Source organism: Streptomyces sp. B93, from assembly GCF_018070565.1.
Taxonomy (GTDB): domain Bacteria; phylum Actinomycetota; class Actinomycetes; order Streptomycetales; family Streptomycetaceae; genus Streptomyces.
In genome coordinates this window covers 56,861-171,127 of the sequence record NZ_JAGPXL010000001.1, presented here as the reverse complement: position 1 = coordinate 171,127, position 114,267 = coordinate 56,861, and the positions used below count along the sequence as shown (strand labels likewise).

At 71.4% G+C, this 114,267-nt stretch carries 105 protein-coding genes (2 of these 105 only partly in view); 67 read left to right on the top strand and 38 right to left on the bottom strand.

Annotated features, from left to right (window positions below):
* Positions 1–451 carry the 3' portion of a uridine kinase gene (locus KBY47_RS00795; RefSeq protein WP_210918859.1) on the top strand. The gene continues 182 nt to the left of window position 1, outside the view, so only the last 451 of its 633 coding nucleotides appear in the window; its start codon lies beyond the left edge, outside the window; the stop codon is at positions 449–451.
* A 107-nt stretch (positions 452–558) separates the two neighbouring features.
* Entirely contained in the window at positions 559–987 is a 429-nt protein-coding gene (locus tag KBY47_RS00790; RefSeq protein ID WP_210918858.1) for a CBS domain-containing protein, read from the top strand.
* A 10-nt stretch (positions 988–997) separates the two neighbouring features.
* On the opposite strand, the gene KBY47_RS00785 is transcribed toward KBY47_RS00790, so the two are convergent.
* Complete coding sequence (locus KBY47_RS00785) at positions 998–2,125, bottom strand: magnesium and cobalt transport protein CorA (protein ID WP_210918857.1); 1,128 nt, start codon at positions 2,123–2,125, stop codon at positions 998–1,000.
* A gap of 204 nt (positions 2,126–2,329) precedes the next feature.
* Here KBY47_RS00785 and KBY47_RS00780 point away from each other — a divergent pair, with 204 nt between their 5' ends.
* Positions 2,330–3,121, top strand: coding sequence for a methyltransferase domain-containing protein (locus KBY47_RS00780; RefSeq protein WP_210918856.1), 792 nt, complete (start codon positions 2,330–2,332; stop codon positions 3,119–3,121).
* 23 nt (positions 3,122–3,144) lie between these two features.
* On the opposite strand, the gene KBY47_RS00775 is transcribed toward KBY47_RS00780, so the two are convergent.
* A complete protein-coding gene (locus KBY47_RS00775; protein WP_308404995.1) occupies positions 3,145–4,125 on the bottom strand; it encodes a PfkB family carbohydrate kinase in 981 nt (326 codons plus the stop codon).
* Complete coding sequence (locus KBY47_RS00770) at positions 4,122–5,030, bottom strand: pseudouridine-5'-phosphate glycosidase (RefSeq protein WP_308404994.1); 909 nt, start codon at positions 5,028–5,030, stop codon at positions 4,122–4,124. Before KBY47_RS00770 ends, KBY47_RS00775 begins: the two co-directional genes overlap by 4 nt.
* Before the next feature lie 99 nt (positions 5,031–5,129).
* Here KBY47_RS00770 and KBY47_RS00765 point away from each other — a divergent pair, with 99 nt between their 5' ends.
* A complete protein-coding gene (locus KBY47_RS00765; RefSeq protein ID WP_210918854.1) occupies positions 5,130–5,558 on the top strand; it encodes a VOC family protein in 429 nt (142 codons plus the stop codon).
* A 20-nt stretch (positions 5,559–5,578) separates the two neighbouring features.
* Here the strand turns inward: KBY47_RS00765 and KBY47_RS00760 are convergent, their stop codons facing one another.
* Positions 5,579–6,145, bottom strand: a complete 567-nt coding sequence (locus KBY47_RS00760) for a methylated-DNA--[protein]-cysteine S-methyltransferase (protein WP_210918853.1) — start codon at positions 6,143–6,145, stop codon at positions 5,579–5,581.
* A 288-nt stretch (positions 6,146–6,433) separates the two neighbouring features.
* Here KBY47_RS00760 and KBY47_RS00755 point away from each other — a divergent pair, with 288 nt between their 5' ends.
* The 6 genes from KBY47_RS00755 to KBY47_RS00730 all read left to right on the top strand — a co-directional run bounded on the left by KBY47_RS00755 (position 6,434) and on the right by KBY47_RS00730 (position 14,030).
* On the top strand, positions 6,434–7,312 hold the full coding sequence (locus KBY47_RS00755) for an MHYT domain-containing protein (protein WP_210918852.1): 879 nt from the start codon (positions 6,434–6,436) through the stop codon (positions 7,310–7,312).
* A 40-nt stretch (positions 7,313–7,352) separates the two neighbouring features.
* Positions 7,353–9,500, top strand: a complete 2,148-nt coding sequence (uvrB, locus tag KBY47_RS00750) for an excinuclease ABC subunit UvrB (protein ID WP_210918851.1) — start codon at positions 7,353–7,355, stop codon at positions 9,498–9,500.
* 197 nt (positions 9,501–9,697) lie between these two features.
* Complete coding sequence (locus KBY47_RS00745; RefSeq protein WP_210918850.1) at positions 9,698–10,276, top strand: TerD family protein; 579 nt, start codon at positions 9,698–9,700, stop codon at positions 10,274–10,276.
* 64 nt (positions 10,277–10,340) lie between these two features.
* Entirely contained in the window at positions 10,341–12,314 is a 1,974-nt protein-coding gene (locus KBY47_RS00740; RefSeq protein WP_210918849.1) for a TerD family protein, read from the top strand.
* A gap of 283 nt (positions 12,315–12,597) precedes the next feature.
* A complete protein-coding gene (locus KBY47_RS00735; protein ID WP_210918848.1) occupies positions 12,598–13,599 on the top strand; it encodes a TerC family protein in 1,002 nt (333 codons plus the stop codon).
* A gap of 128 nt (positions 13,600–13,727) precedes the next feature.
* Positions 13,728–14,030 (top strand): hypothetical protein, encoded by a 303-nt coding sequence (locus KBY47_RS00730; RefSeq protein ID WP_210918847.1) that lies wholly within the window; start codon positions 13,728–13,730, stop codon positions 14,028–14,030.
* Positions 14,031–14,078: 48 nt separating this feature from the next.
* Here KBY47_RS00730 and KBY47_RS00725 read toward each other — a convergent pair whose 3' ends face one another.
* Positions 14,079–15,404, bottom strand: coding sequence for an MFS transporter (locus KBY47_RS00725; protein WP_247694009.1), 1,326 nt, complete (start codon positions 15,402–15,404; stop codon positions 14,079–14,081).
* Positions 15,405–15,464: 60 nt separating this feature from the next.
* On the bottom strand, positions 15,465–16,511 hold the full coding sequence (locus tag KBY47_RS00720) for a S66 peptidase family protein (protein ID WP_210918846.1): 1,047 nt from the start codon (positions 16,509–16,511) through the stop codon (positions 15,465–15,467).
* A 98-nt stretch (positions 16,512–16,609) separates the two neighbouring features.
* On the opposite strand from KBY47_RS00720, the gene aroQ reads away from it, so the two are divergent.
* A complete protein-coding gene (aroQ, locus tag KBY47_RS00715; protein WP_210918845.1) occupies positions 16,610–17,083 on the top strand; it encodes a type II 3-dehydroquinate dehydratase in 474 nt (157 codons plus the stop codon).
* 201 nt (positions 17,084–17,284) lie between these two features.
* Here the strand turns inward: aroQ and KBY47_RS00710 are convergent, their stop codons facing one another.
* Both KBY47_RS00710 and KBY47_RS00705 read right to left on the bottom strand, forming a co-directional pair.
* A complete protein-coding gene (locus KBY47_RS00710) occupies positions 17,285–17,941 on the bottom strand; it encodes an MBL fold metallo-hydrolase (protein WP_210918844.1) in 657 nt (218 codons plus the stop codon).
* Between the two features lie 52 nt (positions 17,942–17,993).
* Entirely contained in the window at positions 17,994–18,680 is a 687-nt protein-coding gene (locus KBY47_RS00705) for a maleylpyruvate isomerase family mycothiol-dependent enzyme (RefSeq protein ID WP_210918843.1), read from the bottom strand.
* A gap of 224 nt (positions 18,681–18,904) precedes the next feature.
* Here KBY47_RS00705 and uvrA point away from each other — a divergent pair, with 224 nt between their 5' ends.
* On the top strand, positions 18,905–21,865 hold the full coding sequence (uvrA, locus tag KBY47_RS00700; protein WP_210918842.1) for an excinuclease ABC subunit UvrA: 2,961 nt from the start codon (positions 18,905–18,907) through the stop codon (positions 21,863–21,865).
* Between the two features lie 115 nt (positions 21,866–21,980).
* Here the strand turns inward: uvrA and KBY47_RS00695 are convergent, their stop codons facing one another.
* Positions 21,981–22,553, bottom strand: coding sequence for a YceI family protein (locus KBY47_RS00695; protein WP_210918841.1), 573 nt, complete (start codon positions 22,551–22,553; stop codon positions 21,981–21,983).
* Positions 22,554–22,654: 101 nt separating this feature from the next.
* Between KBY47_RS00695 and KBY47_RS00690 the strand changes: the two genes are divergently transcribed.
* Complete coding sequence (locus KBY47_RS00690; protein WP_210918840.1) at positions 22,655–23,509, top strand: helix-turn-helix domain-containing protein; 855 nt, start codon at positions 22,655–22,657, stop codon at positions 23,507–23,509.
* Positions 23,510–23,538: 29 nt separating this feature from the next.
* Here the strand turns inward: KBY47_RS00690 and KBY47_RS00685 are convergent, their stop codons facing one another.
* Both KBY47_RS00685 and KBY47_RS00680 read right to left on the bottom strand, forming a co-directional pair.
* Positions 23,539–24,450, bottom strand: coding sequence for a carbohydrate kinase (locus tag KBY47_RS00685; protein WP_210918839.1), 912 nt, complete (start codon positions 24,448–24,450; stop codon positions 23,539–23,541).
* Positions 24,447–25,535 (bottom strand): LacI family DNA-binding transcriptional regulator, encoded by a 1,089-nt coding sequence (locus KBY47_RS00680; RefSeq protein WP_210918838.1) that lies wholly within the window; start codon positions 25,533–25,535, stop codon positions 24,447–24,449. The genes KBY47_RS00685 and KBY47_RS00680 overlap by 4 nt, the downstream gene beginning before the upstream one ends.
* Before the next feature lie 297 nt (positions 25,536–25,832).
* Between KBY47_RS00680 and KBY47_RS00675 the strand changes: the two genes are divergently transcribed.
* Complete coding sequence (locus KBY47_RS00675; protein ID WP_210918837.1) at positions 25,833–26,258, top strand: Rieske (2Fe-2S) protein; 426 nt, start codon at positions 25,833–25,835, stop codon at positions 26,256–26,258.
* A gap of 59 nt (positions 26,259–26,317) precedes the next feature.
* Here KBY47_RS00675 and KBY47_RS00670 read toward each other — a convergent pair whose 3' ends face one another.
* On the bottom strand, positions 26,318–27,265 hold the full coding sequence (locus KBY47_RS00670) for a hypothetical protein (RefSeq protein WP_210918836.1): 948 nt from the start codon (positions 27,263–27,265) through the stop codon (positions 26,318–26,320).
* A 413-nt stretch (positions 27,266–27,678) separates the two neighbouring features.
* On the opposite strand from KBY47_RS00670, the gene uvrC reads away from it, so the two are divergent.
* The 11 genes from uvrC (at position 27,679) to pgi (ending at position 42,020) form a co-directional block, all read left to right on the top strand.
* Positions 27,679–29,772, top strand: a complete 2,094-nt coding sequence (uvrC, locus tag KBY47_RS00665; protein ID WP_210918835.1) for an excinuclease ABC subunit UvrC — start codon at positions 27,679–27,681, stop codon at positions 29,770–29,772.
* Complete coding sequence (rapZ, locus tag KBY47_RS00660) at positions 29,769–30,785, top strand: RNase adapter RapZ (RefSeq protein ID WP_210918834.1); 1,017 nt, start codon at positions 29,769–29,771, stop codon at positions 30,783–30,785. Before uvrC ends, rapZ begins: the two co-directional genes overlap by 4 nt.
* Positions 30,782–31,873 (top strand): uridine diphosphate-N-acetylglucosamine-binding protein YvcK, encoded by a 1,092-nt coding sequence (gene yvcK / locus KBY47_RS00655; protein WP_210918833.1) that lies wholly within the window; start codon positions 30,782–30,784, stop codon positions 31,871–31,873. Before rapZ ends, yvcK begins: the two co-directional genes overlap by 4 nt.
* Entirely contained in the window at positions 31,864–32,853 is a 990-nt protein-coding gene (gene whiA / locus KBY47_RS00650) for a DNA-binding protein WhiA (RefSeq protein ID WP_210918832.1), read from the top strand. Before yvcK ends, whiA begins: the two co-directional genes overlap by 10 nt.
* A gap of 156 nt (positions 32,854–33,009) precedes the next feature.
* Complete coding sequence (locus KBY47_RS00645) at positions 33,010–35,961, top strand: M14 family metallopeptidase (protein WP_210918831.1); 2,952 nt, start codon at positions 33,010–33,012, stop codon at positions 35,959–35,961.
* A gap of 230 nt (positions 35,962–36,191) precedes the next feature.
* Positions 36,192–37,199, top strand: coding sequence for a type I glyceraldehyde-3-phosphate dehydrogenase (gene gap, locus KBY47_RS00640; RefSeq protein ID WP_210918830.1), 1,008 nt, complete (start codon positions 36,192–36,194; stop codon positions 37,197–37,199).
* A 134-nt stretch (positions 37,200–37,333) separates the two neighbouring features.
* Complete coding sequence (gene pgk / locus KBY47_RS00635; RefSeq protein WP_210918829.1) at positions 37,334–38,545, top strand: phosphoglycerate kinase; 1,212 nt, start codon at positions 37,334–37,336, stop codon at positions 38,543–38,545.
* A gap of 6 nt (positions 38,546–38,551) precedes the next feature.
* Positions 38,552–39,328, top strand: a complete 777-nt coding sequence (gene tpiA, locus KBY47_RS00630; protein ID WP_210918828.1) for a triose-phosphate isomerase — start codon at positions 38,552–38,554, stop codon at positions 39,326–39,328.
* A 115-nt stretch (positions 39,329–39,443) separates the two neighbouring features.
* Positions 39,444–39,674 (top strand): preprotein translocase subunit SecG, encoded by a 231-nt coding sequence (gene secG, locus KBY47_RS00625; protein ID WP_210918827.1) that lies wholly within the window; start codon positions 39,444–39,446, stop codon positions 39,672–39,674.
* 199 nt (positions 39,675–39,873) lie between these two features.
* Positions 39,874–40,209, top strand: a complete 336-nt coding sequence (locus tag KBY47_RS00620) for an RNA polymerase-binding protein RbpA (protein WP_119105043.1) — start codon at positions 39,874–39,876, stop codon at positions 40,207–40,209.
* 155 nt (positions 40,210–40,364) lie between these two features.
* Positions 40,365–42,020, top strand: coding sequence for a glucose-6-phosphate isomerase (pgi, locus tag KBY47_RS00615; RefSeq protein ID WP_210918826.1), 1,656 nt, complete (start codon positions 40,365–40,367; stop codon positions 42,018–42,020).
* 10 nt (positions 42,021–42,030) lie between these two features.
* On the opposite strand, the gene KBY47_RS00610 is transcribed toward pgi, so the two are convergent.
* The 3 genes from KBY47_RS00610 to KBY47_RS00600 form a co-directional block, all read right to left on the bottom strand.
* Entirely contained in the window at positions 42,031–44,313 is a 2,283-nt protein-coding gene (locus tag KBY47_RS00610; RefSeq protein ID WP_210918825.1) for an ABC transporter permease, read from the bottom strand.
* A 606-nt stretch (positions 44,314–44,919) separates the two neighbouring features.
* A complete protein-coding gene (locus KBY47_RS00605) occupies positions 44,920–45,675 on the bottom strand; it encodes an ABC transporter ATP-binding protein (protein WP_210918824.1) in 756 nt (251 codons plus the stop codon).
* Positions 45,672–46,187, bottom strand: coding sequence for a PadR family transcriptional regulator (locus KBY47_RS00600; protein WP_210918823.1), 516 nt, complete (start codon positions 46,185–46,187; stop codon positions 45,672–45,674). Before KBY47_RS00600 ends, KBY47_RS00605 begins: the two co-directional genes overlap by 4 nt.
* A gap of 119 nt (positions 46,188–46,306) precedes the next feature.
* On the opposite strand from KBY47_RS00600, the gene KBY47_RS00595 reads away from it, so the two are divergent.
* The 5 genes from KBY47_RS00595 to KBY47_RS00575 all read left to right on the top strand — a co-directional run bounded on the left by KBY47_RS00595 (position 46,307) and on the right by KBY47_RS00575 (position 52,919).
* A complete protein-coding gene (locus KBY47_RS00595) occupies positions 46,307–47,575 on the top strand; it encodes an ABC transporter substrate-binding protein (RefSeq protein WP_210918822.1) in 1,269 nt (422 codons plus the stop codon).
* Between the two features lie 150 nt (positions 47,576–47,725).
* The gene (locus KBY47_RS00590) at positions 47,726–49,336 is read left to right on the top strand and encodes a glycoside hydrolase family 13 protein (RefSeq protein WP_210918821.1); all 1,611 of its coding nucleotides are present in this window, start codon (positions 47,726–47,728) and stop codon (positions 49,334–49,336) included.
* A 40-nt stretch (positions 49,337–49,376) separates the two neighbouring features.
* Positions 49,377–50,705, top strand: coding sequence for an ABC transporter substrate-binding protein (locus tag KBY47_RS00585; RefSeq protein WP_210918820.1), 1,329 nt, complete (start codon positions 49,377–49,379; stop codon positions 50,703–50,705).
* A gap of 7 nt (positions 50,706–50,712) precedes the next feature.
* Positions 50,713–52,083 carry an ABC transporter permease subunit gene (locus KBY47_RS00580; RefSeq protein ID WP_210918819.1) on the top strand — a complete coding sequence of 457 codons (1,371 nt, stop codon included), beginning with the start codon at positions 50,713–50,715 and terminating at the stop codon, positions 52,081–52,083.
* Complete coding sequence (locus tag KBY47_RS00575) at positions 52,080–52,919, top strand: carbohydrate ABC transporter permease (protein WP_210918818.1); 840 nt, start codon at positions 52,080–52,082, stop codon at positions 52,917–52,919. Before KBY47_RS00580 ends, KBY47_RS00575 begins: the two co-directional genes overlap by 4 nt.
* Before the next feature lie 52 nt (positions 52,920–52,971).
* Here KBY47_RS00575 and pgl read toward each other — a convergent pair whose 3' ends face one another.
* The 5 genes from pgl to tkt are packed head-to-tail and all read right to left on the bottom strand — an operon-like array spanning position 52,972 to position 59,577.
* Positions 52,972–53,754 (bottom strand): 6-phosphogluconolactonase, encoded by a 783-nt coding sequence (gene pgl / locus KBY47_RS00570; protein ID WP_210918817.1) that lies wholly within the window; start codon positions 53,752–53,754, stop codon positions 52,972–52,974.
* Positions 53,751–54,800 carry a glucose-6-phosphate dehydrogenase assembly protein OpcA gene (gene opcA / locus KBY47_RS00565; RefSeq protein ID WP_210918816.1) on the bottom strand — a complete coding sequence of 350 codons (1,050 nt, stop codon included), beginning with the start codon at positions 54,798–54,800 and terminating at the stop codon, positions 53,751–53,753. Before opcA ends, pgl begins: the two co-directional genes overlap by 4 nt.
* Complete coding sequence (gene zwf / locus KBY47_RS00560; protein WP_210918815.1) at positions 54,797–56,332, bottom strand: glucose-6-phosphate dehydrogenase; 1,536 nt, start codon at positions 56,330–56,332, stop codon at positions 54,797–54,799. The genes opcA and zwf overlap by 4 nt, the downstream gene beginning before the upstream one ends.
* A 4-nt stretch (positions 56,333–56,336) precedes the next feature.
* On the bottom strand, positions 56,337–57,455 hold the full coding sequence (gene tal / locus KBY47_RS00555) for a transaldolase (protein WP_210918814.1): 1,119 nt from the start codon (positions 57,453–57,455) through the stop codon (positions 56,337–56,339).
* A gap of 34 nt (positions 57,456–57,489) precedes the next feature.
* Complete coding sequence (gene tkt / locus KBY47_RS00550) at positions 57,490–59,577, bottom strand: transketolase (RefSeq protein WP_210918813.1); 2,088 nt, start codon at positions 59,575–59,577, stop codon at positions 57,490–57,492.
* Between the two features lie 343 nt (positions 59,578–59,920).
* Here tkt and KBY47_RS00545 point away from each other — a divergent pair, with 343 nt between their 5' ends.
* The 4 genes from KBY47_RS00545 (at position 59,921) to KBY47_RS00530 (ending at position 63,350) form a co-directional block, all read left to right on the top strand.
* On the top strand, positions 59,921–60,889 hold the full coding sequence (locus KBY47_RS00545; protein ID WP_247694007.1) for a heme o synthase: 969 nt from the start codon (positions 59,921–59,923) through the stop codon (positions 60,887–60,889).
* A gap of 84 nt (positions 60,890–60,973) precedes the next feature.
* Positions 60,974–61,321 (top strand): hypothetical protein, encoded by a 348-nt coding sequence (locus tag KBY47_RS00540; RefSeq protein ID WP_210918812.1) that lies wholly within the window; start codon positions 60,974–60,976, stop codon positions 61,319–61,321.
* Positions 61,322–61,466: 145 nt separating this feature from the next.
* Positions 61,467–62,573 carry an amidohydrolase family protein gene (locus KBY47_RS00535; protein ID WP_210918811.1) on the top strand — a complete coding sequence of 369 codons (1,107 nt, stop codon included), beginning with the start codon at positions 61,467–61,469 and terminating at the stop codon, positions 62,571–62,573.
* 39 nt (positions 62,574–62,612) lie between these two features.
* Positions 62,613–63,350: a nucleotidyltransferase domain-containing protein gene (locus KBY47_RS00530; protein ID WP_210918810.1), complete on the top strand. Its 738-nt coding sequence runs from the start codon at positions 62,613–62,615 to the stop codon at positions 63,348–63,350.
* On the opposite strand, the gene KBY47_RS00525 is transcribed toward KBY47_RS00530, so the two are convergent.
* Genes KBY47_RS00525 through KBY47_RS00515 form a run of 3 tightly spaced genes read right to left on the bottom strand, consistent with a single transcriptional unit; the run spans position 63,305 to position 66,085 of the window.
* Positions 63,305–64,336 carry a heme A synthase gene (locus tag KBY47_RS00525; protein ID WP_210918809.1) on the bottom strand — a complete coding sequence of 344 codons (1,032 nt, stop codon included), beginning with the start codon at positions 64,334–64,336 and terminating at the stop codon, positions 63,305–63,307. The two genes, KBY47_RS00530 and KBY47_RS00525, sit on opposite strands and share 46 nt — an antisense overlap.
* Before the next feature lie 46 nt (positions 64,337–64,382).
* The gene (locus KBY47_RS00520; protein WP_210918808.1) at positions 64,383–65,165 is read right to left on the bottom strand and encodes an ABC transporter permease; all 783 of its coding nucleotides are present in this window, start codon (positions 65,163–65,165) and stop codon (positions 64,383–64,385) included.
* Positions 65,162–66,085, bottom strand: a complete 924-nt coding sequence (locus KBY47_RS00515; RefSeq protein WP_210918807.1) for an ABC transporter ATP-binding protein — start codon at positions 66,083–66,085, stop codon at positions 65,162–65,164. The genes KBY47_RS00520 and KBY47_RS00515 overlap by 4 nt, the downstream gene beginning before the upstream one ends.
* 313 nt (positions 66,086–66,398) lie before the next feature.
* Here KBY47_RS00515 and KBY47_RS00510 point away from each other — a divergent pair, with 313 nt between their 5' ends.
* The 12 genes from KBY47_RS00510 to KBY47_RS00455 all read left to right on the top strand — a co-directional run bounded on the left by KBY47_RS00510 (position 66,399) and on the right by KBY47_RS00455 (position 75,341).
* Positions 66,399–67,142 carry a metalloregulator ArsR/SmtB family transcription factor gene (locus KBY47_RS00510; protein ID WP_210918806.1) on the top strand — a complete coding sequence of 248 codons (744 nt, stop codon included), beginning with the start codon at positions 66,399–66,401 and terminating at the stop codon, positions 67,140–67,142.
* The gene (sufB, locus tag KBY47_RS00505) at positions 67,139–68,560 is read left to right on the top strand and encodes a Fe-S cluster assembly protein SufB (protein WP_210918805.1); all 1,422 of its coding nucleotides are present in this window, start codon (positions 67,139–67,141) and stop codon (positions 68,558–68,560) included. Before KBY47_RS00510 ends, sufB begins: the two co-directional genes overlap by 4 nt.
* Before the next feature lie 90 nt (positions 68,561–68,650).
* A complete protein-coding gene (gene sufD, locus KBY47_RS00500; protein ID WP_210918804.1) occupies positions 68,651–69,841 on the top strand; it encodes a Fe-S cluster assembly protein SufD in 1,191 nt (396 codons plus the stop codon).
* A complete protein-coding gene (locus tag KBY47_RS00495) occupies positions 69,838–70,155 on the top strand; it encodes a non-heme iron oxygenase ferredoxin subunit (protein WP_210918803.1) in 318 nt (105 codons plus the stop codon). Before sufD ends, KBY47_RS00495 begins: the two co-directional genes overlap by 4 nt.
* 7 nt (positions 70,156–70,162) lie before the next feature.
* Positions 70,163–70,927, top strand: coding sequence for a Fe-S cluster assembly ATPase SufC (gene sufC / locus KBY47_RS00490; RefSeq protein ID WP_210918802.1), 765 nt, complete (start codon positions 70,163–70,165; stop codon positions 70,925–70,927).
* The gene (locus KBY47_RS00485; protein WP_210918801.1) at positions 70,924–72,180 is read left to right on the top strand and encodes a cysteine desulfurase; all 1,257 of its coding nucleotides are present in this window, start codon (positions 70,924–70,926) and stop codon (positions 72,178–72,180) included. The genes sufC and KBY47_RS00485 overlap by 4 nt, the downstream gene beginning before the upstream one ends.
* Positions 72,181–72,197: 17 nt before the next feature.
* Positions 72,198–72,665: a Fe-S cluster assembly sulfur transfer protein SufU gene (gene sufU / locus KBY47_RS00480; protein WP_210919145.1), complete on the top strand. Its 468-nt coding sequence runs from the start codon at positions 72,198–72,200 to the stop codon at positions 72,663–72,665.
* Positions 72,662–72,994 (top strand): metal-sulfur cluster assembly factor, encoded by a 333-nt coding sequence (locus KBY47_RS00475; protein ID WP_210918800.1) that lies wholly within the window; start codon positions 72,662–72,664, stop codon positions 72,992–72,994. Before sufU ends, KBY47_RS00475 begins: the two co-directional genes overlap by 4 nt.
* A gap of 46 nt (positions 72,995–73,040) precedes the next feature.
* Positions 73,041–73,361: a multidrug efflux SMR transporter gene (locus KBY47_RS00470; RefSeq protein WP_210918799.1), complete on the top strand. Its 321-nt coding sequence runs from the start codon at positions 73,041–73,043 to the stop codon at positions 73,359–73,361.
* Positions 73,361–73,897 carry a TetR/AcrR family transcriptional regulator gene (locus tag KBY47_RS00465; protein ID WP_210918798.1) on the top strand — a complete coding sequence of 179 codons (537 nt, stop codon included), beginning with the start codon at positions 73,361–73,363 and terminating at the stop codon, positions 73,895–73,897. The genes KBY47_RS00470 and KBY47_RS00465 overlap by 1 nt, the downstream gene beginning before the upstream one ends.
* 138 nt (positions 73,898–74,035) lie before the next feature.
* Entirely contained in the window at positions 74,036–75,025 is a 990-nt protein-coding gene (gene dapD / locus KBY47_RS00460; RefSeq protein ID WP_210918797.1) for a 2,3,4,5-tetrahydropyridine-2,6-dicarboxylate N-succinyltransferase, read from the top strand.
* Between the two features lie 97 nt (positions 75,026–75,122).
* Positions 75,123–75,341: a hypothetical protein gene (locus KBY47_RS00455; RefSeq protein ID WP_210918796.1), complete on the top strand. Its 219-nt coding sequence runs from the start codon at positions 75,123–75,125 to the stop codon at positions 75,339–75,341.
* A 26-nt stretch (positions 75,342–75,367) separates the two neighbouring features.
* On the opposite strand, the gene dapA is transcribed toward KBY47_RS00455, so the two are convergent.
* Positions 75,368–76,273, bottom strand: coding sequence for a 4-hydroxy-tetrahydrodipicolinate synthase (gene dapA, locus KBY47_RS00450; RefSeq protein WP_210918795.1), 906 nt, complete (start codon positions 76,271–76,273; stop codon positions 75,368–75,370).
* Positions 76,274–76,441: 168 nt separating this feature from the next.
* Here dapA and KBY47_RS00445 point away from each other — a divergent pair, with 168 nt between their 5' ends.
* The 3 genes from KBY47_RS00445 (at position 76,442) to KBY47_RS00435 (ending at position 79,279) form a co-directional block, all read left to right on the top strand.
* Positions 76,442–76,843 carry a DUF3618 domain-containing protein gene (locus tag KBY47_RS00445; RefSeq protein WP_210918794.1) on the top strand — a complete coding sequence of 134 codons (402 nt, stop codon included), beginning with the start codon at positions 76,442–76,444 and terminating at the stop codon, positions 76,841–76,843.
* A gap of 145 nt (positions 76,844–76,988) precedes the next feature.
* A complete protein-coding gene (locus tag KBY47_RS00440) occupies positions 76,989–77,693 on the top strand; it encodes an antibiotic biosynthesis monooxygenase (RefSeq protein ID WP_210919144.1) in 705 nt (234 codons plus the stop codon).
* Positions 77,694–77,851: 158 nt separating this feature from the next.
* Positions 77,852–79,279 carry a hypothetical protein gene (locus KBY47_RS00435; RefSeq protein ID WP_210918793.1) on the top strand — a complete coding sequence of 476 codons (1,428 nt, stop codon included), beginning with the start codon at positions 77,852–77,854 and terminating at the stop codon, positions 79,277–79,279.
* 61 nt (positions 79,280–79,340) lie between these two features.
* On the opposite strand, the gene KBY47_RS00430 is transcribed toward KBY47_RS00435, so the two are convergent.
* The 7 genes from KBY47_RS00430 to KBY47_RS00400 form a co-directional block, all read right to left on the bottom strand.
* Complete coding sequence (locus tag KBY47_RS00430; RefSeq protein ID WP_210919143.1) at positions 79,341–80,522, bottom strand: TerD family protein; 1,182 nt, start codon at positions 80,520–80,522, stop codon at positions 79,341–79,343.
* 204 nt (positions 80,523–80,726) lie between these two features.
* Positions 80,727–81,716 carry a zinc-dependent alcohol dehydrogenase family protein gene (locus KBY47_RS00425; protein WP_210918792.1) on the bottom strand — a complete coding sequence of 330 codons (990 nt, stop codon included), beginning with the start codon at positions 81,714–81,716 and terminating at the stop codon, positions 80,727–80,729.
* Positions 81,713–82,594 carry a carbohydrate ABC transporter permease gene (locus tag KBY47_RS00420; RefSeq protein WP_210918791.1) on the bottom strand — a complete coding sequence of 294 codons (882 nt, stop codon included), beginning with the start codon at positions 82,592–82,594 and terminating at the stop codon, positions 81,713–81,715. Before KBY47_RS00420 ends, KBY47_RS00425 begins: the two co-directional genes overlap by 4 nt.
* Entirely contained in the window at positions 82,594–83,541 is a 948-nt protein-coding gene (locus KBY47_RS00415; RefSeq protein WP_210918790.1) for a carbohydrate ABC transporter permease, read from the bottom strand. The genes KBY47_RS00420 and KBY47_RS00415 overlap by 1 nt, the downstream gene beginning before the upstream one ends.
* Entirely contained in the window at positions 83,538–84,905 is a 1,368-nt protein-coding gene (locus KBY47_RS00410; protein ID WP_210918789.1) for a sugar ABC transporter substrate-binding protein, read from the bottom strand. The genes KBY47_RS00415 and KBY47_RS00410 overlap by 4 nt, the downstream gene beginning before the upstream one ends.
* Before the next feature lie 91 nt (positions 84,906–84,996).
* Positions 84,997–85,779, bottom strand: a complete 783-nt coding sequence (locus KBY47_RS00405; protein ID WP_210918788.1) for a DeoR/GlpR family DNA-binding transcription regulator — start codon at positions 85,777–85,779, stop codon at positions 84,997–84,999.
* Positions 85,780–86,115: 336 nt separating this feature from the next.
* Positions 86,116–86,925, bottom strand: coding sequence for an NAD(P)-dependent oxidoreductase (locus tag KBY47_RS00400; protein WP_210918787.1), 810 nt, complete (start codon positions 86,923–86,925; stop codon positions 86,116–86,118).
* A gap of 179 nt (positions 86,926–87,104) precedes the next feature.
* On the opposite strand from KBY47_RS00400, the gene KBY47_RS00395 reads away from it, so the two are divergent.
* On the top strand, positions 87,105–88,034 hold the full coding sequence (locus KBY47_RS00395) for a 5-dehydro-4-deoxyglucarate dehydratase (protein ID WP_210918786.1): 930 nt from the start codon (positions 87,105–87,107) through the stop codon (positions 88,032–88,034).
* Between the two features lie 19 nt (positions 88,035–88,053).
* Entirely contained in the window at positions 88,054–89,220 is a 1,167-nt protein-coding gene (locus KBY47_RS00390; protein ID WP_210918785.1) for a hypothetical protein, read from the top strand.
* Here KBY47_RS00390 and KBY47_RS00385 read toward each other — a convergent pair.
* Positions 89,157–90,380: an MFS transporter gene (locus KBY47_RS00385; protein WP_210918784.1), complete on the bottom strand. Its 1,224-nt coding sequence runs from the start codon at positions 90,378–90,380 to the stop codon at positions 89,157–89,159. The two genes, KBY47_RS00390 and KBY47_RS00385, sit on opposite strands and share 64 nt — an antisense overlap.
* A 180-nt stretch (positions 90,381–90,560) precedes the next feature.
* Between KBY47_RS00385 and KBY47_RS00380 the strand changes: the two genes are divergently transcribed.
* From KBY47_RS00380 to KBY47_RS00320, 13 genes are all read left to right on the top strand, one after another.
* Entirely contained in the window at positions 90,561–91,229 is a 669-nt protein-coding gene (locus KBY47_RS00380) for a GntR family transcriptional regulator (protein WP_210918783.1), read from the top strand.
* Positions 91,226–92,134, top strand: a complete 909-nt coding sequence (locus KBY47_RS00375; protein WP_210918782.1) for a dihydrodipicolinate synthase family protein — start codon at positions 91,226–91,228, stop codon at positions 92,132–92,134. Before KBY47_RS00380 ends, KBY47_RS00375 begins: the two co-directional genes overlap by 4 nt.
* Positions 92,131–93,876: an L-arabinonate dehydratase gene (araD, locus tag KBY47_RS00370; protein WP_210918781.1), complete on the top strand. Its 1,746-nt coding sequence runs from the start codon at positions 92,131–92,133 to the stop codon at positions 93,874–93,876. Before KBY47_RS00375 ends, araD begins: the two co-directional genes overlap by 4 nt.
* Before the next feature lie 88 nt (positions 93,877–93,964).
* Complete coding sequence (locus tag KBY47_RS00365; RefSeq protein ID WP_210918780.1) at positions 93,965–94,900, top strand: carbohydrate ABC transporter permease; 936 nt, start codon at positions 93,965–93,967, stop codon at positions 94,898–94,900.
* Entirely contained in the window at positions 94,897–95,796 is a 900-nt protein-coding gene (locus tag KBY47_RS00360) for a carbohydrate ABC transporter permease (RefSeq protein ID WP_374103045.1), read from the top strand. Before KBY47_RS00365 ends, KBY47_RS00360 begins: the two co-directional genes overlap by 4 nt.
* Positions 95,797–95,822: 26 nt before the next feature.
* Positions 95,823–97,016, top strand: coding sequence for a Gfo/Idh/MocA family protein (locus KBY47_RS00355; protein ID WP_247694004.1), 1,194 nt, complete (start codon positions 95,823–95,825; stop codon positions 97,014–97,016).
* Positions 97,013–97,858: a PmoA family protein gene (locus tag KBY47_RS00350; protein WP_210918778.1), complete on the top strand. Its 846-nt coding sequence runs from the start codon at positions 97,013–97,015 to the stop codon at positions 97,856–97,858. The genes KBY47_RS00355 and KBY47_RS00350 overlap by 4 nt, the downstream gene beginning before the upstream one ends.
* Positions 97,855–99,369, top strand: a complete 1,515-nt coding sequence (locus KBY47_RS00345; protein ID WP_210918777.1) for a glycoside hydrolase 43 family protein — start codon at positions 97,855–97,857, stop codon at positions 99,367–99,369. Before KBY47_RS00350 ends, KBY47_RS00345 begins: the two co-directional genes overlap by 4 nt.
* A gap of 79 nt (positions 99,370–99,448) precedes the next feature.
* Positions 99,449–100,807: a sugar ABC transporter substrate-binding protein gene (locus KBY47_RS00340; protein WP_210918776.1), complete on the top strand. Its 1,359-nt coding sequence runs from the start codon at positions 99,449–99,451 to the stop codon at positions 100,805–100,807.
* A gap of 120 nt (positions 100,808–100,927) precedes the next feature.
* The gene (locus tag KBY47_RS00335; protein WP_210918775.1) at positions 100,928–101,716 is read left to right on the top strand and encodes a rhamnogalacturonan acetylesterase; all 789 of its coding nucleotides are present in this window, start codon (positions 100,928–100,930) and stop codon (positions 101,714–101,716) included.
* A 32-nt stretch (positions 101,717–101,748) separates the two neighbouring features.
* The gene (locus KBY47_RS00330) at positions 101,749–103,056 is read left to right on the top strand and encodes a polysaccharide lyase family 1 protein (protein ID WP_210918774.1); all 1,308 of its coding nucleotides are present in this window, start codon (positions 101,749–101,751) and stop codon (positions 103,054–103,056) included.
* 59 nt (positions 103,057–103,115) lie between these two features.
* Positions 103,116–104,225 (top strand): pectinesterase family protein, encoded by a 1,110-nt coding sequence (locus KBY47_RS00325; RefSeq protein ID WP_210918773.1) that lies wholly within the window; start codon positions 103,116–103,118, stop codon positions 104,223–104,225.
* The gene (locus KBY47_RS00320) at positions 104,215–105,297 is read left to right on the top strand and encodes a dienelactone hydrolase family protein (protein ID WP_210918772.1); all 1,083 of its coding nucleotides are present in this window, start codon (positions 104,215–104,217) and stop codon (positions 105,295–105,297) included. The genes KBY47_RS00325 and KBY47_RS00320 overlap by 11 nt, the downstream gene beginning before the upstream one ends.
* Here KBY47_RS00320 and KBY47_RS00315 read toward each other — a convergent pair.
* The 3 genes from KBY47_RS00315 to KBY47_RS00305 all read right to left on the bottom strand — a co-directional run bounded on the left by KBY47_RS00315 (position 105,284) and on the right by KBY47_RS00305 (position 107,639).
* Positions 105,284–106,117 carry a pectate lyase gene (locus KBY47_RS00315; RefSeq protein ID WP_210918771.1) on the bottom strand — a complete coding sequence of 278 codons (834 nt, stop codon included), beginning with the start codon at positions 106,115–106,117 and terminating at the stop codon, positions 105,284–105,286. The two genes, KBY47_RS00320 and KBY47_RS00315, sit on opposite strands and share 14 nt — an antisense overlap.
* A gap of 71 nt (positions 106,118–106,188) precedes the next feature.
* Positions 106,189–107,058, bottom strand: a complete 870-nt coding sequence (locus tag KBY47_RS00310; protein ID WP_210918770.1) for a hypothetical protein — start codon at positions 107,056–107,058, stop codon at positions 106,189–106,191.
* Entirely contained in the window at positions 107,055–107,639 is a 585-nt protein-coding gene (locus tag KBY47_RS00305) for a SigE family RNA polymerase sigma factor (protein ID WP_210918769.1), read from the bottom strand. The genes KBY47_RS00310 and KBY47_RS00305 overlap by 4 nt, the downstream gene beginning before the upstream one ends.
* A gap of 254 nt (positions 107,640–107,893) precedes the next feature.
* Between KBY47_RS00305 and KBY47_RS00300 the strand changes: the two genes are divergently transcribed.
* Positions 107,894–109,351 carry an NCS2 family permease gene (locus KBY47_RS00300; RefSeq protein ID WP_210918768.1) on the top strand — a complete coding sequence of 486 codons (1,458 nt, stop codon included), beginning with the start codon at positions 107,894–107,896 and terminating at the stop codon, positions 109,349–109,351.
* Between the two features lie 9 nt (positions 109,352–109,360).
* On the opposite strand, the gene KBY47_RS00295 is transcribed toward KBY47_RS00300, so the two are convergent.
* The 3 genes from KBY47_RS00295 to KBY47_RS00285 form a co-directional block, all read right to left on the bottom strand.
* Entirely contained in the window at positions 109,361–110,818 is a 1,458-nt protein-coding gene (locus tag KBY47_RS00295) for a penicillin-binding protein 2 (protein WP_210918767.1), read from the bottom strand.
* 88 nt (positions 110,819–110,906) lie between these two features.
* Entirely contained in the window at positions 110,907–111,377 is a 471-nt protein-coding gene (locus KBY47_RS00290; RefSeq protein WP_210918766.1) for a GNAT family N-acetyltransferase, read from the bottom strand.
* A 5-nt stretch (positions 111,378–111,382) separates the two neighbouring features.
* Positions 111,383–112,156 carry an IclR family transcriptional regulator gene (locus tag KBY47_RS00285; protein ID WP_210918765.1) on the bottom strand — a complete coding sequence of 258 codons (774 nt, stop codon included), beginning with the start codon at positions 112,154–112,156 and terminating at the stop codon, positions 111,383–111,385.
* A 121-nt stretch (positions 112,157–112,277) separates the two neighbouring features.
* Here KBY47_RS00285 and KBY47_RS00280 point away from each other — a divergent pair, with 121 nt between their 5' ends.
* Together KBY47_RS00280 and KBY47_RS00275 are read left to right on the top strand one after the other, a co-directional pair.
* Positions 112,278–113,807, top strand: a complete 1,530-nt coding sequence (locus KBY47_RS00280; RefSeq protein ID WP_210918764.1) for an aldehyde dehydrogenase (NADP(+)) — start codon at positions 112,278–112,280, stop codon at positions 113,805–113,807.
* 136 nt (positions 113,808–113,943) lie between these two features.
* Positions 113,944–114,267, top strand: partial view of a DsbA family oxidoreductase gene (locus tag KBY47_RS00275; protein ID WP_210918763.1) — the 5' end (the start) only. It continues 393 nt past the right edge of the window; 324 of the gene's 717 nt are visible here — the first part of the coding sequence; the start codon lies at positions 113,944–113,946; its stop codon lies beyond the right edge, outside the window.

The window sequence follows — 114,267 nt, the reverse complement described above, 5'->3', positions numbered from 1 at the left end:
GCTCGTCGTGAGCACCGAGGGCTTTCTGCGCCCCGCCTCGCTCCGTCTCGAACACGGCCGCCAGGACGTGGACTCCTACTACGACGGCTGGTTCGACACCGGCGCGCTGTGGCGCGAGGTGTTCGGCCCCCTCGAACCCGGCGGCAATGGGCAGATCCTGCCCGACCTGCGGGACCCGGTCACCGACCGTGCCACCCGCAGCCCTTATGTTCAGCTCCCGCCGGGCGGTCTGCTCCTCCTCCACGGCCCCCTGTTGCTGCGCCACTGGTTCCCCTTCGACCTGTCCGTTCATCTCCTCCTCTCCCGGGGAGCCCTGCGCCGCCGCACCCCCGAGACCGACCACTGGACCCTCCCCGCCTTCGAACGCTACGAGCAGGAGACCGACCCCGCCGCCACGGCCGACGTTCTCGTGCGGGCCGACGATCCGCGCCACCCGGCGTGGCGCGGCTGACCGGACGCTCCAGGTGCGGCCACCCGGAGGCGCGGCGAGAATGAAGGGCGCCGGGACTAGCGGTGCCCTCCGTGCCGCGCCGGCCGTCCGGCACCGGGAGGTACTCCATGACCACAGCCGGAGACATCATGCACCGGGGCGCCCAGTGGATCCCCGTCCACGAGACCCTCGACCGCGCGGCTCAGCTGATGCGTGAGCTGGGTGTCGGGGCCCTGCCCATCAGCGACGAGAACGAGCGACTCTGCGGCATCCTCACCGACCGCGACATCGTGGTCGGCTGTGTGGCGATGGGGCACGACCCGGCCAAGGTCACCGCGGGCGACATGGCCCAGGGCACCCCCCGCTGGATCGAGGCGAGCGCCGACGTCGGCGAGGTGCTGCGCGAGATGCAGACCCACCAGATCCGTCGGCTCCCCGTCATCGAGAACAAGCGTCTCGTCGGCATGATCAGCGAGGCCGACATCGCCCGCCATCTGACGGGGGACCAGGTCGCCTCCTTCGCCGGACGCGTCTACGCCGAGAGCGGCGCCCGCTGACGCCTTCCGCTCAGAGCCAGCCGTTGCGTCTGAAGCCGCGGTACAGCACCAGGCAGGCCGCGGATATGACGCCGAGGACCAGCGGGTAGCCGTACCGCCAGCTCAGCTCCGGCATGTGCTCGAAGTTCATGCCGTAGACGCCGCAGACCATGGTGGGCACGGCGACGATCGCGGCCCAGGCCGTGATCTTCCGCATGTCCTCGTTCTGCGCCACCGTGACCTGGGCCAGGTGCGCCTGGAGGATCGAGTTGAGCAGTTCGTCGAAGGCGGCGATCTGCTCGGCCGCTCTGAGCTGATGGTCGGCGACATCGCGGAAGTAGGCCTGTATCTCCGGGTCCACCACCCGTATCGGCCGATCGGCGAGTTCCAGGAGGGGACGGCCGAGGGGGACCACGGCCCGCTTCAGCTCGAGCAGTTCGCGTTTGAGCTGGTAGATCCGGCCGGGGTCGACCCGTGCGCCGTGCTCCGCGAAGACGTCCGTCTCCACCAGGTCCATGTCCGCCTGCACGGCGTCGACGACACTGAGATACTCGTCGACGACGTAGTCCGCGATGCCGTGCAGCACGGCTGACGGGCCCTTGGCCAGCTGGAGCGGGTGCGACTCCAGTTCCTCGCGCACCGGTCCGAGCGAGCCGTGCCGTCCGTGCCGGACGGTGATGGCGAAGTCATGGCCCAGGAACACCATGATCTCGCCGGTGTCCACCACCTCGCTGGTCGCGGTGAGTTCCTCGTGCTCTACGTAGCAGACCGTCTTGAACACCGCGAAGAGCGTCTCGCCGTACCGCTCGAGCTTAGGGCGCTGGTGGGCTTCGATGGTGTCCTCGACCGCCAGCGGGTGCAGATCGAACAGTTCGGCGATACCCGCGAACTCGTCGTTCGTCGGTTCGTGCAGCCCGAGCCAGACGAAGCCGTCGCCGCTCTTGCGCACCCTTTCCACCGCGTCGGCCAGTTCGCCCTCGACGGGGACCCGCACCCCGTCCTCGTACGCCACGCAGTTGACCACCGAGGAGCCCAGCGGGGAGCGTGCGGGATGGCTGAGGTCGACGCGGCGCCGTCGCCGGGTCAGTCCGGCCACCTTGCGCAGGCCGCCGACCGTGCCGAGACGCCTGACCTTCCGCAGATTCCCTGCCATGGACATCCGGTTCTCCTCGCTGCTCCCCCGTGACGCGTTTCCACGCCCTGCCGCGCCAGTTTGCCAGCCGTGCGAGTCCCGCGGGGAAGCCTGTGGAAACGCTCCGTTCCGCTTGGTTCCCGCCTGTGGACAACGGGACTTCGCCGGACATCTCGTCGTACCGGAGCGTCGCCCCCACCCGACAAGCCGGACAACTGGGATGATCTCGGCATGATGCGAACCGATGGTCATCTCCTCGACAACCGGCCCGAGGCGGCAGCGCGCTCCGACGCCCTCGCCGCCCTCTTCGACCCCACGACCTTCCGGCACCTCGAAACCCTCGGGGTCGGGCCCGGCTGGCGGTGCTGGGAGGTCGGCGCCCGCGGTACCTCCGTCGTGTCCTGGCTGGCCAAGAAGGTCGGCCCGACCGGCAAGGTCGTCGCGACCGCCACGGACATCTCGTGGATCGCCTCGGTGGCCCGACCGCCGGTGGAGGTGCGCGTCCACGAGGTGGGCGTGGAGCGACCGCCGGGAGAGGGCTTCGACCTGGTGCACGCCCGGCTCGCGCTGGCCCGAGTGCCCGACCGCGAAAGGGCGTTGCGGTCCATGGCCGAGGCGCTGCGCCCCGGCGGACGGCTCCTGGTCGAGGACACCGACCCCGCCCTGCAACACCTGGCCTGCCCCGACGAGCACGGCCCCGAACAACAACTGGCGAACCGGCTCCGCAAAGGTCTTCTGCGGCTGCTCATCGGCCGGGGCGAGGACCTCTCCCACGGGCGCAAACTCCCGCGCCAGCTCCGTGCGGCCGGACTGCGCCGGGTGGGTGCCGACGCCTACTTCCCGGTCGCCTCGCCCGCCTGCGCCGCGCTGGAGTCCGCGACGATCCGTCAGTTCCGGGACGAACTCGTCGCCGCGGGCTTCGGCAGCGGCCAGGACATCGACCGCCACCTGGAGAACCTCGCCTCCGGCTCCATGGACCTGGCCACCGCACCGATGATCTCGGCGTGGGGGCGCAGGGCGTAGGTGCCCGGCAGTTCGAAAGGCAGTCAGATCCCCTGTCGCATCCGCTGCTGAGCATCTCCCGGCGGTCTTCCGCCCGGCCGCCCACCCACCCGCTCCACGGCCAGGGCGCCCGCGCGGCACCCCTCAACGGAGGCCGCCTCCGGCGCGGCCCCGGCGAGCAGTGCGGCGAGGAAGCCGCCCGTGAAGGCGTCGCCCGCGCCGGTGGTGTCCCGAGGCGTCGCCCGTACGGCGGGCACCCGGGCGCACACCGCGCCGGACCTGGCGACCAGTGCGCCCCGCGCCCCCAGCTTGACGACCACCAGTGGCACGTGGCGGCTCAGTTTGGCCGCCGCGTCCGCCGCGTCGGGCAGCCCCGTGAGCAGGCAGGCCTCGTCACGGCTGGGCAGCAGCACCTCCACACCGGCGACCAGGTCCAAAAAGCGGTCTACGCCCAGCTCGCTGAGGAACCCCGCCGACGCGGGGTCCAGGCTTACCGGCACCCCACGCGCGCGTGCCGACGCCAGGGCCGACGTCAGCAGCGCCCGGCTCGGCTCGGAGAACAGCAGATAGCCCGACAGATGCAGGCGCGCGACCCCGTCCAGCAGCGCCTCCGACCAGTCGCCTGGATCCAGCCGCAGCGATGCCCCGCTGTCCGTGAGGAACGTCCGCTCGGCCGCGGCGCCCGTGTCCACCAGGCAGATCACCGTGCCGGTCGGCGCCGTGGGGTCGACGACGAGCCGGGCCCGCACGCCGGAAGCGGTCAGCTCCCGTTCGTGCCACGCCGCCGCGTCGGCCCCGACCCGGCCCAGCAGCCGGACGTCCGCGCAGCCACTGTGCGCCGCCCAGCAGGCCACGTTGGCACCCGCCCCGCCCGGCAGCGTCCGCACCGATGCCGCCGTGTCGGTGCCGGACGCCAGCGGGCCGCGGTGACGGGCCACGACGTCGGTGACGACGTCCCCCACGACCAGCAGCGCGCCCGCGCCCGAACCACCCGCCCCCACGGCCTCGCCGCCCGCCCCGCTCACACCCCGGCCCAGGCCGCCGCGATCCTCCCCGCCAGCCGTACGTTGCCCCGCACCGCCGCCAGATTGGCGCTCAGCGAGGCGCCGTCCGTGTGCCGCACGAGGTGGTCGAGCAGGAACGGTGTGACCGCCTGGCCGGTGATCCCCTCCCCCTCGCAGGCCCGCAGCGCCTCGTCGAGCACGCGCGCGTGCAACTCGGGATCCAGTTGCTCCGCCTGGGGGACCGGGTTGGCCACGATCAGCGCCGACTCGGGCCCGCCGAGCGTGTCCTGCGCGCGCATGACGTCCGCGACCTCCCCCGGCGTTCGCAGCGTCCAGTCCACCGGATGCCCCGAGTCGGACAGATAGAAGCCGGGGAAGCGGTCCGTGCCGTATCCGGCCACCGAGACGCCCAGCGTCTCCAGTCGCTGCAAGGTCGCCGGTACGTCCAGGATCGACTTCACGCCCGCGCACACCACCGTGATCCGGGTCCGCGCGAGCAGCCCCAGGTCGGCGGACTCGTCCTGCGTCACCGTCCACTCCCGGTGCACACCGCCCAGACCGCCCGTGGCGAACACCCGCACCCCGGCCAGCGACGCCAGCAGGGCCGTGGCGGACACCGTCGTCGCGCCGCTCGCCCCGCCCGCGACGGCCAGCGACAGATCACGGTGGCCCAGCTTGCGGATGCCGTCCTCGTTCGCGATCCGCTCCAGCTGTTCCTTGTCCAGTCCCACCCGCGGCTGCCCGTCCAGGACGGCGATCGTCGCCGGTACGGCACCCTCGCGCCGTACCGCATCCTCCAGCTCCAGGGCCACCTGGAGGTTGCGCGGGCGGGGCAGCCCGTGCGCGATGATCGTGGACTCCAGCGCCACCACGGGCCGACCCGCGTCGACCGCCTCCCGCACTTCCTCGGACACCACCAGCGACACGCGCGTGCCTCCCGTCTGTCGGTCTCCCCTCATCCCTGGCGGGCGGCGCGCCCGGTCAAACCCTTGCCGTCCGTGACGGACCCCACCAGCCTTGGGTGCATGACGGACAACACGACACGTCTCGACCATGTCGTCCTCTGGGTGCGCGACCCGGTCGCCGCCGCGCACTTCTACGAGAAGGCGGTCGGCCTGGAGCCGCTGGGAGTGACCGAGTTCGCCGCGGGAGAGGTGTCCTTCCCCTCGGTGCGCCTCAACGAGGAGACGATCTTCGACCTCGCGCCCCTGACCATGGCGGAGCACATGAACATGCTGCCCGGAGCCGCACAGAGCGCCGGGCACCCCGTGAACCATGTCTGCCTGGCCCTGCCCGAGCAGGACTTCCACACCCTCCGCGCCCGCCTGGAGGAGCACGCCGTCCCCGTCTCCGGGATCGTCCCCGACCTCCTGGGCGCCCGCGGCACGGCCCGGCGCAGCTTCTACTTCCGCGACCCGGACGGCAACGTCTTCGAGATCCGCCACTACACGTAGCGCACGAGCCGCTGCCGGTCTCAGAAGAGCGGCTGCGGCAGCACACCCTCCAGGGCGAGCAGGGTCCGCTTGGTCTCCAGGCCGCCGCCGAAGCCGCCGATGCCGCCGTCGCTCTCCACGACCCGGTGGCAGGGCACGACGACGGGCAGCGGGTTGGCGCCCATCGCCGCCCCGACCGCCTGTGCCGCGCCGGGCTGACCGACCCGGTCGGCCAGATCGCCGTACCCGACGACCGCGCCGTACGGCACCGAGGCGGCCAGCGCGCGCAGCACCTGCCGGTTGAAGCCGGAGATCAGCGACCAGTCCAGGGGCAGCTCGAAGTCCTTGCGGGCACCGGCGAAATACGCCTCGACCTGGCGTATCGCCTCCGTCAGCAGGGCGGCGGAGGGGTCCTCGACGGGCTCGGTGCCCAGCCGGGAGGCGAGCCGGGCGAGGGCCCGCTCGCGCACGGCGTCCGTGGCGTGGAACACGACGTTGACCAGGCCCTGCCCGGTCGCGGCCAGCAGCAGGGGACCGATGCCGGTGTCGACGACGGTCCACACGACCTGCTGCTCGTCCTGCCGCTCGTACTGCCCATCCTTGTCCATGCGCCTCACCGTACGACCCGCCACTGACATCGCCCGCCGAGTCGCCGGCTCCGGTGCCGCCGAGGGGCCGGGAAACCGACCGGAAAGCCACATGGGGGACGGTGGGCCACGCCGGCGGTCACCTCAGCGGCACAAGTGGGGCAAGGCCGTGTTTCTTTGCCGGAAAATCGTTCGACCGCCCCGATCGGGGTCATACTCTTCGCCTCAACCATGACCGCGCGGGCGGTCCTGGGAGGGGGCGGACATCGACAGATCTCGGGACGCGAGAGGGCGGAAGGGCAGCCGCGCATGCAAGGCACGGTCGACGGATTCAGCTACGGCCTCGTCACCCCGCTGGTGGGCTTTCTCATGGCCTGCCTCGGGGGTGCCCTGGGGCTGCGCTGCACCACCAGATCCATGCTGGTCACCCACTCCTGGCGCCCCGGCTGGCTCGCCCTCGGCTCGGCGGCGATCGGCTCCGGGATCTGGACCATGCACTTCGTCGCGATGATGGGCTTCACCATCGACGAGGCGCCCATCCGCTACGACAAACCGATGACGTTCGCCAGCCTCGGCGTCGCCATCCTCATGGTGGGCGTCGGGATCTTCATCGTCGGCTACAAGGGCGCGCGCGGGGCGGCCCTGTTCACCGGGGGCACCATCACCGGCCTGGGCATCGCCACCATGCACTACCTGGGCATGGCGGGCATGCGCTTCGAAGGGACCTTCGAGTACAACACCCTCACCGTCGCCCTGTCCGTCGTGATAGCCATGGCCGCGGCGACCACCGCCCTGTGGGCGGCCGGGCAGGTCAAGGGGTTCCTGTGGAGCGTGGGCGCCAGCCTCGTCATGGGACTGGCCGTCTCCGGGATGCACTACACGGGCATGGCCGCCCTCAGCGTGCACCTCCACGACACCTCCGCGGCCGCCACCCCCGGCGACTCGGCCGCGGCCCTGCTGGCACCCATGCTGATCGGCCCGCTGGCCTTCCTCTGCCTGGCGGGCGTCGTCATGATGTTCGACCCGCTGATGGTCATGGGGAAGCCCGTCTGGCCCCCCATCGAGGACAAGCCGGGCGTCCCGGCGCACGCCGTGGTCGCGCACTCCGCGCGCCGCCGCCCCCTGCGCCCGCTCCGTCCGCGCCGCCAGGTCGGGTACCGGGGCTCGCGCACCCCGCAGAACCGCTGATCCGAGCCCGTTGTCAGTGGTGGGTCGTACGGTGGATGGCATGCGGCCCGTTTCCCACATCGAACGCACGGTGGCGCCCTTCGAGGTCGTCAGCCCCTACCAGCCGAACGGCGACCAGCCGACGGCCATCGCCGATCTCGCCCGGCGCATCGAAGGCGGCGAGAAGGACGTCGTCCTGCTCGGCGCGACCGGCACCGGCAAGTCCGCCACCACCGCGTGGATGATCGAGAAGCTCCAGCGCCCCACCCTGGTGATGGCGCCGAACAAGACCCTGGCCGCCCAGCTGGCGAACGAGTTCCGCGAGCTGCTGCCGAACAACGCCGTCGAGTACTTCGTCTCGTACTACGACTACTACCAGCCCGAGGCCTACGTCCCGCAGTCGGACACCTACATCGAGAAGGACTCCTCGATCAACGAGGAGGTCGAGCGGCTGCGGCACTCCGCGACGAACTCGCTCCTCACCCGCCGCGACGTCATCGTGGTCGCCTCGGTCTCCTGCATCTACGGCCTCGGCACCCCCCAGGAGTACGTGGACCGCATGGTCCCCCTGCGCGTCGGCGACGAGATCGACCGGGACGAGCTGCTGCGCCGTTTCGTGGACATCCAGTACACGCGCAACGACATGGCCTTCACCCGCGGCACCTTCCGCGTCCGGGGCGACACCATCGAGATCTTCCCGGTCTACGAGGAGCTGGCCGTCCGTATCGAGATGTTCGGCGACGAGATCGAGGCGCTCTCCACCCTCCACCCGCTCACCGGCGAGATCGTCAGCGACGACCAGCAGCTGTACGTCTTCCCGGCCTCCCACTACGTCGCCGGTCCCGAGCGCATGGAGCGGGCCGTCAACGACATCGAGAAGGAGCTGGCCGAGCGCCTCGCCGAGCTCGAGAAGCAGGGCAAGCTGCTGGAGGCCCAGCGCCTGCGGATGCGCACCACGTACGACATCGAGATGCTCCGCCAGATCGGCACCTGCTCCGGCGTCGAGAACTACTCGATGCACTTCGACGGCCGCTCGCCCGGCTCCCCGCCCAACACCCTGCTCGACTACTTCCCCGACGACTTCCTCCTCGTCATCGACGAGTCGCACGTCACCGTCCCGCAGATCGGCGCCATGTACGAGGGCGACGCCTCCCGCAAGCGCACCCTGGTCGACCACGGTTTCCGGCTGCCCTCAGCCCTGGACAACCGCCCGCTGAAGTGGGAGGAGTTCCAGGAACGCATCGGGCAGACCGTCTACCTGTCGGCCACCCCGGGCGCGTACGAGCTGTCCCGTTCGGACGGCGTCGTCGAGCAGATCATCCGCCCCACCGGCCTGGTCGACCCGGAGGTCGTCGTCAAGCCGACCGAGGGCCAGATCGACGACCTGGTGCACGAGATCCGTCAGCGCACCGAGAAGGACGAGCGCGTCCTGGTCACCACGCTCACCAAGAAGATGGCCGAGGACCTCACCGACTACTTCCTGGAGCTGGGCATCCAGGTGCGCTACCTGCACAGCGACGTCGACACCCTGCGCCGGGTGGAGCTGCTGCGCGAGCTGCGGTCCGGCGAGTTCGACGTCCTGGTCGGCATCAACCTCCTGCGCGAGGGCCTCGACCTGCCCGAGGTCTCCCTGGTGGCCATCCTCGACGCCGACAAGGAGGGCTTCCTGCGCTCGGGCACCTCCCTGATCCAGACCATCGGCCGTGCCGCGCGCAATGTCTCCGGCCAGGTCCATATGTACGCCGACAAGATCACCCCGGCGATGGAGAAGGCCATCGACGAGACCAACCGCCGCCGGGAGAAGCAGATCGCGTACAACACGGCCAACGGCATCGACCCGCAGCCGCTGCGCAAGAAGATCAACGACATCGTCGCCCAGATCGCGCGCGAGGACGTCGACACCGCGCAGCTGCTCGGCACCGGGTACCGCGCCAAGAAGGACGGCGGTGGCACCAAGGCCCCGGTGCCCTCGCTGGGCGACAAGGCGGCCAAGGGCGCGAAGGGAGCCAAGGGAGCCAAGGGCAGGACCAAGGAGGCGGTGCCCACCGACCGGCCCGCCGCCGAACTCGCCGAGCAGATCGAGCAGCTGACCGAGCGGATGCGGGCCGCCGCCGCCGACCTCCAGTTCGAGATCGCGGCCCGGCTGCGCGACGAGGTCTCCGAGATGAAGAAGGAACTGCGCCAGATGCGGGAGGCGGGCCTGGCCTGACGGGCCCGGGCGGGCACCGGTCACCTCTGTGGCCGGTGCTCCCCGAACGCACCCCCGGGACCTGCCGGGAACGCGCAGTGTTGCAAGACCGACACAAAGTCCGAACCGGGGTACGTCACTGTCAGTGCCCCTGCGTAGTGTTCTCCGCATCCGCGATTTCGCGGTCAACAGGGGACGTTCGAGAGGGGAATCAGCGCGTGACCGTCAACATGACCAAGGGTCAGGCCATCAGTCTTCAGAAGAACGACGGCGGCAGCCTGACCGCGGTGCGCATGGGTCTCGGCTGGCAGGCGGCTCCCCGGCGCGGCCTGTTCGGCTCGCGCACCCGGGAGATCGACCTCGACGCCTCCGCCGTCCTGTTCGCGGACAAGCAGCCGGTCGACGTCGTCTTCTTCCGCCACCTGGTGAGCGACGACGGCTCCGTCCGGCACACCGGTGACAACCTCGTCGGCGGCGTGGGCCAGGGCGGCGACGACGAGGCGATCCTCGTCGACCTCCAGCGCATCCCGGTCCACATCGACCAGATCGTCTTCACCGTGAACTCCTTCACGGGCCAGACCTTCCAGGAGGTGCAGAACGCCTTCTGCCGCCTGGTCGACGAGACCAACGGCCAGGAGCTGGCCCGCTACACCCTCGCTGGTGGCGGCGCCTACACCGCCCAGATCATGGCCAAGGTGCACCGCAGCGGCTCCGGATGGACGATGACCGCCATCGGCACCCCCGCCAACGGTCGCACGTTCCAGGACCTGATGCCGGCGATCCTGCCGGTCCTCTGACCCGGCAGGGCGAGGCGTTACCCGACAGCGACGAGCGACACAGCGACACAGGGGGCAGAAGGCGATGACGGCCGAGCTGGCGCGGGGACAGAACCACCCGCTCTCCCAGACCCGTCTTGAGATCCGGGTCTCGGCCGGCACGCCGATCGTGGCCGCCGCGACGCTCAGCGACGAGCAGCACCAGGTGCACGGCGCCGAGTGGGTGGCCCATCCGGGCACACCCACCCTGGCCGGTCTCGAGGTGTCCCGGCAGGCAGCCGCCGATCATCGCCTCGCGGTGGACCTGGACGCCATGCCGGACGCCGTGCACCGCATCCACATCCTGCTGGCGCTGCCCGTCGGCCAGGGCGGCGGCCCGGTCCGCTTCGGCGCCGTCGCCGCCCCCTTCGTCGCGGTCACCGGCCTGGACGGCACCGAGATCGCCAGCTTCACCCTCACCGGCCTGGACGTCGAGTCCGCCGTCGTGGCGCTGGAGCTGTACCGGCGGCAGGGCTCCTGGAAGGTGCGCGCCGTCGGCCAGGGCTACGCGGGCGGCCTCGCCGAACTCCTCGCCGACCAGGGACTCCTCCACTCCCACCAGCTCGCGAGCACCATTCTCGACGCGGTCGGCCAGGGCATGGCCCGCTCGGTGGCGGCCCCTCCGCCCCGTACGGCGGACGGCGACCGCTCCCGGCAGGCCGCAGCGCCCTACGGCACCGGCGACCAGACCAACGCCCCGTACGGCAACCAGGGCCCCCAGGGCACCACCGGCCACCATCCGGGCTACCCGTCGACGGGCGCCCCGGCCGACCCCGCCGCGCAGCAGACCACCGGCGGACCCATCGACTACACCCACCCCGGCCGCGGCACTTCCGCGCCCCCACCCCCGCCGCCCACCGCGCCCCCGGCCCAGCCCGGACAGCCCCGGCAGCCGGTGGCGGGCGACGCGACCGGCTGGTCCATGGACGAGCGGCTCTACAACCAGGTCTGGGGCATGTTCGAGGACCTGGCCCGCACCACGGCCGCGTACCGCAGCGCCGTCGACTTCGCCGACTCCCGGATGGAGAAGGAGCTGGAGCAGGTCCTGTCCGATCCGCGCAGCCGGATCGGCGGCCAGGCCGACGCCGCCCGGGCTTCCGCCCGCGCCCGGCACACCCAGCTCGTCGACCAGGCCCGGCAGGCCCTCGACCGCGACCTCGCCCACCTCACCGCCGAGGCCGACGTCGTGGAACCGGCCCTGCCGCCGATGTTCGCCAGCTGGGACAACCCCGTGTGGCACGGCTACCGGGTCCCGATGGAGATCCCCATGGCCGTACGCCTGGGCGACCTCCATCTCCCCGAGTGCGCCCCGCTGCGCATACCGATGCTGGTCCGGCTGCCGTTGGAGCGCGGGCTGTGGATCGACAGCGGGCGCGCCGGATCGCTCGACGGCTCCTTCACCGACTCCCACGACCTGCGCCGCCTGGCGATGGAGGCGGCGGTGGCGCACGCCGCCCGGCTGCTGGCCGTCCACCCGGCGGGCGAGTTCACCGTCCATGTCATCGACCCCGCCGGTTCGGGTGCGCAGGCGCTGGCACCGCTGGTGCAGACCGGTGTGCTCGCCGCCCCGCCCGCCGTCGGAGCGGCGGGTGTCACCGAGGTGCTCGCCCGGCTCACCCAACGGGTGGACCTGGTCCAGATGGCGCTGCGCGGCGGCGCCGCCGACTCGCTCCCGCCGGACCTCGACACGGCTCAGCAGCTGCTGGTGGTCAACGACTTCCCGCACGGCTTCGACGACCGGGCCGTGACCCAGCTGCGCTACCTCGCCGACGAGGGCCCGGACGTCGGTGTCCACCTCATGATGGTCGCCGACCGGGAGGACGCCGCCGGGTACGGCCCGCTGCTCGATCCGCTGTGGCGTTCGCTGCTGCGACTGACTCCGGTGCCCGACGACCACCTCGCCGACCCGTGGGTCGGCCACGCCTGGACCTATGAGCCGCCGCTCGTCCCGTCCGGCAGCCAGGTCGTCCAGCAGGTGCTCACCCAGGTGGCGGCGGCCCGCCGCGCCTGGAAGCGCTGACCTGCCCCTCCCTCCGGATCAAGACCAGGTAAAACGCTCTGACCTCCGGCTTTGGCATGTCTTTTGCCGACCGCTTTACCGTTCCTTGGTGATTGGGTTACTGTAGACGGCACGGAGGGGAGTACTCCCTGCCAGTTTGCGGCGTCCCCGTCAATACGGATCAGGCCAGATCCCGGGGCGTCGGCCCAAGGGCGCCGGGCACACCGGTCACCCTGGGTGGAAGAGACCTCCGGCAGCGACGACGCTGACTGACTGTTTGCCGTTACGTACTGCCGGAGGCGCAGTGGATGTTTCCCTGACCCTGTGGGTCCTGACCATCGTGGGCCTGAGCGCCCTGATCGCCGTCGACTTCTTCATCGGGCGCAAGCCCCATGACGTGTCGATCAAGGAAGCCGGGATCTGGACCGTCGTCTGGATCGTCCTGGCCGGACTCTTCGGGGTCGGCCTGCTCGTCTTCGGTGGCGGCCAGCCGGCCGGAGAGTTCTTCGCGGGCTTCATCACCGAGAAGTCGCTGAGCGTCGACAACCTCTTCGTCTTCGTCCTGATCATGGCGAAGTTCGCCGTGCCCTCGCAGTACCAGCAGCGGGTGCTGCTCGTCGGTGTGCTGATCGCCCTGGTGCTGCGCGCCATCTTCATCGCGGCCGGTGCCGCGATCATCGCCAGCTTCTCCTGGGTCTTCTACCTGTTCGGCGCCTTCCTCATCTGGACCGCCTGGAAGCTCATCCAGGAGGCCCGCGCCGAGGAGCACGACGAGGAGTACGAGGAGAACAGGCTCCTCAAGGCCGCCGAGCGCCGCTTCGGCGTGGCCGACCGCTACCACGGCACCAAGCTGTGGATCCAGCAGAACGGCAAGCGGGTCATGACCCCGATGCTGGTCGTGATGCTGGCGATCGGGACCACGGACGTCCTGTTCGCGCTCGACTCGATCCCCGCGATCTTCGGCCTCACCCAGGACCCGTACATCGTCTTCACCGCCAACGCCTTCGCGCTGATGGGTCTGCGGCAGCTGTACTTCCTCATCGGCGGGCTGCTGAGGAAGCTGATCCACCTGAGCTACGGCCTGTCGATCATCCTCGGCTTCATCGGCGTCAAGCTCGTCCTGCACGCTCTGCACGAGTCGGGCGTCCATGTCCCCGAGATCAGCATCCCGGTCTCGCTCGGCGTGATCTGCACCGTCCTGATCGTCACCACGATCACCAGCCTGTGGGCCTCCCGGAAGCAGGACGCGGCCGAGGCGGCGCACAAGGAGACCGAAGGCGCTCCGAAGGACAGCATCAAGGGCTGACCACGTCCTGCGTAGGCACAACAAGCACCGGGAGTGTGCGCGGCGAATTGCCGACAACCACTCCCGGTGCTTGCTTGGTTGCGAGCGCTTTTCCCACCTCGGGGGCGCTGGGACCGGCGGAGGCAACCATGAAGTTCATGCAGATCATCGACTTCGAGACCGAGCGGCTCGAGGAGATGGAGCAGTTGCTGGAGGAGGCCCGGCAGGGCCTGGCGGGCAAGCAGAGCGGGCCCACCCACCGCATCTTCCTGAAGGACCGGGACACCCCGGGGCGCTACGTCGCGCTGATCGAGTTCGAGTCGTACGACGAGGCGATGCGCAACAGCGACGACCCCGAGACGAGCAAGCTGGCCCAGCGCCTGGGCGCGCTGTGCAGCCGGGAGCCCCGCTACACCGACTGCGACCTGCTCGACGCGAGCGAGCTGAAGTAGCCTCGCGCCCGGTGACCCTGCCGCCCCTGTCCCGGGCGCACGGCACGGTCACCGGCCGGTCGTCGCCTCCACGGCCCTGTCCGGCTCCGTCGCCGGGACCCGCGCCGGGCGGGTGTCCGGGAGCAGGGCGAAACAGGTCAGGCTGAGCAGCGCGATGCCGGTCAGATAGGCGGCCACGCCCCAGGGGACCCGGCCGCCCTGGTCCGCGAGCGCGGTGGCCACGATCGGGGTGAGGGCGCCGCCGAGGACCCCGCCGAGGTTGTAGCCGACCGCGGCGCCCGTGCAGCGCACCCGTGGCTCGTACAGCTCCGGCAGATAGGCGGCGATCACGGCGAACATCGTGATGAAGGCGAGCATCGCGCCCAGGAACCCGGTGAACATCAACAGCGGCGCTCCGGTGGCGAGCAGCGCCACCATCGGGAACATCCACACGGCGGCGGCCGAGCACCCGATCAGACAGAGCGGCCGCCGCCCGTACCGGTCGCCGAGGACGGCCATCAGCGGGGTGAGCGCCCCCTTCACCACCACGACCGCCATGACGCAGGACAGCATGACGGTACGGCTCACCCCGAGCCGTTCCGTCGCGTAGGCGAGGGACCAGGTGGTCACGGCGTAGAAGATCGCGTAGCCGACGGAGAGGGCCCCGGCGGTCAGCAGGACCAGGCGCCAGTGGTCGCGGACCACCTCGACGAGCGGCACGCGCGCGTGGTCGTCGATCTCCAGGAAGCGGGGACTCTCGGTGAGCGAGGACCGCAGCCAGAGGCCCAGCACGGCCAGCGCCCCGGCCACCCAGAACGGCACCCGCCATCCCCACTGGTCGAACTGCGCTTCGGTGAGCGTCGCCGAGAGGGCCAGCATCACGCCGTTGGCGAGCAGGAAGCCCACCGCGGGGCCGACCTGCGGGAAGCTCGACCACAGTCCGCGGTGCCGGGCGGGCGCGTGCTCGGCGGTCAGCAGTACGGCCCCGCCCCACTCGCCGCCGAGTCCCAGCCCCTGGAGGAAGCGCAGGACGAGCAGGAGCACCGGGGCGGCCACCCCGATCGTGTCGAACGTCGGTACGCAGCCGACCGCGACCGTCGAGGCGCCGGTCAGCAGCAGCGAGATCACCAGCACCGGCCGTCGTCCGTGCCGGTCCCCGATGTGACCGAACAGCACCGAACCCAGCGGCCGGGCGAAGAAACCCACGCCGAACGTGCCGAAGGCCGCCAGCGTCCCGGCCACCGGTGAGAACGTCGGGAAGAACAGCGGCCCCAGCACCAGCGCCGCCGCGGTCCCGTACACGAAGAAGTCGTAGAACTCGATGGCGGTTCCGGCGAGCGCGGCGGTGGCGATGCGCAGCATGCCCGGGGTCTTCACGGTCTGTACGTCGTGCATGCCGCGTCAACTACCCAGAGTGACCACGGGTTACGGGGGCGCACAGGGGTGCGGTCCGCGTCAGTAGGTGACGGTGATGCGCCGTGCGAAGCCGTCGACGCGGATCGTGCCGCCGTAGGGGATGACGAGCTGGGGATCGGTGTGGCCGAGGTCCACGTCGAAGACGGTCAGCAGATCGGGGGCGTACGCCTTGAGCGCGCGTTGTACGGCGGCGCGCTGCTCGGCCGCGTAACGCGCCCCCTCCTCGGGGCTGTTGGGCCGGGCGAAGTCCCAGGTCTTGGGGCGGCCCATCAGCAGCGCGGAGAAGCGCCGGAGCAGTCCGCGCTCGCCCATGCCGCGCAGGGTACGGAAGACCTCCTCGCCGCTCGGCAACTCCTCGGAGGTCTCCAGGAACAGCACCTGGCCGTCGTAGTCGGACAGGTCGTGGGAGATTTCGCGGTCGGCCATCAGCAGCCAGCCGATGATTTCCAGGCAGCCGCCCCAGCCACGGCCCTCCACGACCTGGTCGGCGTTCATCCAGGTCCAGCCGGTGCCGGGCCGGGTCTCTGGCTCCGCGTCGAAGGTGGCGGGGTCGGCCCAGTCCCGGCTGGTGTCGCGCCAGCGCTCGGCGGGCCGCAACTCGTACTCCCCGGAGGTGAACAGCGCCGCCCGCAGGGAGTCGGCGGTCTGTGGGTGCATGGCGACGGGGCGGCCCAGCTCCGCCATCACACTCGCGCCGTGGTAGCCGACGATACCGGTGTTGTACAGGTACGCCAGCAGGTTGGTGTTGTCGCTCATGCCGATGAACGGCTTCGGATGGGCGCGGATCAGCTCCCGGTCGAGCAGCGGCAGCACGGTGATCTGGTCCGAGCCGCCGATCGACGCGATCACCGACTTCACCTCGGGGTCGGCGAACGCGGCGTGGATGTCGTCGGCCCGCTCCTGGGGAGTGGCCTCCATCCTCCGCGTCGTCGGGTACTCGACCGGTTCCAGGCCGTACTCCTCGCGCAGCCGCCTCAGGCCCAACTCGTAGGGCAGGGGGAGGAGGCCGGGCAGGCCGCCGGAGGGCGAGATCACGGCGATGCGGTCACCGGGTGCGGGCTTCGGAGGATAGGCAGGTGTGATCATTTCGCGAGGATACGAGGGTCTCCGCGACGGCGCACCGTGATAAACCGGGTGCCAGCAGCGGTCCCCGCGGACCGCCCACCCGACGGACCGGAGGAACCGTGCCCCGCACCCTCGCCAGCGCCCCGATCATGATCCTCAACGGGCCGAACCTGAACCTCCTCGGCCGGCGCCAGCCCGAGATCTACGGCTCCGGCACACTCGCCGACGTGGAGGCGCTGTGCGCCGAGGCCGCGGCGGCGCACGGCGGCACGGTGGACTTCCGGCAGTCCAACCACGAGGGCGAACTGGTCGACTGGATCCACGAGGCACGGCTGGGCCACTGCGGCATCGTGATCAACCCGGGTGCGTACTCGCACACCTCGGTCGCCATCCTGGACGCGCTGAACACCTGTGACGGCATGCCCGTGCTGGAGGTGCACATCTCCAACATCCACCAGCGCGAGTCGTTCCGGCACCACTCCTACGTCTCGCTGCGCGCCGACGGCGTCATCGCGGGGTGCGGCGTGCAGGGCTATGTGTTCGGGGTGGAGCGCGTCGCGGCGCTGGTGGGAGCGGCCCGCGCGCAGGCGTAGCAGGGCGGCGACTGGCGCCGGGGCCGCCGGTCGAGGGCGGGGTATGAGGGACCGGCGGCCCGTACCGCGCGGGTGCCGTCGTCCCGCGCGGGGCTGATCCCAGTTGACCGCGCAACGACTTATGTCGGGGAGTGCGCGTGGCGCGCCGGTCTGTGCACTGCTTTCACACGGGGCGCGCGTGGCGCGATGCGCGCCCTCCGTTCACCACCCGCGCGCGTGCCACGCGGGGAGCTGTGGCCGCTCGGCGCCCAGCGTGGTGTCGTTCCCGTGGCCGGGGTAGACCCAGGTCTCGTCCGGGAGCACGTCGAAGATCTTGGTCTCGACGTCATGGATGAGACTGGCGAACGCCTTGGGGTCCTTGCGGGTGTTGCCCACACCTCCCGGGAAGAGGCAGTCCCCGGTGAACACATGAGGGTGGCCATGGGGGTCGTCGTAGACGAGGGCGATCGAGCCCGGGGTGTGGCCGACCAGATGACGCGCGGTCAGCTCCACATGACCCACCCGGATGGTGTCGCCGTCGTCGACCGGGACATCGGTCGGCACCGGGATGCCGTCGGCGTCGTCACGGCCCGCGTAGGTGCGGGCGCCGGTGGCGGCGACCACGGCGGCGAGCGCCTGCCAGTGGTCGCCGTGCTGGTGGGTGGTGACGACGGACGCGATGCCGTCGTCACCGATCATGCCCAGCAGCGCGTCCGCGTCGTTCGCCGCGTCGATCAGCAGCTGCTCGTCCGTGGCCCGGCAGCGCAGCAGATAGGCGTTGTTGTCCATCGGGCCGACCGCGATCTTCGTGATCATCAGGTCCCGCAGCTCGTGCACATCGGCCGGGCCGCCGACCTTCACCGCTCCGCTGTACGTCATGTCCGTCAGCCTATGCCGTGCGCGCGGTTCCCCGCGCCCCCTCCCGGGGGGGCTACAGCGGGGGCAGCACCGGCAGCGGGCCGTCGGTCACCGTCAGGGACGAGCCGTCGCGGCGGCCCGCCAGCCAGCCCAGGAGGTCGGGGAGCGTGCCGGTGACGGTCACCTCGGGGGTCTCGGCCGCCCGGCCCGTCGTCCACGCGCGCGTGCCGTCCGTCAGACGGGCCGCCGGGACGTCGGGGTTGCCGGTGAAGCGCTCGGCGAGGAAGGCGGTCTCCCGCTCCGCGAACTCCGCCGGGACGTCCTCCAGCTCGTAGCCGGTCCCGAGGTCCACGTGGTGCAGCTCCACCTCCACCCAGCGGCGGAACGGCACCCGGGCCGCGGCGTCGGTGACGCCGTTGCGCAGCGCGACCGTGCGGGACCAGTCGGCGGGCGCGGCTCCGGTCTCCTGGAAGCGGGCCGCGGTCTCGCGCACGTCGGCGAGGTGGACGTCGAGCGGGCGGGGCGCGTCGCGCTCGATGTCGGCGTCCCGGGCCTCGGCCGACGCGTACATGGGACGCCCCTCCAACACGTTCACCAGGGCGTCCGCGTTGCGCGCGAGGTGGGCGAGGACGTGGCCCCTGGTCCAGCCGGGCAGGCGTGACGGTTGCGTCACTGCCGAGTCGTCCAGCTTGGCGGCTGCGGTGAGCAGCCGATCGGTCGCGTCTTGTACAGATGCCAGGTCACGAGCGTGATCAATCATGGTGCTGACACTAGCCGCGCCACACCTTCAGGTGAAGGTCTGGAGCCCGGCCCTTAAATCGAATGCACGTGCTATAAGGTCGTTCATGGCGTCGGGCATGCTGGAGGGCCGGGGATTGTTGTGCAACCCGGGGAATCCGACCGGCGTTGTCAGTGGGTCCCCCTAGTCTGAGGAAGACGGGGGCCTCGCCCCTGTCACTTCTCTCAAGAAAGGTGCGGACCGGCGTGGCCGACCGTCTCATCGTCCGTGGCGCGCGCGAGCACAATCTGAAGAACGTCTCGCTCGACCTGCCGCGTGACTCGCTCATCGTCTTCACGGGCCTGTCCGGGTCGGGCAAGTCCTCCCTGGCCTTCGACACGATCTTCGCCGAGGGCCAGCGGCGCTACGTGGAATCGCTCTCCTCGTACGCCCGCCAGTTCCTCGGCCAGATGGACAAGCCGGACGTCGACTTCATCGAGGGCCTGTCCCCGGCGGTCTCCATCGACCAGAAGTCGACCTCGCGCAACCCGCGCTCGACGGTCGGCACCATCACCGAGGTCTACGACTACCTGCGGCTGCTCTTCGCCCGCATCGGCAAGCCGCACTGTCCCCAGTGCGGCCGTCCGATCTCCCGCCAGTCGCCGCAGGCCATCGTCGACAAGGTCCTGGAGCTGCCCGAGGGCAGCCGCTTCCAGGTGCTGTCGCCGCTGGTCCGTGAGCGCAAGGGCGAGTTCGTCGACCTCTTCGCCGACCTCCAGACCAAGGGCTACTCCCGCGCGCGTGTGGACGGCGAGACCGTCCAGCTCTCCGAGCCGCCCACGCTGAAGAAGCAGGAGAAGCACACCATCGAGGTGGTCGTCGACCGGCTCACGGTGAAGGACTCCGCCAAGCGCCGCCTCACCGACTCGGTGGAGACCGCCCTCGGCCTCTCCGGCGGCATGGTCGTGCTCGACTTCGTCGACCTCCCCGAGGACGACCCCGAGCGCGAGCGCATGTACTCGGAGCACCTGTACTGCCCGTACGACGACCTCTCCTTCGAGGAGCTGGAGCCCCGCTCCTTCTCCTTCAACTCGCCCTTCGGTGCCTGCCCCGAGTGCACCGGTATCGGTACGCGCATGGAGGTCGACCCCGAGCTGATCGTCCCGGACCCGGACAAGACCCTCGACGAGGGCGCCATCCACCCCTGGTCCCACGGACACACCAAGGACTACTTCGGCCGGCTGATCGGCGCCCTCGCGGACGCCCTCGGGTTCCGGACGGACATCCCCTTCGCCGGTCTGCCCCAGCGCGCCAAGAAGGCCCTTCTGCACGGCCACAAGACCCAGATCGAGGTCCGCTACCGAAACCGGTACGGCAGGGAGCGGGTCTACACCACGCCCTTCGAGGGCGCCGTCCCGTTCGTCAAGCGGCGGCACAGCGAGGCCGAGTCCGACGCCAGCCGGGAGCGCTTCGAGGGCTATATGCGCGAGGTGCCCTGCCCCACCTGTGAGGGCACCCGCCTGAAGCCGATCGTCCTCGCGGTCACGATCATGGGGAAGTCGATCGCCGAGGTCTCCGCGATGTCCATCAGCGACTGCGCGGACTTCCTGGGCGAGCTGAAGCTCACCGCGCGCGACAAGAAGATCGCCGAGCGCGTGCTGAAGGAGGTCAACGAGAGACTGCGGTTCCTGGTCGACGTCGGCCTGGACTACCTCTCGCTGAACCGCGCGGCGGGCACCCTTTCCGGCGGTGAGGCCCAGCGCATCCGGCTGGCCACCCAGATCGGCTCCGGACTCGTCGGTGTCCTCTACGTCCTCGACGAGCCGTCCATCGGCCTGCACCAGCGCGACAACCACCGGCTGATCGAGACCCTCGTCCGGCTGCGCGACATGGGCAACACCCTGATCGTGGTCGAGCACGACGAGGACACCATCAAGGTCGCCGACTGGATCGTGGACATCGGCCCCGGCGCGGGCGAGCACGGCGGCAAGGTCGTGCACAGCGGCTCCCTGAAGGAGCTGCTCGCCAACGCCGAGTCGCAGACCGGCCAGTACCTGGCCGGCAAGAAGTCCATCCCGCTGCCGGACATCCGCCGCCCGCACGACCCGTCCCGGCAGCTCACCGTGCACGGCGCCCGCGAGAACAACCTCCAGGACATCGACGTGTCCTTCCCGCTGGGCGTCTTCACCGCGGTCACCGGTGTCTCCGGATCCGGCAAGTCGACCCTGGTCAACGACATCCTCTACACCCACCTGGCGCGCGAGCTGAACGGCGCCCGCAGTGTGCCCGGGCGGCACACGCGCGTGGACGGCGACGACCTCGTCGACAAGGTCGTCCATGTCGACCAGTCGCCCATCGGCCGCACCCCGCGGTCCAACCCGGCGACCTACACCGGCGTGTTCGACCACATCCGCAAGCTGTTCGCCGAGACGACCGAGGCCAAGGTCCGCGGCTACCTGCCGGGCCGGTTCTCCTTCAACGTCAAGGGCGGCCGCTGCGAGAACTGCGCGGGCGACGGCACGATCAAGATCGAGATGAACTTCCTCCCGGACGTGTACGTCCCGTGCGAGGTCTGCCACGGCGCCCGGTACAACCGGGAGACCCTGGAGGTCCACTACAAGGGCAAGTCCATCGCCGAGGTCCTGAACATGCCGATCGAGGAGGCGACGGAGTTCTTCGAGGCGGTCCCCGCGATCGCCCGCCACCTCAACACGCTGAAGGACGTCGGCCTCGGCTACGTCCGGCTCGGCCAGGCGGCGACGACCCTCTCCGGCGGTGAGGCGCAGCGCGTCAAGCTCGCCAGCGAGTTGCAGAAGCGCTCCACCGGACGCACGGTCTACGTCCTCGACGAGCCGACCACCGGTCTGCACTTCGAGGACATCAGCAAGTTGCTCAAGGTCCTCTCCGGGCTGGTCGACAAGGGCAACACGGTCATCGTCATCGAGCACAACCTCGACGTGATCAAGACCGCGGACTGGGTCGTCGACATGGGCCCCGAGGGCGGCGCGGGCGGTGGCCTGGTCGTCGCGGAGGGCACGCCGGAGCAGGTGGCCGGGGTGCCCGCCAGCCACACCGGCAAGTTCCTCCGCGAGATCCTCGGCGCCGACCGGATCAGCGACGCCGAGCCCGTGAAGGCGCCCCGCCGGACGGCCACGAAGAAGACCGCCGGTGCCGTGGCGAAGAAGGCCGCGCCCGCCAAGCGGACGGCACGGGCCCGCAAGGCCTGACGGCGAACAGCCAAGGAAGACAGCGAAGACAGCTCAGGAAGACAGCGAAGAAGGACAGCAAGAAAAGGATCGGCGCCCCGCGGGAACTCCCCGCGGGGCGCCGCTCGTTGCACAGTCAGCCGCCCTGGCCCTGCGGTTCGACGAACTGCATGTCCAGCTGAACCTTGACAACATCACCGAGGAACCCGGCCCCGAAGGTCAGCCCGAAGTCGCTGCGGCGGATCTCACCCGTCGCCTCGAACCCGGCGTGCCTCCTCCCGTCCACGGGAGAGTCCACCACCCCGCCGAACTCGACGGCGAGCACCACCGGCCGGGACACGTCCCCGATGGTCAGGTCCCCCTCCATCGTCCAGTCCTCGCCCTCCCCGAAGACACGCGTCGAACGGAAGGCCATCGTCGGACGCTTCTCCACGTCCAGCAGATCAGCCGCGCGGGTGTGCGCGTCCCGGTCGGCGTTCCCGGTGTCAATAGAGGCAAGCGCGATCTCGGCGGACACGCGCACCTCCTCCAGCGTCTCCCCGACGTACAGCCCGGCCCGCACATCGGCGAAGCGTCCGCGCACCTTGGCGATCCCGAGGTGGCGGATGGTGAAGTTGACGGCGGAGTGCAGCGGGTCCAGCTCCCAGTCGCCGGACGACAGCGGGAGCGGGGAAGCGGTCAGCGTCTTGGAAAGGTCGTCCTGAGTCATGCCCTCCACCCTCCGGGCCACGGCGGCTGGTAGGGAGACCGGGCCGATGGTGGTAGTGACAGGGCCACCATCCCGCGCGGCGGGCGTTGTACGTTCGCCAGGTGAGCGACAACGAGCTGGGCATCTTCATCCGCACCCGCCGGGAGGCCGTCACCCCGACGGAGGTGGGCCTGCCGACCGGCCCGCGCCGCCGCACCCCGGGCCTGCGCCGCTCCGAGCTGGCCACCCTCGCCGGGATCAGCGTCGAGTACCTCACCCGCCTGGAACAGGGACGCGACCGCAACCCCTCACCCCAGGTCCTCGGCGCCCTCGGCGACGCCCTGCGCCTGCCGGTGCCGGACCGCATCCTGATGCGCCGCCTGGCCAAGGAGCACGGCGAGGACAAGGCGCTCTGCTCGGCCGTGCACCCGCGGGTCCTGACCGTCCGGGCCACCGTCCAGGCACTGCTCGACCGTCTGGAGCCCACCCCGGCGGTGCTGCTCAGCTGGCTCGGCGACATCGTGACGTGCACTGCGGGCTACGAGCGGTTCGCCCGCCCGCTGGGCCTGCTCGACGGCAACCCGCCCAATGTCATGCGGTACCTGTTCACCGACGAGCGGGCCCGCGCCGTGTACCCCGGCTGGGAGCGGCTCGCCGGCGAGCAGATCGCCCACCTGCGCCACGAGGCCTCGCTGCACGACCCCCATGTCGCCGCTCTCGTCGACGAGCTGACGGTGACCGCCGGGGCGGAGTTCACCGAGCGGATCGCCGCCGTTCCGGCCCTGCCTCCCCGGTCCGGCACGGATCTCGTGGAGCACCCGGAGGTGGGGCGGCTGCGCCTCTCCTTCGAGACGCTGGTCCTGCCCGACGACGGCCAGCGCCTCATCGTCCACCTCCCCGCCGACGAGGCCACGGCCACCGCCCTGGACCGGCTCAACGGCCGCACCCGGGGCGCGTTGCGCGCGGTGCGCGGCTGACCGGCCGCCCGCCGGGTGCCGTGCCGGGTCTAGACGCCGTCCAGCTCGTCGGCGTAGGGCGGCTCCGCGCCCGCGCGTGAGCAGGTGATCGCCGCCGCGCGGGCCGCGAAGCCCAGCAGGCGGGTCCACTGCTCGGCGTCCAGGCCCGCCACGGCGTCCGCGGTCAGGGCGTCCCAGGCGGACAGGCCGTGCAGCAGGGCGGCGTTCACGGTGTCACCCGCCCCGATGGTGTCCACCACCGTGACCTTCTCACCGGGCACGGAGTGCTCCGCGCCGTCCCGGGTGAAGGCGGTGAGCCCGTCGCCGCCCCGGGTGATCACCACGGCCGAGGGTCCGGCGGCCAGCCACTCGCGGGGGGTGCCGCCGAGCCAGCGGGCGTCCTCCTCGGAGAGCTTGAGCAGCGATATCGACGGCAGCCAGCTCCGGAAGCGGGCCCGGTAGGCGTCCGGGTCCGGGATGAGGCCTGGCCGGATGTTCGGGTCGAGCGCGGTGAACACACCGTTCCCGGAGGCGGTGCGCATCAGCTCCTCGTAGGCGGTCGCGCCGGGTTCCAGGACGAGTGAGCAGGTGCCGAAGGACACCGCGCGGGTCGTCGGGGGCAGCCGGTCGGGGGCCGTGAAGAGGCGGTCGGCGGTGCCGTCGACGTAGAAGGAGTAGGCGGCCGAACCGTCGCCGTCCACGGTGGCGACCGCGAGGGTGGTGGGCTCCGGCCCGCGCTGCACACCGGACACGTCCACCCCGGCGGCCCGCAGCCCGTCGAGAAGGGCCTCGCCGAAGGCGTCGGAGGAGGTGCGGGAGCAGAAGGCGGTGGGGGAGCCGAGCCTGCCCAGCGCCACGGCGGTGTTGTACGGGCCGCCGCCGAGCGCCGGTCTGAGGCTCGCCAGGGCGCCCGTGCCCTGCGGTACCAGGTCGATCAGGGCCTCACCGGCGACGACGATCATGAGGTGGTTCCTTTCCGGTGCTGCGGGGGCGGGTTCTGCGCGCGCCGCCGTTCCCCGTCCGGGGCGGGGACTTCGGGGCAGCCGCAGGACGTGCGGTGGACGAAGGCGCACGGCAGGCGCACGGTCTTGGCGGGCCGGTCCGGTGCGGCGAGACGTTCCAGGAGGATGCGGACCGCCTCGGCGCCGAGTTCCTTGCTGGGCTGGGCGACGGCGGTCAGCCGGGGGGAGAACAGGTCGGCCCAGGCGAAGTCGTCGAAGCAGCACAGGGCGATGTCATCGGGCACGGAGAGCCCGCGGTCGCGCAGTGCGCGCAGGGCGCCGATGGTCATGGCGTTGTTGGCGGTGACCAGCGCGGTGGGCGGGGCGGCGAGGGACAGCAGGGCGGCGGTTGCCCGCTCGCCGCCGGCCGCGTCGGAGTCGCCGTGCACGACCAGCCGCTCGTCGTGGGGGAGCCCGGCGGCCGCGAGGCCGTGGCGGTAGCCGGAGACGCGTTCGCTGGTGGTGCTGAGTCCGGGCAGTCCGGCGACCAGGCCGATGCGCCGGTGGCCGAGCCCGGTGAGATGGGTGACCAGCCCGGCGGTCGGCTCGGCGTTCTCGGCGCAGACCTGGTCGAAGCGGGGAGCGGAGCCGGCCGGGGGGTCGACCAGCCGGTCGAGGAGGACGGTGGGGACGTTGTGACGGCCGAGGTAGGCGAGGAGTTCACGGGGGTCGGCGGAGGGCGCGACGATCATGCCGTCGACCCGTCGCTCGTGCAGCAGCTGGACGACCTTGCGCTCGTGCCGGGGGTCGTCGTGCGGATCGGCGATGAGCAGGCTGTAGCCGCTGTCAAGGGCCGCCGCCTCGACGCCCTGGAGGATCTCCGTGAAGTAGGGGTTGCTGATGGCGGAGACCGCGAGCCCGATGGAGTGGGTGCGGGCGGTCACCAGGGAACGGGCGAGCGTGTTGGGTGTGTAGCCGAGTGCGTCGATGGCGTCCAGGACGGCCTGGCGGGTGTGGGGGAGGACCGGGCGGGTGCCGTTGAGCACGTGTGAGACCGTCGCCACGGAGACTCCGGCGCTCCGGGCGACGTCGGCCATGGTCGCCATGGGTTCCCCTCTGGTCCGCTGTTCCGGGGCGGTGGGTTCCCGGCCCGGCTCGTCCGCGCGGAATGGTTCCGCTCGCTCACGCCCCACCGCTCGGCTCGCCGCAACCCACCGCTCGGCCCGTCCGCGCGCAGTCGCTGGGCTCGCCCACCTGCCTACCGCTCGGCTGGAACGTATCCCATTCGGTGCCCGACGTAAACGCTTGCGCAAACGTTTACGTCCACGCGCGGACCCCACCCCGCTCCCGCCCGGTGCTCCCGGCTATCGTCGGCAGGCAGCCCACCCGAACAGGAGCACCGCATGTCCGCCCGCCCCACCCCCAGCCGTCGTACCGTTCTTCGAGGGGTGGCGCTCACGCCCGCGGCGGGGCTCGGGATCGCCGCGTGTTCCCCGGGGCCCGACCGGGCGACGCGGGCGCTGCCGACCGCGCCGGTCGAGCTGGGCACGGAGGGCGAGGTCGCGGAGGGCGGCGCCAAGCTGTACGCCGAGCACAACGTGGTGGTGGGCCGGGCCGAGGACGGCACGCTGAAGGCGTACAGCACGATCTGCACGCACGCGCAGTGCGCCGCCAACAAGCTGGAGGGGACGCGGCTGATCTGTCCCTGCCACGGCAGTGAGTTCGACGTGGTGACCGGGGAGGCGGTGGTGCCCCCCGCCACCCAGCCGCTTCAGGAACTGCCGGTCAAGGCCGAGGGCGGCCGGATCATCGCCGGGCCGGTGGCCTGACCGGGCGCCGGAAATCGGGCGCCGGAAGCCGGGCGCCGGACGGCGCCCGACAGGGCCGGTCACTCCCAGTCCCAGCCGATCCCCACGAGCCCCGACCGCACCCGCGGCTCGACGAGGTGCACCGAGTGGTGCCGTCCGGTCATGGTCAGCTCCTGGCGGCCGCTGCGCGGCGCGGCGGCGGAGTGCTGGGTGAACCGGTGGCAGCGCACCGGCAGGGCGTTCTCGTCGAAGCTCACCTGGAGCGCGTACTGGCCGCCCGCGGGGCCGAAGCCGCGGACGTACTCCCGCGAGACCCCGGCGGTGCCGTCCTCGATGGCGTAGCTGAACAGGAAGGTGTCCCCGGCCCGCAGCCGGGTGTCGAAGAGCAGCTCGGCGACGAGCACGCCCGTCTCGTCGTCCCGGAGCACGCGCCCCGTGCGGCAGTTGTCCAGGGCCCGCGCCGTCATCTCGTCGGGCGCGCAGCCGGGGTCGCCGTGGTGGACGGCGACGAAGCGGTCGACGCCGTCGCGGTGGGCGCGCACGATGTGGTGGGACTCGCGGCCCAGCAGCTCGCGGCGGGCGCCGATGCGGACCCGCTCGTGGTGGCCGAGCATGTGCAGCCCGGCGTCGGGCGAGCAGTCGAGGTCGGCGAGCAGCCGCTCCAGGACGCCGGAGGCCGCGACGAGGGAGCGGTAGGTGCGGGTGGCGGGCTGCCGTCCGCCCGGGCGTTCGTCGCCGTCGGCGAGGAGCCGTATCAGTGACTCGTCCGGCAGTTGGAGTATCTCCTCCAGGGCCCGCACGGCCCGCAGCGACTCGGGGCGCTGGGGGCGGCGGGCGCCCTGCTGCCAGTAACTGAGGCTCGTGACGCCGACTTTGACGCCATGGCGCGACAGATGGTGCTGCACTCGCTGGAGGGGCAGTCCGCGGGCGGCGATCGCGGCGCGCAGCGCGACGTGGAACGGGCCGCCGCGCAGGGCCGTGTCCAGTTCCGCGGTGGCGACGTCCGCGTGCTGTGTGGCGTGCGGCATGCAGGGGCCTCTCTCTGCTGGTTCACAACGGCTGGTCAGACCGTTCACGCGAGGTTCGGGACCACCCCGGGTGCGGCGGGCTCTCGCGTACATCCGTGCGTACGACACGTGGTACGACACGTAGTACGTCCCGTACGGCGGTGTGTCTCGCGTGTCCGTGCAGCTCGCGCGAGCGCACCTCGCGCGGCACGCACATCCGTACGCCGTCGCTCCGGTCCCGAGTTCCTCCGCATTGAAGCGTGTTGACCAAGTCCGGACAACACCTGACGCCCAACCGCCGAGTACCGCTGGCCGAGAGGAGACGGACCTGTTCACTGCCTCCGGGCAGGCTGTTTACCCTCGGTAACACAGGTTTGGCGGGGGTTGTCCACAGGCTCGCCGGACTGTCACCCCTCGCCAGTAGGGTGTGAGACATGGCCGACCCCTCCAGCTACCGCCCCCGGCCGGGACAGATCCCGGACTCCCCCGGGGTCTACAAGTTCCGCGACGAGCACCGCCGGGTGATCTACGTCGGAAAGGCGAAGAGCCTGCGCCAGCGCCTGGCCAACTACTTCCAGGACCTCGCGGGCCTCCACCCGCGCACCCGCTCCATGGTCACCACGGCCGCGTCCGTGGAGTGGACGGTGGTGTCCACGGAGGTCGAGGCGCTCCAGCTGGAGTACTCCTGGATCAAGGAGTTCGACCCCCGGTTCAACGTCAAGTACCGCGACGACAAGAGCTACCCCTACCTCGCGGTGACGATGAACGAGGAGTTCCCGCGCGTCCAGGTGATGCGCGGCCACAAGAAGAAGGGCGTGCGCTACTTCGGGCCGTACGCGCACGCGTGGGCGATCCGCGACACCGTCGACCTGCTGCTGCGCGTCTTCCCGGTGCGCACCTGCTCGGCCGGGGTCTTCAAGAACGCCGCGCGCACCGGCCGCCCCTGCCTCCTCGGCTACATCGGCAAGTGCTCCGCGCCCTGTGTCGAGCGGATCTCCGCCGAGGACCACCAGGACCTGGCCGAGGAGTTCTGCGACTTCATGGCGGGCCGCACCGGCACCTATCTGCGCCGCCTGGAGAAGCAGATGGCCGAGGCCGCGGAGGAACTGGAGTACGAGCGCGCGGCCCGGCTGCGCGACGACATAGAGGCCCTGAAGAAGGCCATGGAGAAGAACGCGGTCGTGCTCGCCGACGCGACCGACGCCGATCTGGTCGCGGTCGCCGAGGACGAGCTGGAGGCGGCCGTGCAGATCTTCCACGTCCGCGGCGGACGCGTGCGCGGCCAGCGCGGCTGGGTCACCGACAAGGTGGAGGAGATCACCACCGGTGCCCTCGTCGAGCACGCCCTCCAGCAGCTCTACGGCGAGGAGACCGGCGACGCCGTCCCGCGCGAGGTGCTGGTCCCGGCGCTGCCCGAGCCGGTGGAGCCGGTGCAGCAGTGGCTCACCGACCGCCGCGGGTCGAACGTCTCCCTGCGCATCCCGCAGCGCGGCGACAAGAAGGCGCTGATGGAGACGGTGCAGCGCAACGCCCAGCAGGCGCTGGTGCTGCACAAGACCAAGCGCGCCTCCGACCTGACCACCCGCTCGCGCGCGCTGGAGGAGATCGCCGACGCGCTCGACCTCGACAGCGCGCCGCTGCGGATCGAGTGCTACGACATCTCCCACCTCCAGGGCGACGACGTGGTGGCCTCCATGGTGGTCTTCGAGGACGGGCTCCAGCGCAAGAGCGAGTACCGGCGCTTCCAGATCAAGGGCTTCGGGGGGCAGGACGACGTACGGTCCATGCACGAGGTGATCACCCGCCGCTTCCGGCGCTACCTCGCGGAGAAGGAGCGCACGGGGGAGTGGGCCGAGGGCGACCCCCACGTCATGAACGGCAGCGGGGAGGTCCCGGCCGCGCCCGGCGTCGTCGAGGACGACGGCCGCCCCAAGCGCTTCGCCTACCCGCCGCAGCTCGTCGTCGTGGACGGCGGCAGGCCGCAGGTCGCGGCGGCCCAGCGGGCGCTGGACGAGCTGGGCATCGACGACATCGCCGTCTGCGGCCTCGCCAAGCGGCTGGAAGAGGTCTGGCTGCCCGGCGAGGAGGACCCGGTGATCCTGCCGCGCAGCAGCGAGGGTCTCTACCTGCTGCAACGCGTGCGGGACGAGGCGCACCGGTTCGCCATCACCTACCAGCGCGTCAAGCGGGCCAAGCGGTTCCGGTCGAGCCCGCTGGACGACGTGCCGGGGCTCGGCGACACACGCAAACAGGCGTTGATCAAGCACTTCGGTTCGGTGAAGAAGCTCCGATCCGCGACAATTGACCAGATCTGTGAGGTTCCGGGTATCGGTCGCAAGACGGCCGAGACGATCGCCGTGGCCCTCGCCCAGTCGGCCCCGGCCGTACCCGCCGTGAACACGGCGACTGGAGAGATCATGGAAGACGACGAGGACAGGGACAACGGGGCGCCCGAGACGACGGCGGGAGCCCCGGGGGAACCCGTGACCGCGGGATCCCCGGACGAGCGACGGGGGCAGGAGACATGACCGAGCACGAGCCCGAACAGACGACGGAACAGACGACGGAACAAACGACAGACCGAGCCACAGACCGAGCGACGGCCCAGCCGACGGAACCGACGGCGGGTCAGGCGCCCCCCGCGACCGGCACCGGCACCGGCGGCGGCCTCCCCGACGCCGCCATCCCCGAGCTGGTGATCATCTCCGGGATGTCCGGGGCGGGCCGGTCCACCGCCGCGAAGTGCCTGGAGGACCTCGGCTGGTTCGTCGTGGACAACCTCCCGCCCGCGCTGATCCCCACCATGGTGGAGCTGGGCGCCCGCTCCCAGGGCAATGTGGCCCGGATCGCGGTCGTCGTCGACGTACGCGGACGCCGCTTCTTCGACAACCTCCGGGAGTCCCTCGCCGACCTGGAGGCGAAGAACGTCACCCGGCGCATCGTCTTCCTGGAGTCCTCCGACGACGCCCTGGTGCGCCGCTTCGAGTCGGTGCGCCGCCCGCACCCCCTCCAGGGCGACGGCCGTATCGTCGACGGGATCGCCGCAGAGCGCGAGCTGCTGCGTGAGCTGCGCGGCGACGCCGACCTGGTGATCGACACCTCCAGCCTCAACGTGCACGAGCTGCGCGCCAAGATGGACGCCCAGTTCGCGGGCGAGGAGGAGCCCGAGCTGCGGGCCACGGTGATGTCGTTCGGCTACAAGTACGGCCTCCCGGTCGACGCCGACCTCGTGGTCGACTGCCGCTTCCTGCCCAACCCGCACTGGGTGCCGGAGCTGCGCCCCTTCACCGGCCTCAACGAGGAGGTATCGGGCTATGTCTTCAACCAGCCCGGCGCCAAGGAGTTCCTCGACCGCTACGCCGAGCTGCTCCAGCTGATCGCCACCGGCTACCGCCGCGAGGGCAAGCGCTATGTGACCATCGCGGTCGGCTGCACCGGCGGCAAGCACCGCTCGGTCGCCATGTCGGAGAAGCTCGCCGCCCGTCTGGCGGCCGAGGGCGTGGAGACGGTGGTCGTGCACCGGGACATGGGACGCGAATGACAGGACGTACGTTGCGGCTGAGCAGGCTGCGCCGGATCACCCCCGAGGGACGCGGCGGCAAGTCAGCCGAAGGCCGCGGGGCCAGATCCGCCGAGGCACGGGGCGGCCGTCCGCGCCGCCGGGGCGCCCAGCCCAAGGTGGTCGCCCTCGGCGGCGGCATGGGCCTGTCCGCCTCGCTCGCCGCGCTGCGCCGGATCACCGGTGACCTCACCGCCGTGGTCACCGTCGCCGACGACGGCGGCTCCAGCGGCCGGCTGCGGGACGAGCTGGGCGTGCTGCCCCCCGGCGATCTGCGCAAGGCGCTGGCCGCGCTCTGCGGCGACGACGACTGGGGCCAGACCTGGTCCCGGGTCATCCAGCACCGCTTCCAGTCCCACGGCGAGATGCACGGCCACGCGGTCGGCAACCTGCTGATCGTCGCCCTGTGGGAGCAGCTCGGCGACCACGTGCAGGCGCTCGACCTCGTCGGCAAGCTGCTCGGCGCGCACGGGCGCGTGCTGCCCATGTCGGCCGTGCCGCTGGAGCTCCAGGCCCTGGTGAAGGGCCATGACCCCGAGCGCCCCGAGGACATCGACACCGTCCGCGGCCAGGCGACCGTCGCCCTCACCACGGGCGAGGTGCAGTCGGTGCACCTGGTGCCCCACGACCCGCCCGCGGTCCCCGAGGCGGTGGCCGCGGTGCTGGACGCCGACTGGGTGGTGCTCGGCCCCGGCTCCTGGTTCTCCTCGGTGATCCCGCATCTGCTCGTGCCCGACCTGGTGGGGGCGCTCATGGAGACCAAGGCGCGCCGGGTACTCTCCCTGAACCTCGCCCCGCAGCCGGGAGAAACCGAAGGCTTCTCCCCGCAGCGTCATTTGGAGGTTTTGGGACGACACGCCCCTAAACTCGCCCTGGACGTGGTGCTGGCCGACGAGGCCGCCGTGCCCGACCGCGACTCGCTGACGGACGCCGCCAAGCGTTTCGGGGCCGCGGTCGAGCTGGCTCCGGTGGCCCGGACGGACGGAACTCCGCGGCACGACCCGGAGCTGCTGGCCGCCGCGTACGACCGTATTTTTCGGATGCATGGAAGGATCGGCCCATGGCGATGACGGCAGCGGTGAAGGATGAGATCGCCCGGCTCCCCGTCACCCGGACCTGCTGTCGGAAGGCGGAGGTCTCCGCCATTCTGCGGTTCGCCGGCGGCCTCCATCTGGTCAGCGGGCGCATCGTGATCGAGGCGGAGCTGGACACCGCGATGGCGGCCCGCCGCCTCAAGCGGGACATCCTGGAGATCTTCGGGCACAGCTCGGAGCTGATCGTGATGGCGCCCGGCGGGCTGCGCCGCGGCTCCCGCTATGTCGTCCGGGTCGTCGCGGGCGGTGATCAGCTGGCCCGGCAGACCGGTCTGGTCGACGGGCGGGGCCGCCCGATCCGCGGTCTGCCCCCGCAGGTCGTCTCCGGCGCCACCTGCGACGCCGAGGCGGCGTGGCGCGGCGCGTTCCTGGCGCACGGCTCGCTCACCGAGCCCGGCCGTTCCTCCTCCCTGGAGGTGACCTGCCCGGGTCCGGAGGCGGCGCTCGCCCTGGTCGGCGCCGCCCGCAGACTCTCCATCGCCGCGAAGGCGCGCGAGGTGCGCGGCGTGGACCGCGTGGTCGTCCGGGACGGCGACGCGATCGGCGCCCTGCTCACCCGGCTCGGCGCCCATGAGTCGGTGCTGGCGTGGGAGGAGCGCCGGATGCGCCGCGAGGTCCGCGCCACCGCCAACCGCCTGGCCAACTTCGACGACGCCAACCTGCGCCGTTCCGCCCGCGCGGCGGTCGCCGCCGGTGCCCGGGTGGCCCGCGCCCTGGAGATCCTCGGCGACGACGTCCCCGAGCACCTGGCCGCCGCCGGACGCCTGCGCATGGAGCACAAGCAGGCCTCCCTGGAGGAGCTGGGCGCCCTCGCCGACCCGCCGCTGACCAAGGACGCGGTGGCGGGCCGTATCCGCCGACTGCTGGCGATGGCCGACAAGCGCGCCGCCGATCTCGGTATCCCCGGTACGGAGGCCAACCTCTCCGAGGAACTGGCGGACAACCTCGCGGGCTGACACATGATCAGTCCGCCGGTGCCGGAGTCCACTTGGCCTCCGGCACCGGCGTTCGCGCAAGAATGCCGACACCGCTGCCGGACCCTTGACTCGATCATGGACTGACATGAGCCTGGCATCCATTCGCCGCGTGGCGAATCACAGGTAGGGGGGTTCATGAGACACAGAGCGAGATCGATCCTCGCTGTCGGCGCGCTCCTGTTCACCGGAGCGGGCATCGCACCCATCGCCCAGGCACTGCCCGGCGCCCCGGCCACCGGGGACGCCGACGAAGTCAAGGTCTTCCGCGCCGAGGTCACCAAGCAGCAGGTACCCCTGCTGCTGGAGGCCGGCCAGGACGGCCACGAACTCAGCGAGACGGTACCCGCGAAGGGCACCGCCACCGTCGAGGTCTACCTCACCGACCAGCAGGCCAAGCAACTGGAGAAGAAGGGCGTCGACCTCACCGAGCACACCCTCTCCGCCCGCGCCGAGAGCCGCGTCGAGGCCGCCGCCGAGGGCGTGTTCCGCCCGTACGGCGGCGAGGGCGGCCTCAAGGAGGAGATCCTCGCCACCGCACAGGCGAACCCGTCCCTCACCAAGGTGGTCTCCATCGGCAAGACCATCAACGGCCAGGACATCCTCGCCCTCAAGCTCACCAAGAACGCCAAGAAGACCAAGGACGGCGCCCGGCCGTCCGTGCTGTACCTGTCCAACCAGCACGCGCGCGAATGGATCACGCCGGAGATGACCCGGCGACTGCTCCACCACTACCTGGACAGCTACAGGACCGACAAGCGCGTCAAGAAGATCGTCGACACCACCGAGCTGTGGTTCGTGCTCTCGGCCAACCCCGACGGCTACGACCACACCTTCCAGCACGAGGACAACCGCCTCTGGCGCAAGAACCTGCGGGACGTCAACGGCGACGGCGCCATCACCACCGGCGACGGCGTCGACCTCAACCGCAACTTCGCCTACAAGTGGGGCTACGACGACGAGGGTTCGTCCCCCAACCCCACCAGCCAGACCTACCGCGGCGCGGGCCCGAACTCCGAGCCCGAGACCAAGGCCCTGGACGCCTTCGAACGCCGGATCGGCTTCGAGTACGGCATCAACTACCACTCCGCCGCCGAACTCCTCCTCTACGGCGTCGGCTGGCAGGTCGCCACCGACACCCCCGACGACGTGCTGTACAAGTCGCTGGCGGGCACCCCGGAGAACTCCGCGATCCCGGGCTACCGCCCGCAGGTGTCCTCGGAGCTGTACACCACCAACGGCGAGGCGGACGGCCACGCGGCCAACGTCAACGGCACGGCGATGTTCACCCCCGAGATGTCGACCTGCCAGACCGTCTCGAACCTCTACCCCGACGACGCCTGGAACGCGGCCGACTGCCAGTCGGTCTTCAACTTCCCCGACGACGAGAAGCTGATCCAGGAGGAGTTCGAGAAGAACATCCCCTTCGCGCTCTCCGTCGCCGAGTCCGCCGCCACCCCCGACCAGCCGAAGTCCTCGGTCGGCATCGACGCGCCCGGCTTCACCACGGCCCCGTTCGGCACGTCGTACTCCCGCGGCGCCGACCAGGAGGTCTCCGTCGTCGCGCGCAAGTCGGTGCGCGACAAGGAGCTGAAGTACCGGGTCGACGGCGGCCGGGTGCACACCGTGGCGCTGCGGCCCTGGCGGGGCGGCGAGACCTACGGCGGTGACGACAACCTCTGGTTCGACGAGTACCGCGCCAAGGTGCGGCACGGCGGACCCGGCGACGAGGTCGAGGTCTGGTTCACCGGCGAGACCCGCAAGGGCAAGCCCACCTCCAGCGCGCACTTCACCTACACCGTCGCCGAGCGGCCCCGCGCGGACGTCCTCGTCGTCGCCGAGGAGGGCACCGCCGCCACCCAGGCCGGGACCTACGTCGACGCGCTGAAGGCCAACGGGCACAAGGCGGTCGTCTGGGACGTCGCCACCCAGGGCGCGCCCGACGCGCTCGGCGTCCTCGCCCACTTCGACGCGGTCGTGCACTACACCGGCGCCGCCCTCCCGGGCATCGCCACCCAGCTCGAACTGCGGGCCTACCTCAACGAGGGCGGCAAGCTGATCGAGGCCGGCGAGCGCGCGGGCGGCAGCGTCGACCTCGGCGACGGCACCCCGTCGAACGACTTCAGCCAGTACTACCTGGGCGCCTACACCCGTACGACGCTGCCGGCCGTGACCTCCTTCGAGGGCACCGGCGCGCTCGCCGGGGTCACCGGGGCGCTCGGGGACGCGCCGGGCAACCCGCTGAACACGGCGGGCTCCTTCGGCGTCACCTCCGACACCCTGCCGGTCTCCACGTTCCCGCAGTTCGCCAGCGCGGGTGCGGGCCAGTACCCGGGCACGGTCAACCCGTACGGGCCCTACGAGGGCGCGTCCATGGCGGCCGTACGCCACTCCGACTACGCCTGGAACCGGCTCACCCGCACCGTCGACCTCACCTCGGTGACCGCCTCCGACGCCCCGGCGCTGAGCACGCGGATGTTCTGGGACACGGAGGAGGGCTACGACCACGTCCTGATCGAGGCCCGCACCGCCGGGGGCGACGACTGGACCACGCTCCCGGAGAGCGGCGGCGCGACGGGCACCGCGGTGCCCGAGGAGTGCGAGGCCGGGTACTTCATCCAGGCCCACCCCGCGCTCAAGCGCTACCTGACGCTGGGTGACGGCGGCTGCACGGCCACCGGCACCTCCGGTTCCTTCAACAGCCTCACCGGGGTCTCGTCGGGCTGGCAGGCGCTGTCCTTCGATCTGTCGGCGTACGCCGGGAAGACCGTGGAACTCTCCGTCAGCTATGTCACCGACCCCGGCTCCGGTGGCCGCGGCGTCCTCCTGGACAACACCGCCGTCGTCATCGGCGGCGAGGCGGCCACGGAGGGGTTCGAGACGTCCTTCGGCCCCTGGACCGTCGCCGGTCCGCCCGCGGGCAGCCCCGCTGTGGTGCGGGACTGGGAGCTGACGGGCGAACTGTTCCGGACATTCGGCGCGGTCGCCACGGACGACACCGTGCTGCTGGGCTTCGGCCTTGAGCACGTGACGGTCCCGGCGGCCCGCACCGCACTGCTGGGCAAGGCGCTGGCGGCGCTCGGCAGCTGATCCGACCGGCACGTCAACGGCGGGCCACACCCCGTGGCCGATATGAGTGAGCCGGGTTTCCCGGCGGGCGGTCCGTACCCCTACTGGCGGGTACGGGCCGCCGTGCCGTGTATGGGCCAACTCGATGTCACTGAGAAGGCCCCGGGAGGGTAGGGTCGTAGGCGGTCGGGGACATCCCATACAGCTCGCCGGCGACAACGGAGCCGGCGTACCAACGAGGAGATCGGTTCGTGACGATCCGCGTAGGCATCAACGGCTTTGGCCGCATCGGTCGTAACTACTTCCGCGCGCTGCTGGAGCAGGGTGCAGACATCGAGATCGTGGCTGTCAACGACCTGGGTGACACCGCGACCACCGCTCACCTGCTGAAGTACGACACCATCCTGGGCCGCCTCAAGCAGGAGGTCTCCCACACCGCCGACACGATCACCGTCGGTGGCAAGACCATCAAGGTGCTCTCCGAGCGCAACCCCGCCGACATCCCGTGGGGCGAGCTGGGCGTCGACATCGTCATCGAGTCGACCGGCATCTTCACCAAGAAGGAAGACGCCGAGAAGCACATCGCCGGCGGCGCCAAGAAGGTCATCATCTCCGCCCCGGCGAAGAACGAGGACATCACCCTGGTCATGGGCGTGAACCACGACCAGTACGACGCGGCGAACCACCACGTCATCTCCAACGCCTCCTGCACCACCAACTGCGTGGCGCCGATGGCGAAGGTGCTCGACGAGAGCTTCGGCATCGTCAAGGGCCTGATGACGACGGTGCACGCGTACACCAACGACCAGCGCATCCTGGACTTCCCGCACAAGGACCTGCGCCGCGCCCGCGCCGCCGCCGAGAACATCATCCCGACCACCACCGGTGCCGCGAAGGCCACCGCGCTGGTGCTGCCGCAGCTCAAGGGCAAGCTGGACGGCATGGCCATGCGCGTCCCGGTCCCGACCGGCTCGGTCACCGACCTGGTCGTGGAGCTGTCCCGCGAGGTCACCAAGGAAGAGGTCAACGCCGCCTTCCAGAAGGCCGCCGAGGGCGAGCTGAAGGGCATCCTCGAGTACACCGAGGACGCGATCGTCTCCTCCGACATCGTCAACGCCCCGGCGTCCTGCACCTTCGACTCCTCCCTGACGATGGTCCAGGAGGGCAAGAACGTGAAGATCATCGGCTGGTACGACAACGAGTGGGGCTACTCCAACCGCCTCGTCGACCTGACGGTCTTCGTCGGCGACCAGCTCTGATCCCCCGAGCGGGGACCCGAATGTGAGGGCAGGGCTCGGACAGTGCATGATCGCGCTGTCCGAGCCCTGACTCGCGTCCGCCCCCACCGGCCTCGTACGATCAACAGCCCTCCTCAGGAGTCCAGGAGTTCCCTATGAAGACGATCGACGCCCTGCTCGCCGAAGGCGTCGCGGGCAAGCGGGTCTTCGTCCGTGCCGACCTGAACGTGCCGCTGGACGGCACCATGATCACCGATGACGGCCGCATCCGCGCCGTGCTGCCCACCGTCAAGGCGCTCGCCGACGCGGGCGCCCGGGTCGTCGTCGCCTCCCACCTGGGCCGCCCCAAGGGCGCCCCGGACCCGGCCTTCTCGCTCGCGCCCGCCGCCTCCCGCCTCGGTGAACTGCTCGGCGGCGCGGTGGCGTTCGCCTCCGACACCGTCGGCGAGTCCGCCACGACCACGGTCGCGGGCCTGGGCGACGGCGATGTCGCGGTCATCGAGAACCTGCGTTTCAACCCCGGCGAGACGTCCAAGGACGACGCCGAGCGCGCCGCCTTCGCCGACCAGCTCGCCGCCCTCGCGGACGTCTACGTCGGCGACGGCTTCGGCGCGGTGCACCGCAAGCACGCCTCCGTGTTCGACCTCCCGGCCCGGCTGCCGCACTACGCGGGCTACCTCATCGCCACCGAGGTCGGCGTCCTGAAGAAGCTCACCGAGGACGTCAAGCGGCCCTACGTCGTCGCCCTCGGCGGCGCCAAGGTCTCCGACAAGCTCGCCGTCATCGACGAGCTGCTCGGCAAGGCCGACCGCATCCTCATCGGCGGCGGCATGGCGTACACCTTCCTCAAGGCCAAGGGCTACGAGGTCGGCGTCTCCCTCCTCCAGGAGGACCAGGTCCCCGCGGTCCAGGAGTACCTGGAGCGCGCCGAGAAGAGCGGCGTCGAGCTGGTCCTGCCGGTGGACGTGCTGGTGGCGCCCGAGTTCCCGGACCTGAAGACCAAGGCGCCCGCCAACCCCACCACCGTCGCCGCGGACGCCGTCCCCGCCGACCAGCAGGGCCTGGACATCGGTCCCGAGACCCGCAAGCTGTACGCCTCGAAGCTCGCCGACGCCGCCACCGTCTTCTGGAACGGCCCCATGGGCGTCTTCGAGCACCCCGACTACGCCGAGGGCACCAAGGCGGTCGCCCAGGCCCTCCTCGACTCACCGGGCTTCACCGTGGTCGGCGGCGGCGACTCCGCCGCGGCCGTGCGCATCCTGGGCTTCGACGAAAAGGCATTCGGCCACATCTCGACCGGCGGCGGCGCCTCCCTCGAATACCTCGAGGGCAAGACGCTCCCCGGCCTCGCCGCACTGGAGGACTGACCAAGCATGAGCACGCGCACGCCGCTGATGGCGGGCAACTGGAAGATGAACCTCAACCACCTCGAGGCCATCGCCCACGTCCAGAAGCTCGCCTTCGCCCTGGCCGACAAGGACTACGAGGCCGTGGAGGTCGCCGTCCTGCCGCCCTTCACCGACCTGCGCTCCGTGCAGACCCTGGTCGACGGCGACAAGCTGAAGATCAAGTACGGTGCCCAGGACATCTCGGCCCAGGACTCCGGCGCCTACACCGGAGAGATCTCCGGCCCGATGCTGGCCAAGCTGAAGTGCACGTACGTGGCTGTCGGCCACTCCGAGCGCCGTCAGTACCACGCCGAGACCGACGAGATCGTCAACGCCAAGGTCAAGGCCGCGTTCAAGCACGGGCTGACCCCGATCATGTGCGTCGGCGAGGAGCTGGAGGTCCGTGACGCGGGCAACCACGTCAGCCACACCCTCGCCCAGGTCGAGGGCGGTCTGAAGGACCTCCCGGCCGAGCAGGCCGAGACCATCGTGATCGCCTACGAGCCCGTGTGGGCCATCGGCACCGGCAAGGTCTGCGGCGCCGAGGACGCGCAGGAGGTCTGCGCCGCCATCCGCGGCAAGCTCGCCGAGCTGTACTCGCAGGACGTGGCCGACAAGGTGCGCATCCAGTACGGCGGCTCCGTGAAGTCGGGCAACGTCGCCGAGATCATGGCGCAGGCCGACATCGACGGCGCGCTGGTAGGCGGTGCCTCGCTGGACGCGGACGAGTTCGTCAAGATCGTCCGCTTCCGCGACCAGTGACGCCACCAGTGAGTATGCGCTAGCAGGGATCCGTCGTACCCTTGCGGGGGCGTGGCCCGACGGCCGCGCCCCCTGTCGTCCATCCGAATCCGAGGAAGTTGGTCCAGCCGTGGTTATGGGGTTCACGATCGCCCTGATCGTCTTCAGCCTGCTGATGATGCTGCTGGTGCTGATGCACAAGGGCAAGGGCGGCGGCCTCTCCGACATGTTCGGTGGCGGTATGCAGTCGTCCGTCGGCGGCTCCTCGGTCGCCGAGCGCAACCTCGACCGCATCACCGTCGTCGTCGGTCTCCTCTGGTTCGCCTGCATCGTCGTGCTCGGTCTGCTGATGAAGATCAACAACTGACCGACGCGTACATTCCGCACGTAATGCCCCATGTTCGGTACGCGCCCCTGAGCGCGGCCTATCATGGGGCTTGCGTCTAGGTGTGGGGCCTGTAACTCCAATCACTGGACGCGCGTTGGGCCTTACGTAGACTGAGGCGCTCGCAGCGAAGCGAAACGCCGACTCGCTTTGCGGCACCATCACGCAGGGAGTTACGACCGTGGCAAGTGGCAACGCGATCCGGGGAAGCCGGGTCGGCGCGGGGCCGATGGGCGAGGCCGAGCGCGGCGAGTCCGCGCCTCGTCTGCGCGTCTCCTTCTGGTGCTCCAACGGGCACGAAACACAGCCGAGCTTCGCCAGCGACGCGCAGGTCCCCGAGACCTGGGACTGCCCGCGCTGCGGCTTCCCGGCCGGGCAGGACCGGGACAACCCACCGGACCCGCCGCGCACCGAGCCCTACAAGACGCATCTGGCGTACGTGCGCGAGCGCCGCAGCGACGCGGACGGCGAGGCGATCCTCGCCGAGGCGCTCGCCAAACTGCGGGGCGAAATCTAGGGCCTGCCCCGGGTCTTCACACCGGCCGGGTGCGTGAGTGCCCGGCTGGGACTGTCTGTTGTGCGGCGGGGTGCTGTTGGCTCCATTAGGTTGGGGGTGGCAGCGGGGCAAGCAACGCACGTGTGCGCAGGCAGGAAAGAAGGCTGAAGTCCCAGATGAACGCAGACGGCCGTACCCGGCTCAACCAGACGCCCGAGTGGACCGCGCTGGTCAAACACCGCGAGGAACTCGACGGGACGGGACTGCGCGAGCTGTTCGCCGCCGATCCCGGGCGCGGCAGCGGGTACACGCTCCAGGTCGGTGACCTGTACGTCGACTACTCCAAGCACCTGGTCACCGACGAGACGCTGCGGCTGCTGCGCGAGCTGGCCGCCGCGACGGACGTCTTCGGGCTGCGGGACGCCATGTTCCGCGGCGAGAAGATCAACACCACCGAGAACCGGGCCGTGCTGCACACCGCCCTGCGCGCCCCGCGCGACGCGGTGATCGAGGTCGACGGCGCGAACGTCGTCCCCGGTGTGCACGCCGTCCTCGACAAGATGGCCGACTTCGCCGACCGGGTCCGCTCGGGCGCGTGGACCGGCCACACCGGCAAGCGCATCCGCAATGTCGTCAACGTCGGCATCGGCGGCTCCGACCTGGGCCCGGCGATGGCGTACGAGGTGTTGCGCGCCTTCACCGACCGGGACCTGACGGTCCGTTTCGTCTCCAACGTGGACGGCGCGGACCTGCACGAGGCGGTCCGCGACCTGGACCCGGCCGAGACGCTGTTCGTCATCGCCTCCAAGACCTTCACCACCATCGAGACGGTCACCAACGCCACCTCGGCGCGCAGCTGGCTGCTGGACGCGCTGGGCGGGGACGAGGCCGCCGTCGCCAAGCACTTCGTCGCCCTGTCGACGAACGCCGAGAAGGTCGCCGAGTTCGGCATCGACACGGCCAACATGTTCGAGTTCTGGGACTGGGTCGGCGGTCGCTACTCCTACGACTCCGCGATCGGCCTCGCCCTGATGATCGCGATCGGCCCGGCGGCGTTCCGGGAGATGCTCGACGGTTTCCGGATCGTCGACGAGCACTTCCGCACCGCGCCCGCCGAGGAGAACGTCCCGCTGCTGCTGGGCCTGCTGGGCATCTGGTACGGCAACTTCCACGACGCGCAGTCGCACGCGGTGCTGCCGTACAGCCACTACCTGTCGAAGTTCACGGCCTACCTCCAGCAGCTCGACATGGAGTCCAACGGCAAGTACGTCGGCCGGGACGGCACCGAGGTCGACTGGCAGACCGGGCCGGTGGTGTGGGGCACGCCGGGCACCAACGGGCAGCACGCCTACTACCAGCTGATCCACCAGGGCACGAAGCTGATCCCGGCGGACTTCATCGGCTTCGCCGAGCCGGTCGCCGAGCTGAGCGACGAGCTGAAGGCGCAGCACGACCTGCTGATGGCCAACTTCTTCGCCCAGACCCAGGCGCTGGCCTTCGGCAAGACCCCGGACGAGGTGCGCGCCGAGGGCGTGCCGGAGGAGCTGGTCGCCCACAAGACGTTTCTGGGCGACCACCCGACGACCACCATCCTCGCCCGTACGCTGACCCCGTCGGTCCTCGGGCAGCTCGTCGCGCTCTACGAGCACAAGGTGTTCGTGCAGGGCGCGGTGTGGGACATCGACTCCTTCGACCAGTGGGGCGTGGAGCTGGGCAAGGTGCTCGCCAAGCGCGTCGAGCCCGCGCTGACCGGAGGCGCCGAGGTGCCGGGTCTGGACGCGTCCACGCGGACCCTGGTCGCCAAGTACCGGGAGCTGCGCGGACGCCGGTAGTCCGGCCCGGTCAGGCCACCGAGTTCAGGGCGTCGGCCAGCCTGCGGCGCGCGGCGCGTGCCGCAGGCAGGGCCGCCAGTCCCGCCGCGCCCAGCACGGCGGCCGTGCCGAACAGCAGCAGGAACGCGGGGGAGGGGACCTGCGCGATCCCCGCGCCGACGCCGCTGGAGCGGCCCTGGAGGTCGATCAGCCAGCGTGCCAGCGGCACCCCCAGGGCCGTACCGAGGACGGCCGCCGCCAGTGCCGTACAACCCGTGGCGGTGACCGTGACGGCGGTGATCTGGCGTGGGGACAGGCCGATGGCCTTCAGGGCGAGCAGGTCCCGCTCGCCCTCCCGGACGGTGCCGCCGATCGCGGTCAGCAGCTCGATCAGCCCGATCAGCGCGAGTACGGCGATCAGGCCGACGACCACCCCGCGCAGCGGCGACAGCCCGTCGGCGGGGTTGGTGACGGCGTGCACGTCCAGGTGCCCGCGTCCGGCCGCCGCCAGCCGGTCCGCGACCTCGTGCCGGTCGGCGCCGGGGGCGAGACGGACCTGGAAGAGCGTCGGCGTGAGCCGCGGGTCGTTGGCGCGCAGGGTGTCCAGGGACGTCGAGATGACGCGGCCCGCGTTCTCCGGCTCGATGCTGCGGCCCACGATGTGCAGGATCTGCGGCTGGTCCCCGACGGTCATCCGCACCCAGTCGCCGACCCTGACCTCCAGCAGGTCGAGCAGCCCCTGCCCGGCCACGGCCTCGTCGGGCCCGCGCGCGGGGCGTCCCTCGGCGACGGCGTACGGGTAGGGGGCCTCGCGGGTGCCGAGGCCGCGCAGGGCGATGGTGCCGGTCTGGCCGGGCACCAGGGCGGCCACCTCGACGCCCGGGTGGGCGGCCGTGACCTGGGGGTCGCGCTCCAGCAGCGCGCGGGCCTCGCCATCGCCGAGGGCGGTGTCCGGGCGGACGGTGAGCGCGGCGGGCAGACCGATCTGCTCGGGCCTGCTGTGGAAGCGGTCGAGGGTGGTCCAGGCGCTCATCGCCACCACGATCAGCAGCAGCGGCAGCGTGAGACGGCCGACGGCGGCCAGTGAGCGGGAGCGGCGCGTGAACGCCTTGTGCCAGCCCAGCACCAGCGCGGGCGGCACCCGCACGCCGAGGGCGCGGCGCGCCAAGCGCGACATCCCGGCGCCGGGCGGCGCGGCGGGCCGCGGCACCGGCACCGGCGGCACCCGGCCCGCACGCCAGGCGGCGAGGCCCGTGGTGGCGCCGATGAACAGCACGGCGCCGACGGGCACCGCCACCAGGGTCACGCTGTGCCCGGGCAGCCCCTGCCAGACCGCGACCGCGTCCCCCAGCCGTCCCGGCGTACGGCTGCCCAGGGCCTGCGTGAGCGTCGCCGCGGCCACCGCGCCGAGCAGCGCGTAGGCGAGGTGCTGGAGCAGGAAGACCCGTACGACCTGGCCGGGGGTGAAGCCGATCGCCTTCAGCACCGAGATGTCCCGCAGATGGCCGCGGATGCGGGTGCCGATCGCGCCGTGCACGGCGAGGCCCGCGGCGACCAGCGCGCCGAGGCCGAACAGCCCCAGCACCTGGCCGAGGAGCCGGTTGCCGCCCTGTGCGTCGGCGCGGGCCTGCTGCCAGGTGGAGACCTCGCCGATCGCTCCGGCGCCCAGGGCGGTGACGGCGCGCTGGACGGCGTAGTCGGTGTCCTCGGGGTTGGTCAGGCGCAGTCCGGTCACCTGGCCGTCGGGGGCGCGTACGGCGGACGGCAGCGCCCAGACCAGGCCGGGGCCCTCGCCGGGGCGGTAGCGCGGCTCGGCGCTGTCGGCGACGCCGACGACGGTCAGGGTGCGGGTGGTGCCGGGCAGGGTCAGCGTGTCGCCGGGCTCGGCGAGCAGGGTCGAGGCCAGGGTGCTCTCCAGCACCACCCCGTTCGGGGTGGCCGGGTCGAGCCAGCGGCCCGAGGTGACCAGCGGGCGGCCCACGGGGAGCTGGCCCGGGGTGCCGCGCAATTCGACGAAGGCGCGGCTGCCGCGGGCGGTGACGGTGACGGACTCGGTGGGGTAGGGGCCCGCGACGGCCTCGGTGCCCTCCAGCCGCGCCAGTCTGCCCGCGTCGGCCGTCGCGCCGGTGTGGATCCATACGTGTGCGCCGTTGGCCTGCGCGAACACCCGCTGCCAGGGGTTGGTCGCGTACCCGAACAGGGCCGAGGCCAGCAGCAGCGACACGACGATGCCCGCGGTGGCCAGCACCAGGAACAGCGCTTCCCCGCGGTGCGTACGCAGATCGGAGTGCGCCCAGCGCAAGGTGGCTCGCACGGGCCTCAGCCCCTCGTCCCGGGGCGGGCGCGCCGCCCGGGGCGGGGGCGCGCCGGGCCTTCCGGCACGCCGCGCTGGTCGTGCGCGCGGCACGGTGGCGCGGGGCGGTGGCCCTGTGGCCGGGCTGGTGCGGGCACTCCGTGCGCGAGGAGCGGGACTCCTCGGTCGTGGGCGCGCGGCCGATCGGGCGCGGGGCCCTCTGGGGGGCGGATACGGCGGGAAGTGCGGGCCGGGTTCCCTGGCCGGGGAACCGGGCGGTGGCCCTGGGGCTGGGCCGGCGCGGGTGCGGCCGGTGCGAGGGCTGAGGTCCCGCGGGACGGGGCTGGTGCGGACGTTCCCCGTGTCGAGACCCTCCGTGGCCGGGCTGGCGTGGGTGTCGCCGGTGTCGGGGCCTTGTGGGGTTGGGCTGGCGCAGGTGTCGCCGGTGTCGAGAACCTCCGTGCCCGGGCTGGCGTGGGTGTCGCCGGTGTCGGGGCCTTGTGGGGTTGGGCTGGCGCAGGTGTCGCCGGTGTCAGGGCTTTGTGGGGTCGGGCTGGTGCGGGTGTTCCCGGTGTGAGGGGCGAGGTCACTCGAAGGCCGGTGGTGGGGTCGTTGTGCGGGGCCATGTCAGTCCTTCAGCTCCAGCACGCCCGATATGCCCGGCCTGCGGGGCGGGAGGCCGCCGGTCAGATCCGCGTCGTCGGCTATGCGGCCGTCGTAGAAGCTGATCACGCGGTCGGCGGCGCTCGCGAGGCGGGCGTCATGGGTGACCAGGACGATCGTCTGGCCGCGCTGGTGGAAGCGGGACAGCAGTCGCATCACCTCGCGGGTGCCCTTGCTGTCCAGGCTGCCCGCGGGTTCGTCGGCGAGCAGCAGGGGCGGGTGGTTGACCAGGGCACGGGCGAGGGCGACGCGCTGCTGTTCGCCGCCGGACAGCTCACCGGGCATGCTGCGCTCCCGGCCCGCGAGGCCCAGCTCGGCCAGCAGCTCCTCGCGTTCGGCGCGGGCCCGCTTCGGGGTGGCCCCGGCGAGCAGGGCGGGCAGTTCGACGTTGTCGGCGACCGACAGGTTGGACACCAGGTTGAAGAACTGGAAGACGATGCCGATGCGCTTGCGGCGCTCCACCGCCCAGCGCGCCTCGCTCCAGCCGTCGGTGGGCTCGTCGTCCAGCCGGATGCTGCCGCTGTCGGGGCGCTGGAGCCCGCCCAGCAGGTGCAGCAGCGTCGACTTGCCCGCCCCGGACGGACCGGTGACGGCGACGAACTCGCCGCGCCGCACGGAAAGATCGACGCCGCGCACGGCATGCGCGGGCGCACCCTCGCCGTAGTACGTCCTGACCAGGCCCTCGGCGCGCAGCAGCACGGGAGCGGAATCCTCGCTCACTCCAGCTCCTCCAGCTCTTCCTGGCACCGCTCCAGCCAGTCGAGGTCGGCCTGGAGGTGCAGCATGGCGCCCTCGATCAGCAGCTGGGCGATGCGGTTGTCCCGGTCTTCGGCGGCGGCCAGTCTCGACAGGTCCCGCATGGTGTTGAGGTACTGGCGCCGCTGCTTGTTGATGAGGGCGATCTGGTCGGCGAGACCGGTCTGCGGGGCGAGGGCCAGCTTCATGAAGAACTCGTCCCGTACCCGTGGCTCGTCCGCGGTCTCCTCGTACCAGACGCCCAGCGCTTCCCGCCCGGCGTCGGTGAGGTGGTAGACCTTCTTGTTGGGCCGGCTGGACTGCTCCACGTCCTCGCCCTCGATCAGGCCCGCCTTCTCCAGGCGACCGAGGGTGACGTAGATCTGGCCGACGTTCGGCTGAGGGTACGCGGAGCCCAGCAGTTGCTCAAGGTCCTGCTTCAGCTCGTAGCCGTGGGCCGGGCCGCGCGCGAGGAGTGCCAGGAGGGGCAGACGCACTCGTGCTGTCCTCCTGTCCTCGTATTGTGGTCCAGGCCCTAGTATCGCCCATACCTAACCGGTATACATGCCCCTGATCCCGGGCGAAGGCGCCCGGCTGCGGGTACAGGGAGGAACCTATGCGGTGGATCCGTGCCGCGGGTAGGGGCCTCCTCGTCCTCGTGGTGGTCCTGACCGGTTACGTCGCCTCGGGCGCCCGTGCCGACGACGCCGCCACGGGCGGGCGCGGGCCGCTCACCCTGGCCACCGCGGGGGACCTCACCGGCTACCTCGGCCCCCTGCTGGAAGGCTGGAACCGCACCCACCCCGACGAGCGGGTCACGCTCGTCGAACTGCCGGACTCCGCCGACGAGACCCGCGCGCAGATGGCCATCGATCTGCGCGGCGACCAGCGCGGCCGGTTCGACGTCCTCAACATCGACGTCAACTGGACCTCGGAGTTCGCCGCCGCCGGATGGATACGCCCGCTGCCGCGCGACCGTTTCCCGCTCGGCGCCTTCCTGCCGCCGGTCGTCGACACCGCCACCTACGACGGACGCCTCTACGCCGTCCCCTACGTCACCAACGCCGGGCTGCTGCTCTACCGCGCGGACGTCCTCGAGCGCGAGGGCCTGGACCCGCCGCGCACCTGGGCCGAGCTGGAGGAGATGGCGGGCACGGTCGCCCCGAAGTACGGACTCGACGGGTACGCGGGCCAGTTCCTGCCCTACGAGGGCCTGACCGTGAACGCGGCCGAGGCCGTGTACTCGGCGGGCGGCACCATCCTCGGCGGCGAGGGCGAGCGGGTGACCGTGGACTCCGCGGCGGCCCGCGAGGGCATCGGCTTCCTGGCGCGCGGGGTGCGCGAGGGGTGGATACCCGAGGAGGCGCTGACGTACAAGGAGGAGGAGTCCAAGCAGGCCTTCCAGAGCGGTCGTCTGCTCTTCCTGCGCAACTGGCCCTACGCGTACGTCGGCGCGTCGGCCGAGGGCTCCCCGGTCGCCGGGCGGATCGGCGCCGTACCGCTGCCCGGACCCGACGGGCCCGGCACCAGTGTGCTCGGCGGCTCCAACCTCGCGGTCAGCAGCCACGCCCGGCACCCCGACTCGGCGGCCCGGCTGATCGCGTACCTCACCAGCGAGAGCGTGCAGCGCCAGGTGCTCACCCGGGGCGCGCTGCCGCCGGTCCGTGCCGACCTGTACGAGGACCCGGAGCTGGTGCGGCGGTTTCCCTATCTGCCGACCCTGCGCGAGAGCGTGCTGACGGCCGCGCCGCGCCCCAAGAGCGCGCGCTACGACCAGGTCAGCCTGGTGGTGCAGGCGGTCGTGCACGACGCGCTGACCGGGCGGCACACGCCCGAGGCGGCCGTGCGGCGGCTGGCGCGGGAACTTGACGCCATCACCCGCTGAATCGACGGCTCCTAGTTACATGTTAGGTAACGCCGACGTCTCATCTATGGCTGCACTGGGTGGATAAGTCCGGATATAAACAGCCAACTCCTCAGTAGCTTCGCGTTCGTTCATTGACACCCTCGCGACACGGCTACTTAACATGCATGCATGTCAAGTAAGTGTCACTGGTGGCGCGACGCGGTGATCTACCAGGTGTACGTCCGCAGTTTCCTGGACAGCACCGGCGACGGCGTCGGCGACCTCGCCGGGGTGCGGGCCGGACTGCCGTACCTCAGGAAGCTCGGGGTGGACGGGATATGGCTGAGCCCCTTCTACCCGTCGCCGCAGCACGACCACGGCTACGACGTGGCCGACTACCGCGACGTCGACCCGCTCTTCGGTGACCTCGCCGAGTTCGACCTGCTGATCGCGGCGGCGCGGCGGCTCGGCGTCAAGGTGCTCCTGGACATCGTCCCCAACCACTGCTCCAGCCAGCACCCGAGCTTCCGGCAGGCACTCACCGCGGCGCCCGGCAGCCCGGCCCGAGCCCGCTTCCACTTCGCCGACGGACGCGGCCCCGACGGCGCCGAGCCGCCCAACAACTGGCACGCCATGTTCGGCGGCCCGGCCTGGACCCGCGTCGACGACGGCCAGTGGTACCTGCACATGTTCACGCCCGAGCAGCCCGACTGGAACTGGCGCAACCCCGAGGTCGCCGCCGACTTCGACGACACCCTGCGCTTCTGGCTCGACCGGGGCGTCGACGGCTTCCGCATCGACGTCGCCGCCGGACTGTTCAAGCACCCCGACCTCCCCGACTCACCCGATCCCGAGGCCGACGCCCGCACCCGCGACTCGGTCAACCCGCTCGCCTGGAACCAGCCCGAGGTGCACGACGTGTGGCGGCACTGGCGCGCGGTCTGCGAGGAGTACACCGCCCGCGACGGCCGCGAACGGCTCCTCGTCGGCGAGGTGTCGGTGCCCACCGCCCGCGAGCACGCCCGCTACGTCCGCCCCGACGAACTCCACCAGGCCTTCTTCTTCGACCTGCTGAGCGCGCCCTGGGACGCCGACGCCTTCCGCAAGGTGATCGACGAGGCCATGCAGGACATCGCCGGAACCGGCTCCACGGTCACCTGGGTCCTCAACAACCACGACCAGGTCCGCACCGTCACCCGCTACGGCGAACCCCACCCCCAGGGCAGCGGCCTGGGCGCCGCCCGCGCCCGTGCCGCCGCGCTGCTGATGCTGGCGCTGCCCGGTGCCGCGTACATCTACCAGGGCGAGGAGCTGGGGCTCCCCGAGGTCGTCGACCTGCCCGACGACGTGCTCACCGACCCGATCTTCCGGCGCACCGGCAGCCGGGCCCGCATCCGGGACGGCTGCCGGGTGCCGCTGCCCTGGTCGGGGCAGGCGTCCCCGTTCGGGTTCACCTCGGGCGCCGAGAGCGCCAAGCCCTGGCTGCCGCAGCCGTCGTACTTCGCCGAGTACGCCACCGACCGCGCCCTCGCCGACACCCGCTCCTTCTGGCACCTCTACCGCGACGGCCTGCAACTGCGCGCCAGGCTGCCCCAGTTGGGGGAGGGCACGCTCACCTGGCTGGACACGCCGCCCGGCGTGCTGGCCTTCGCGCGCGGCGACGGCCTGGTCTGCGCCGTCAACTTCACCACCGCGCCCATCCCCGCGCCGGTCCCCGGCACCCCGCTGCTCGCCAGCGGCCCCTGCCCGGCGGGGGTGCTGCCCGGCTCCACGGCCGCCTGGTGGACCAGCGACCTCTGAACCTCCCGTCACCCACTCATTCCCCGAAGGGACATCAACGATGATGCGACGACGTACCACCCTGCTCACCGGCTGCACCGCCCTTGTCCTGGCGCTCACCGCCACCGCCTGCGGCGACAGTGACCCCGTCACCGCGGGCGGCGGCGACCAGTCGCTCAGCGGCCAGACCGTCACCGTGGCCGGGGTCTGGTCCGGGACCGAGCAGAAGAACTTCCAGAAGGTGCTGGACGCGTTCACCGAGGAGACCGGCGCCAAGACCCAGTTCGTCTCCACCGGCGACAACGTCTCCACCGTCGTCGGCAGCAAGATAGAAGGCGGCAACGCCCCCGACGTCGTGATGGTCCCGCAGGTCGGCGTGTTGCAGCAGTTCGCGAAGGAGGGCTGGCTGACGCCGCTGTCCGGCAAGGCCGAGCAGGCCGTGGACGCCAACTTCGCCCCCGTCTGGAAGGACTACGGCAGCGTCGACGGCACCTTCTACGGCCTCTACTTCAAGGCCGCCCACAAGTCGACGGTCTGGTACAGCCCCGACGCCCTCGCCCAGGCCGGAGTCGAGCCGCCGACGAGCTACGACGAGATGCTCGAGGCCGGGCACACCGTCTCCGACTCCGGGCTCGCCGCGTTCTCCGTCGCCGGTCAGGACGGCTGGACCCTCACCGACTGGTTCGAGAACATCTACCTCTCCCAGGCGGGCCCCGAGAAGTACGACGCCCTCGCCGCGCACGAACTGAAGTGGACCGACGCCTCGGTGGTGAAGGCGCTCGGCACCCTCGGGGAACTCTTCAAGGACGAGCAGCTCATCGCGGGCGGCCAGAAGCAGGCCCTGAACACCGACTTCCCCGGCTCCGTGGAGAAGGTCTTCGGCCCCGAGCCCGAGGCCGGGATGGTCTACGAGGGCGACTTCGTCGCGGGCGTCGCCAAGGACCAGTTCGGCAAGGAGATCGGCAAGGACGCCGACTTCTTCCCGTTCCCGCCGGTCGACGGCGGCACCGCGCCGGTCGTCAGCGGCGGTGACGCGGCCGTCGTCCTGAAGGACGGCAAGAACGCCAAGGCCGGAATGGCGCTCCTGGAGTACCTCGCCACGCCGGAGGCCGCCGCCGTGTGGGCCGAGGCGGGCGGATTCCTCTCCCCGAACAAGGCGCTCGACCTCACCGCCTACGGCGACGACGTCACCCGGGCGACTGCCAAGTCCCTAGTCGACGCCGGGGACTCGGTCCGCTTCGACATGTCCGACCAGGCCCCCGCGGCCTTCGGCGGCACCAAGGGCGTCGGCGAGTGGAAGATCCTCCAGGACTTCCTGCGCGACCCCTCGGACCCGGAGGCGACCGCCGCCGAGCTGGAGAAGGCGGCGGCCAAGGCGTACAAGGGCTGATACGGCGATGACCGCGACCTTCGCCAAGGAGACGAGCCCGGCGAGCACTCCGCCGCCGGTCCCCCCGCCGCCGGGCGCCCGGCGCACCCGGCGGCGGGGGCGGGTCATCGCCCTGTTGTTCGTCTTCCCCGCCCTGCTGCTGCTCGGCGCCCTCGTGCTGTACCCGGCGCTGTTCTCGATCGGACGCAGCTTCTTCGACGCCTCCGGCGACCGCTTCGTCGGCGGCGACAACTACACCGAGATGTTCCGCGACCCGGCCACCCTCAAGGCCGTGCGCAACACCGCGATCTGGGTCGTCGTCGCCCCGGCCCTGCTCACCGGGCTCGGGCTGATCCTGGCCGTGCTGGTGGAGAAGATCCGCTGGGCGACCGCGTTCAAGCTGCTGCTGTTCATGCCGATGGCGGTGTCCTTCCTCGCCGCCGGCATCATCTTCCGCCTCGCCTACGACGAGGACCCCGACAAGGGCGTGCTCAACGCGGCCGTGGTCTCGGTGCACGACGCCTTCAAGGGCAGCTCGTCGTACCCGACCGCCCGGCCGCGCCCCGATCAGGGGCTCGCCGAGGACGGCGACGGCTCCTACCGGACCGGCACCAGCGTGTCCCCCGGGGACTCGGTGGCGCTCGGCCTGGTCGGCGTGGCACCCGACGACCTGCCGGGCGGTGCGGCGCCCGCCGAGCGGGCCGAGGGCCTGGAGCCCACCCCCGGCGAACTGCGCGGCGTGGTCTACCTGGACTTCACGCCCGGGGGCGGCGGCAGGCAGGGCGAGGTCGACCCGGGCGAGAGCGGGCTGCCCGAGCTGACGGTCGAGGCGGTGCGGGACGGCCGGACGGTCGCCAGCACCACCACCGGCGCCGACGGCACGTTCCGCTTCACCGGCCTGGACCAGGGCGGCTACGAACTCAGGCTGCCCGCCGGCAACTTCGCGCCGCCCTACGACGGGATCTCCTGGCTCGGGCCGGCCCTGGTCACCCCGGCGATCATCGGGGCGTACCTGTGGATCTGGACCGGGTTCGCGATGGTGCTGATCGGGGCGGGCCTCTCCGCGCTGCCCCGGGACGCGCTGGAGGCGGCCCGGATCGACGGCGCCAACGAGTGGCAGATCTTCCGGAAGATCACCGTGCCGCTGCTGGCGCCCGTGCTGACGGTCGTCTTCGTCACCCTGGTGATCAATGTGATGAAGGTCTTCGACCTCGTCTACATCATCGCGCCCGGGCCCGTGCAGGAGGACGCCACCGTGCTCGCCACCCAGATGTGGCTGGTCTCCTTCGGCGGCGGCAACGACCAGGGCCTCGGCAGCGCGCTCGGCGTGCTGCTCCTGCTGCTGGTGGTCCCGGCGATGGTGTTCAACGTCCGGCGTTTTCGAAGGAGTCAGCGATGAACGCGGTCCGGCGCTACCTGGGCAGCGGTGTGGTCCAGGCGTTCCTGGTCGTGATCGGCCTGGTCTGGATGACCCCGCTCGCCGGGCTGCTGCTCTCCTCGCTGCGCTCCACCGAGGACACCGCGAAGGGCGGCTGGTGGACGGTGTTCACCAGCCCCGGGCAGCTGTCCTTCGACAACTACGCGGCCCTGCTGGACAACGCCGGGATCACCCGCGCCTTCTGGAACACCGTCCTGATCTCGGTGCCCACGACCGTCCTGGTCGTCGGGGTCGCGGCGCTCGCCGGATACGCGTTCGCCTGGCTGGACTTCCCCGGCCGGGAGCCCATCTTCCTGGTGGTGGTGGCGCTGCTGGTGGTGCCCGTGCAGATCGGGCTGCTGCCGGTCGCCAAACTCTTCGGCCAGCTCGGCCTGTTCGGCACGATCCCCGGCGTGGTGCTCTTCCACGTCGCCTACGGGCTGCCGTTCGCGGTGTTCCTGCTGCGGAACTACTTCGCCGAGATGCCCAAGGAGATGCTGGAGGCCGCCCGCATGGACGGCGGCGGCGAGTGGCGGATCTTCACCCGGCTGGTGCTGCCGGTGGGCCGCCCGGCCATCGCCAGCCTCGCCATCTTCCAGTTCCTGTGGGTGTGGAACGACATGCTGGTGGCGCTGCTCTTCGCGGACAGCTCCGCCCAGCCGCTCACCGTGGAACTCCAGTCGCAGATCCGGCAGTTCGGCAGCAACATCGATGTGCTCGCGCCCGGCGCCTTCCTCTCCCTGATCGTGCCGGTGGCGGTGTTCTTCGCCTTCCAGCGGCACTTCGTGCAGGGCGTGATGGCGGGCTCGGTCAAATAGGGCCCATGAGTTCCGGGTCCCCGCCCGCGGCGGCGGGCGGGGACCCGGTCCGTCACGGTGACGCCGGTGGGTACAGCGACCGCGGCAGCTGCGAGGCCGCCGCGTCGTCCAGCAGCCACAGGGTGCGCGCCCGCCCCCTCGCGCCCGCCGCCGGGGCCTGGATCTCCCCGGCGCCGGACAGCGCGATCGCCGCGGCCTGCGCCTTGTCCTCACCCGCGGCCAGCAGCCACACCTCACGGGCGGCACGGATCGCGGGCAGGGTCAGGCTGACCCGGGTCGGCGGCGGCTTGGGAGCGCCGTGCACCCCGACGACGGTGCGCTCGGTCTCCCGTACGGCGGGCAGCTCGGGGAAGAGCGAGGCGACATGGGTGTCCGGGCCGACGCCCAGCATCAGCACGTCGAAGGACGGCACCGGGCCGTGGTTCTCCGGTCCGGCCGCCGCCGCCAACTCCTCGGCGTAGGCGGCCGCCGCCGCGTCCACGTCACCGCCCCACGGGCCGTCCGACGCGGGCATGGCGTGCACACGCTTCGGGTCCAGCGGCACCGCGTCCAGCAGTGCCTCCCGGGCCTGGGTGACATTGCGGTCCGGGTCGCCCTCGGGCAGGAACCGCTCGTCGCCCCACCACAGGTCAAGACGGCCCCAGTCGATCGCGTCCCGGGCGGGCGCCGCCGACAGCGCGGCCAGCAGGCCGTTGCCGTTGCGACCGCCGGTCAGGACGACCGACGCGGAGCCGCGCGAGGCCTGGGCGTCGACGATCTTCGTGATCAGCCGGGCCGCCGCGGCCTGCGCCATCAGCTCCTTGTCGTGGTGCACGACCAGCTGCGGGGTGTTCACTTCGCCGCCGCCTTCTTCGCCGGGGCCTTCCTGGTGGCCTTCTTCGCGGACGCCTTCGGCGACGTCTCCTCCGGGGCGGGCACCGCGACCGGCTCACCGGCGGACCCGTCGGACCCGGTGGACGGGTTCAGCCGGTTCACCCCGTACCGCAGCGCCGACGCGTAGGTGTCGTCCGGGTCGAGCCGGCGCAGCTCCTCCGCGATCAGCTCGGCCGTGTCGCGGCGCTTGAGGGCCACCGCCCGCTCCGGCTGGTCCTGGATGGCGAGCGTGGCCAGGGTGCCGTCGGCCCGGTCCAGGACGATCGGGCCGCAGTCGGTCGTCATCCGCACCGCGGTGAGCCCGGGGCCGGCGGACACCGACCGCTGCACGGGCACGGCCAGCCGCTCCGCCAGCCACATCGCCAGCAGCTCGCAGCTCGGGTTGAACTCCTCGCCCTCGACCTCGACGCCCTGCACCTGGCAGGTGACCTGGTCCAGGGCCGCGGCCAGCATCGAACGCCAGGGCGTGATGCGGGTCCACGACAGGTCGGTGTCGCCGGGGGTGTAGGTCCCGGCGCGGGCGGTGAGGTCCTCGATCGGCTGCTCGGCGGCGTAGGTGTCGGTGACCCGGCGCTGGGCGAGGGCGCCGAGCGGGTCCTTCGCCGGGTCCAGCGGCGCGTTCACCGGCCACCAGACGACCACGGGGGCGTCCGGCAGCAGCAGCGGCAGCACCACCGACTGGGCGTGCTCGGCCACGTCGCCGTAGAGCCGCAGCACGACCGTCTCACCGGTGCCCGCCTCCGGACCGAGGCGGACCTCGGCGTCGAGGCGGGACTGGGTGCGGTCGCGGGGGGAGCGGGAGACCCGCTTGATGACGACCAGGGTGCGCGAGGGGTGCTCGTGCGAGGCGTCGCCCGCGGCCTTCAGGGCGTCGTAGGCGTTCTCCTCGTCGGTGACGATGACGAGGGTCAGGACCATGCCGACGGCCGGAGTGCCGATGGCGCGGCGGCCCTGCACCAGCGCCTTGTTTATCTTGCTGGAGGTGGTGTCGGTGAGGTCGATCTTCATGGCCTGCGCCAGCTCCGTCCGTCGCGCTGAAGCATGTCGTCCGCCTCGGTGGGCCCCCAGGTCCCGGCCGGGTACCGGGCGGGCTTGCCGTTGGAGTCCCAGTACTCCTCGATCGGGTCGAGGATCTTCCAGGACAGCTCGACCTCCTCGGTGCGCGGGAAGAGGTTGGCGTCGCCCAGCAGCACATCGAGGATGAGCCGCTCGTACGCCTCCGGGCTGGACTCCGTGAACGACTCGCCGTAGGCGAAGTCCATGGACACGTCCCGGATCTCCATCGAGGTGCCCGGCACCTTCGAGCCGAAGCGGACCGTGACGCCCTCGTCGGGCTGGACGCGGATCACGATCGCGTTCTTGCCCAGCTCCTCCGTCGCCGTGTGGTCGAAGGGGGAGTGCGGGGCGCGCTGGAAGACCACCGCGATCTCGGTGACCCGGCGGCCGAGCCGCTTGCCGGTGCGCAGGTAGAAGGGGACGCCCGCCCAGCGGCGGTTGTCGATGCCCAGCTTGATCGCCGCGTAGGTGTCGGTCTTCGACTTGGGGTCGATGCCCTCCTCGTCGAGGTAGCCGATGACCTTCGCGCCGCCCTGCCAGCCGGACGCGTACTGCGCCCGCACGGTGTCCCGGCCCAGGTCCTTGGGCAGCCGCACCGCGCCGAGCACCTTGGTCTTCTCCGCCGCGAGCGCGTCGGCGTCGAAGGAGGCGGGCTCCTCCATCGCGGTCAGCGCCATCAGCTGGAGCAGGTGGTTCTGGATGACGTCTCGGGCGGCGCCGATCCCGTCGTAGTAGCCCGCCCGGCCGCCGATGCCGATGTCCTCGGCCATGGTGATCTGCACGTGGTCGACGAACGACCGGTTCCAGATCGGCTCGAACATCGTGTTGGCGAACCGCAGCGCCAGGATGTTCTGGACGGTCTCCTTGCCCAGGTAGTGGTCGATGCGGAAGACCTGGTCGGGAGCGAAGACCTCGTGGACGACCTTGTTCAGCTCCTCGGCCGACCTCAGGTCGTGCCCGAACGGCTTCTCGATGACCGCGCGCCGCCACGAACCGTTCTTCTGGTCGGCCAGCTGGTGCTTCTTCAGCTGCTGGATGACCACCGGGAAGGAACTCGGCGGGACGGAGAGGTAGAAGGCGAAGTTGCCGCCCGTGCCCTGTGCCTTGTCGAGGTCCTCGATGGTGGCCCGCAGCCGCTCGAAGGCGTCGTCGTCGTCGAAGGTGCCCTGCACGAACCGCATGCCCTGGAGGAGCTGCTGCCAGACCTCCTCGCGGAACGGGGTGCGCGCGTGTTCCTTGACGGCGTCGTGCACGACCTGGGCGAAGTCCTCGTTCTCCCAGTCGCGGCGGGCGAAGCCCACCAGCGAGAAGCCCGGCGGCAGCAGACCCCGGTTGGCGAGGTCGTACACCGCGGGCATCAGCTTCTTCCGCGACAGATCGCCCGTGACGCCGAAGATCACCAGGCCCGACGGCCCCGCGATCCGCGGGAGCCGTCGGTCCGCCGGGTCACGAAGCGGGTTCGCTCCGGTGACATAGGGGGACAAGGTGTCAGCCCTCCGAGGGGGCGAGGCGCTTCAGCTCCGCCTCGGTGGACGTCAGCAGGTCGACCCAGGACGCCTCGAACTTCTCGACGCCCTCGTCCTCCAGCAGCTGCACCACGTCGTCGTACTTGATGCCGAGCGCCTCGACCGCGTCCAAGTCGGCGCGGGCCTGCTCGTACGTGCCGGCGATCGTGTTGCCGCTGATCTCGCCCTGCTCCTCGGTGGCCTGGAGGGTGGCCTCCGGCATGGTGTTCACCGTGTTCGGGGCGACCAGGTCGTCGACGTAGAGGGTCGGCTTGTACGCCGGGTCCTTCACGCCCGTCGACGCCCACAGCGGACGCTGCTTGTTGGCGCCCGCGTCCTCCAGCGCCGACCAGCGGCCGGTGGAGAACACCTCCTCGTACGCCTGGTAGGCGAGGCGCGCGTTGGCGACGGCGGCCTTGCCGCGCAGCGCCTTGGCCTCGTCGGTGCCGAGCGCGTCGAGCCGCTTGTCGATCTCGGTGTCCACGCGGGACACGAAGAAGGAGGCGACCGAGTGGATCTTGGAGAGGTCCAGGCCCTTCTCCTTGGCCTTCTCCAGACCGGCGAGGTAGGCGTCCATCACCTCGCGGTAGCGCTCCAGCGAGAAGATCAGGGTGACGTTGACGCTGATGCCGTTGCCGATCACCTCGGTGATCGCCGGGAGACCCGCCTTGGTGGCCGGGATCTTGATCAGCGTGTTCGGCCGGTCCACCAGCCAGGCCAGCTGCCTGGCCTCGGCGACGGTGGCGCGGGTGTGGTGCGCCAGGCGCGGGTCGACCTCGATGGAGACCCGGCCGTCCTGGCCGCCGGTGGCCTCGAACACCGGGTGCAGGATGTCGGCGGCGTCCCGGACGTCCGCCGTGGTGATCATGCGGACCGCCTCTTCGACGGTGACCCTGCGGGCCGCGAGGTCGGTGAGCTGCTGCTCGTAGCCGTCCCCGCTGCTGATCGCCTTCTGGAAGATCGTCGGATTGGTGGTGACGCCCACGACGTGCTGCTCGGCCAGCAGTTCGGCGAGGTTGCCGGACGTGATCCGCTTGCGCGAGAGGTCGTCCAGCCAGATCGCGACGCCTTCCTCGGAGAGGCGCTTCAGTGCGTCTGTCATGGAAATTGCATCTCCTACGTGTCGTATGTGAGCGTCAGCGCTGGGTGGCGGCCAGCGATTCCCGCGCCTGCGCGGCCACGTTCTCGGCGGTGAAGCCGAACTCGCGGAACAGGACCTTGCCGTCGGCGGAGGCCCCGAAGTGCTCCAGGGAGACGATGCGGCCGGCGTCCCCCACGTACTTGTGCCAGGTGAGCCCGATGCCCGCCTCGACGGCGACCCGTGCCCGCACGCTCGGGGGCAGGACGCTGTCCCGGTACCCCTGGTCCTGCTCCTCGAACCACTCCACGGACGGCATGGACACCACCCGGGTCGCGATGCCCGCGGCCTGGAGCTGCTCGCGTGCCTCGACCGCGACCTGAACCTCGGAACCGGTGCCGATCAGGATGACCTGCGGCTCGCCGCCCTCGGCCTCGAACAGGACGTAGCCGCCCTTCGCCGCGTCCTCGTTGGGCTCGTACGTCGGCACGCCCTGCCGGGTCAGCGCCAGACCGTGCGGCTGGCCCTTGCCGAACTCCTTCGTCCAGCGCCTCAGGATCTCGCGCCAGGCGACCGCGGTCTCGTTGGCGTCGGCCGGACGGACCACGTTCAGACCGGGGATCGCCCGCAGCGACGCCAGGTGCTCCACCGGCTGGTGGGTCGGGCCGTCCTCGCCGAGACCGATCGAGTCGTGCGTCCACACATACGTCACCGGCAGGTGCATCAGCGCCGACAGCCGCACCGCGTTGCGCATGTAGTCGGAGAACACCAGGAAGGTGCCGCCGTAGATGCGGGTGTTGCCGTGCAGCGCGATGCCGTTCATCTCCGCGGCCATGGCGTGCTCGCGGATGCCGAAGTGGACGGTGCGGCCGTACGGGTCGGCCTCCGGGAGCGGGTTGCCCGCCGGGAGGAACGACGACGTCTTGTCGATGGTGGTGTTGTTGGAGCCCGCGAGGTCGGCGGAGCCGCCCCACAGCTCCGGGATCACCGCGCCCAGCGCCTGGAGCACCTTGCCGGACGCGGCGCGGGTGGCGACGCCCTTGCCCGGCTCGAAGACCGGCAGCTTCTGCTCCCAGCCCTCGGGCAGCTCACCGCGGCTGATCCGGTCGAACTCGGCGGCGCGCTCCGGGTTGGCGTTGCGCCACTCCTGGAGCTGCTTCTCCCACTCGGCCTTGGCCTGGCGGCCCCGCTCCAGCGCCTGCCGGGTGTGGCCGATGACCTCCTCCGACACCTCGAAGGACCGCTCCGGGTCGAAGCCGAGGACCCGCTTGGTGGCCGCGACCTCCTCGTCGCCCAGCGCCGAGCCGTGCGCGGCCTCGGTGTTCTGCGCGTTCGGGGCGGGCCAGGCGATGATCGAGCGCATCGCGATGAACGACGGCCGGTCGGTCACCCGCTTGGCGGCCTCGATGGCGTCGTACAGGGCGTGCGGGTCGAGGTCGCCGTCCGGCTTCGGGGCGACCCGCTGGACGTGCCAGCCGTACGCCTCGTACCGCTTCACGGTGTCCTCGGAGACCGCGGTCTCCGTGTCGCCCTCGATCGAGATGTGGTTGTCGTCCCACAGCAGGACCAGGTTGCCCAGCTTCTGGTGGCCCGCGAGCGAGGACGCCTCGGCGGAGATGCCCTCCTGGAGGCAGCCGTCACCGGCGATGCAGAACACGTAGTGGTCGAAGGGCGAGGTGCCCTCGGCGGCCTCCGGGTCGAACAGACCGCGCTCGTAGCGGGCGGCCATCGCCATGCCCACCGCGTTGGCGACACCCTGGCCCAGCGGGCCGGTCGTGGTCTCCACGCCCTTGGTGTGGCCGTATTCGGGGTGGCCCGGGGTCTTGGAGCCCCAGGTGCGGAAGGCCTTCAGATCGTCCAGCTCAAGGCCGAAACCGGCCAGGTAGAGCTGGGTGTAGAGGGTCAGGGACGAGTGGCCGGCGGACAGCACGAAGCGGTCGCGGCCGACCCACTCCGGGTCGGCCGGGTCGTGCCGCATCACCTTCTGGAAGAGGGTGTAGGCGGCAGGCGCGAGGCTCATCGCCGTACCCGGATGGCCGTTGCCGACCTTCTGTACGGCATCGGCGGCCAGGACGCGTGCGGTGTCGACGGCCCGCTGGTCCAGCTCGGTCCACTCGAGGTCTGTGGTGGTCGGCTTGGTGCTCACCCTGGGTCAGGGCTCCTCTCCACATGTCGGATGCCGGTGTGTTCTGGCACACCGGCCGCAGTCGAGCCTACCCCCGGAGGGACGTGCGTCTTTTCGAGTCATTCCAGACTGCCGGGACTCTTTTCAATCCGCCTCCCGACCAGGTCCGACCACGGTCGACACATGAATACGGAGCCCCTCATCCGAGTGCTCAATCGAGCCGTGCCGCGCACCTCGGAACAGGGCCGCCGAGGGGGCCGCCAACACGAACCCACCCCCGCGAAGGCGGAGGTATGGGCAACGTCTACAGTGGCGTGGTACGCGCGAGCCTTTACCCCGGCTTAACCCGGGGAGGCTCGCTGGGATGTCTCTGTCAGGGGTGTGTGTGACGGCCGTTGAATCCCGTCCTGCGGGGGTATTCGGGACGAGCCAGAGCCCGACTCACCGGCCGTTCGGGGCCCGGGTCAAGGCGTTCGTGGCGCTGACCAAGCCGCGGATCATCGAACTGCTGCTGATCACCACCGTTCCGGTGATGTTCCTGGCCGAGCAGGGTGTGCCCGACCTCCGCCTGGTGCTCATCACCTGCTTCGCCGGGTACCTCTCCGCGGGCGGCGCCAACGCGCTGAACATGTACATCGACCGGGACATCGACGCCCTCATGGACCGCACCTCGCAGCGGCCCCTGGTCACCGGGATGGTCAGCCCGCGCGAGTGCCTCGCCTTCGGCATCACCCTGGGCGTCGTCTCCACCCTGCTCTTCGGCTTCGCCGTCAACTGGCTCTCCGCCTGGCTCGCCCTCGGCGCGCTCCTCTTCTACGTCGTCGTCTACACGATGATCCTCAAGCGCCGCACCTCCCAGAACATCGTCTGGGGCGGCATCGCGGGCTGTATGCCGGTGCTGATCGGCTGGTCGGCGGTGACCAACTCGATGTCGTACGCGCCGCTCATCCTGTTCCTCGTCATCTTCTTCTGGACGCCGCCGCACTACTGGCCGCTGTCCATGAAGGTGAAGGAGGACTACGCGCGCGTGGGCGTGCCGATGCTGCCGGTGATCGCCTCCAACAAGGTCGTCGCCCGGCAGATCGTCCTCTACAGCTGGGTGATGGTCGGCGCCTCGCTGCTGCTCACCCCGCTCGGCTACACCGGCTGGTTCTACACGCTGGTCGCGCTGGCCGCGGGCGGCTGGTGGCTGTGGGAGGCGCACGCCCTCCAGAACCGGGCCAAGGCCGAGGTGACGGGCGCGAAGCTCAAGGAGATGCGGCTGTTCCACTGGTCCATCACCTATGTGTCGCTGCTGTTCGTCGCGGTCGCGGTGGACCCCTTCCTCCGTTAGCACGTCCTGGTGGGCGGGGTGCGTGGTCAAGGCCACGCACCCCGCCCGTCGCCGTTTGATCTACCCGTCGGTAGCATCCTGACCATGGCAGACACGCAAGAGGTTGACGCGAAGGCCGGGGACAAGAGGGCCGAACGCAAGGCGGCCCGCCTCGCCCGGCAGATCGACGCCTTCGGCAAGGCGCACGGCGGAGCCGAGGGCCAGGTGGCGTACCTCGGCGAGCGCGGCGCGCGGATCGTCCTCGTCGGGGCGGACGGCGGCTGGGGCGACCTGGTGGCGCCCACCCACGCCATCGCCGAGGAGGCGGTGCGCAAGGCCGGGATCACCGTGCACGAGTCGTTCGACGGCGAGTTCGCGGCCAAGGTGAGGACGGGGCCGTACGAGTGGAGCCGGATGGCCGGGACCCAGATGGGCGGCCCCGCCAACGACTGACGGCCCGGCAACGCCCCGCGGACCGGCGACGACCGGCGGTCCGGCAACGACCGGCGCCGGACGCAACACCTGACACCGGGTTCACCCGTTAGGACTCCGAGAGCGCTACGGCTCTTGCGAGCGGTCCGACACGGGGAGAGCCCGGATGATCGAAACGCCGTCCCTCGTGGACCAGTACTGCCACGGCGTGCTCCGCGCCGAGCTGGGCCTCGGCACCTTCGAGGCCCAGCTGGCCCGCACCGAGGGGCCACCCGCGCCGGGCACCACCCTGTTCGACACCCAGACCGGGTTCGCGGTACGCCGCTGGTGCCCCCCGCTGCTCGGTCTGGAACCGCACTGCCCGCCCGCCCGCTACCTCGCCCGGCGCCGCGAACTCGGCGCCGTCGAAGCGGGCCGCCGCCTGCTGCGCGGCAGCGGCATCACCACCTACCTGGTAGACACCGGACTCCCCGGCGACCTCACCCCGCCGCCGGAACTGGCCGCCGCCTCCGCCGCCGAAGCCCATGAGATCGTCCGCCTCGAACTCCTCGCCGAGCAGGTCGCCGACACCTCCGGCACCGTCGAGGCCCTCCTCGCCAACCTCGCCGAGTCGGTGCACGGCGCCGCCGCGCACGCCGTCGCCTTCACCTCCGTCGCGGGCGTACGGCACGGCCTCGCCCTCGCGCCCGAACCGCCCGGCCCCGGTGAGGTACGCGGCGCGGCGGCCCGCTGGCTCGCCGGGCGCCGGGTCGGCGGCGAGCTGAGCGACCCCGTGCTGCTCCGGCACCTGCTGTGGATCGCCGTCGCCACCGGCAGACCGCTCCAGCTGCACGCCGGGCTCGGGGAGCCGGGCCTGCGCATCGACCGCACCGACCCCGTGCTGCTGACCGACTTCGTCCGGGCCACCGCCGGGCTCGGCACCGACCTGGTCCTGCTGCACGGCTACCCGTACCACCGGCACGCCGCCCACCTCGCCGGGGTCTTCCCGCACGTCTATGCGGACTCCGGCGCCGCCCTGGTGCGCACCGGCGCCCGCGCCGCCACCGTCCTCGCCGAGATCCTGGAGCTGGCCCCCTTCGGCAAGATCCTCTTCTCCAGCGGGGCGCAGGGCCTGCCGGAACTGCACGTGGTCGGCGCCCGGCTGTTCCGGGAGGCACTCGCGCGGGTGCTCGGCACCTGGGTCGCCGAGGGGGCGTGGTCGCTGACGGACGCACAGCGGGTGGCCGGGCTGATCGCCGCGGACAACGCCCGACGGGTGTACGGGCTGGGATGAGGCTGTACGCGCGCGGCGGCGGCCGGACAGACTGCACGCATGCCGACCGACGCGACTCTCGACCGCTTCCTCACCGGGCTCAGCGACCTCGCCCCCGTCGCCGTGTGGGCGCACGGCTCCCTCGCGGGGGGCGACTACCGGGAGGGCCACAGCGACCTCGACCTGATCGCCGTCCTCGACGACCCGGTCACCGCGCGCACCGTGTGGCGGGTGGCCCGGCTGCACGCCCGGCTGCGCGCCGAGCCGCTTGCCGAGAAGCTGCACTGCACCTATCTGACGCCGGGTACGGCGGCGGGCGCGGACCGGCGGCACCTCACCTGGGCGCACGGGCGGCTGTTCAAGCGGCCGGTCAGCCCCGTCACCCGCCGCGAGCTGCACACCTTCGGCCGCGTCCTGCACGGCGTCCGCCCCGCCGGGCTGCTGCCCCCGGTGCCGGACCACGAACTGCGTGCCTACCTCGTGCGCGACCAGCGGGACTACTGGCGGCCCGCCGTCGACCACGCCCCGCGCTGGCGGCAGGACGTCTGGGTCGACGTCGGCCTGACGACCTTCGCCCGCGCCAGCGTCACCCTGCGCGACGGCCGCCTGATCACCAAGCGGGAGTCCCTCGCGGAACTGCTCACCCTCGGTGCCCCCGCCGAGGTCGTCGAGGACATCCGGCTACGCCGCTACGACCGCCCCGACCCGCCCACCGAGGAGTGGACGGCGCGGCGCGGCGAGCTGGTGCGGGGTTACCTGGGGCCCGCGATCGACGCGCTGGTGGCGTCGTACGCCTGAGCGGCCGGGACCGGGACGCCGGTCACCGTGACTTCGGGGCGCTCGCGCAGTGACAGCAGCACCCGCAGCACCGCGATCCACACCAGGCAGGAGCCGAACATGTGCAGGCCGACCAGGATCTCGGGGAGGCTGGTGAAGTACTGCACGTACCCGATGACACCCTGCGCGAGCAGCACCAGGAACAGGTCACGTGTGCGGTGCAACGGGCCGCGCGGGGCGTCCACCGCCTTCAGGACGAACCACAGGGCGAAGGTGAGGGTGACCACCACCCAGGCCAGCACCGCGTGCAGCTTGGTCACCGCCTCCCACGGCACGTCCATGCGCGGGACCTCGCTGGAGTCGCCCGCGTGCGGGCCCGCGCCGGTCACCACCGTGCCGACGGCGATCAGCAGCGCCGAGACGCCGACCAGCACCCACACCAGCTGCTGGACGGACTTGCCGACCAGTGGCCGGGGCGCCGCGTCGCCCTCCCGGGTGCGCTGCCACATCACGGCGGCGACCGCGATCAGGGCGGAGGAGAGCAGGAAGTGCGCGGCGACCGTGTACGGGTTGAGGCCGACGAGGACGACGATGCCGCCGAGGACGGCGTTGCCCATCACCAGCCAGAACTGTGCCCAGCCGAGCCGGGTGAGGCCGCGGCGGAACGGCTTCTGGGAGCGGGCGGCGATGATCGCCCAGCCGACGGCGGCACACAGTACGTAGGTCAGCAGGCGGTTGCCGAACTCGATGACGCCGTGCACCCCCATCTCGCTGGTGTTGGTCAGCGAGTCCTCGGTGCACTTGGGCCAGGTCGGGCAGCCCAGGCCGGAGCCGGTGAGCCGGACGGCGCCGCCGGTGACCACGATGACCACCGACATGACGAGCGCGGCGAGCGCCGCCCGCCGCACCGTCCGGGGGTCCGGGGTCCAGCGTGCGGCGATGAAGGCGAGCGGGTTGCGCAGGATCGCTCGGGCGTCCGCGCGGGTCACGTTTGGCACGCCCACCATCGTAGGCCGGGGCTTGTGCACGCTTTCACGAGGGTCCACGGGTGCCTCACTCCCAGCGGAAGAACCGCCCGGCCGCGGCCAGTCCGGCCACCGCCCAGGCCGCGAGGACGCCCAGGTCGCCCCACGGCATCCCGGCGCCGTGCTGGAGGACGTCCCGCAGGCCGTCGGAGAGCGCCGCGATCGGCAGCAGCCCCAGCACGTCCTGCGCGCCCTCCGGGAACTTGTCCAGTGGCACGATGACGCCGCCGCCGACGAGCAGCAGCAGGAAGACCAGGTTGGCCGCGGCGAGCGTCGCCTCGGCCTTCAGCGTGCCCGCCATGAGCAGTCCGAGCCCGGAGAACGCGGCGGTGCCGAGGACGAGCAGCAGCAGTACGGCGACCGGGTTGCCCTGCGGCGACCAGCCCAGCGCCAGCGCGATCACGGTCACCAGGAGGACCTGGAGGACCTCGGTGACCAGCACGGACACCGTCTTGGCGGTCATCAGGCCCCAGCGGGGCAGCGGGGAGGAGGCGAGCAGCTTCAGCACGCCGTAGCGGCGTTCGAAGCCGGTGGCGATGGCCTGGCCGGTGAACGCCGTGGACATCACGGCGAGCGCGAGGATGCCGGGGGCGAGGAAGTCGACGGCCTCGCCCTCGCCGGTGTCGACGATGTCGACGGTGGAGAACAGCACCAGCAGCAGGGTCGGGATGACCACCGTCAGCAGCAGCTGCTCGCCGTTGCGCAGCAGCATCCGCGTCTCCAGCGCGGCCTGCGCGCCGATCATGCGGGGCAGCGGAGCGGCGCCGGGCCGGGGCGCGTAGGTCCCGGTGGGGGCGGTCGGGGTGGTCATGCGCGCAGCTCCTTGCCGGTCAGCTCCAGGAAGACGTCTTCCAGCGTGTGCCGTTCCACCGAGATGCGGTCCGGCATCACGCCGTGCTGGGCGCACCAGGAGGTGACCGTCGCCAGGAGCTGCGGGTCGACCTTGCCGGTGACCCGGTAGGCGCCCGGCGTCAGCTCGGCGGCGGTGCTGTCCGAGGGGAGCGCCTTGAGCAGGGAGCCGACGTCGAGGCCGGGGCGGCCGGTGAAGCGGAGGGTGTTCTCGGCGCCGCCGCGGCACAGCTGCTCGGGGGAGCCCTGGGCGATGACCCGGCCCGCGTCGATGATGGCGACGTCGTCGGCGAGCTGCTCGGCCTCGTCCATGTGGTGGGTGGTGAGGATCGCGGAGACCCCGTCGGCGCGCAGGTCGCGGACGAGGTCCCAGGTCGCGCGGCGGGCCTGCGGGTCGAGTCCGGCGGTCGGCTCGTCGAGGAACACCAGCTCGGGGCGGCCCACCACGGCCATCGCCAGCGCGAGCCGCTGCTGCTGGCCGCCGGAGAGGCGCCGGTAGGGGGTGCGGCCGCAGGAGCCGAGGCCGAGCCGTTCGATGAGCGAGGGCACGTCCAGGGGGTCGGCGTGCAGCCTGGCGACGTGGCGCAGCATCTCCTCGGCGCGGGCGCCGGAGTAGACGCCGCCGGACTGGAGCATGACGCCGATCCGGGGCCGCAGCTCGGCGGACTGGCGGAAGGGGTCGAGGCCGAGGACGCGTACGGTCCCGGAGCGCGGCCTGCGGTAGCCCTCGCAGGTCTCCACGGTGGTGGTCTTGCCCGCGCCGTTGGGTCCGAGGACGGCGGTGATCCCGGCGCCGGCCACCAGGTCGAGGCCGTCCACGGCGGTCTTGTCGCCGTACCGCTGCACCAGGGCCTGGACCTGGACCACGGGCTCGTATCGCATGGACCCTGAGTCTAGGTAGGCGCCGGGGGCGTCCGGTGGGCGGGTTCGGGAAGTCGCCGGACCCGCGGGAGGCTCCGGCGCGCGGGGGCGCGGCCGGGGCGGCGGCGAGGCTGTCGCGGGGACAAGTGGGCCGGTCGGAGGGGGTGCGGGCGTGGGGTGGGAGCCTTCCGGACGGGGGCGGAGAGGTCACCGGTTTGATCGATCAAAGATCGTTTCCGCAGGTCAGATTAGGTATGCCTAAGTGACGCAGCGCACCACCGGGTGATCGGGACGCGGCTTGCCGGGGCTCGAGGAATTACGCAACAATGGCGTTGTGAAAAAGGTCGGCGAGGCTCGCGAGACCCCTCACGGGGCAGCTCAGGAGGAGTTCGCGACCGGGGAGCGTTCCACGCGCAACCGGGTCGCGCGGTCCATCCTGGACCACGGGCCCTCGACCGTCGCCGAACTCGCCGGACGACTCGGCCTCACCCAGGCGGCCGTACGGCGGCACCTGGACGCCCTGGGCACCGACGGCGTGGTGGAGGCCCGTGAGCGACGCGTCTACGGCGCGCGCACGCGCGGGCGGCCCGCCAAGGTCTTCGCCCTGACGGACTGCGGCCGGGACGCCTTCGACCAGTCCTACGACAAGCTCGCCGCGGACGCCCTCGGCTGGATCGCCGAGCGTGAGGGCGGCAGCGAGGCGGTCGCCGCCTTCGCGCGGGCGCGGGTCGCCGCCCAGGCGGGCGCGTACCGCCGGGCCGTCGAGTCGGCCGCCCCGGACAAACGCACCGAGGCGCTGGCCAAGGCCCTGAGCATGGACGGGTACGCTGCTACGGCGCGCAGCGCACCGGTCGGCGAACAGCTGTGCCAGCACCACTGCCCGGTCGCCCACGTGGCTGAGAAGTTCCCGCAGCTGTGCGAGGCGGAGACCGAGATCTTCGCCGAACTGCTCGGGACCCACGTCCAGCGGCTGGCGACCATCGCCCACGGCGACGGCGTCTGCACGACGTTCATCCCCAAGATTTCCCCTACTGATACCGACGCATCTGCAAGCACGGCCGGGAGGAACCCCGCATGACTCTCCCCACGGAGACTGCCCACCCTGAGCTGGAAGGGCTGGGCAAGTACGAATACGGCTGGGCCGACTCCGACGAGGCCGGTGCGGCAGCCAAGCGCGGTCTGAGCGAGGCGGTCGTCCGCGACATCTCGGGCAAGAAGTCCGAGCCGGAGTGGATGACCAAGCTGCGCCTGAAGGGCCTGAAGCTCTTCGAGAAGAAGCCCATGCCGAACTGGGGCTCCGACCTCTCCGGCATCGACTTCGACAACATCAAGTACTTCGTGCGCTCCACGGAGAAGCAGGCGGAGTCCTGGGAGGACCTTCCCGAGGACATCAAGAACACCTACGACAAGCTCGGCATCCCGGAGGCGGAGAAGCAGCGCCTGGTCGCCGGTGTCGCCGCGCAGTACGAGTCGGAGGTCGTCTACCACCAGATCCGCGAGGACCTGGAGGAGCAGGGCGTCATCTTCCTCGACACCGACACCGCGCTGAAGGAGCACCCGGAACTCTTCAAGGAGTACTTCGGGACCGTCATCCCGGCCGGTGACAACAAGTTCGCGGCCCTGAACACCGCCGTGTGGTCGGGCGGCTCCTTCATCTACGTGCCGCCGGGCGTCCACGTGGAGATCCCGCTCCAGGCCTACTTCCGGATCAACACCGAGAACATGGGCCAGTTCGAGCGGACCCTGATCATCGTCGACGAGGGTGCCTACGTGCACTACGTCGAGGGCTGCACCGCTCCGATCTACAAGTCGGACTCGCTGCACTCCGCGGTCGTCGAGATCATCGTCAAGAAGAACGCCCGCTGCCGCTACACGACCATCCAGAACTGGTCGAACAACGTCTACAACCTGGTCACCAAGCGCGCCGTGGCCTACGAGGGCGCGACCATGGAGTGGATCGACGGCAACATCGGCTCCAAGGTGACGATGAAGTACCCGGCCGTCTACCTGATGGGCGAGCACGCCAAGGGCGAGACCCTGTCCATCGCCTTCGCGGGCGAGGGCCAGCACCAGGACGCGGGCGCCAAGATGGTCCACATGGCCCCGAACACCTCGTCGAACATCGTCTCCAAGTCGGTGGCGCGCGGTGGCGGACGTACCTCCTACCGCGGTCTGATCGAGATCGGTGAGGGCGCCCCCGGCGCCAAGTCGAACGTGCTCTGCGACGCGCTGCTCGTCGACACCATCTCCCGGTCCGACACCTACCCCTACGTCGACGTCCGCGAGGACGACGTGTCCATGGGCCACGAGGCGACCGTCTCCAAGGTCTCCGAGGACCAGCTCTTCTACCTGATGAGCCGTGGTCTGAGCGAGGACGAGGCGATGGCGATGATCGTGCGCGGCTTCGTCGAGCCGATCGCCAAGGAACTGCCCATGGAGTACGCGCTCGAACTCAACCGGCTGATCGAGCTTCAGATGGAGGGCGCGGTCGGTTAACGACCGACCGACCGGGGCGGCGCCGCAGGGGGCCGCCCCCGCCGTCCCATCACGCCCCTTACGTAACGGAAAGCGAGCACTACGACAGCCATGGCTGAGGCTCAGAACATCCCGGTCGGTTCGACGACCGCCGGTGCCATCGCGGTCGCCGCCGAGGCGGACTCGACCGTCGCCACGCGCATGAGCGCGCCCCCGTCCTTCGACGTCGCGGACTTCCCCGTGCCGCACGGCCGCGAGGAGGAGTGGCGCTTCACCCCGCTGGAGCGGCTGCGTGGTCTGCACGACGGCACCGCCGTCGCCACCGGCGAGGGCGTCAAGGTCGCCGTCGACGCCCCCGAGGGCGTCACCGTCGAGGCCGTCGGCCGTGACGACGCGAGGCTCGGCAAGGCGGGCACCCCGGTGGACCGCGTCGCCGCGCAGGCCTACTCCGCCTTCGGGCAGGCCTCGGTCGTGACCGTCCCCAAGGAGACCGTGCTCACCGAGCCGATCCGCATCGCGGTGCACGGCGAGGGCGGCACCGCCTACGGCCACCAGGTCATCGAGCTGGGTGCGTTCGCCGAGGCCGTCGTCGTCATCGACCACACCGGCGACGCCGTGCTCGCGGCCAACGTCGACTACCTCCTGGGCGACGGCGCCAAGCTGACCGTCGTCTCCGTGCAGGACTGGGACGACAAGGCCGTCCACGTGGCCCAGCACAACGCCCTCGTCGGCCGCGACGCCTCCTTCAAGTCGGTCGTCGTCACCTTCGGCGGCGACGTCGTACGGCTGCACCCGCGCGTGACCTACGCCGGTCCCGGCGGCGAGGCCGAACTGCTCGGCCTGTACTTCACCGACCAGGGCCAGCACCAGGAGCACCGTCTCCTGGTCGACCACAACGTGCCGCACTGCAAGTCCAACGTCGTCTACAAGGGCGCCCTCCAGGGCGACCAGGCGCACGCGGTGTGGATCGGTGACGTGCTCATCGAGGCCAAGGCCGAGGGCACCGACACCTACGAGATGAACCGCAACCTCGTCCTCACGGACGGCGCGCGCGTCGACTCGGTCCCCAACCTGGAGATCGAGACCGGTGAGATCGTCGGCGCCGGGCACGCCAGCGCCACCGGCCGCTTCGACGACGAGCAGCTGTTCTACCTGATGGCCCGCGGTATCCCGGAGTACGAGGCCCGCCGCCTGGTGGTCCGCGGCTTCTTCGCCGAGCTGGTCCAGCAGATCGGCGTCGCGGACATCGAGCAGCGGCTCCTCGAGAAGATCGACGAGGAGCTGGAGGCGTCCGTCGCATGACGTTCGTACGCGCCTGTGGGCTGAGCGAGCTGGAGGAGGACACCCCCAAGCGGGTGGAACTCGACGGCACGCCGGTCTCGGTCGTCCGCACCGAGGGTGAGGTGTTCGCGATCCACGACATCTGCTCCCACGCGAACGTCTCCCTCTCCGAGGGCGAGGTGGAGGACTGCCAGATCGAGTGCTGGCTGCACGGCTCCAGCTTCGACCTCCGTACCGGCAAGCCGTCCGGCCTCCCCGCGACGCGCCCCGTCCCCGTATACCCCGTAAAGATCGAAGGGGACGACGTGCTCGTCTCCCTTTCCCAGGAGTCCTGAGGCACCCATGGCAACGCTTGAAATCCGAGACCTGCACGTCACCGTCGAGGCCGACAACGCCACGAAGGAGATCCTCAAGGGCGTCGACCTCACCGTGAAGCAGGGCGAGACGCACGCCATCATGGGCCCCAACGGCTCGGGCAAGTCGACCCTCGCCTACTCGCTGGCGGGTCACCCGAAGTACACCATCACCGGCGGCACCGTCACCCTCGACGGCGAGGACGTCATCGAGATGTCCGTCGACGAGCGCGCCCGCGCGGGCCTGTTCCTGGCGATGCAGTACCCCGTCGAGGTCCCCGGCGTCTCGGTCTCCAACTTCCTGCGCACCTCCGCCACCGCCATCCGCGGCGAGGCCCCCAAGCTGCGCACCTGGGTGAAGGAGGTCAAGGAGGCCATGCAGCGCCTCAACATGGACCCCGCCTTCGCCGAGCGCAACGTCAACGAGGGCTTCTCCGGCGGTGAGAAGAAGCGCCACGAGATCCTCCAGCTGGAGCTGCTCAAGCCGCGGATCGCGATCCTCGACGAGACCGACTCGGGCCTGGACGTCGACGCCCTGCGCGTCGTCTCCGAGGGCGTCAACCGCGTCCGCGAGACCGGTGAGGTCGGCACCCTGCTGATCACGCACTACACGCGCATCCTGCGCTACATCAAGCCCGACCACGTGCACGTCTTCGCCGGTGGCCGGATCGTCGAGTCGGGCGGCCCCGAGCTGGCCGACAAGCTGGAGGCCGAGGGCTACGAGGCCTACACGAAGGGTGGCGTATCAGCGTGACACAGTTGCCGGGCCTCCTCGACACCGAGGCGATCCGCAAGGACTTCCCGATCCTGGACCGCCAGGTCCACGACGGCCGGAAGCTCGTGTACCTGGACAACGCGGCGACCTCGCAGAAGCCGCGCCAGGTGCTGGACGCACTCGCCGAGTACTACGAGCGCTACAACGCCAACGTCCACCGCGGTGTGCATGTGCTCGCCGAGGAGGCCACGGCGCTGTACGAGGGCGCGCGCGACAAGGTCGCCGCGTTCGTCAACGCGCCCAGCCGCGACGAGGTCATCTTCACCAAGAACGCCTCGGAGTCGCTGAACCTCGTGGCCAACATGCTCGGCTGGGCCGACGAGCCCTACCGGGTGGACCACGAGACCGAGATCGTCATCACGGAGATGGAGCACCACTCCAACATCGTGCCGTGGCAGCTGCTCGCGCAGCGCACCGGCGCGAAGCTGAAGTGGTTCGGCCTGACCGACGACGGCCGCCTGGACCTCTCCAACATCGACGAGGTCATCACCGAGAAGACGAAGATCGTCTCCTTCGTGCTGGTCTCCAACATCCTCGGCACCCAGAACCCGGTCGAGGCGATCGTCCGCCGGGCGCAGGAGGTCGGCGCACTGGTCTGCGTCGACGCCTCGCAGGCGGCGCCGCACATGCCGCTGGACGTGCAGAGCCTCCAGGCCGACTTCGTGGCCTTCACCGGCCACAAGATGTGCGGCCCGACCGGCATCGGCGTCCTGTGGGGCCGCCAGGAACTGCTGGAGGACCTGCCTCCGTTCCTGGGCGGCGGTGAGATGATCGAGACGGTGTCGATGCACTCCTCGACCTACGCCCCGGCGCCCCACAAGTTCGAGGCGGGCACCCCGCCGATCGCGCAGGCGGTCGGTCTGGGCGCGGCGATCGACTATCTGGGCTCGATCGGCATGGACAAGATCCTCGCCCATGAGCACGCCCTCACCGAGTACGCGGTGAAGCGGCTGCTGGAGGTCCCCGACCTGCGCATCATCGGCCCGACCACGGCTGAGGAGCGCGGCGCCGCGATCTCCTTCACGCTCGGTGACATTCACCCGCACGACGTGGGCCAGGTCCTCGACGAGCAGGGCATCGCGGTCCGCGTCGGCCACCACTGCGCCCGCCCCGTCTGCCTCCGCTACGGAATTCCTGCGACCACGCGAGCGTCGTTCTATCTGTACTCCACGCCGGCCGAGGTCGATGCCTTGGTCGACGGACTGGAGCACGTACGGAACTTCTTCGGCTGAAGGGCGTGCTGGAAACCGTGAAGCTGGATTCGATGTACCAGGAAGTCATCCTGGACCACTACAAGAACCCGCACGGGCGTGGTCTGCGCGATGGCGACGCCGAGGTGCACCATGTCAACCCGACCTGTGGTGACGAGATCACGCTGCGTGTGAAGTACGACGGCACGACCATCGAGGACGTCTCGTACGAGGGCCAGGGCTGCTCCATCAGCCAGGCCAGCGCCTCCGTGCTGAACGACCTGCTCGTCGGCAAGGACGTGGCCGACGCGCGGCGGATCCAGGAGACCTTCCTGGAGCTGATGCAGTCCAAGGGCAGGATCGAGCCCGACGACGCGATGGAGGACGTCCTGGAGGACGCGGTCGCGTTCGCCGGGGTCTCCAAGTACCCGGCCCGGGTCAAGTGCGCCCTCCTGAGCTGGATGGCGTGGAAGGACGCGACGGCCCAAGCGCTGGGCGGCGCCGACGCCGAAAGGAAGACGGCATGACCGAGACCGTGGAGACCAAGCCCGCCTCCGAGGAGGAGCTGCGCGAGGCCCTGATGGACGTCGTCGACCCCGAGCTGGGTATCGACGTCGTCAACCTCGGCCTCATCTACGGCATCCACGTCGACGACGCGAACATCGCCACCGTCGACATGACCCTGACGTCCGCGGCCTGTCCGCTCACCGACGTCATCGAGGACCAGGCCAAGTCCGCCACGGACGGCCTCGTCAACGAGCTGCGCATCAACTGGGTCTGGATGCCGCCGTGGGGGCCGGACAAGATCACGGACGATGGGCGCGAGCAGCTGCGAGCGCTGGGCTTCAACGTCTGAGGCGTTTTGCGTACGGGCGTACACAGCGATGTGTACGCTCGTACGTATGGGTTATCTGCTGCTCGCCGGTGCCATCGCGGCCGAAGTGGCCGCGACCACCGCGATGAAGTACAGCGACGGCTTCAGCAAGCTCTGGCCGTCGGTGGTGACGGCGCTGGGGTACCTGGTGGCCTTCGCCCTGCTCGCCCAGACCCTGAAGACCGTGGCCGTGGGCACGGCCTACGCCATCTGGGCCGGAGCCGGCACGGCGGTCATCGCGACGATCGGGATGCTCTTCCTCGGTGAGGGCATGGACGTGGCCAAGGCCACCGGGATCGCACTGATCGTCGTCGGCGTGGTCGTGCTCAATCTCAGCGGAGCGCACTGATGGCGCGGCGCTACGACCCCGACCGGCGGCGTCGGATCATCGACGCCGCCATTCGCGTGGTGGAGGAGAAGGGCATCGCCGGGCTCAGCCACCGGACGGTGGCGGCCGAGGCGGATGTGCCGCTGGGCTCTACGACGTACCACTTCAAGACTCTCGACGAGCTGATGGTCGCCGCGTTGCGGCAGGCGAACGAGGGGTTCTCACGGCTGGTCGCCGCGAGGGGCGGTCTCAGCGATCCCACGAGCGACCTCGCCGCGGAGCTGGCCGCTCTGATGGGCGAGTGGTTCTCCGGTGACCGCGCCGGGGTCGAGCTGGAGTACGAGCTGTATCTGGCGGCCCTGCGGCGACCCGCGCTGCGGCCGGTGGCCGCGGAGTGGGTCGATGACATCACCGCGCGGCTGGTGCGGCGTACGGATGCCGCGACCGCTCGGGCGGTGGTGGCGTTGATGGACGGGATCTGTCTGGAGGTGCTGTTGCTGGATGTGCCGTATGACGAGGGGTGGGTTCGGGAGATGCTCGGCAGGGTCATCGGGTGACGGGTGGTGTGGTCGCTTTTTCGTTGCCGGGTGCGGTCGTGGGGGGTTCTCGCGCAGTTCCCCGCGCCCCTTTGAGGTGGGCTGTTCAGCCGTTGGACCGGTTCGCTCCCGTAGGGCCGAGGGCGTTAGGTTGCCCTTATGACCGACACTTCTGCTCCTCGTACGACCGGCGCCGTGGCCGCCGGGCTTGCCACGATCGCCGCTGACGGCACCGTTCTCGACACCTGGTTCCCCGCCCCCGAGCTGGCCGCCGAACCCGGCCCCGCCGGCAGTGAGCGGCTGGACGCCGAGCGCGCCGCCGAGTTGCTCGGCACGAACGCCGTCGCGGCCCTCGGCAAGGACGAGGTGCGCGGTGTGGAGGTCGTCGCGGTCCGCACGGTCATCTCCTCGCTGGACGACAAGCCGCTCGACACCCACGACGCCTATCTGCGGCTGCACCTGCTCTCGCACCGGCTGACGCAGCCGAACCAGCCGAACCTCGACGGCATCTTCGGTCTGCTCGCCAACGTCGCCTGGACCTCGCTCGGCCCGGTCGCCGTCGACACCCTGGAGACCGTACGGCTCGCCGCGCGCGCCCGTGGCCTGCACCTCAGCGTCTTCGGTGTCGACAAGTTCCCGCGGATGACCGACTACGTCGCCCCCGCCGGGGTCCGTATCGCCGACGCCGACCGCGTCCGCCTGGGCGCCCACCTCGCCTCCGGCACCACCGTGATGCACGAGGGCTTCGTCAACTTCAACGCGGGCACCCTCGGCAGTTCCATGGTCGAGGGCCGGATCTCGCAGGGCGTCGTCGTCGGCGACGGTTCCGACATCGGCGGCGGTGCCTCCACCATGGGCACGCTGTCCGGCGGCGGCAAGGAGCGGGTGGCCATCGGGCGGCGGTCCCTCGTCGGCGCCGAGGCCGGGATCGGCATCGCGCTGGGTGACGACTGCGTCGTCGAGGCGGGGCTCTACCTCACCGCCGGGACCCGCGTCACCATGCCCGACGGAGAGATCGTCAAGGCCCGTGAGCTGTCCGGCGCCTCCAACATCCTCTTCCGCCGCAACTCGGTGACCGGCACCGTCGAGGCCCGCCCCAACAACGCCGAGTGGGGCGGCCTGAACGACGTCCTGCACGCCCACAACTGATCACGAACATCGCTTAAAAGGATTACCCTCCGTGACCTCGGAGGCGTTTTTCCCGATGAACGGGTGAACGCAGGGTCCGAGAGACGAGGGTGGAGCGATGAGGAACGAGCGGTTGGGGACCGGGGTGGCCGTCGCCACGGCGGCGGCGGTGTGCTGGCTGTCGGCGGCGGGTGTCGCGCACGCCGACGAGACCAACACCGCCTCGCACAACGGTCCCCGGGTCGGGCTGGTCAACGTCGGCCAGATCGATGACCCGATGGAAGACGTGCTGGAGCACTTCCGGCTGATCGGCGACGAACTGGTCGCCTCTGACTGAACGTCGTACCGGGGGCCCACCGCCGGTCAGGCGGTGGGCCCCGTCGCCTGTCCGTACGCCGCCAGCAGGCCGTCCGTCGCCGCCGCGGAGGCCGGGCGCAGCGGAGCGCGGACCGGGCCGGCGGGCAGACCGAGGCGGTTGAGGAGGGCCTTGGCCGTCACCGCGCCGGGGAGGCCCGCCGCCATCATCGACTCGATGAGCGGCACCGCCGCCCGCTGGAGACGGGCCGCCGTCGCCGTGTCGCCCGCGTCGAACGCGTCCAGCACCGCGCGCAGCCGACCGGGGATCACGTTCGCCACCGTGCTCACGTACCCCGCCGCCCCCACCGCGTACAGGGCGAGGTTGTGCTCGTCGCAGCCCGCGTAGTACGCCAGCCCGGTGGCCGCGATGACCTTCTGGGCGGCGAGGAAGTCGTAGGAGCAGTCCTTCACCGCGACGATCCGGGGGTGTTCCGCGAGTCGGAGCACCGTGTCCGGCTCGATCCGGGTGCCCGTGCGGCCGGGGATGTCGTAGAGCATGACCGGCAGCCCGGACGCGTCGGCGACGGCGCGGAAGTGGGCCTCGACCGCGTCCTGCGGCGGCCTGCTGTAGTACGGCGTGACGACCAGTACGCCGTCGGCGCCCGCCTGTTCGGCGGCCGAGGCCAGTTCGATGGTGTGCCGGGTGTCGGCCGTGCCCACGCCCGCGACGATCGTGGCGCCGTCGCCCACCGCCTCCCGGACCGCCTCGACCAGCGCCGTCTGTTCCGCGTCCGTGGTGGTCGGGGACTCGCCCGTGGTCCCGGACAGCACCAGGCCGTCGCAGCCCTCCGCCACCAGACGGGCGGCGAGCCGCCGGGCGCCGTCCAGGTCGAGCCCGCCCGACTCGGTGAAGGGCGTGATCATCGCGCAGAGGGCGCGGCCGAAGGGAGGCGTGGAGCCGGTGTAGGTCATGAGAGCAGTGTCGGCATCCCGATTGTTCAGATCTACTTAATTCTGCTACGCGGTATCGATAAGTGATGGTGGAGTGTGGGTGGGTGCCGTCTCCGGGCGGTCACGCAGGGGTATCGGCGGGCGCGTCGGGGTACCCGGACGCCGCGCATCCGAGGAAAGGGCACATCGATGACGGACAGGGCAGCCAAGGGGGCCGGTGGAGCCAAGGGTCCCGACGAGCTGCGGCAGCAGGTGGAGCGGACCAGGGGCCGCCTCGGCGACACCGTCGAGGAACTGGCGGCCAAGGCGGATGTGAAGGGCCGTGCCCGCGCCCGGGCGGCCGACTTCCGCGACAAGGCGGGCGCGATGACGGTCCAGCTGCGCAGCAGCGCCGCACAGGCCGGACACACTGTGCAGGACAAGGCGACCCAGGCGGGTCACGCCGTCGAACACCGTGCGCCGACACCGGTGCGCACGGCCGTCCAGGCCGGGCTGCGGCATCCCCGGCCGGTGCTGATGGCCGGTGCGGCGGCCGGTGCCGCCGTGGTCGCGGCGAACGTCCTGCGACGGCGGCACAACGGCGGACGGTGAACACGCCGGAAGCGGCCCGGGCGGGGGACGTGCCCGTCCGGGCCTTTCCGTGAGCCCTCGCCTCCGGCACCCCCTTGACCTCAACCTTGGTCGAGGTTGAAGGGTGGGTCGCATGTCCGATCAGCGACCGCTCAGGGAGGCCCCCGTGACCCGCCGTACCGACAGCCACCCCGACCTCACCCGTCCCGACGTGGGGGCGCCCTTCTTCAGTACCTGGCGGGTGGACACCCCCGACCGGCAGCGGGCGACCGTCGCGGCGATCGCGCACACCTGGGAGCGCCGCGAGTGGCCCGCCCCCGGACTGCTCGCCTACCACGTCTACACCGGCGGCGACGGCGCCACCCTGCTGCACCACTCCCAGTGGACGGCCGAGCACGCGTACGAGGCGTTCGCCAGGACCCGACGCCAGGAACGCGTCGACGAGATCGACACCGCCGTGCCCGGCATCCGGCGTCAGGGCCTCGACCGGTACCGCCACTACCGCTCCCACGCGCGGGCCGCCGGTGACACCCGGGTGCCGGGCCTCGTCGTCACCGTACGCATCGACTTCGAACCGGACGCCCGCGGGCGCCGCCGCGACTGGACCGACACCGTGCTGACCGCCCTCACCGAGGAGCCTGACGGCCACGACGGCCTGATCGCCGCCCACTTCCACCTCAGCGGCGACGGCGGCCATGTCCTCAACTACGCCGAGTGGGAGAGCGACCAGGCCTACGACGCCGCCCTCGCCGCCCCCGGCGCGGGCATCGGGGCGCCGACCCCGCTGTGGGAACGCGTCCGCACGTACCCCGGGGTGAAGGGCTTCACCGGCAGCCGGTACGAGCACGCCCTCGGGCTGGTCCCGGGGTGACCCGCAGGGCTGCCACGCGGGTCAATGGCCCGTGCGCACCGGCCACTTGCCGGGGTTTCGGCCATGTACGGCGGGCGGTGCGGAGAGGAACCGGGCGGCATGGGTGGAAACCCGTCTAGGCTGAGCGGTTGAACCCAACCCCCTAGGAGAACCAGCCCATGTCAGACAGCTCCTCCCTGCCGCCGGTGCGGCTGTCCTCCGAAGCGGAGCTGGCGCGTGCCGCGCTGTCCACGCCGGTGCTGTCCCGGGCCGCCCGGCTCGCCCGCTGGGCCGGACCCGCGACCCGGGTGGACGCCGGGGGCGGGCTGGTGGAGGAGCAGCTGCCCGCCGCGGCCGAGGCGCTCGGGCTGACCGGTGAGGACGTCGCCGCGTACGCCAGCGAGGCCTGGCGGGTCGCCGTGGACACCGGGCTCGTCGAGATCGTCGACGAGGAGGAGGGCACCGTGACGGCGGGCGCCGGTCTGGAGCTGCTCACCGGCGGTTCGCCGCAGGACGTGCTCGGGGTGTGGCTGGCGGCCCTGGAGACCGTCCTCGCCGATGCCGCCGTGCCCGACCTGGACGGTCTGCTGGAGGCGATGGACGAGGGCGGCCGGGTCGACCTGTCCACGCTGGACTGGGACCCGGAGGCCGAGGCGGACTTCCTCGACGGGGTCCTCGGCAACCTGTACCTGCTCTCCGCCAGCGAGGACGGGCCCGGCGAGGCCCCCGTGCCGCTGCCCGCGCTCGCCGCGTCGGTGATCGTGCCCAGCGACATGGGGGAGCCCACCAACGACGTCCTGGAGCAGGTGTCCGACGCGATGATGCGGCTGGACGACCAGTTCCGGACCCTGGAACCGGTGGGGCTGGTCGAGTACCAGCCCGTCGACGAGGCGCTGATGGCCGACGCCGACGAGGAGCCCGTCCCGGCGGTCGACGACACCGACGTCTCCCGCTACGGCATGGTCCGGCTGACGCCCCTCGGCCTCTACGGGCTGCGGGCGCGGCTGCTGGAGTCCGGCGTCGAGGCGCCCATGGTCGGTGACCTCGCCGACAAGGGCGCGGACGCGCTGCTGGACGGCACCGCCGGGTTCGGGCCGCGGGCCGCGCAGGCCGAGACCGAGCAGTGGCTGGCCCGCCGCCGGCCGCTGGCCGCCGCCCGGGAACTGCTGGCCGCCGCGCGGGGCTCCGACCCCGGGGCGCCGCTGCGCAGGCTGCGCTGCCAGCAGGCGCTGTCGCTGGTCGGCGCGGAGGCCGAGCCCGCGCTGCGGGAGGTCCTCGACGACCCCGAACTCGGCGGGCTCGCCCGGGTGTGGCTGAGCGAGCACGGGCTGCCGGACGTGCCCGCGCCCTCCCAGGACATGATCTTCTGGCTGACCGTCGATACCCTCGCGGCCCAGCTGGCCGCCGAGGGCAACTCCGAGGAGCTGCGCGCCCTGGTGCAGGGCCTCGCCCAGCAGCACAGCGGCTTCTTCGCGGCGGCCTGGCGCGTCGACCACCCGGCCACCGCCGACGTCCTGGAGGCCATGGGACGGCTGCACCCGGACAAGAAGGTCGCCAAGGAGGCCCGGAAGGCGGCGTTCAAGGCGCGGTCGCAACAGGGGAACTGAGGGGCGGGGACCGGCAAGCCGGGCGGAGGTGGGGCCTTGGTGGCCCCACCTTCCCGACTGGTCAGAGGGCCTGGGCCGCGGGCTTCACCATGTTGCGGACCGTGCGGGCCTTGACGAAGTCGCCCATGGCCGTCATCTCCCACTCGCCCGAGTACTGCCGGATCAGCTTGGCCATCATCACGCCGGTCTGCGCCTCGGCGTTGGTGAGGTCGAAGCGGACCAGCTCCTCGCCGGACGCGGCGTCCAGCAGGCGGCAGTAGGCCTTGGCGACCTCGGTGAACTTCTGGCCGGAGAAGGAGTTGACGGTGAAGACCAGGCCGGTGACCTCCTGGGGGAGACGGCCGAGGTCCACGGTGATCACCTCGTCGTCGCCACCGCCCTCGCCGGTGAGGTTGTCGCCGGAGTGCCTGATCGCGCCGCCGACGATCGTCAGCTTGCCGAAGTAGCAGCTGTCGATGTGGTTGCGCTGGGGGCCGTAGGCGATGACGGAGGCGTCCAGGTCGATGTCCTTGCCGCGGTAGGCGGGCTCCCAGCCGAGGCCCATCTTGACCTGGGAGAGCAGCGGGCGGCCGCCCTTGACCAGGGAGACGGTCTGGTTCTTCTGGAGGCTGACGCGGCCCTTGTCGAGGTTGATCTTGCCGGTGGGGGCGGCGGCCGGGGGTGCGGCGGGGGCCGGGGGTGCCGCGACCGGCGGGGTCACCGTGGCCGGGGGCGTCACCGGAGCCGGGGGCGTCACCGGGGTGGGCGTCGGTTCCTCGACCGTGACGCCGAAGTCGGTGGCGATGCCCGCCAGGCCGTTGGCGTAGCCCTGGCCGACCGCGCGGGCCTTCCACTGGCCGTTGCGCAGGTAGATCTCGATGACCACCAGGGCCGTCTCGTTGCCGAGCTGCGGGGGTGTGAAGGTGGCCAGGACGGTGTTGTCGTCCGCGTTGCGGAGGGTGGCGGTGGGCTCGACGCCCTGGAAGGTCTGGCCCGCGGCGTCGGGGCTGGCGGTGACGACGATCTTCTCGATGCCCGGGGGGAGGGCGGTGGTGTCGACGGTGATCGCGTCGGGGGCCGTGCCGCCGCCCGAGCGGTAGGTCACGCCCGGGCCGGCCGGCTGGTTGTAGAAGATGAAGTCGTCGTCCGAGCGGACCTTGCCGTCGGCGGTGAGGAGGAGGCCCGAGACGTCGAGGCGCACGGGGGCGGCGACGTCCACCGCCACGCGGGGGGCGGGGAGTGGGATGTTCGAGCCGGGGGTCATAGCGGTCATGCCGGGTGAACGATCGAAGGGCTCTTACCGTTCCCTTACTCCGGTCGGGTGATGAGGGCTTGGCGCAAGGGTCCTTTTCGCCCCCGCCGCCCCTTCCCTTCCCGGCCCTGGGCTGCCGCTCCCAAGCCCCCGCTTCGGCCCTGGACGGGCCTTGTCCTCAATCGCCGGACGGGCTGAATGGGCGTGGCTGAAAGGCTACGGCACCACCACGATCTTCCTGCCCACCCCCGCCTTGAACTGGTCCAGTGCCTCGGGGTAGCGGTCCAGCGGGATGCGGTCGCTGATGAAGACGTCCGGGTCCAGGACGCCGTTGGCGAAGAGTTCCGCCGCGCGTTCGAAGCTGTGGAGGACGGCCATGGAGCCGGTGATGGTGATCTCCTGGTTGTAGATGCGGTACGGGTCGATCTGGACCCGGGTCGCGTAGTCGGCGACGCCGAACTGGAGGAAGGTGCCCGCCTTGGCGACGCGGTCGAGGCCGTCCTGGATGGCCGCCGCGTTGCCGGTCGCGTCGATGACGAGGTCCCAGCCCTGGGGGCGGTCCAGTTCGTCGGGGTTCGCCGCGGACGCGGTCACGCCTAGGCGGCGGGCCGTCTCCAGGCGGGACGGGTTGACGTCCACGACGTCGACGCTTGCCGCGCCGGTGCGCTTGGCCAGTTCCAGCATCATCAGGCCCATCGTCCCCGAGCCGTAGATCAGGACGTGCGCGCCCATCCGGGACTGGAGGACGTCGTAGCCGCGTACCGCGCAGGAGAGGGGCTCGACCAGGGCGGCGTCCTCGGTGCGGACGTGCTCGGGGAGCTTCACGCAGTTGGCGACGGGCGCCACCGCGTACTGGGCGGCGCCGCCCGCCGTGGTGACGCCGATGGCCGCCCAGCGCTCGCACATGTTGTTGTGGCCGTTGCGGCAGTAGCGGCACTCGTAGCAGTAGAGGGAGGGGTCCACCGCCACGCGGTCGCCGATCGACACCTCGGTGACCTGTGTGCCGACGCCGACCACCTCGCCCGCGAACTCGTGGCCCGGCACGATCGGCAGCTTGGGCGCGAACTCGCCCTGGAGGATGTGCAGGTCGGTGCCGCACAGGCCGCACGCGGCGACCTCCACGACGACCTCGCGCGGGCCCGGCGTCGGGTCCGGGACCTCGGCGACGACGGCCCGGCCCACGGACTCGATGACGGCGGCCTTCATTTGACGGCTCCCAACGACAGGCCCTGGACCAGCTTGTCCTGGGCGGCGAACCCCGCGGCGAGCACCGGCAGGGAGATGACGAGCGACGCGGCGCACACCTTGGCCAGGAACAGGCCCTGGCTGGTGATGAAGCCGGTGAGGAAGACGGGGGCCGTCTCGGCGACCACCCCGGTGAGGACCCGGGCGAAGAGGAGTTCGTTCCAGGAGAAGATGAAGCAGATCAGGGCGGTGGCGGCGATGCCGGGCAGGGCGATGGGGGCCACCACCCGCCCCAGGATCGTCGGGAGTCTGGCGCCGTCGATCTGGGCGGCCTCGATGATCGCGACCGGTACCTCGGAGAGGAAGGACTGCATCATCCAGACCGCGATCGGCAGGTTCATCGCCGTGTAGAGGATGACCAGCGCCCAGATGTTGTCGAGCAGGCCGCTGTTCTTGGCGAACAGGTAGATCGGCAGCAGGCCCGCCACCATCGGCAGCATCTTGGTGGAGAGGAAGAAGAACAGCACGTCGGTCCAGCGCTTGACCGGGCGGATCGACAGCGCGTAGGCGGCGGGGAGCGCCAGCAGCAGGGTGATCAGCGTGGAGGCGACCGAGGCCGTCATGCTGTTGATCAGGGCGGGCCAGGGGCTGGCGCCGCCCGCCACCCCGAAGAACTCGCGGTAGCTGTCCAGGGTGAGCGAGGCGGCGAGCGACGGCGGGTTGGTCGCCGCGTCGGCCTCGGAGTGGAAGGACGTCAGGACCATCCAGAGGATGGGCGCGACGAACAGCAGTCCGACCAGCCAGGCGGTGACGCCCAGCACGGCGCCCTTGAGCCGGCCGTTTCGGGGGCCGGCCGGGGTCGCGGTGGCGCGGACCGGGGTCGCGGTGGTGGTGGCCATCAGCGGGACACCTCCTCACGGAACAGCGACGACACCACGCGCAGCGCGAAGGTCGCCAGGATGATCGAGCCGATGACGACGATGACGCCCGCCGCGGAGGCGAGGCCGTTCTCATGGGCCTGGTAGAAGGTCTGGTAGATCGTGTAGGGCAGGTTGGCGGTGCCGAGGCCGCCGGAGGTGATGGTGAACACCGCGTCGAAGTTCTGCACGATGTAGATGGAGCCGAGCAGGATGCCGAGTTCCAGGTAGCGGCGCAGGTGCGGCAGCGTGATGTGGACGAACACCTGCCAGTCGCCCGCCCCGTCCATCCGGGCCGCCTCGACCAGTTCGGGGTCGCGGCTCTGTAGCCCGGCGAGCAGGATCAGCATCATGAACGGGGTCCACTGCCAGATCAGCGAGGCCTCCACCGCCATCAGCGGCATCTCGGAGATCCAGTCCGGCTGGACGGCGCCCTCGCCGCCGATCCACCGCAGTACGCCGTTGAACAGGCCGTACTCCGGGTTGAACAGCACGTGCTTCCACAGCAGCGCGGCGGCGATCGGCACCAGCAGGAAGGGCGCGATGAGCATGGTGCGTACGGCGGCCCGGCCGCGGAAGCGGCGGTCCAGGAGGAGCGCCAGCAGCAGGCCGAGCAGCAGGCTGACCAGGACGACCGTGGCGGTCAGCAGGATCGTCGTCCAGACCGACTTGCGCAGCTCAGGAGTGCTGAGGACCTCGGAGTAGTTGGAGAACCCGGCGAACTTGCGGTCTTGGGGATAGAGCGAGTTCCAGTCGAGGAACGAGATCACCAGCGTGGCCACGAAGGGCAGCTGCGTCACGACGATCATGAAGATCAGCGCGGGCAGCAGGGGCGCCCGGGTGGCCCAGGCGCGCATCCGGTTGGGCCGCCGGGCCGCCGGCCGCGAGGGGGCGGCGGCGACCCGGGTGGGGGGAGTCGTGACGGTCATGATCCCTCGTACTTCTTGCCGACGGCCTCGGCGAGCGACTGCGCCTTCTTCAGCGCGCTGTCCACGGACTGCCGTCCGGCGATGGCGGAGCTGATCTCCTGGGAGACCTTGGTGCCCAGGTCGGTGAACTCGGGGATGCCGACGAACTGGATGCCGGGCGCGGGGCGGGGCTGCACGCCCGGGTCCTCCGGCTTGGCCCCGGCGATGGCGTCCCGGGTGACGTCCGCGAACGCGGCGGCCTCCGAGCGGTACTCCGGGATGTCGTACGTCGACGCGCGCTTGCCCGCCGGGACGTTGGACCAGCCGATCTGCTCGCCGACGAGCTTCTCGTACTCCTTGCCGGAAGCCCAGGAGATGAACTTCCAGGCGTTCTCGGCGTTGCCGGACGCCTTCTGGATGCCCCAGGCCCAGGTGTAGAGCCAGCCGGAGCTGTCGGTCTTCTCCACCGGCGCGGGGACGTAGCCGATCTTGCCCTTGACGGGGGAGTCCTTGGCCTCCAGGGAACCGGCGCCCGCGGTGGCGTCGTACCACATGGCCGTCTTGCCCTGGGTCATGTTGTTCAGGCACTCGGCGTAGCCCGCCTGGGCGGCGCCGGACTCGCCGTGCTCACGGACCAGGTCGACATAGAACTGGGTGGCCTCCTTGAACTCCTTGGAGTCCAGCCGGGCCTGCCAGTTCTCGTCGAACCAGGTGCCGCCGAAGGTGTTGACGACCGTGGTGAGCGGGGCCATCACCTCGCCCCAGCCGGGCAGTCCGCGCAGGCAGATGCCCTTCATGCCGGACTCGGCGGCGTCCACCTTCGCGGCGAGGTCGGCGACCTGGGTCCAGGTGGGCTTCTCGGGCATCGTCAGGCCCGCCTTCTCGAAGACGTCCTTGCGGTACATCAGGAAGGAGGACTCGCCGTAGAAGGGCTCGCCGTAGAGCTTGCCGTCCTCGGCGGTGAGGGCCTGGGTCATCGGGGTGAGGACGTCGTCCTGGTCGAAGGCGGTGTCGCCCTCGACGTAGGAGTCCAGGGAGTGCAGCCAGCCGTTCTTGGCGTAGATGGGGATCTCGTAGTTGCTGAGGGTGGCGACGTCGTACTGGCCCGCCTGGTTGGCGAAGTCCTGGCTGATCTTGTCGCGGACGTCGTTCTCCGGCAGGACGGTGAAGTTCACCTCGATGCCGGTGTCCTTGGTGAAGTGGTCGGCGGTGAGCTTCTGGAGCTCCACCATCTGAGGGTTGTTCACCATGAGGACGTTGATGGCGTTGCCGTCGGAGGATCCCGAGCCGCCCGCGCCGGAGCAGGCGGCGAGCGGAGTGATCAGCGTCCCTATGGCTGCCACCGCGAAGAGGGTGCGTGGCGCGCGTCGGCTCTGGGTTCGCATGCGATGCTCCTGGACATTCTTGAACAAAGGGGACTTGTGGGGGTGTGCGGCCTTACGGAGGGGGTGTCGGAGGAAGGTGGGAGGCGGGTGTTCAGACGCGGATGACCTGAGGCCCCAGCAGGGAGTAGCGATGGGCCTCGGCGGCGGGGAGCAAGGTGCTGGTGACGATCGTCTCCAGGGCGCCGATGTCGGCGAACCGGCAGAAGCTGACCGCTCCGAACTTGGTGTGCACACCGGCGAACACGGTGCGCCGGGCGGACCGGATCGCCTGTGCCTTGACGTCGCTGACGGCCGGGTCGGGGGTGGTGAGGCCGTGCTCGCGCGAGATGCCGTTGGCGCCGATGAACGCCAGGTCGATGACGAAACCGGCGAGCATCTTGGTCGTCCAGTGGTCGACGGTGGCCAGGGTGCCGGAGCGGACCCGGCCGCCGAGCAGCAGCACCGAGACGTTCTCGGCCTCGGCGAGCGAACCGGCGACCGGCAGGGAGGCGGTGACCACGGTCAGCGGCCGGTCCCTCGGGAGGGCCTCGGCGACGAGCTGCGGGGTGAACCCCTCGTCGACGAAGACCGTCTCGGCGTCCCCGAGCAGCTCGGCCGCCGCGGCCCCGATGCGGCGCTTCTCGGGGACGTGGCTGGTGGCGCGGAAGGCGAGCGTCGTCTCGAACCCGGCGCTCTCCACGGGGTAGGCGCCGCCATGGGTACGGCGCAGCAGGCCGTGGTCCTCCAGGACGCGCAGGTCCCGCCGTACCGTCTCCTTTGCCACGTTCAGGTCGGTGGCGAGTGCGGTGACGTCGACCGCGCCGGTGGCGCGCGCCATGCGCACGATCTCGCGCTGGCGTTCTTCGGCGCTCCTCGCCGCCTTCGCCGTCGTCATCGTCGACACCCGCTTCCGTGCTTCGCTGTGGTACTCGGTCCCTCGGCCGCCGGAGCTGCCCGTTCGGGCCCCGAGGGAGTCATGGGGGAAGTTCTACAGCGGGGATTCGACGCTGAACAGGCCTGTTACGGATCCGATGCTGCCCGGTTGTGCCCGTTTGACTGCGGCAGAGTCCGTCTCGGACCTGCGCGGGTGTGACGGGTGGGGTGGGATCGGGCACGGTGGATGCCCGAATGCGGGAGCGGGCGGGCCCGTTCGGTGCCCGCCCGCTCCCGCGAACGCCTGGTTTCGGCCGTGTCGGCCGGATCAGTGACTGAGCGATCCGCGCGACACGGCTCAGTACGGCCAGATCGGCGGGTCGGTCACGAAGTGGCCGCCGAGGCGGGCGTGGGCCGGGTTGCCGGGGTCCAGTTCGCCCTGCTCCGCGATGAGCTTCTCGGCGTACGGCTCGGAGTCGTCCTGCGGTGCGTAGCCGAGGGCCCGCGCGGAGGTCAGGTCCCACCACAGCCGGGTGTTGGCGGAGGAGCCGTATACGACGGTGTGGCCCACGTGCTCGGCGGTGAGGGCGGCGTGGAAGAGGCGGGCGCCGTCGGCGGGGCTCATCCACAGCGACAGCATCCGCACGCTGGTCGGCTCCGGGAAGCAGGAGCCGATGCGCACGGAGACGGTCTCCAGGCCGTGCTTGTCCCAGTAGAACTGGGCGAGGTCCTCGCCGAAGGACTTGGACAGGCCGTAGAAGGTGTCCGGGCGGTGCGGGGTGTCGACGGGGATCAGCGGGTCGTCGCCCCGCGGGCGCGGCGTGCAGCCCACCGCGTGGTTGGAGGAGGCGAAGACGATCCGGCCGACGCCCTCCTCGCGGGCGGCCTCGTACAGGTTGTAGGTGCCCTCGATGTTCGCCTTGAGGATCTTCTCGAAGGGGGCTTCCAGGGAGATGCCCGCGAGGTGGATGATCGCGTCGACACCGCGTACGGCCTCGCGCAGGGCCGCCCGGTCGGCGAGGTCCGCGACGATCGCGTCCGGTTCGCCCTCGACGGGGCGCAGGTCCAGCAGGCGCAGCCGGTAGCCGTGGTCGGGGAGCAGCTCCCGCATCAGGGTGCCGAGCCCGCCGGCGGCGCCGGTGAGCAGAACGGTGCGGGGAGCGGGCATCCTCGGTCTCCTCGGTTTCCTGGACGGTCAGCCGTATTCATATCCCGGATTCACATGCGTGGACAAGGTGTGGGGCGGGGTCGTGGCTCGTCAAGGGTGGCGCGGGCTCTGTTCATAAACATAAACTTCGATCAGAAACCTGTACGTCCCCTGTAGTCACCCTGTTCTAGGGAGAGCCTGTGACGCCTGCCGACCTCGCCGCCCGGCTCAGTATCCCCAGCGGGCCGCTGTTCTTCCCCGTCACCGCCTTCGGCCCGGACGGCGCCGTCGGCCTCGACGCCTATCGCGCGCACGTACGCCAGGGTGTGGCGGCCGGGGCCGCCGCCGTCTTCGCCTGCTGCGGCACCGGGGAGTTCCACGCGCTGACGCCGGAGGAGTTCGGGACGTGCGTGCGGGCGGCCGTCGAGGAGAGCGACGGCCGGGTACCGGTCCTCGCGGGCGCCGGGTACGGGACGGCGCTCGCCGTGCGGTACGCGCGGCTCGCCGAGGCGGCCGGGGTGGACGGGCTGCTCGCCATGCCGCCGTACCTCGTCGTCGCCGGGCAGGAAGGGCTGCTGCGGCACTACCGGGAGATCGCCGCCGCGACCGCGCTGCCCGTCGTCGTCTACCAGCGTGACAACGCCGTCTTCACCCCGGCGACGGTCGTCGGGCTCGCCCGCACGGACGGGATCGTCGGCCTCAAGGACGGGCTCGGCGACCTCGACCTGATGCAGCGGATCGTCAGTGCCGTACGCACCGGGGCGTCCGGCGACTTCCTCTACTTCAACGGGCTGCCGACCGCCGAACAGACCCAGCTCGCCTATCGCGCCGTCGGGGTGCCGCTCTACTCCTCCGCGGTGTTCTGCTTCGCCCCGGAGATCGCCCTCACCTTCCACCGGGCGCTGGAGGCCGACGACCGCGCCACGGCCGACCGGCTCCTGGACGGCTTCTACCGTCCGTTCGTCGAACTGCGCGCCCAGGGCCGCGGCTACGCCGTCTCGCTGGTCAAGGCGGGCGTACGGCTGCGCGGACTGGACGTCGGCGAGGTACGGCCCCCGCTGCACGAGCCGGACGACGATCATGTCAAGCGGCTCGCTCAGGTGATCGAGCGGGGATACGCACTGCTGTGAAGTCCTGTCAGGAGGCCAAGTGAAGACATCGGCGTTCGTCTACCCCTGGGACGTCAACGGGGACCCGGAGGCACCCGGGCGGATCGCCGCGCTCGGCGTCACCCAGGTGACCCTCGCCGCCGCCTACCACTCCACGCGCGCCCTCACTCCCCGCCACCCCCGCCACCGCGTCGTCACCGCCGAGTACGCCGCGGTGCTGTACCCGGTCGACGCCGACCGCTGGGCGGGCCGCGCGCTGCGCCCCTACCCGGCCGGGGACTGGGCGCCCGGCGACGCCCACGGCGAGGCCGCCGCCGCACTCGCGGAGGCCGGTCTCGAGGTGCACACCTGGGTGGTCCTCGCGCACAACTCCCGCCTGGGCGCCGAGCACCCGGACACCTCGGTGGTCAACGCCTACGGCGACCGCTACCCGTGGGCGCCGTGCATCGCACAGCCCGGCACGCGCGCGTACCTCACCGGTCTGGCGGTGGAGTCGGCGGTACGGCCCGGGGCGCGCGGCACCGAACTGGAGTCCCTCGGCTGGTACGGGCTCGCCCATCTGCACGCCCACGACAAGACCGGCGGGGTGGGCCTCGGCGACGCCGGTCAGTACCTGATGTCCCTGTGCTTCTGCCACGCCTGCCGTGCGGGGTACGCCGCGCAGGGGCTGGACGCGGACCGGCTGGCCGCCGACGTACGGGCCGCGCTGGAGCCGGTGTGGCGGGGGGCGCCCTCCGACGGCGGCTGGGCGGGCGTCGGGAAACTGCTCGGTGAGGGCAAGGCGGCCGCCACGCGCGCGTGGCGCGACGACACCGCCCGCACCCTCCAGGAGGAGACGGTCACCGCGGTCCGCGCCGCGGCCCCGGAGGGCTTCCAGATCCTCCTGCACGCCGACCCGGTCTCCTACCACTGCGGCGCCAACGCGGGCGTCGACCCCGCGCACATCCTCTCCGTCGCCGACGGCGTGGTGGTCCCCTGCACCGGCGGCGCGGGTCCGCTCACCCCCTTCGCCGAGCAGGGCGTGGCAGGTGCCGTCCTCGCCGCCAACCTCACCGTCGTCTCCGGCATGGGCGGCAGCCCCGCCACCCTGGCGGCGGACGCCGGGCGCGCCCGGGACCTCGGGGCGACCGAACTGCGGCTCTATCACGCCGGGCTGGCGTCGGACGACGACCTCTCGGCGGTGCGGGAGGCCCTCGGCGGCAGCTGAACCACCGACACCAGCTGGGCCGCGCCCAACGCCACGAGCAGCGGGCCGTGGGGGAGCGGTCCGACCAGGGCCGCCCCCACGGCGAGGCCGAGCACGTTCGGCACGAACACCAGGGTGCTCGCCGTGGCCGCCGTACGGCCCAGCAGGGCGTGCGGCGTGCTCCGCTGCACGGCCGTGAACGCGGCGATCAGGACGCAGGGCAGACCCGCCCCGACGGCCGCGCTGCCCAGCAGCACCACCGCGTCCGACGGCACGGCCCGCAGCGCCACCGCGACGCCGGTCACCGCCATGCCGCAGACCGCGAACCCGCGCTCGCCCAGCCGCCGCAGGCCCGCGCCCGAGGCCAGCCCGGCCACGACCGACCCGGCGCCCTGCACGGCGGCGAGGACACCGGCGTACGCGGGCGGACGGCCGAGGCCGTCGACGACCGCGTACACCAGCGCGCCGTTGACCCCGGCGCACAGCATCGTCGTACCGGCGGCCAGGACCAGGGGCCGCAGCCGCGCGTGCCCCCACAGGCGACGGGCGCCCTCGGCGGTCCGCGCCCACCAGCCGGACGCCGGTGTCCCGGGCCGCCTCTCGGGGACCCGCAGACCGGCGTACAGGGCGGTGGCCAGCACGAACGTCCCCGCGTCCAGCAGGACCACGGCCGCACCGCCGTACGCCGCGTACACGCCCGCACCGGCCAGCGGGGCGAGCAGCTTCATGCCCTCGCCCGCGGTCATGCGCAGCCCGTTGAAGTCGCCGAGCAGCGCAGGGTCGAGGCGGGCTGCGACCAGCGCCGCCTCGGCCGCGTCCTGGACGACGCCCGCGGCGCCGTAGACGAACAGCACCGCGCACACCAGCCACACGTCACCGGCCGAGTCGACGGTGAGCAGGGTCGGCAGCACCGCCGCGAGCAGCAGGTTCGTGGCGATCAGGAGGGGTTTGCGGCGGACCCGGTCGGCGAGGGTGCCCAGCGGCGGGCCGAACAGCACCGGCGTCCACATCACCAGCAGGGTGAGCGCGGCCAGCGCGTTCGAGCCCGTCAGGTCCTTCACCCACACACCCGACGCCAGCCACAGCGCCGAGGTGCCGAAGCCGGACACCACCACCGCGGCGAGACACCGCCGCGCGTCGCCGTCGCGCAGCACGCGCACGGCCGTCCACGTCGTCGTCATGCCTGGACATCGTGGGTCTAAGGAGGGCGGCACGGGATCGGGCAGATGCCCTAGGCGTTGGGCGGGCCGCAGGTTTCTTTGCCGGAAGCATTGACGAAACACGGGGGCGCTTCTAACTTCAACGCGTCGTACGTCGTACGTCATATATGAGACGCGATACGCGAGATCCGAGAGGCGCGCATGACCTCTGTGCCCACCCCGATCCCCTCCCGCACGCAGTACGTGCTGGAGGGGATCAAACACCGCATCCTCACCGGGCAGTTGACGCCAGGTCAGGCCCTGGTCGAGACCGAACTCGCCGCACAGTTCGGGGTCTCCAAGACCCCCGTGCGCGAGGCGCTCAAGACCCTGGCCGGAACCGGACTGGTCGTGATGAGCCAGTACAAGGGCGTCACGGTGCGCATGGTGGACGCGGACATGGCGCGCGAGGTCTACGACGTACGCCTGCTGCTGGAGCCCGAGGCGCTCCGCCGCACCGTGCGCCGCAGGTCCTCCCTGGACGCCGCCCGCGAGGCGCTGACCCGCGCCGACGGGGCCACCGACACCGCCGAACGCTCCCTCGCGAACCGGGAGTTCCACCGCGCCCTGTACGTGTCGTGCGGCAACCCGCTGCTCGGCCGGATGCTCGACGAGGTCCGCGACCAGGCCGCGCTCGTCTCCGCCGTCGCCTGGGCCGCCGACCCCTCCTGGGAGCGGGAGGCCCGTGAGCACCGGGAGATCCTGCGGCTCGCCACGGAGGGCGACGCCGACGGCGCGGCGCGCGCCCTGCACGCCCACATCGAGTCGTTCGTGCTGAAGGCCTTTCCCGACGCGGGGACCGGGGCCCAGGGAGAGGACATCCAGGCATGACCACCACGTTCGAGACCCAGCGGGCCGCCCTGGCCGAGGTGGTGGCCATCCCGGTGACCCCGTTCGCCGAGGACGGCTCCGTCGACCAGGACACCCACCGCGCCCTGCTGCGCCGGCTGCTCGACGGCGGCATCACCACCCTCACCCCCAACGGCAACACCGGCGAGTTCTACGCCCTCACCCCCGAGGAGCGGCGCCTGGTCACCGAGCTGACCGTCGACGAGGCCGGGGACCGGGCCGTGATCCTGGTCGGCGTCGGACACGACGTCCCCACCGCCGTCGCCTCCGCCCGGCACGCCCGCGAACTGGGCGCGGCGATGGTGATGGTGCACCAGCCCGTCCACCCCTACGTCTCCCAGTCCGGCTGGGTCGACTACCACCGCGCCATCGCCGAGGCCGTGCCCGAGCTGGGCGTGGTGCCCTACATCCGCAACGCCCAGCTGGCCGGCGCCCGGCTCGCCGAACTCGCCGACCACTGCCCGAACGTGATCGGCGTGAAGTACGCCGTCCCGGACGCCGCCCGCTTCGCCGCCTTCGCCCGCGACGCCGGTCTGGACCGCTTCGTCTGGGTGGCCGGGCTCGCCGAGCCGTACGCGCCGTCCTACTTCTCGGCGGGCGCCACCGGCTTCACCTCCGGCCTGGTGAACGTCGCCCCGGCCGTCTCCCGGAACATGATCGAGGCGCTGCGCTCGGGCGACTACCCGGGCGCGATGAAGGTGTGGGAGCAGATCCGCCGCTTCGAGGAACTGCGCGCCGCCCACGGCTCCGCCAACAACGTCACCGTCGTCAAGGAGGCCCTGGCCTCCCTCGGACTGTGCCGCCGCGAGGTCCGCCCGCCGAGCAGGCCGCTGCCCGACGGCGAGCGCGCCGAGGTCGCCGCCATAGCCGCCGGGTGGTCGATATGAGCGACACGACCCCGGCCCCCCGCAAGCGCCCCGAGGAACTGCGCAGCCACCAGTGGTACGGCACAGACGGACTGCGGTCCTTCAGCCACCGCGCCCGCACCCGCCAGCTCGGCTACCTCCCCGAGGAGCACCTCGGCAAGCCCGTCATCGCCATCCTCAACACCTGGTCGGACATCAACCCCTGCCACGTCCACCTCAGGGACCGGGCGCAGGCGGTCAAGCGCGGGGTGTGGCAGGCGGGCGGGTTCCCGCTGGAGTTCCCGGTCGCCACGCTCAGCGAGACCTTCCAGAAGCCGACCCCGATGCTCTACCGCAACCTCCTCGCCCTGGAGACGGAGGAGCTGCTGCGGTCGTACCCCGTCGACGGGGCGGTGCTGATGGGCGGCTGCGACAAGTCGACGCCCGCCCTGCTGATGGGCGCCGCGAGCGCCGATCTGCCGGCCGTGTTCGTGCCCGCCGGGCCGATGCTGCCGGGCCACTGGCGCGGGGAGACCCTCGGCTCCGGCACGGACATGTGGAAGTACTGGGACGACAAGCGCGCCGGGCTCATCGGCGACTGCGAGATGGCCGAGCTGGAGAGCGGCCTCGCGCGCTCGCCCGGCCACTGCATGACGATGGGCACGGCGTCCACGCTGACGGCCGCCGCGGAGGCCCTGGGTGTCACCGTGCCGGGCGCGTCCAGCATCCCGGCCGTGGACTCGGGCCACGACCGGATGGCCGCATCATCCGGCATGAGGATCGTTGAACAAGTCCACAAGGGGCGCAGACTCTCCGAGATCCTCACCCGGGAGGCCTTCGAGGACGCCGTCACCACGGTCCTCGGCCTCGGCGGCTCCACCAACGCCGTCATCCACCTCATCGCCATGGCCGGACGCGCGGGCGTCCGCCTCACCCTCGACGACTTCGACCGCATCGCCCGCACGGTCCCCGTGCTCGCCAACGTCCGCCCCGGCGGACAGACGTACCTGATGGAGGACTTCCACTTCGCGGGCGGCCTGCCCGGCTTCCTCTCCCGCATCCCGGACCTGCTCCACCTGGACCGGCCCACGGTCTCCCACGACACCCTGCGCGAACAGCTCGCCGGGGCGCGGGTCCACCACGACGACGTCATCCGCCCGCGCGACAACCCGGTCGCGGCCGAGGGCGGGGTCGCGGTCCTGCGCGGCAACCTCTGCCCGGACGGCGCCGTCATCAAGCACATCGCCGCCGAGCCGCACCTGCTCAAGCACACCGGCCCCGCCGTCGTCTTCGACGACTACAGGGCGATGCAGCGGACCATCAACGACCCGGAGCTGGGCATCACCGCCGACAGCGTGCTGGTGCTGCGCAACGCCGGGCCCAAGGGCGGCCCCGGCATGCCCGAGTACGGCATGCTGCCGATCCCCGACCACCTGCTCAAGCAGGGGGTGCGGGACATGGTGCGGATCTCCGACGCCCGGATGAGCGGCACCAGTTACGGCGCCTGCGTCCTGCACGTGGCGCCGGAGTCGTACGTCGGCGGACCGCTCGCCCTGGTGCGCACCGGCGACCCGATCACCCTCGACGTCGAGGCCCGCACCCTCCACCTCCACGTGGACGACGAGGAACTGGACCGCCGCCGGGCCGCCTGGACACCGCCGCCCGCCCGCTACGAGCGGGGCTACGGCGCCCTCTACAACGAACAGATCACGCAGGCCGACACCGGCTGCGACTTCGAGTTCCTGGCCCGCTCGGGCCATGTGCCCGACCCGTACGCGGGTTGACGGACCCCTCTTCGCCCAGCACGGCCAAGAACGCATCGCGCAGTAAGAGAAAGCGCTTCACACGCTTCACCGAGAACGGAGAACAGTCATGGCCCAAGCCGCAGCCGTGGCGAAACCGCCCGCGCCACCGAGGCGGCGCCGTGCCTCCGCCACACCGCGCAGACTGCCGTACCTGCTGATCGCCCCGGCGGCCCTGCTGATGCTGGGATTCATCGCCTACCCGGTGCTCAGCGTCTTCTACTACAGCCTCCAGGACTACAACCCCACCAAGCCGTGGCGGAACGGCTTCGCGGGCTTCGACAACTTCGTCCACGCCTTCACCGAGGACCCCCTCTTCTGGGACACGCTGGTCTTCAGCGCCAAATGGGTCGTCGTCGAGGTCGGACTCCAGCTGCTGTTCGGACTCGCGCTGGCGCTCATCGTCAACCAGACCTTCGTCGGCCGCGCCCTCGGCCGCGCCCTGGTGTTCTCCCCCTGGGCCGTCTCCGGCGTACTGACCTCCGCGATCTGGGTGCTGCTCTACAACTCCCAGACCGGCATCACCCGCTACCTCGCCGACATGGGCATCGGCTCCTACGGCACCAGCTGGCTGTCGGACCCCTCCACCGTCTTCCCGGCGGCGATCGTCGCCGACCTCTGGCGCGGCGTCCCCTTCTTCGCCATCCTCATCCTCGCCGACCTCCAGTCCGTCTCGAAGGACCTCTACGAGGCCGCCGAGGTCGACGGCGCCAGCCGCATCAAGCAGTTCTGGCACATCACCCTGCCGCACCTGAAGGACGCCATCGTGCTGTCCACGCTGCTGCGCGCGGTCTGGGAGTTCAACAACGTCGACCTGCTCTACACCCTCACCGGCGGCGGACCAGCGGGCGAGACCACCACCCTGCCCCTCTACATCGCCAACACCAGCGTCGACGCCCACAACTTCGGCTACGCGTCCGCCCTGACCACGGTCGCGTTCGTGATCCTGCTCTTCTGCTCGATCGTCTATCTGCGGCTGAGCAAGTTCGGAGGTGAGACCAAGTGAGCGCCACCAAGGAAGCCGCCGTCGTCCTGCCCGCGCCCCGCCGCGCCACCCCCCAGCCGCAGCGCCCGCCGAAGCGGCAGCGCGCCTGGGACGAGGCACCCCGCTGGCAGATCTACCTGCCCCTGTCGATCTACCTCCTCTTCACCCTCGTCCCCTTCTACTGGATGCTGCTGTTCGCGCTGCGCCCGGCGGGCTCCACCTCGCTGGTGCCCTGGCCGGTCACCTTCGAGCACTTCGAGAAGGTGTGGACCGAGCGGAGCTTCGGCACCTACTTCGAGAACAGCGTCTACGTCGGCATCGCCACCCTGGTGACGACCACCGTCGTCGCCCTCGCGGGCGGCTACGCGCTCGCCCGGTTCGACTTCCGGGTCAAGCGGGCCTTCATGCTCGCCCTGCTCTGCTCCCAGTTCGTGCCCGGCGCGCTGCTGCTGGTCCCGCTCTTCGAGATCTTCGCCGAACTCCAGATGATCAACTCCCTCGGCAGCGTCATCATCGCCGAGACGGTCTTCCAGCTGCCGCTGTCGATGATCCTGATCAGCAACTTCATCAAGAACGTGCCCTACTCCCTGGAGGAGGCGGCCTGGGTCGACGGGTGCAGCCGCTTCACCGCCTTCCGCCTGGTCGTCCTGCCGCTGCTGCGGCCGGGCCTGATCGCCGTCGGCTCCTTCGCCTTCGTGCACTCCTGGAACCACTTCCTGTTCGCCCTGATGTTCCTCAACAACCAGGGCAAGCAGACGATCCCGGTCGGCCTCAACACCCTGATGAGCGCGGACAGCGTCGACCTCGGCGCGCTCGCCGCGGGCGGCATCATCGCCGCCGTGCCGGTGGTCCTCGTCTTCGCCTTCATCCAGAAGTGGCTGATCACCGGCTTCAGCGCGGGGGCGGTGAAGGGATGACCACACCGGGGATGACCACACCGGGGATGAGCACACCGGGGACGACCAGCACGCCCGCCGTACGGACCCCCGTCCCCGTCGTCCTCGCGGGCGCCCGCGGCCACGGCCGCTGGCACGTCGAGAACATCCGCCGCCTTCAGGACCAGGGCCTGGTCCGGCTGGTGGGCATCTGCGAGCTGACCCCGCTGACCGAGGCCGAGTACGGCGGTGAACCGCCCGCCCAGTCCGACGACTTCGGCGCGCTGCTGGACGCCACCGGCGCCCGGGTCGCGGTGATCTGCACACCGATCCCCACCCACACCGACCTCGCCCTGACCGCCGCCCGCCGGGGCGTGCACCTCCTGCTGGAGAAGCCCCCGGCACCGTCGTACGCGGAGTTCCGCCGGATGGCGGACGGGGTCGCCGAGGCGGGCGTCGCCTGTCAGATCGGCTTCCAGTCGCTGGGCTCACTCGCCCTGCCCGCGATCCGCGAACTGATCGCCGACGGCGCGATCGGGGAGCCGCGCGGCGTCGGCGGCGCCGGGGCGTGGGCCCGCGACGAGGCCTACTTCCGGCGCGCGCCCTGGGCGGGCCGACGGCGGCTGAACGGCGCCGACGTGATCGACGGGGCGCTCACCAACCCGCTCGCCCACGCCGTCGCCACCGGCCTCGCGCTGAACGGCACCACCCGCGCCGAGGACGTCACCGGCATCGAGACCGAGCTGTGGCACGCCAACGCCATCGAGGCCGACGACACCTCCTGCGTCCGGGTCACCGCGGGCGGCCGGGCGGTCACCGTCGCCGCCACGCTGTGCGCCGAGCACCCCGGCGACCCGTACGTCCTGGTGCACGGCAGCCGGGGCCGGATCACCTTCTGGTACAAGCAGGACCGCGTCCTGCTCCAGCGCGCCGACCACGGCCCCGAGGAGTACGAGTACGGCCGCACCGACCTGCTGCAGAACCTGCTCGACCACCTCACCACCGGCGCCGACCTGCTGGTCCCCCCGGCCGCGACCGGTGCCTTCATGCAGGTCGTGGAGGCGGTCCGGCGGGCGCCCGACCCGGCCCCGCTGCCGCCCACCGCCTGGCGGTCGCTGCCCGCCGAGCGGCGCCGGGTGGTGCCCGGGGTGGACGGGCTGGTCGCGGCCGCCGCCGACACCCTCTCCCTGTACTCGGAACTGGGCGCCGACTGGGCCCCGTACCAGCCGCACGCCCCGCGAGAAGAGGTGACCACCCGATGACCACCCCCGACTCCCCGGTGCTGCGGGTCGCGGGCCGCCCCGTCGGCCGCTACGTCACCCGGCCGGAACTGCCCGCCCGGTTCTCCCCGCGCCCCTTCCTGCACCCCGTCACCACCCTGTCCGGTACGGCGGTCACCGAGCTGAGCCCCGCCGACCACCTCCACCACCTCGGCGTCGGTGTCGCCGTCCCCGACGTCGAGGGGCACAACTTCTGGGGCGGACGCACCTTCGTGCGCGACCAGGGGCCGACCGAGCTGGACAACCACGGCGCCCAGCGCCACGTCGCCTTCCAGCTGCGCGACCCCGACGGCTTCGTGCAGGAACTGCGCTGGATGGCGGCGGGCGGCGAGCTGCTGCGCGAGCGCCGCACCGTCGCGGCCACCGAACTCACCGGCACCGCCTGGGCGCTGGACTTCACCTTCGCCCTGACCAACACCACCCCCGGCCCGCTCACCATCGGCAGCCCCGCCACCAACGGGCGCCCCGGCGCGGCCTACGGCGGCTTCTTCTGGCGGGCCCGCAAGGAGGACACGGCGCCCGACGTCCTCACCCCCGGCGCCGAGGGCGAGGAGGCCGTGCACGGCCGCCCCGCCGACTGGCTGGCGCTCGCCGGGACCACCTGGACGCTGGTGTTCGCCGGGGCCACCGACGCCACCCGCCGCGACCCGTGGTTCGTGCGCACCGCCGAGTACCCCGGCGTCGGCTCCTCCCTCGCCCACACCGAACGCGTCCCCATCCCGCCCGGCGACACCCTCGTCCGCCGGATCGTCACCGTCGTCGCCGACGGCCGCCTCGGCCGGGACGAGGCCGCCGCCCTGGTCCGCAAGGCGGTGACCCAGTGACCGCGGACACCTACACCAACCCGATCCTGAACGCCGACTGGTCCGACCCGGACGTCGTCCGCGTCGGAGACGACTTCTACCTCACCGCCTCCAGCTTCGGCCGCGTCCCCGGACTGCCCCTGCTGCACTCCCGCGACCTGGTCAACTGGACCCTCGTCGGGCACGCCCTGAACCGCCTGGAGCCCGCGGAGGAGTTCCGCGTCCCGCGCCACGACTGCGGGGTCTGGGCGCCCTCCCTGCGCCACCACGACGACCGCTTCTGGATCTTCTGGGGCGACCCCGACCAGGGGATCTTCCAGGTCAACGCCCCCGGTATCCGCGGCCCCTGGACCGAGCCGCACCTGGTGAAGGCGGGCAAGGGCCTGATCGACCCCTGCCCCCTGTGGGACGAGGAGACCGGCGAGGCCTATCTGGTGCACGCCTGGGCGAAGTCCCGGTCGGGCGTGAAGAACCGCCTCACCGGCCACCGGATGCACCCCGACGCCACCTCACTGCTCGACGAGGGCAAGCTGATCGTCGACGCGGACCGCATCCCCGGCTGGTTCACCCTCGAAGGCCCCAAGCTCTACCGGCACGACGGCTGGTTCTGGATTCTCGCCCCCGCCGGGGGAGTGGAGACCGGCTGGCAGGGCGCCTTCCGCTCACGCGAGTTCTTCGGGCCGTACGAGGAGAAGGTCGTCCTGGAGCAGAAGGACACCGACGTCAACGGCCCCCACCAGGGCGGCTGGGTGCGCACCCCGTCCGGTGAGGACTGGTTCGTGCACTTCCAGCAGCGCGGCGCGTACGGCAGGGTCGTCCACCTCCAGCCGATGCGCTGGGGGACGGACAACTGGCCGGTGCTCGGCGACGACGGCGCCCCCGTCGCCGTGCACCGGCGTCCCGCGCTGCCCCCGCAGCCGCCCGCCGCGCCCGCCACCGACGACGACTTCCCCGGCGGACGGTACGGCCGCCAGTGGCAGTGGACGGCCAACCCCGAGGACGGCTGGGCCACCGAGCACACCGGCGACGGACTCCGGCTGACCTGTGTCCGCTCGGCCGCCGCGCACGACCTGCGCAGGCTGCCCAACGTACTGACCCAGCGGCTGCCCGGCACCCCGAGCGCGGTCGAGGTGGAACTGCGGCTGGACAGCGAGGAACCCGGGGCGCGGGCCGGACTCGCGGTGCTCGGGGACGCGTACGGCTGGATCGGCCTCCAGCGCGGGACCGACGGGACGGTCCACCTGGTGCACCGGTTCGCCGAGTCCGTCGCCGAACGGGAGCGCGACGCCGACCACGCGCGGCTCGCACCCGGGACGCGGGCCGTCCTGCGCGTCGAGATCGGCGCCGGGGCCCGCTGCCGGTTCTTCTACGACACCGGCGACGGCCCGCGTCCCTCCGGACCGGTGTTCGCCGCCACCCCCTGGCGCTGGGTCGGCGCCCTGCTCGGCCTGTTCGCCCTCGTGCCGGAGGGCACCGGGCACGCCGGAGCGGCCACGTTCACGCGGTTCAGGATCGACGCGCCGCAGCGCTGACCGCCGCACCCCCGCGCCGAGTCACCCCTGATCTCCCTCCACACATCACCGTTGGATCCCAAAGAAGAGAGCCGACCACATGAAGAACAGCAACCACAGAAGCAGCACCGGCAGGCAGCGGCTGACGGCCGCCGTCGCCCTGAGCGCCGTCCTGGCGCTGACCGCGACCGCCTGTGGCGACGACGGCAGCGGCGCGGGCGGCGACAAGGGCGCCGACGGCAGCGGCACCGGGAAGATCGTCTTCTGGGACAACAACGGTGGTGTCCGCACCGACGTCTGGAAGGAGATCATCGCCGACTTCGAGAAGGCGAACCCGGACATCGACGTCGAGTACGTCGGGATCGCCTCCACCGAGTACCAGTCCAAGGTCGACACGGCCATCCAGGGCGGCGGCCTGCCCGACGTCGGCGGTGTCGGCGCGGCGATGCTCGCCGGGTTCGCCGCGCAGGGCGCCCTCGAACCGCTGGAGAAGCGGCTCGCCGGGTCCTCGCTCAACGGCAAGCTCAACGACGACATGCTCGAGTCGCTGAAGGCCGCCGGTGACTCCGACAGCCTCTACTCCGTCCCGACCTCCGCCAACAACGGCGTCCTGTACTACCGCACCGACCTCTTCGAGAAGGCCGGTCTGGACGAGCCGACCACCTGGGACGCGTTCTACAAGGCCGCGGAGGAACTGACCGACGCCGGCAGGAACGAGTTCGGCTACACCATCCGCGGCGGCGCCGGGTCCATCGCGCAGGCGCTGGACGCGATGTACGGGCAGTCCGGGATCACGTCCTTCTGGGACTCCAGCGGTGAGAAGACCACCGTCAACGACCCGAAGAACGTCGAGGCGCTGGAGAAGTACGCCGTCCTCTTCAAGAAGGTCACCCCGGCCGCCGACCTCAACAACGACTTCACCAAGATGGTCGCCCAGTGGGACTCCGGCACCATCGGCATGCTCAACCACAATCTGGGCTCCTACCAGGACCATGTGAAGGCGTTCGGCGCGGACAAGTTCCGCGGTATTCCGCAGCCTTCCGGGGCCGACGGGAAGCGGGTCCAGGTGTCGAACCCCGTGGACGGGCTCGGCATGTTCAAGAGCAGCAAGAACAAGGACGCCGCGTGGAAGTTCATCGAGTTCGCGGCGGGGCACGAGTCGAACTCGAAGTTCAACCAGTCGGCCGGGCAGGTGCCCGCGAACCTCGACGCGGCGAAGGACCCGTGGGTCTCGGAGGCGGAGCCGACGAAGCTGGCGGCGGAGGCGCTGTCGGACGGGTCGACGACGATCGTGCAGCTGCCGTACTACCTGCCGGACTGGAACACCATCTCCAAGGCGGACAACGAGCCGAACTTCCAGAAGGTGCTGCTGGGGAAGATGAGTGCGGAGGAGTTCTGCGACACGCTCGCGGACCAGCTGAACGAGGCGCAGGCCGAGTGGAATGAGCAGAAGGGCTGATCGGCGCCGGTTCGTCGTGGGGCGGCCCGTGGTTTTCGGGCTGCGGGCCGTCCCTGGTTGCTCGCGCAGTTCCCCGCGCCCCTGAGGGCGTGGCCCACCCCCTCTTTGGAAGGCACCGTTGTGTCTCTTAGTCGTAGGCAAGTCGCTGGTGCCGCTCTGGCTGCCATTCCGCTCACCGCTGGTACCGCGCACGCCGGTGGGCAACGGTCCCGGGCCCTTTTCATCGCCGGGGACTCCACCGCCGCGCAGAAATTCACCGATGCCGCGCCCGAGACCGGGTGGGGAATGGCGCTTCCCTTTCTGCTGCACAAGGAATGGCGCGTCGCCAATCACGCCGTGAACGGGCGCAGTTCGAGGAGTTTCTTCGACGAGGGGCGGCTCGACGCGATCCTGGAGGCGATCGCGCCGGGTGATCTGCTGCTGATCCAGTTCGCGCACAACGACGAGAAGAAGGACGACCCGGCCCGGTACACCGAGCCGTGGACGACGTACCAGGAGCACCTGCGGCTGTATGTCGACGGGGCGCGGGCGCGCGGGGCGCGGCCGGTGCTGGCGACGGCCGTGGAGCGGCGCCGGTTCGACGCGGCGGGCAACGCGGTGCCGAGCCATGGCGAGTACCCGGCGGCGATACGGGCGCTGGCCGGGCGGGAGGGCGTGGCGCTGCTCGACGTGCAGGCGCTGTCGCTGGCGCTGTGGCAGGAGCTGGGGGCCGAGGAGACCAAGAGGTACTTCAACTGGACCGCCACCGAGCAGGACAACACCCATTTCAATCCGCCGGGCGCGATCGCCGTGGCCCGGCTGGTGGTGCGGGAGCTGCTGCGGACGCGGGTGCTCGCGCCGCGTGACGTACGGCGGCTGGAGGAGGAGATCCCCGAGGAGTGGATCACCTGGCCGGAACCCGCCGCGTAACCCCCTGAACGTGAGAGAAGGAGAGCCGCACAATGGAACGCAAGAAGTGGCATGGGCATGCCAGAGCTGCCGCGGTCGTCGGCTGCACCGCCCTCGTGCTGTCCCTGACCGGTACCGCCGCCCAGGCCGGTGGCGGCCGGGACCTCGGCCGTCAGGTGCTGGGGACCGGTGACGGCTGGGCCTCCGAAGGGGCCGGGACGACCGGCGGCGCGGCGGCCGACGCCGCGCACGTGTACACCGTCACCACCTGGGAGGAGTTCCGGGCCGCCCTCGCCGACGGCGGATCGGCGCCGAAGATCGTCAGGGTGAAGGGCACCATCGACGCCGTCTCCCAGGGCTGCGCCGCGTTCGAGGCCGAGGGCTACGACTTCGACCAGTACCTCGCCGACTACGACCCCGCGGTCTGGGGCCACGACACCACCGTCAGCGGCGAACAGGAGGACCTGCGGGCCGCGTCCGCCGCCAACCAGGACAAGGCCATCAAGGTCGACATCCCGGCCAACACCACCATCGTCGGCGTCGGCCGCGACGCCGCCGTCCTCGGCGGCAGCCTCCAGATCAAGGGCGTCGACAACGTCATCGTCCGCAACCTCACCATCGAGGCGCCCATCGACTGCTTCCCGCAGTGGGACCCCACCGACGACAACAAGACCGGTGCCTGGAACTCCGAGTACGACGGCGTCGTCGTCTACGGCTCCACCCATGTGTGGATCGACCACAACACCCTCACCGACGGCCGCTACCCGGACAGCACCCTGCCGTCGTACTACGGCAAGACCTACCAGCAGCACGACGGGCTCCTCGACATCGTGCGCGGCGCCAACCACGTCACCGTCTCCTGGAACTCCTTCCGGGACCACGACAAGACCATGCTGATCGGCAACAGCGACAGCGCGGGCGCCACCGACGCGGGCAAGCTGAAGGTCACCCTCCACCACAACCGCTTCGAGGGCATCGTGGAGCGGGCGCCGCGCGTCAGGTTCGGGCAGGTCGACTCGTACAACAACCACTTCGTGGTGACCGAGGACCAGCCCTTCGGCTACGTCTACGGCATCGGCAAGGACTCGCAGCTGTACGCCACCGACAACGCGCTGTCGCTGGCCAAGGGCGTCAGCGTGGGCAAGGCGCTGAAGAAGTGGAGCGAGGCGCCGCTGACCGCCGAGAACAACTACGTCAACGGCCGAGAGGTCGACCTGATCGCCGTGCACAACGCGGAGATCCCCGCCGAGCCCCTCCAGTCCGGCGCGGGCTGGACGCCCACCCTGCGCACCAAGGTCCACCACCCCAGGACGGTTCCGGTGATCGTCGACCTGGGCGCGGGCGCGGGCAGGCTGCGCTGATCCCACCGGCCGGGGCGGCCCCCCGCCCCGGCCCCCACCGACGAAGGACCACCACCCGTATGCCCCTCTCCCGCAGACACCTCCTCCTGGCGGGCGCCGGGGCGGGCGCGGCCCTGGGCCTCGCCGCCGTCCCCGCCGCCGCCACCGGCCGCCCCTTCGGCCGCTACGGCTCACCCGCCGCCCGGCCGGACGACCGCTTCCGCTACGTCGACCCGCACGGCCGCGGCGACTTCACCACCGTCCAGGCCGCCGTCACCGCCGCCTCCGGCAGCGGCTGGACGCTCGTCCTGGCCCCCGGCACCTACCGGGAGACCGTCGCCGTCGGCTCCGCCCGCACCGACATGACCTGGATCGGCGCCGCCGAGGACCCCCGCGCCACCGTCGTCGTGTACGACAACGCGGCGGGCACCCAGAAACCCGACGGCTCCGGCACCTACGGCACCAGCGGCTCCGCCACCACCACCGTGGCCGCCGACGGCTTCACCGCCCGCTGGATCACCTTCGCCAACGACTGGCTGCGCGCCGACCACCCCGGCGTCCCGGGTACCCAGGCCGTGGCCGTCAAGGTGCAGGGCGACCGCAGCGCCTTCACCCACTGCCGGTTCCTCGGCCACCAGGACACCCTGTACGCCGACAGCCGCTCCCTCACCGCCTTCGCCCGCCAGTACTACGCGCACTGCTACATCGAGGGCGACGTCGACTTCGTCTTCGGCCGGGCCACCGCGGTCTACGAGCACTGCCACTTCCGCACCCTGACCCGCACCGACCTGACCGGCGCCCCCTACGGGTTCGTCTTCGCGCCCTCCACCGCGGGCGCCAACCCGCTGGGCTACCTGGTCACCCGAAGCCGCGTCACCAGCGAGGCCCCCGACGGCTACTACAAGCTGGCCCGCCCCTGGGTCCCCAGCTCCGACCCCACCGCGCTGCCCATGCTCACCGTCCGGGACACCTGGCTCGGCCCCGGCATCGACGCGGTGGCGCCGTACACCAACATGAGCGCCGCCCATCCATGGCAGTCGATGCGGTTCCGGGAGTACGCCAACTCGGGCCCCGGCGCGGTCGTCCCCGTCCCGGAGAACCGGCCCCAGCTCACGCCCGAGGAGGCCGCCGCGCACACCCGGCGCCGGTACCTCGGCGACTGGCGGCCGTACGACCACGATGATCACTGACGGGCCGCTGCCCGCCTTCCACCCCGCCCTCAGGGCCGAGCTGGACTTCCCGCTCGCCTGGGGGCGGGCGCCGTACCGGGACTTCGGCACCTGGCGGCGGGCCGCCCGCGCGAAGGTGGAGGAACTGCTCCTCGTCGAACGGGACGACACCACCCCGTACGAGCCCCGCTTCGAGGACGGCGGCTCCGGCGACGGCTGCACCCGGGAGCTGGTCACCCTCTCCCTCACCCGCCACGAACGCGTCCGCGCCGCCCTGCTCACCCCGCACGGCGACGGCCCCTTCCCGGCGGTACTGCTGCTGCACGACCACGGGTCGAGGTTCGACATCGGCAAGGAGAAGGTGGTCCGCCCCTGGTACGACGACACCCGCGCCGCATCGGCGCACGAGTGGGCCGCACGGTGCTACGGCGGACGCTTCCCGGGCGACGAACTGGCCCGGCGCGGCCATGTCGTCCTCGCCACCGACGCGCTCGGCTGGGGGGACCGGGGCCCGCTCACCTACCCAGAGCAGCAGGCACTGGCCAGCAACCTCTTCCACCTCGGCTCCTCCCTCGCCGGGCTCCTCGCCCGCGAGGACGTGCGCGCCGCCGGTTTCCTCGCCGGGCTCGACCGGGTGGACCGGCGGCGGGTCGCGGCCGTCGGTTTCTCCCTGGGCGGCTACCGGGCCTGGCAGACCGCCGCGCTGAGCGACGACATCACCGCGGCGGCCTGTGTCTGCTGGATGACCCGGCTGAAGGAGACGCTGGTGCCCGGCAACAACCTGCTGCGCGGGCAGTCGGCGTTCCACATGCTGCACCCGGGTCTGGCTCGCCACCTCGACTTCCCCGACGTGGCGAGCATCGCCGCGCCCCGGCCGATGCTCTTCCTCGACGGCGCCCTCGACCCGCTCTTCCCCCGCGAGGGCGTGCGCGCCGCGTACTCCCGGCTGCGCGCCGTCTGGCGTTCGCTGGACGCCGCGGACCGGCTGCGGGTGAAGACGTGGCCGGACGTCGGCCACGCCTTCACCCGGCCCATGCAGGACGAGGTCGCCGCCTGGCTGGGCGCGGTTCCTGCGGGGTCTACTGGTAGCTGAGGTCGGAGTCCGTGTAGCGGCAGTACGTGCCGTCCGGGCCGGAGCCCAGTTCCTTCGGCTCGGCACCGGTGTTGTTGCCCTGGAAGCGGGTGCAGGGCTTGATCTTCTTGCCGCTGTCGCCGTGGACGCGCACATTGCGCAGGGCGGCCGTCTCACCGAAGTTGGAGTTGATGCCCACGATCGACTTGCCCGGGGCGGTCACGTCCACGTCGTTGATGATGACCTGGCGGTTCTGGTACTGCGTGGAGCAGTTGCCGCAGGTGCGCACCAGCTTGCCGAAGTCGGAGACCTGGAACTTGGTCACGACCAGCTTGCCCGCGCCGTTGAACTGGAAGACCTTGTCACTGGCCTTCCGCGCGCCGCCGCCGTAGACGGTGTACACCGCCGAGGACGACTTGCCCTTGAAGGTCGCGGCGTCCTCGCCGACGTCCTCCCACCAGACGTTCTGGAGCGTGCAACTGCCCGTGCAGTGCACGCCGTCGGCGGCCGGGGAGCCCAGGATGACGTTCTTCAGCACCGCGCCGTCGGCGAGCTTGAAGACCGGGTCCTGGCCCTCGTCCTGGCCGCTGCCGCCGAGCGCGCCGCTGCCGTAGAAGCGCTGGTAGCCGCCGTCGTAGGTGCCGGACACCGAGATCGTGCTGGAGACCGCCTTGCTGCCCTTGGCGGTCGGCCAGGCGCTCGCCGCGCCCGCGGTGGAGAGCAGCGACGTGGTGGCGAGGGCCGCGCCGGTGAGGCCGAGCGCGGCGACCGAGCCGATCACGGCCCGCCGTCTGGTGAGCCGGCGGCGGTGCCGGGCGCGCTGTTCTGCTGGAGCACTCATGTGCTGATTCCTTCGTGGGGTGGTGACTGTTGCGCCTTCTGGTCGCCACCGGTGCCGAAGGGGTTGCCGCGCTACGAGGTTTTTTTCCGTGGGGCGAAATCGCCGGACACGGACAGCTCCGCGCCCCCGTCGGTGTCCGCCGTCGCCGAGTAGTCGTCGTCGCCCGCGTCCCGGCCGCCGCGGTCGTGGTCGTACTGGCCCGCGAAGACGAACTCGCCCGCCGGGACCGTACGGCCGTCCTTGAGGACCCAGGTGTAGACGAGGAAGCCGTCCCGCTCGGCCACGGTCAGGTCGAAGTCGGACTCCGGCAGCGAGCGCCACGCCCCGGTGGAGGTCACCCCGCCGGTCTGGGCGATCCGCAACTCGACGGTCAGGGCGGTCAGTCGCTCGGTGGACCTCAGGGTGACGTTGGACTGCGCCCAGAACTCGTTGCTGTGCGGGTCGACCGAACCGTCCGACCACAGCGGGCCGTCCTCGACCTGCCCGGGGTTCTGGGCGCTCCCGGTGTCCCCGGCGGCGGACGACGCGGGCGGACTCTCCGGGGCGGTGGACGCGGGCGCGCCGTCCTCCCGGCCCTCCGCGCTCCCGGAGTTCTCCGGGGTCGCCTCCGGCGACGGGTCCGCGGGCGGGCGGCTAGTGGCGTCCGGTGACGGGGTGGGCGTCGGCGAGGCGGCGACCGTGCCCTGCGGGGGCGGCTCCTCCCGGACCGCGGACGCCACCGCGTAGCCGCCGATGCCGAGGACCGCCGCGACCGCGGCCGAGGCGCCCGCGACCCGCAGCCAGCCGAACACCGGGGGCAGCACGGCACGGTGACCGGCGCCCTGGTCCTCCTCGGCCATCCCGCGCTCGATCCGGGCCAGCATGCGGGCGCGGTCCGGCCGGTGCTCCTCGGCCGCCTCGTGCAGCCGGGCACGCAGCTCGTCGTGCACGTCCCGCCTCATCGGTTCCTTCCTCCGCCGTCCGCACCGTCCGCGTCGTTCGCGGATCTCGCCATCGCAGCCTGGAGCCGCCGTGGCGCGCCCTCGGCACCGAGCAGCCGTTGCAGTTCGGCCATCCCCTTCGAGGTCTGGCTCTTCACCGTACCCACCGACACCCCGAGGGTCAGCGCGGTGTCCTTCTCCGACAGGTCGAAGGCGTGCCGCAGCACCACACAGGCCCGCTTGCGGAACGGCAGCCGGCGCAGTGCCGTGCGCACATCGACGACGCCCGCGACATCCGGGTTCTCGGTCCTCTCCTCGCGCTGGGACCAGAACAGCGCGATCCGCCGCCGCTCGCGCACCGCGCTGCGGATCCGGGTGCGGGCCAGGTTGGCGACCACCCCGCGCGCGTACGCCGCCGGGTGGTCGGCCGCGCGGACCCGGTCCCAGCGGTGCCAGAGCGCCAGCAGGGCGTCCGCGGCCAGATCGTCGGCGGCGTCCGGCTCACCGGTCAACAGGAATGCCAGCCGGGCCAGTTCGGCGTGGTGGCGTTCGAAGAACGCGTGGAACTCCACGGAGGCGGCGTCGTCGACGACTGTCCCCACGGGTGGCCTCTTCTCACAACGGTGTCCCGGCGTCGCAGAGTTGGACGGGCCTCGAACAGCCGTGCGCCGGGGCGGGATCCGGAACTGTACCAGTGATCGCTGAGGGTGCCGTACGAGGGATCGAACGCCGTATGGGGTACCGAACGCACCGACCCTGATTCCGTAACACGGAGAAAACCTGAAACCGGTTCAGCGAGGGAACAATCCAGCCAGCATCCGCACACTGATCACTTCAGGCACCAGGGAGCGTCCCCATGGCAGACACGCAGCAGGTGGCCGACCGGCCAAGTCCCCAGCCACCAGCGGCGAACGGCGTCGACCGGTACTTCAAGATATCCGAGCGGGGATCCACGTTCGCCCGGGAGATACGCGGCGGCTTCGCCACGTTCTTCACGATGGCCTACATCCTTGTCCTGAACCCCATCATCCTGGGCAGCGCCGAGGACAAGTACGGCCAGCAGCTGGACGCCGTCCAACTCACCACCGCCACCGCCCTGGTGGCCGCCGTGATGACCGTCATCATGGGCGTCGGCGGCAATCTGCCCATCGCCCTCGCCGCCGGACTCGGCCTCAACGCCGTCGTCGCCTTCCAGATCGCCCCGCTGATGAGCTGGGCCGACGCGATGGGCCTGATCGTCCTCGAAGGGCTGCTGATCTGCGTCCTGGTGGTGACCGGGCTGCGCGAGGCCGTCATGCACGCCATCCCGCAGTCGCTGAAGCAGGCGATCAGCGTCGGCATCGGCCTGTTCATCGCCCTCATCGGCTTCGTCGACGCCGGGTTCGTCAGCCGTATCCCCGACGCGGCCAACACCACCGTGCCGGTTCAGCTCGGCGGCACCGGCACCCTCACCGGCTGGCCCATCCTGGTCTTCTGCGTCGGCGTGCTGCTGACCATCGGGCTGCTCGCCCGCAAGGTCAAGGGCGCCATCCTGATCAGCATCGTCACCATGACGCTCGTCGCGATCGCCATCAACTCGATCGCCGACATCAAGAGCTGGGGCCTGACGACGCCCGAGTGGCCGGACAAGGTCGTCGACAGCCCCGACTTCGGGCTGATCGGAGAGTTCAGCCTCTTCGGCGCGTTCGGCGAGCCGGAGGTCGGCGTCATCACCGTCGTCCTGCTGGTCTTCACGCTGATCCTGTCCGACTTCTTCGACACCATGGGCACCGTCGTCGGCATCAGCGCCGAGGCCGGACTGCTCGACGAGAAGGGCAGGGTGCCGGGCCTGAGCCGGGTACTGCTGATCGACGGCGCCGCGGCCGTCGCGGGCGGCGCGGCCTCCGCGTCGTCGGCCACCTCTTACATCGAGTCGGCCGCCGGGGTCGGCGAGGGCTCCCGCACCGGCTTCTCCAACCTCGTCACCGGCTCGCTCTTCGCCCTCGCCCTGCTCTTCACCCCGCTGCTGACCATCGTCCCCCTCCAGGCCGCCGCCCCCGCCCTGGTCGCCGTCGGCTTCCTGATGATGACCCAGGTCAAGTCCATCGACTGGGACCGCTACGAGATCGCCATCCCGGCGTTCCTCACCATCGCCGTGATGCCGTTCACGTACTCGATCACCAACGGCATCGGCGCCGGTTTCCTCGCCTACGTCCTGATCAAGACGGTCCTCGGCAAGGCGAAGGACGTCCACTGGCTGCTGTGGGGCGCCTCCGCGCTGTTCCTGGTCTACTTCGCCATCGACCCGATCGAACAGCTCCTCGGAGTGAAGTGAACCGGCCCGTCAGCCGTCGAGTGCCGCCTCCATCATGGCCTTGGCCACGGGGGCGGCCAGACCGTTGCCGCTGACCTCGGAGCGGGCCGCGTCCGACTGCTCGACGACCACCGCGACGGCGACCTGCTTGTCCGAGCTGTCCGACTTCGCGTAGGAGGTGAACCAGGCGTACGGCGTCTTGCCGTTGTTCTCACCGTGCTGGGCGGTGCCCGTCTTGCCGCCCACCTCGGCCCCGGCGATCCGCGCGTTCGACCCCGTGCCCTCGTCGACGACCGTGCGCATCGCCGACGTCAGCTGCTCGGCGGTGGCGGAGCTGACGATCTCCTTCGACGAGGCCCCGTCGTCGTAGTCCTCCAGCACATCGCCGTCGCTGTCGGTGATCCGCGACACCATGTGCGGCGAGACCAGCTCACCCCCGTTGGCGAGGGCGGCCGACACCATGGCCATCTGGAGCGGCGTCGCGGTGACGTCGAACTGGCCGATGCCGGTCAGCGCGGTCTGCGCCTCGTCCATGCCGGAGGGGTACACGCTCTCGTACGCGCGCACCGGCACGTCCTGCTCGTCGTCGTTGAACCCGAACCGCTCCGCCATCGCCCGGACCTTGTCCTCGCCGAGGTCGACGGCCATCTTCCCGAAGACGTTGTTGCACGAGTACTGGAGCGCCGTACGGATCGTGGCGTCCTCGCACGGGGCGTCCGGGTTCTCGTTGGACAGCACCCGGGTGGTGCCCGGCAGGGTGTACGGGTCCGGGCTGTCGGTCTTCTCGTCCACCGAGCCGTACAGCCCGTCCTCCAGGGCGGCGGCCGCCACCACCAGCTTGAACGTGGAGCCCGGCGGCAGCGGCTGGCGCAGGGCGCGGTTGGTCAGCGGCTTGTCCTCGTCGGCGTTGAGCCGCTGCCAGGCCGACCCGGCGGTGTTGGCGTCGGTCAGCGAGGACGGGTCGTACGACGGTGTCGACACCACACCGAGGATGCGGCCCGTCGACGGGTCGATTGCGACGGCCGCGCCCTTCTTGTCGCCCAGCGCCTCGTACGCCGCCTTCTGGACGTCCGGGTCGATGGTCGTGACCACATCACCCGGGTCGGCCCGCTGGTTGGTGAGGGTGTCCATGACCGTCTTCAGCCGGGTGTCCGTGCCGTTGAGCAGGTCCGCGTAGATGCCCTCCAGCTGGGTGGGCGCGTACGCCTGCGAGGCGTAGCCCGTCACCGCCGCGTACAGCTCGCCGTCGGTGTACGTGCGCTTGTACGCGAGGTCGCCGCCCGAGGTCCGGGCCGAGCCGGTGACCGCGTCACCGGCCACGATGATGTCGCCGAGCGGGGCCGCGTACGTCTCGATCGCGTTCCGCCGGTTGTTCCTGTCGTCCGCGAGGGCCTGGCCTTCGTAGAACTGCACCCAGGTCGCCCGCACCAGCAGTGCGAACACCAGGAGCAGCGTGAAGACCGAGGCGCGCCTGATCGTCTTGTTCATCCCGCACCGAAGACGAGCGGCCCCGACCGGATCGTTCCCGTCCGGCCCCCTTCTCATCGGATGTTCATGAAGGGCGGGAAAAGGGGCGTCAGCCCTCCAGGTGCAGCACGACCTCGGCGATCTCCTCGCCGCGCGCCTGCGCGAACCCCGTGGCGTGCGCGGTCACCCGGAAGCCGCAGCGCTCCAGCACCCGCAGCGACCCGGCGTTGTCCGCCGCCGCGCGGGCGTACAGCGGACGGTCGGGGACCTCGGCCAGCAGGTGCCGCAGGGCGGCGGTGGCGATGCCGCGCCCCCAGTAGGCGCGGTCGATCCAGTACGTGACCTCGCGCTCGCCCGGCCTCCCGTACACCGCCGCGCTGCCCACCACGTCACCGTCGGCCAGCACGGTCCGCACCACGTCGCCGGAGGCCCTTATGCGCGCCCAGTGGGCGTCGAATGCCTCCCGGTCGGCCGGGTCCTTCGCGGTGAAGGCGGCCATCCTCAGCGCCTCCGGGTCGTTCATCTGCCGGAAGAACACCGGCAGGTCGCTGTCGTGTACCTCGCGCAGCGCGATGTGCATGCTGTTCAGAGCCTCCGGGTGGCGAGAGTGAGCCGGTCGCGGGCGTCGAAGAGGGCGTCCTTCACCATCTGCTCATGGGCGGGTGTGAGCCGGGCCACCGGGATCGAGCAGCTGATCGCGTCCCGGGCCGGGGTGCGGTAGGGGATGGCCACGCCGAAGCAGCGCAGCCCCAGCGTGTTCTCCTCGCGGTCCACGGCGAAGCCCTGCTCCCGGACCTGGTGCAGCTCCTCGATGAGCTTCTCCCGGTCGGTGATGGTGTGCTCGGTCAGCGCGGGCAGCGTCTCCGGCAGCATCTTGCGGACCTGTTCGTCGGTGTGGGTGCTGAGCAGCGCCTTGCCCAGGGACGTGGAGTGAGCGGGCAGGCGGCGGCCGACGCGGGTGAAGGGGCGCAGGTAGTGCTGCGACTGGCGGGTGGCGAGGTAGACGACGTTGGTGCCGTCCAGCCGGGCCAGGTGGATGGTCTCGGTGGTGTCGTCGGAGAGCCGGTCCAGGGTGGGCCGGGCGACCGCGACCACCTCGTCGCCGTCGATGTAGGAGGTGCCGACCAGCAGGGCCCGTACGCCGATGCCGTACCGCGTGCCCGTCGCGTCGGTCTCCACCCAGCCCAGCTCCACCAGCGTGCGCAGCAGCATGTAGAGGCTGGACTTGGGGTATCCGACGGCCTCCTGGACCGCCGCGAGGGAGTGCATGCCGGGGCGTCCGGCGAAGTACTCGAGCAGTTCCACCGTCCGGACCGCGGACTTGACCTGCGCGCCGCCCCCCGTCTCGCCGACCGACATCGCCCTTGACCCCTTCCTTGGACGGGAAATAGTCTCCAACAGCATATTCACCATCAGAGACAGCGTTCAGTATATCGAACGCCCCTGGTGGGTGACCCAGTTATACGTGGAGGGACCCGCGGTGGCAGCAGCACCAGTCTGGAGTGTCGACCCCCGAACCGGGAAGCAGCGTGAACAGGTTGCGGTGGAGGCCACGGCCCAGGAGGTGGACACCGCCGTCCGCGCCGCGCACGACGCCCGGTCCGCACTGACCGACCGCACCGTCCGCGCCGCCTTCCTGCGCACCGCCGCCGACCGGCTGGAGGCCGCGAAGGACCAGCTCGTCGAGGCCGCCGACGCCGAGACCGCGCTCGGCCCGGTCCGCCTCACCGGCGAACTCGCCCGCACCTGCTACCAGCTGCGGGCCTTCGCCGACATCGTCGACGAGGGCGCCTTCCTCGACGTCGTCATCAACCACCCCGACGACACCGCCACCCCGCCGATCCCGGACCTGCGCCGCTACAAGGTGCCGCTCGGGGTCGTCGCCGTCTACTCCGCCTCCAACTTCCCCTTCGCCTTCTCCGTCGCGGGCGGCGACACCGCGAGCGCGCTCGCCGCGGGCTGCCCGGTCGTCGTCAAGGCCCACCCCGACCACCCGGCCCTTTCCGAGCTGGTCGCCAAGGTGCTGCGCACCGCCGCCGCCGAGCACGGCGTCCCCGAGGGCGTCGTCGGCCTGGTGCACGGCTTCGAGGCGGGCGTCGAGCTGATCAGGCATCCGCTGGTCGCCGCGGCCGGGTTCACCGGCTCCGTACGGGGCGGGCGCGCCCTCTTCGACGCGGCCGCCGCCCGCCCGGTCCCGATCCCCTTCCACGGCGAGCTGGGCTCCCTCAACCCGGTGCTGATCACCGAGGCCGCGGCGGCCGAGCGCGCCGAGCAGATCGGCGGCGGGCTCGCCGGGTCCATGACCCTCGGCGTCGGCCAGTTCTGCGTCAAGCCCGGTTTCGTCCTCGCCCCGCAGGGCGCGGCCGGTGACCGGCTGCTGAAGTCCCTGACCGACGCGGTCAGCGACACCGACGCGGGCGTCCTGCTCGACCACCGGATGCGGGACAACTTCCTCGCCGGGATCGCCGAGCGCACCCGGCTGCCCGGGGTGGAGTCCCCGGTCACGCCCGGCGCGGGCGGCGAGCACACCGTCAGCGCGGGGTTCCTCAGCGTTCCGGCCGAGAAGCTGGCCGAGGAGGGCGAGTACGACCTGCTCCTGGAGGAGTGCTTCGGGCCGGTGACCGTCGTCGCCCGCTACGCCGACGAGGCGGAGGCCAAGGCGGTGCTGTCGCGGCTGCCGGGGAACCTCACCGCGACGGTGCACCTCTCCTCCGAGGAGGCGGCCGGTGCGGGGCGGGGCCCCGAGCTGCTGGCCGAGCTGACGCCGCTGGCCGGGCGGGTACTGGTCAACTCGTGGCCGACGGGGGTGGCGGTGGCGCCCGCGCAGCATCACGGGGGGCCGTACCCGGCGACGACCTCGACGTCCACGTCGGTGGGCGGGACGGCGATCGAGCGGTGGCTGCGGCCGGTGGCGTACCAGAACGCGCCGGAGGCGTTGTTGCCGGCGGAGCTGCGGGATGACAACCCGTTGGGGTTGCCGCGTAGGTTCAATGGGCGGTTGGAGCGGTAGCCGGGTTTCGGTGGTTTGCCGGGTGCGGGTCGTGGGGGGTTGCTCGCGCAGTTCCCCGCGCCCCTGGGGTGGGAATAGCTCGGGGTGTTTTAAGGTTCACGTAAATCCGTGTACCCCCTGGAGTGAGGCCCCCGTCATGCGCGTCGAAATCTGGAGCGACATCGCCTGTCCCTGGTGTTACGTGGGGAAGGCCCGCTTCGAGAAGGCGCTGGCGGGCTTCCCGCACCGGGAACACGTCGAGGTCGTGCACCGGTCGTTCGAGCTGGACCCCGGGCGGGCCAAGGACGACGTCCAGCCCGTGCTCGGCATGCTCGCCAAGAAGTACGGCATGAGCGAGGCGCAGGCCCAGGGGGCCGAGGACAACGTGGGCGCGCAGGCCGCCGCCGAGGGGCTGGCGTACCGCACGCGCGGGCGGGACACCGGCGGCACCTTCGACATGCACCGGCTGCTGCACCACGCC

Bases quoted from the DNA above. Each gene is read 5' to 3' on its own strand.
- KBY47_RS00790 (WP_210918858.1), top strand. From the start codon at position 559: ATGACCACAGCCGGAGACATCATGCACCGGGGCGCCCAGTGGATCCCC.
- KBY47_RS00785 (WP_210918857.1), bottom strand. From the start codon at position 2,125: ATGTCCATGGCAGGGAATCTGCGGAAGGTCAGGCGTCTCGGCACGGTC.
- KBY47_RS00780 (WP_210918856.1), top strand. From the start codon at position 2,330: ATGATGCGAACCGATGGTCATCTCCTCGACAACCGGCCCGAGGCGGCA.
- KBY47_RS00765 (WP_210918854.1), top strand. From the start codon at position 5,130: ATGACGGACAACACGACACGTCTCGACCATGTCGTCCTCTGGGTGCGC.
- KBY47_RS00760 (WP_210918853.1), bottom strand. From the start codon at position 6,145: ATGGACAAGGATGGGCAGTACGAGCGGCAGGACGAGCAGCAGGTCGTG.
- KBY47_RS00755 (WP_210918852.1), top strand. From the start codon at position 6,434: ATGCAAGGCACGGTCGACGGATTCAGCTACGGCCTCGTCACCCCGCTG.
- uvrB (WP_210918851.1), top strand. From the start codon at position 7,353: ATGCGGCCCGTTTCCCACATCGAACGCACGGTGGCGCCCTTCGAGGTC.
- KBY47_RS00740 (WP_210918849.1), top strand. From the start codon at position 10,341: ATGACGGCCGAGCTGGCGCGGGGACAGAACCACCCGCTCTCCCAGACC.
- KBY47_RS00730 (WP_210918847.1), top strand. From the start codon at position 13,728: ATGAAGTTCATGCAGATCATCGACTTCGAGACCGAGCGGCTCGAGGAG.
- KBY47_RS00725 (WP_247694009.1), bottom strand. From the start codon at position 15,404: ATGCACGACGTACAGACCGTGAAGACCCCGGGCATGCTGCGCATCGCC.
- KBY47_RS00720 (WP_210918846.1), bottom strand. From the start codon at position 16,511: ATGATCACACCTGCCTATCCTCCGAAGCCCGCACCCGGTGACCGCATC.
- KBY47_RS00710 (WP_210918844.1), bottom strand. From the start codon at position 17,941: ATGACGTACAGCGGAGCGGTGAAGGTCGGCGGCCCGGCCGATGTGCAC.
- KBY47_RS00705 (WP_210918843.1), bottom strand. From the start codon at position 18,680: ATGATTGATCACGCTCGTGACCTGGCATCTGTACAAGACGCGACCGAT.
- KBY47_RS00695 (WP_210918841.1), bottom strand. From the start codon at position 22,553: ATGACTCAGGACGACCTTTCCAAGACGCTGACCGCTTCCCCGCTCCCG.
- KBY47_RS00685 (WP_210918839.1), bottom strand. From the start codon at position 24,450: ATGATCGTCGTCGCCGGTGAGGCCCTGATCGACCTGGTACCGCAGGGC.
- KBY47_RS00680 (WP_210918838.1), bottom strand. From the start codon at position 25,535: ATGGCGACCATGGCCGACGTCGCCCGGAGCGCCGGAGTCTCCGTGGCG.
- KBY47_RS00675 (WP_210918837.1), top strand. From the start codon at position 25,833: ATGTCCGCCCGCCCCACCCCCAGCCGTCGTACCGTTCTTCGAGGGGTG.
- KBY47_RS00670 (WP_210918836.1), bottom strand. From the start codon at position 27,265: ATGCCGCACGCCACACAGCACGCGGACGTCGCCACCGCGGAACTGGAC.
- uvrC (WP_210918835.1), top strand. From the start codon at position 27,679: ATGGCCGACCCCTCCAGCTACCGCCCCCGGCCGGGACAGATCCCGGAC.
- rapZ (WP_210918834.1), top strand. From the start codon at position 29,769: ATGACCGAGCACGAGCCCGAACAGACGACGGAACAGACGACGGAACAA.
- yvcK (WP_210918833.1), top strand. From the start codon at position 30,782: ATGACAGGACGTACGTTGCGGCTGAGCAGGCTGCGCCGGATCACCCCC.
- whiA (WP_210918832.1), top strand. From the start codon at position 31,864: ATGGCGATGACGGCAGCGGTGAAGGATGAGATCGCCCGGCTCCCCGTC.
- KBY47_RS00645 (WP_210918831.1), top strand. From the start codon at position 33,010: ATGAGACACAGAGCGAGATCGATCCTCGCTGTCGGCGCGCTCCTGTTC.
- pgk (WP_210918829.1), top strand. From the start codon at position 37,334: ATGAAGACGATCGACGCCCTGCTCGCCGAAGGCGTCGCGGGCAAGCGG.
- tpiA (WP_210918828.1), top strand. From the start codon at position 38,552: ATGAGCACGCGCACGCCGCTGATGGCGGGCAACTGGAAGATGAACCTC.
- secG (WP_210918827.1), top strand. From the start codon at position 39,444: ATGGGGTTCACGATCGCCCTGATCGTCTTCAGCCTGCTGATGATGCTG.
- pgi (WP_210918826.1), top strand. From the start codon at position 40,365: ATGAACGCAGACGGCCGTACCCGGCTCAACCAGACGCCCGAGTGGACC.
- KBY47_RS00595 (WP_210918822.1), top strand. From the start codon at position 46,307: ATGCGGTGGATCCGTGCCGCGGGTAGGGGCCTCCTCGTCCTCGTGGTG.
- KBY47_RS00590 (WP_210918821.1), top strand. From the start codon at position 47,726: ATGTCAAGTAAGTGTCACTGGTGGCGCGACGCGGTGATCTACCAGGTG.
- KBY47_RS00585 (WP_210918820.1), top strand. From the start codon at position 49,377: ATGATGCGACGACGTACCACCCTGCTCACCGGCTGCACCGCCCTTGTC.
- KBY47_RS00580 (WP_210918819.1), top strand. From the start codon at position 50,713: ATGACCGCGACCTTCGCCAAGGAGACGAGCCCGGCGAGCACTCCGCCG.
- KBY47_RS00575 (WP_210918818.1), top strand. From the start codon at position 52,080: ATGAACGCGGTCCGGCGCTACCTGGGCAGCGGTGTGGTCCAGGCGTTC.
- opcA (WP_210918816.1), bottom strand. From the start codon at position 54,800: ATGAAGATCGACCTCACCGACACCACCTCCAGCAAGATAAACAAGGCG.
- tal (WP_210918814.1), bottom strand. From the start codon at position 57,455: ATGACAGACGCACTGAAGCGCCTCTCCGAGGAAGGCGTCGCGATCTGG.
- KBY47_RS00545 (WP_247694007.1), top strand. From the start codon at position 59,921: ATGTCTCTGTCAGGGGTGTGTGTGACGGCCGTTGAATCCCGTCCTGCG.
- KBY47_RS00540 (WP_210918812.1), top strand. From the start codon at position 60,974: ATGGCAGACACGCAAGAGGTTGACGCGAAGGCCGGGGACAAGAGGGCC.
- KBY47_RS00535 (WP_210918811.1), top strand. From the start codon at position 61,467: ATGATCGAAACGCCGTCCCTCGTGGACCAGTACTGCCACGGCGTGCTC.
- KBY47_RS00530 (WP_210918810.1), top strand. From the start codon at position 62,613: ATGCCGACCGACGCGACTCTCGACCGCTTCCTCACCGGGCTCAGCGAC.
- KBY47_RS00525 (WP_210918809.1), bottom strand. From the start codon at position 64,336: ATGGTGGGCGTGCCAAACGTGACCCGCGCGGACGCCCGAGCGATCCTG.
- KBY47_RS00520 (WP_210918808.1), bottom strand. From the start codon at position 65,165: ATGACCACCCCGACCGCCCCCACCGGGACCTACGCGCCCCGGCCCGGC.
- KBY47_RS00515 (WP_210918807.1), bottom strand. From the start codon at position 66,085: ATGCGATACGAGCCCGTGGTCCAGGTCCAGGCCCTGGTGCAGCGGTAC.
- sufB (WP_210918805.1), top strand. From the start codon at position 67,139: ATGACTCTCCCCACGGAGACTGCCCACCCTGAGCTGGAAGGGCTGGGC.
- sufD (WP_210918804.1), top strand. From the start codon at position 68,651: ATGGCTGAGGCTCAGAACATCCCGGTCGGTTCGACGACCGCCGGTGCC.
- KBY47_RS00495 (WP_210918803.1), top strand. From the start codon at position 69,838: ATGACGTTCGTACGCGCCTGTGGGCTGAGCGAGCTGGAGGAGGACACC.
- sufC (WP_210918802.1), top strand. From the start codon at position 70,163: ATGGCAACGCTTGAAATCCGAGACCTGCACGTCACCGTCGAGGCCGAC.
- KBY47_RS00475 (WP_210918800.1), top strand. From the start codon at position 72,662: ATGACCGAGACCGTGGAGACCAAGCCCGCCTCCGAGGAGGAGCTGCGC.
- KBY47_RS00470 (WP_210918799.1), top strand. From the start codon at position 73,041: ATGGGTTATCTGCTGCTCGCCGGTGCCATCGCGGCCGAAGTGGCCGCG.
- KBY47_RS00465 (WP_210918798.1), top strand. From the start codon at position 73,361: ATGGCGCGGCGCTACGACCCCGACCGGCGGCGTCGGATCATCGACGCC.
- dapD (WP_210918797.1), top strand. From the start codon at position 74,036: ATGACCGACACTTCTGCTCCTCGTACGACCGGCGCCGTGGCCGCCGGG.
- KBY47_RS00455 (WP_210918796.1), top strand. From the start codon at position 75,123: ATGAGGAACGAGCGGTTGGGGACCGGGGTGGCCGTCGCCACGGCGGCG.
- dapA (WP_210918795.1), bottom strand. From the start codon at position 76,273: ATGACCTACACCGGCTCCACGCCTCCCTTCGGCCGCGCCCTCTGCGCG.
- KBY47_RS00445 (WP_210918794.1), top strand. From the start codon at position 76,442: ATGACGGACAGGGCAGCCAAGGGGGCCGGTGGAGCCAAGGGTCCCGAC.
- KBY47_RS00435 (WP_210918793.1), top strand. From the start codon at position 77,852: ATGTCAGACAGCTCCTCCCTGCCGCCGGTGCGGCTGTCCTCCGAAGCG.
- KBY47_RS00430 (WP_210919143.1), bottom strand. From the start codon at position 80,522: ATGACCCCCGGCTCGAACATCCCACTCCCCGCCCCCCGCGTGGCGGTG.
- KBY47_RS00425 (WP_210918792.1), bottom strand. From the start codon at position 81,716: ATGAAGGCCGCCGTCATCGAGTCCGTGGGCCGGGCCGTCGTCGCCGAG.
- KBY47_RS00420 (WP_210918791.1), bottom strand. From the start codon at position 82,594: ATGGCCACCACCACCGCGACCCCGGTCCGCGCCACCGCGACCCCGGCC.
- KBY47_RS00415 (WP_210918790.1), bottom strand. From the start codon at position 83,541: ATGACCGTCACGACTCCCCCCACCCGGGTCGCCGCCGCCCCCTCGCGG.
- KBY47_RS00410 (WP_210918789.1), bottom strand. From the start codon at position 84,905: ATGCGAACCCAGAGCCGACGCGCGCCACGCACCCTCTTCGCGGTGGCA.
- KBY47_RS00405 (WP_210918788.1), bottom strand. From the start codon at position 85,779: ATGACGACGGCGAAGGCGGCGAGGAGCGCCGAAGAACGCCAGCGCGAG.
- KBY47_RS00400 (WP_210918787.1), bottom strand. From the start codon at position 86,925: ATGCCCGCTCCCCGCACCGTTCTGCTCACCGGCGCCGCCGGCGGGCTC.
- KBY47_RS00385 (WP_210918784.1), bottom strand. From the start codon at position 90,380: ATGACGACGACGTGGACGGCCGTGCGCGTGCTGCGCGACGGCGACGCG.
- KBY47_RS00380 (WP_210918783.1), top strand. From the start codon at position 90,561: ATGACCTCTGTGCCCACCCCGATCCCCTCCCGCACGCAGTACGTGCTG.
- KBY47_RS00375 (WP_210918782.1), top strand. From the start codon at position 91,226: ATGACCACCACGTTCGAGACCCAGCGGGCCGCCCTGGCCGAGGTGGTG.
- araD (WP_210918781.1), top strand. From the start codon at position 92,131: ATGAGCGACACGACCCCGGCCCCCCGCAAGCGCCCCGAGGAACTGCGC.
- KBY47_RS00365 (WP_210918780.1), top strand. From the start codon at position 93,965: ATGGCCCAAGCCGCAGCCGTGGCGAAACCGCCCGCGCCACCGAGGCGG.
- KBY47_RS00355 (WP_247694004.1), top strand. From the start codon at position 95,823: ATGAGCACACCGGGGACGACCAGCACGCCCGCCGTACGGACCCCCGTC.
- KBY47_RS00350 (WP_210918778.1), top strand. From the start codon at position 97,013: ATGACCACCCCCGACTCCCCGGTGCTGCGGGTCGCGGGCCGCCCCGTC.
- KBY47_RS00340 (WP_210918776.1), top strand. From the start codon at position 99,449: ATGAAGAACAGCAACCACAGAAGCAGCACCGGCAGGCAGCGGCTGACG.
- KBY47_RS00330 (WP_210918774.1), top strand. From the start codon at position 101,749: ATGGAACGCAAGAAGTGGCATGGGCATGCCAGAGCTGCCGCGGTCGTC.
- KBY47_RS00325 (WP_210918773.1), top strand. From the start codon at position 103,116: ATGCCCCTCTCCCGCAGACACCTCCTCCTGGCGGGCGCCGGGGCGGGC.
- KBY47_RS00320 (WP_210918772.1), top strand. From the start codon at position 104,215: ATGATCACTGACGGGCCGCTGCCCGCCTTCCACCCCGCCCTCAGGGCC.
- KBY47_RS00315 (WP_210918771.1), bottom strand. From the start codon at position 106,117: ATGAGTGCTCCAGCAGAACAGCGCGCCCGGCACCGCCGCCGGCTCACC.
- KBY47_RS00310 (WP_210918770.1), bottom strand. From the start codon at position 107,058: ATGAGGCGGGACGTGCACGACGAGCTGCGTGCCCGGCTGCACGAGGCG.
- KBY47_RS00300 (WP_210918768.1), top strand. From the start codon at position 107,894: ATGGCAGACACGCAGCAGGTGGCCGACCGGCCAAGTCCCCAGCCACCA.
- KBY47_RS00295 (WP_210918767.1), bottom strand. From the start codon at position 110,818: ATGAACAAGACGATCAGGCGCGCCTCGGTCTTCACGCTGCTCCTGGTG.
- KBY47_RS00290 (WP_210918766.1), bottom strand. From the start codon at position 111,377: ATGCACATCGCGCTGCGCGAGGTACACGACAGCGACCTGCCGGTGTTC.
- KBY47_RS00285 (WP_210918765.1), bottom strand. From the start codon at position 112,156: ATGTCGGTCGGCGAGACGGGGGGCGGCGCGCAGGTCAAGTCCGCGGTC.